This window comes from Streptomyces sp. NPDC001717, assembly GCF_042892775.1.
Taxonomy (GTDB): domain Bacteria; phylum Actinomycetota; class Actinomycetes; order Streptomycetales; family Streptomycetaceae; genus Streptomyces.
In genome coordinates this window covers 57672-169413 of record NZ_JBIAUK010000013.1, presented here as the reverse complement: position 1 = coordinate 169413, position 111742 = coordinate 57672, and the positions used below count along the sequence as shown (strand labels likewise).

At 72.2% G+C, this 111742-nt stretch carries 103 protein-coding genes (1 of these 103 running past the window's edge); 42 read left to right on the top strand and 61 right to left on the bottom strand.

Going from position 1 to position 111742, the window contains the following annotated elements; translation table 11 throughout:
- Nucleotides 1-115 precede the first annotated feature (115 nt).
- A complete protein-coding gene (locus ACFYZL_RS22075) occupies nucleotides 116-1153 on the bottom strand; it encodes a hypothetical protein (protein ID WP_384751656.1) in 1038 nt (345 codons plus the stop codon).
- Nucleotides 1154-1250: 97 nt separating this feature from the next.
- Between ACFYZL_RS22075 and ACFYZL_RS22070 the strand changes: the two genes are divergently transcribed.
- The 5 genes from ACFYZL_RS22070 to ACFYZL_RS22050 all read left to right on the top strand — a co-directional run bounded on the left by ACFYZL_RS22070 (nucleotide 1251) and on the right by ACFYZL_RS22050 (nucleotide 5667).
- A complete protein-coding gene (locus ACFYZL_RS22070; protein ID WP_384751659.1) occupies nucleotides 1251-1709 on the top strand; it encodes a DUF4442 domain-containing protein in 459 nt (152 codons plus the stop codon).
- A gap of 49 nt (nucleotides 1710-1758) precedes the next feature.
- Complete coding sequence (locus tag ACFYZL_RS22065; protein ID WP_376658206.1) at nucleotides 1759-1959, top strand: DUF2191 domain-containing protein; 201 nt, start codon at nucleotides 1759-1761, stop codon at nucleotides 1957-1959.
- A 118-nt stretch (nucleotides 1960-2077) separates the two neighbouring features.
- Nucleotides 2078-4594: a beta-glucosidase gene (locus tag ACFYZL_RS22060; RefSeq protein WP_388681078.1), complete on the top strand. Its 2517-nt coding sequence runs from the start codon at nucleotides 2078-2080 to the stop codon at nucleotides 4592-4594.
- A gap of 58 nt (nucleotides 4595-4652) precedes the next feature.
- A complete protein-coding gene (locus ACFYZL_RS22055) occupies nucleotides 4653-5321 on the top strand; it encodes a DedA family protein (protein WP_384751665.1) in 669 nt (222 codons plus the stop codon).
- Nucleotides 5322-5343: 22 nt separating this feature from the next.
- The gene (locus tag ACFYZL_RS22050; protein WP_388681075.1) at nucleotides 5344-5667 is read left to right on the top strand and encodes an ankyrin repeat domain-containing protein; all 324 of its coding nucleotides are present in this window, start codon (nucleotides 5344-5346) and stop codon (nucleotides 5665-5667) included.
- Here the strand turns inward: ACFYZL_RS22050 and ACFYZL_RS22045 are convergent.
- On the bottom strand, nucleotides 5664-6209 hold the full coding sequence (locus tag ACFYZL_RS22045; protein ID WP_388681072.1) for a gamma carbonic anhydrase family protein: 546 nt from the start codon (nucleotides 6207-6209) through the stop codon (nucleotides 5664-5666). The two genes, ACFYZL_RS22050 and ACFYZL_RS22045, sit on opposite strands and share 4 nt — an antisense overlap.
- A gap of 139 nt (nucleotides 6210-6348) precedes the next feature.
- On the opposite strand from ACFYZL_RS22045, the gene ACFYZL_RS22040 reads away from it, so the two are divergent.
- The gene (locus tag ACFYZL_RS22040) at nucleotides 6349-7095 is read left to right on the top strand and encodes an acyltransferase (RefSeq protein ID WP_384581859.1); all 747 of its coding nucleotides are present in this window, start codon (nucleotides 6349-6351) and stop codon (nucleotides 7093-7095) included.
- A gap of 30 nt (nucleotides 7096-7125) precedes the next feature.
- Here the strand turns inward: ACFYZL_RS22040 and ACFYZL_RS22035 are convergent, their stop codons facing one another.
- Entirely contained in the window at nucleotides 7126-7992 is an 867-nt protein-coding gene (locus ACFYZL_RS22035; RefSeq protein ID WP_388681069.1) for an EamA family transporter, read from the bottom strand.
- A 105-nt stretch (nucleotides 7993-8097) separates the two neighbouring features.
- Between ACFYZL_RS22035 and ACFYZL_RS22030 the strand changes: the two genes are divergently transcribed.
- Nucleotides 8098-8730, top strand: coding sequence for a helix-turn-helix domain-containing protein (locus ACFYZL_RS22030; protein WP_384751672.1), 633 nt, complete (start codon nucleotides 8098-8100; stop codon nucleotides 8728-8730).
- 51 nt (nucleotides 8731-8781) lie between these two features.
- Here ACFYZL_RS22030 and ACFYZL_RS22025 read toward each other — a convergent pair whose 3' ends face one another.
- Nucleotides 8782-9186 (bottom strand): CoA-binding protein, encoded by a 405-nt coding sequence (locus tag ACFYZL_RS22025; protein ID WP_376657093.1) that lies wholly within the window; start codon nucleotides 9184-9186, stop codon nucleotides 8782-8784.
- A 174-nt stretch (nucleotides 9187-9360) separates the two neighbouring features.
- On the opposite strand from ACFYZL_RS22025, the gene ACFYZL_RS22020 reads away from it, so the two are divergent.
- From ACFYZL_RS22020 to ACFYZL_RS22005, 4 genes are all read left to right on the top strand, one after another.
- Nucleotides 9361-9795: a hypothetical protein gene (locus tag ACFYZL_RS22020; RefSeq protein WP_388681065.1), complete on the top strand. Its 435-nt coding sequence runs from the start codon at nucleotides 9361-9363 to the stop codon at nucleotides 9793-9795.
- Nucleotides 9796-10515: 720 nt separating this feature from the next.
- Entirely contained in the window at nucleotides 10516-11142 is a 627-nt protein-coding gene (locus tag ACFYZL_RS22015; RefSeq protein WP_384751675.1) for a YigZ family protein, read from the top strand.
- 84 nt (nucleotides 11143-11226) lie between these two features.
- Nucleotides 11227-12396 carry an exonuclease SbcCD subunit D gene (locus ACFYZL_RS22010; RefSeq protein WP_388681061.1) on the top strand — a complete coding sequence of 390 codons (1170 nt, stop codon included), beginning with the start codon at nucleotides 11227-11229 and terminating at the stop codon, nucleotides 12394-12396.
- Complete coding sequence (locus ACFYZL_RS22005) at nucleotides 12393-15404, top strand: AAA family ATPase (protein WP_388681058.1); 3012 nt, start codon at nucleotides 12393-12395, stop codon at nucleotides 15402-15404. Before ACFYZL_RS22010 ends, ACFYZL_RS22005 begins: the two co-directional genes overlap by 4 nt.
- 31 nt (nucleotides 15405-15435) lie before the next feature.
- Here the strand turns inward: ACFYZL_RS22005 and ACFYZL_RS22000 are convergent, their stop codons facing one another.
- On the bottom strand, nucleotides 15436-15882 hold the full coding sequence (locus tag ACFYZL_RS22000) for an Lrp/AsnC family transcriptional regulator (RefSeq protein ID WP_384751684.1): 447 nt from the start codon (nucleotides 15880-15882) through the stop codon (nucleotides 15436-15438).
- 94 nt (nucleotides 15883-15976) lie between these two features.
- Here ACFYZL_RS22000 and ACFYZL_RS21995 point away from each other — a divergent pair, with 94 nt between their 5' ends.
- Nucleotides 15977-16492: a rhodanese-like domain-containing protein gene (locus tag ACFYZL_RS21995; RefSeq protein ID WP_384751687.1), complete on the top strand. Its 516-nt coding sequence runs from the start codon at nucleotides 15977-15979 to the stop codon at nucleotides 16490-16492.
- 90 nt (nucleotides 16493-16582) lie between these two features.
- Here ACFYZL_RS21995 and ACFYZL_RS21990 read toward each other — a convergent pair whose 3' ends face one another.
- The 4 genes from ACFYZL_RS21990 to ACFYZL_RS21975 all read right to left on the bottom strand — a co-directional run bounded on the left by ACFYZL_RS21990 (nucleotide 16583) and on the right by ACFYZL_RS21975 (nucleotide 22731).
- Nucleotides 16583-18286, bottom strand: coding sequence for a DUF885 domain-containing protein (locus tag ACFYZL_RS21990; RefSeq protein ID WP_388681054.1), 1704 nt, complete (start codon nucleotides 18284-18286; stop codon nucleotides 16583-16585).
- A gap of 222 nt (nucleotides 18287-18508) precedes the next feature.
- Nucleotides 18509-19984, bottom strand: a complete 1476-nt coding sequence (locus ACFYZL_RS21985; protein ID WP_388681051.1) for a GNAT family N-acetyltransferase — start codon at nucleotides 19982-19984, stop codon at nucleotides 18509-18511.
- A 119-nt stretch (nucleotides 19985-20103) separates the two neighbouring features.
- Nucleotides 20104-21672 (bottom strand): alkaline phosphatase D family protein, encoded by a 1569-nt coding sequence (locus tag ACFYZL_RS21980; RefSeq protein WP_384758848.1) that lies wholly within the window; start codon nucleotides 21670-21672, stop codon nucleotides 20104-20106.
- 207 nt (nucleotides 21673-21879) lie between these two features.
- Nucleotides 21880-22731 (bottom strand): alpha/beta fold hydrolase, encoded by an 852-nt coding sequence (locus tag ACFYZL_RS21975; RefSeq protein WP_388681048.1) that lies wholly within the window; start codon nucleotides 22729-22731, stop codon nucleotides 21880-21882.
- 287 nt (nucleotides 22732-23018) lie between these two features.
- On the opposite strand from ACFYZL_RS21975, the gene ACFYZL_RS21970 reads away from it, so the two are divergent.
- The gene (locus tag ACFYZL_RS21970; protein ID WP_384758854.1) at nucleotides 23019-23789 is read left to right on the top strand and encodes a GntR family transcriptional regulator; all 771 of its coding nucleotides are present in this window, start codon (nucleotides 23019-23021) and stop codon (nucleotides 23787-23789) included.
- Nucleotides 23790-24140: 351 nt separating this feature from the next.
- Here ACFYZL_RS21970 and ACFYZL_RS21965 read toward each other — a convergent pair whose 3' ends face one another.
- From ACFYZL_RS21965 to ACFYZL_RS21955, 3 genes are all read right to left on the bottom strand, one after another.
- The gene (locus tag ACFYZL_RS21965; protein WP_384749309.1) at nucleotides 24141-25298 is read right to left on the bottom strand and encodes an ROK family transcriptional regulator; all 1158 of its coding nucleotides are present in this window, start codon (nucleotides 25296-25298) and stop codon (nucleotides 24141-24143) included.
- Nucleotides 25299-25399: 101 nt separating this feature from the next.
- On the bottom strand, nucleotides 25400-26050 hold the full coding sequence (locus tag ACFYZL_RS21960; protein ID WP_384749306.1) for a response regulator: 651 nt from the start codon (nucleotides 26048-26050) through the stop codon (nucleotides 25400-25402).
- A gap of 4 nt (nucleotides 26051-26054) precedes the next feature.
- Complete coding sequence (locus ACFYZL_RS21955; protein WP_388681043.1) at nucleotides 26055-27233, bottom strand: sensor histidine kinase; 1179 nt, start codon at nucleotides 27231-27233, stop codon at nucleotides 26055-26057.
- Nucleotides 27234-27341: 108 nt separating this feature from the next.
- Here ACFYZL_RS21955 and ACFYZL_RS21950 point away from each other — a divergent pair, with 108 nt between their 5' ends.
- From ACFYZL_RS21950 to ACFYZL_RS21940, 3 genes are read left to right on the top strand one after another with little or no spacing between them, the layout of a single operon-like run.
- Nucleotides 27342-28253 (top strand): ABC transporter ATP-binding protein, encoded by a 912-nt coding sequence (locus ACFYZL_RS21950; protein ID WP_384749300.1) that lies wholly within the window; start codon nucleotides 27342-27344, stop codon nucleotides 28251-28253.
- A gap of 28 nt (nucleotides 28254-28281) precedes the next feature.
- Complete coding sequence (locus ACFYZL_RS21945) at nucleotides 28282-29034, top strand: ABC transporter permease (protein WP_388681040.1); 753 nt, start codon at nucleotides 28282-28284, stop codon at nucleotides 29032-29034.
- Between the two features lie 40 nt (nucleotides 29035-29074).
- The gene (locus ACFYZL_RS21940; RefSeq protein WP_388681037.1) at nucleotides 29075-29512 is read left to right on the top strand and encodes a hypothetical protein; all 438 of its coding nucleotides are present in this window, start codon (nucleotides 29075-29077) and stop codon (nucleotides 29510-29512) included.
- On the opposite strand, the gene mug is transcribed toward ACFYZL_RS21940, so the two are convergent.
- From mug to ACFYZL_RS21915, 5 genes are all read right to left on the bottom strand, one after another.
- Nucleotides 29509-30054, bottom strand: a complete 546-nt coding sequence (gene mug, locus ACFYZL_RS21935) for a G/U mismatch-specific DNA glycosylase (RefSeq protein ID WP_388681141.1) — start codon at nucleotides 30052-30054, stop codon at nucleotides 29509-29511. The two genes, ACFYZL_RS21940 and mug, sit on opposite strands and share 4 nt — an antisense overlap.
- Nucleotides 30051-31484 (bottom strand): adenylosuccinate lyase, encoded by a 1434-nt coding sequence (gene purB, locus ACFYZL_RS21930; RefSeq protein ID WP_384581820.1) that lies wholly within the window; start codon nucleotides 31482-31484, stop codon nucleotides 30051-30053. The genes mug and purB overlap by 4 nt, the downstream gene beginning before the upstream one ends.
- A gap of 71 nt (nucleotides 31485-31555) precedes the next feature.
- Nucleotides 31556-32347 carry an SGNH/GDSL hydrolase family protein gene (locus tag ACFYZL_RS21925; RefSeq protein WP_388681034.1) on the bottom strand — a complete coding sequence of 264 codons (792 nt, stop codon included), beginning with the start codon at nucleotides 32345-32347 and terminating at the stop codon, nucleotides 31556-31558.
- Nucleotides 32348-32414: 67 nt separating this feature from the next.
- Nucleotides 32415-33440 carry a hemolysin family protein gene (locus tag ACFYZL_RS21920; protein WP_384749287.1) on the bottom strand — a complete coding sequence of 342 codons (1026 nt, stop codon included), beginning with the start codon at nucleotides 33438-33440 and terminating at the stop codon, nucleotides 32415-32417.
- Nucleotides 33437-34786, bottom strand: coding sequence for a hemolysin family protein (locus ACFYZL_RS21915; RefSeq protein ID WP_388681032.1), 1350 nt, complete (start codon nucleotides 34784-34786; stop codon nucleotides 33437-33439). Before ACFYZL_RS21915 ends, ACFYZL_RS21920 begins: the two co-directional genes overlap by 4 nt.
- 275 nt (nucleotides 34787-35061) lie before the next feature.
- Between ACFYZL_RS21915 and ACFYZL_RS21910 the strand changes: the two genes are divergently transcribed.
- The gene (locus ACFYZL_RS21910) at nucleotides 35062-35484 is read left to right on the top strand and encodes a GNAT family N-acetyltransferase (protein WP_384749282.1); all 423 of its coding nucleotides are present in this window, start codon (nucleotides 35062-35064) and stop codon (nucleotides 35482-35484) included.
- Between the two features lie 126 nt (nucleotides 35485-35610).
- Here ACFYZL_RS21910 and bioD read toward each other — a convergent pair whose 3' ends face one another.
- Genes bioD through bioB form a run of 3 tightly spaced genes read right to left on the bottom strand, consistent with a single transcriptional unit; the run spans nucleotide 35611 to nucleotide 38894 of the window.
- Nucleotides 35611-36330: a dethiobiotin synthase gene (gene bioD, locus ACFYZL_RS21905; RefSeq protein WP_384749278.1), complete on the bottom strand. Its 720-nt coding sequence runs from the start codon at nucleotides 36328-36330 to the stop codon at nucleotides 35611-35613.
- A 1-nt stretch (nucleotide 36331) separates the two neighbouring features.
- The gene (locus ACFYZL_RS21900; protein ID WP_384749275.1) at nucleotides 36332-37654 is read right to left on the bottom strand and encodes an adenosylmethionine--8-amino-7-oxononanoate transaminase; all 1323 of its coding nucleotides are present in this window, start codon (nucleotides 37652-37654) and stop codon (nucleotides 36332-36334) included.
- Entirely contained in the window at nucleotides 37647-38894 is a 1248-nt protein-coding gene (bioB, locus tag ACFYZL_RS21895) for a biotin synthase BioB (RefSeq protein ID WP_384749272.1), read from the bottom strand. Before bioB ends, ACFYZL_RS21900 begins: the two co-directional genes overlap by 8 nt.
- Nucleotides 38895-39051: 157 nt before the next feature.
- Here bioB and ACFYZL_RS21890 point away from each other — a divergent pair, with 157 nt between their 5' ends.
- Nucleotides 39052-40233, top strand: a complete 1182-nt coding sequence (locus ACFYZL_RS21890; protein WP_388681027.1) for an 8-amino-7-oxononanoate synthase — start codon at nucleotides 39052-39054, stop codon at nucleotides 40231-40233.
- Nucleotides 40234-40238: 5 nt separating this feature from the next.
- Here the strand turns inward: ACFYZL_RS21890 and ACFYZL_RS21885 are convergent, their stop codons facing one another.
- Entirely contained in the window at nucleotides 40239-40460 is a 222-nt protein-coding gene (locus tag ACFYZL_RS21885) for a DUF397 domain-containing protein (RefSeq protein ID WP_384725781.1), read from the bottom strand.
- Between the two features lie 12 nt (nucleotides 40461-40472).
- Nucleotides 40473-41357: a helix-turn-helix domain-containing protein gene (locus ACFYZL_RS21880; protein ID WP_384749267.1), complete on the bottom strand. Its 885-nt coding sequence runs from the start codon at nucleotides 41355-41357 to the stop codon at nucleotides 40473-40475.
- Between the two features lie 197 nt (nucleotides 41358-41554).
- Between ACFYZL_RS21880 and ACFYZL_RS21875 the strand changes: the two genes are divergently transcribed.
- A complete protein-coding gene (locus ACFYZL_RS21875) occupies nucleotides 41555-42010 on the top strand; it encodes an ATP-binding protein (RefSeq protein ID WP_384749264.1) in 456 nt (151 codons plus the stop codon).
- Between the two features lie 8 nt (nucleotides 42011-42018).
- Here ACFYZL_RS21875 and ACFYZL_RS21870 read toward each other — a convergent pair whose 3' ends face one another.
- Nucleotides 42019-42414 carry a VOC family protein gene (locus ACFYZL_RS21870; RefSeq protein ID WP_384749261.1) on the bottom strand — a complete coding sequence of 132 codons (396 nt, stop codon included), beginning with the start codon at nucleotides 42412-42414 and terminating at the stop codon, nucleotides 42019-42021.
- A gap of 315 nt (nucleotides 42415-42729) precedes the next feature.
- Between ACFYZL_RS21870 and ACFYZL_RS21865 the strand changes: the two genes are divergently transcribed.
- The 7 genes from ACFYZL_RS21865 to ACFYZL_RS21835 all read left to right on the top strand — a co-directional run bounded on the left by ACFYZL_RS21865 (nucleotide 42730) and on the right by ACFYZL_RS21835 (nucleotide 49123).
- A complete protein-coding gene (locus tag ACFYZL_RS21865) occupies nucleotides 42730-43032 on the top strand; it encodes an urease subunit gamma (RefSeq protein ID WP_384749258.1) in 303 nt (100 codons plus the stop codon).
- A 14-nt stretch (nucleotides 43033-43046) separates the two neighbouring features.
- Nucleotides 43047-43358: an urease subunit beta gene (locus ACFYZL_RS21860; RefSeq protein ID WP_388681021.1), complete on the top strand. Its 312-nt coding sequence runs from the start codon at nucleotides 43047-43049 to the stop codon at nucleotides 43356-43358.
- Complete coding sequence (locus ACFYZL_RS21855) at nucleotides 43351-45072, top strand: urease subunit alpha (protein WP_384749245.1); 1722 nt, start codon at nucleotides 43351-43353, stop codon at nucleotides 45070-45072. Before ACFYZL_RS21860 ends, ACFYZL_RS21855 begins: the two co-directional genes overlap by 8 nt.
- Before the next feature lie 16 nt (nucleotides 45073-45088).
- Nucleotides 45089-45763 carry an urease accessory protein UreF gene (locus ACFYZL_RS21850; protein ID WP_388681018.1) on the top strand — a complete coding sequence of 225 codons (675 nt, stop codon included), beginning with the start codon at nucleotides 45089-45091 and terminating at the stop codon, nucleotides 45761-45763.
- A gap of 19 nt (nucleotides 45764-45782) precedes the next feature.
- Complete coding sequence (gene ureG / locus ACFYZL_RS21845; RefSeq protein ID WP_384749239.1) at nucleotides 45783-46478, top strand: urease accessory protein UreG; 696 nt, start codon at nucleotides 45783-45785, stop codon at nucleotides 46476-46478.
- Nucleotides 46475-47260, top strand: coding sequence for an urease accessory protein UreD (locus ACFYZL_RS21840; protein ID WP_384749236.1), 786 nt, complete (start codon nucleotides 46475-46477; stop codon nucleotides 47258-47260). Before ureG ends, ACFYZL_RS21840 begins: the two co-directional genes overlap by 4 nt.
- A gap of 246 nt (nucleotides 47261-47506) precedes the next feature.
- Entirely contained in the window at nucleotides 47507-49123 is a 1617-nt protein-coding gene (locus tag ACFYZL_RS21835) for an alpha/beta hydrolase (RefSeq protein WP_384749311.1), read from the top strand.
- Nucleotides 49124-49157: 34 nt separating this feature from the next.
- On the opposite strand, the gene ACFYZL_RS21830 is transcribed toward ACFYZL_RS21835, so the two are convergent.
- The 6 genes from ACFYZL_RS21830 to ACFYZL_RS21805 form a co-directional block, all read right to left on the bottom strand.
- A complete protein-coding gene (locus tag ACFYZL_RS21830) occupies nucleotides 49158-49868 on the bottom strand; it encodes a lysophospholipid acyltransferase family protein (RefSeq protein WP_376657130.1) in 711 nt (236 codons plus the stop codon).
- A gap of 84 nt (nucleotides 49869-49952) precedes the next feature.
- Complete coding sequence (locus ACFYZL_RS21825) at nucleotides 49953-50111, bottom strand: hypothetical protein (protein WP_384593903.1); 159 nt, start codon at nucleotides 50109-50111, stop codon at nucleotides 49953-49955.
- A 32-nt stretch (nucleotides 50112-50143) separates the two neighbouring features.
- A complete protein-coding gene (locus ACFYZL_RS21820; RefSeq protein ID WP_388681012.1) occupies nucleotides 50144-51100 on the bottom strand; it encodes a cytochrome c oxidase assembly protein in 957 nt (318 codons plus the stop codon).
- A 99-nt stretch (nucleotides 51101-51199) separates the two neighbouring features.
- On the bottom strand, nucleotides 51200-52225 hold the full coding sequence (locus ACFYZL_RS21815; protein ID WP_384749228.1) for a 6-phosphofructokinase: 1026 nt from the start codon (nucleotides 52223-52225) through the stop codon (nucleotides 51200-51202).
- A 190-nt stretch (nucleotides 52226-52415) separates the two neighbouring features.
- Nucleotides 52416-53144 (bottom strand): type 1 glutamine amidotransferase, encoded by a 729-nt coding sequence (locus ACFYZL_RS21810; RefSeq protein ID WP_384749225.1) that lies wholly within the window; start codon nucleotides 53142-53144, stop codon nucleotides 52416-52418.
- A 20-nt stretch (nucleotides 53145-53164) separates the two neighbouring features.
- A complete protein-coding gene (locus tag ACFYZL_RS21805; RefSeq protein ID WP_384593891.1) occupies nucleotides 53165-54403 on the bottom strand; it encodes a MurT ligase domain-containing protein in 1239 nt (412 codons plus the stop codon).
- Between the two features lie 123 nt (nucleotides 54404-54526).
- Between ACFYZL_RS21805 and def the strand changes: the two genes are divergently transcribed.
- Nucleotides 54527-55081 (top strand): peptide deformylase, encoded by a 555-nt coding sequence (gene def, locus ACFYZL_RS21800; protein WP_384749222.1) that lies wholly within the window; start codon nucleotides 54527-54529, stop codon nucleotides 55079-55081.
- Between the two features lie 142 nt (nucleotides 55082-55223).
- Here the strand turns inward: def and ACFYZL_RS21795 are convergent, their stop codons facing one another.
- Nucleotides 55224-55868: a TetR family transcriptional regulator gene (locus tag ACFYZL_RS21795; protein WP_384749219.1), complete on the bottom strand. Its 645-nt coding sequence runs from the start codon at nucleotides 55866-55868 to the stop codon at nucleotides 55224-55226.
- A gap of 201 nt (nucleotides 55869-56069) precedes the next feature.
- Here ACFYZL_RS21795 and ACFYZL_RS21790 point away from each other — a divergent pair, with 201 nt between their 5' ends.
- The gene (locus tag ACFYZL_RS21790) at nucleotides 56070-57299 is read left to right on the top strand and encodes an acyl-CoA dehydrogenase family protein (protein ID WP_384586566.1); all 1230 of its coding nucleotides are present in this window, start codon (nucleotides 56070-56072) and stop codon (nucleotides 57297-57299) included.
- A gap of 162 nt (nucleotides 57300-57461) precedes the next feature.
- Here the strand turns inward: ACFYZL_RS21790 and ACFYZL_RS21785 are convergent, their stop codons facing one another.
- A complete protein-coding gene (locus tag ACFYZL_RS21785; protein ID WP_384750639.1) occupies nucleotides 57462-57707 on the bottom strand; it encodes a hypothetical protein in 246 nt (81 codons plus the stop codon).
- 348 nt (nucleotides 57708-58055) lie between these two features.
- Between ACFYZL_RS21785 and ACFYZL_RS21780 the strand changes: the two genes are divergently transcribed.
- On the top strand, nucleotides 58056-58241 hold the full coding sequence (locus tag ACFYZL_RS21780; protein WP_365170754.1) for a DUF5999 family protein: 186 nt from the start codon (nucleotides 58056-58058) through the stop codon (nucleotides 58239-58241).
- 143 nt (nucleotides 58242-58384) lie between these two features.
- Here ACFYZL_RS21780 and ACFYZL_RS21775 read toward each other — a convergent pair whose 3' ends face one another.
- On the bottom strand, nucleotides 58385-60496 hold the full coding sequence (locus tag ACFYZL_RS21775; protein ID WP_384750634.1) for an ATP-binding protein: 2112 nt from the start codon (nucleotides 60494-60496) through the stop codon (nucleotides 58385-58387).
- Between the two features lie 63 nt (nucleotides 60497-60559).
- Nucleotides 60560-61507 (bottom strand): fibronectin type III domain-containing protein, encoded by a 948-nt coding sequence (locus tag ACFYZL_RS21770; protein WP_384750632.1) that lies wholly within the window; start codon nucleotides 61505-61507, stop codon nucleotides 60560-60562.
- 223 nt (nucleotides 61508-61730) lie between these two features.
- Here ACFYZL_RS21770 and ACFYZL_RS21765 point away from each other — a divergent pair, with 223 nt between their 5' ends.
- A complete protein-coding gene (locus ACFYZL_RS21765; protein WP_384586556.1) occupies nucleotides 61731-61925 on the top strand; it encodes a hypothetical protein in 195 nt (64 codons plus the stop codon).
- A gap of 145 nt (nucleotides 61926-62070) precedes the next feature.
- On the top strand, nucleotides 62071-63639 hold the full coding sequence (locus tag ACFYZL_RS21760) for a hypothetical protein (RefSeq protein WP_388681003.1): 1569 nt from the start codon (nucleotides 62071-62073) through the stop codon (nucleotides 63637-63639).
- A 61-nt stretch (nucleotides 63640-63700) separates the two neighbouring features.
- Here the strand turns inward: ACFYZL_RS21760 and ACFYZL_RS21755 are convergent, their stop codons facing one another.
- From ACFYZL_RS21755 to ACFYZL_RS21690, 14 genes are all read right to left on the bottom strand, one after another.
- Entirely contained in the window at nucleotides 63701-64318 is a 618-nt protein-coding gene (locus ACFYZL_RS21755) for a cytochrome b/b6 domain-containing protein (protein WP_384750625.1), read from the bottom strand.
- Nucleotides 64302-64955, bottom strand: coding sequence for a molybdopterin-dependent oxidoreductase (locus tag ACFYZL_RS21750; protein ID WP_388681138.1), 654 nt, complete (start codon nucleotides 64953-64955; stop codon nucleotides 64302-64304). The genes ACFYZL_RS21755 and ACFYZL_RS21750 overlap by 17 nt, the downstream gene beginning before the upstream one ends.
- 149 nt (nucleotides 64956-65104) lie before the next feature.
- On the bottom strand, nucleotides 65105-66235 hold the full coding sequence (locus ACFYZL_RS21745; RefSeq protein WP_388681000.1) for an LLM class flavin-dependent oxidoreductase: 1131 nt from the start codon (nucleotides 66233-66235) through the stop codon (nucleotides 65105-65107).
- Nucleotides 66236-66244: 9 nt separating this feature from the next.
- A complete protein-coding gene (locus ACFYZL_RS21740) occupies nucleotides 66245-67291 on the bottom strand; it encodes an LLM class flavin-dependent oxidoreductase (protein WP_388680997.1) in 1047 nt (348 codons plus the stop codon).
- Complete coding sequence (locus ACFYZL_RS21735) at nucleotides 67288-68670, bottom strand: NtaA/DmoA family FMN-dependent monooxygenase (RefSeq protein ID WP_384750617.1); 1383 nt, start codon at nucleotides 68668-68670, stop codon at nucleotides 67288-67290. The genes ACFYZL_RS21740 and ACFYZL_RS21735 overlap by 4 nt, the downstream gene beginning before the upstream one ends.
- A 35-nt stretch (nucleotides 68671-68705) precedes the next feature.
- Nucleotides 68706-69815 carry an LLM class flavin-dependent oxidoreductase gene (locus tag ACFYZL_RS21730; RefSeq protein ID WP_384750641.1) on the bottom strand — a complete coding sequence of 370 codons (1110 nt, stop codon included), beginning with the start codon at nucleotides 69813-69815 and terminating at the stop codon, nucleotides 68706-68708.
- Between the two features lie 149 nt (nucleotides 69816-69964).
- A complete protein-coding gene (locus ACFYZL_RS21725; protein ID WP_388680994.1) occupies nucleotides 69965-70699 on the bottom strand; it encodes a GNAT family N-acetyltransferase in 735 nt (244 codons plus the stop codon).
- Nucleotides 70696-71712, bottom strand: coding sequence for a transporter substrate-binding domain-containing protein (locus tag ACFYZL_RS21720; protein ID WP_388680991.1), 1017 nt, complete (start codon nucleotides 71710-71712; stop codon nucleotides 70696-70698). Before ACFYZL_RS21720 ends, ACFYZL_RS21725 begins: the two co-directional genes overlap by 4 nt.
- Nucleotides 71713-71755: 43 nt before the next feature.
- Nucleotides 71756-72550: an amino acid ABC transporter ATP-binding protein gene (locus tag ACFYZL_RS21715; RefSeq protein ID WP_384750609.1), complete on the bottom strand. Its 795-nt coding sequence runs from the start codon at nucleotides 72548-72550 to the stop codon at nucleotides 71756-71758.
- On the bottom strand, nucleotides 72547-73509 hold the full coding sequence (locus tag ACFYZL_RS21710) for an amino acid ABC transporter permease (RefSeq protein ID WP_384750605.1): 963 nt from the start codon (nucleotides 73507-73509) through the stop codon (nucleotides 72547-72549). Before ACFYZL_RS21710 ends, ACFYZL_RS21715 begins: the two co-directional genes overlap by 4 nt.
- A gap of 215 nt (nucleotides 73510-73724) precedes the next feature.
- Nucleotides 73725-74834 (bottom strand): aryl-sulfate sulfotransferase, encoded by a 1110-nt coding sequence (locus ACFYZL_RS21705; RefSeq protein WP_384750602.1) that lies wholly within the window; start codon nucleotides 74832-74834, stop codon nucleotides 73725-73727.
- 95 nt (nucleotides 74835-74929) lie between these two features.
- Entirely contained in the window at nucleotides 74930-75931 is a 1002-nt protein-coding gene (locus tag ACFYZL_RS21700) for an ABC transporter substrate-binding protein (RefSeq protein ID WP_384750600.1), read from the bottom strand.
- A gap of 47 nt (nucleotides 75932-75978) precedes the next feature.
- A complete protein-coding gene (locus ACFYZL_RS21695; RefSeq protein WP_384750597.1) occupies nucleotides 75979-76695 on the bottom strand; it encodes an ABC transporter ATP-binding protein in 717 nt (238 codons plus the stop codon).
- Nucleotides 76692-77471: an ABC transporter permease gene (locus ACFYZL_RS21690; RefSeq protein WP_384750594.1), complete on the bottom strand. Its 780-nt coding sequence runs from the start codon at nucleotides 77469-77471 to the stop codon at nucleotides 76692-76694. Before ACFYZL_RS21690 ends, ACFYZL_RS21695 begins: the two co-directional genes overlap by 4 nt.
- Before the next feature lie 161 nt (nucleotides 77472-77632).
- Here ACFYZL_RS21690 and ACFYZL_RS21685 point away from each other — a divergent pair, with 161 nt between their 5' ends.
- Nucleotides 77633-78202 carry a helix-turn-helix domain-containing protein gene (locus ACFYZL_RS21685; protein WP_384750591.1) on the top strand — a complete coding sequence of 190 codons (570 nt, stop codon included), beginning with the start codon at nucleotides 77633-77635 and terminating at the stop codon, nucleotides 78200-78202.
- 30 nt (nucleotides 78203-78232) lie between these two features.
- On the opposite strand, the gene ACFYZL_RS21680 is transcribed toward ACFYZL_RS21685, so the two are convergent.
- Together ACFYZL_RS21680 and ACFYZL_RS21675 are read right to left on the bottom strand one after the other, a co-directional pair.
- On the bottom strand, nucleotides 78233-82072 hold the full coding sequence (locus ACFYZL_RS21680) for a helix-turn-helix domain-containing protein (protein WP_388680983.1): 3840 nt from the start codon (nucleotides 82070-82072) through the stop codon (nucleotides 78233-78235).
- 151 nt (nucleotides 82073-82223) lie between these two features.
- Nucleotides 82224-82586, bottom strand: a complete 363-nt coding sequence (locus tag ACFYZL_RS21675; RefSeq protein WP_384750586.1) for a hypothetical protein — start codon at nucleotides 82584-82586, stop codon at nucleotides 82224-82226.
- 290 nt (nucleotides 82587-82876) lie between these two features.
- On the opposite strand from ACFYZL_RS21675, the gene ACFYZL_RS21670 reads away from it, so the two are divergent.
- Together ACFYZL_RS21670 and ACFYZL_RS21665 are read left to right on the top strand one after the other, a co-directional pair.
- Nucleotides 82877-83959, top strand: a complete 1083-nt coding sequence (locus tag ACFYZL_RS21670) for a nitrous oxide reductase family maturation protein NosD (RefSeq protein WP_384750583.1) — start codon at nucleotides 82877-82879, stop codon at nucleotides 83957-83959.
- A 34-nt stretch (nucleotides 83960-83993) separates the two neighbouring features.
- On the top strand, nucleotides 83994-85058 hold the full coding sequence (locus tag ACFYZL_RS21665) for a methyltransferase (RefSeq protein ID WP_384750580.1): 1065 nt from the start codon (nucleotides 83994-83996) through the stop codon (nucleotides 85056-85058).
- A 124-nt stretch (nucleotides 85059-85182) separates the two neighbouring features.
- Here the strand turns inward: ACFYZL_RS21665 and ACFYZL_RS21660 are convergent, their stop codons facing one another.
- Nucleotides 85183-85440 (bottom strand): acyl carrier protein, encoded by a 258-nt coding sequence (locus ACFYZL_RS21660; protein WP_388680977.1) that lies wholly within the window; start codon nucleotides 85438-85440, stop codon nucleotides 85183-85185.
- 13 nt (nucleotides 85441-85453) lie between these two features.
- Nucleotides 85454-86554, bottom strand: a complete 1101-nt coding sequence (locus ACFYZL_RS21655) for a SchA/CurD-like domain-containing protein (RefSeq protein WP_384743680.1) — start codon at nucleotides 86552-86554, stop codon at nucleotides 85454-85456.
- A gap of 150 nt (nucleotides 86555-86704) precedes the next feature.
- Between ACFYZL_RS21655 and ACFYZL_RS21650 the strand changes: the two genes are divergently transcribed.
- Nucleotides 86705-88360, top strand: coding sequence for an FAD-dependent oxidoreductase (locus ACFYZL_RS21650; RefSeq protein WP_388680974.1), 1656 nt, complete (start codon nucleotides 86705-86707; stop codon nucleotides 88358-88360).
- 21 nt (nucleotides 88361-88381) lie between these two features.
- Here the strand turns inward: ACFYZL_RS21650 and ACFYZL_RS21645 are convergent, their stop codons facing one another.
- Both ACFYZL_RS21645 and ACFYZL_RS21640 read right to left on the bottom strand, forming a co-directional pair.
- Nucleotides 88382-88981, bottom strand: a complete 600-nt coding sequence (locus tag ACFYZL_RS21645; protein WP_384586511.1) for a TetR/AcrR family transcriptional regulator — start codon at nucleotides 88979-88981, stop codon at nucleotides 88382-88384.
- A gap of 92 nt (nucleotides 88982-89073) precedes the next feature.
- Nucleotides 89074-91134: a discoidin domain-containing protein gene (locus ACFYZL_RS21640; protein ID WP_388680970.1), complete on the bottom strand. Its 2061-nt coding sequence runs from the start codon at nucleotides 91132-91134 to the stop codon at nucleotides 89074-89076.
- A gap of 176 nt (nucleotides 91135-91310) precedes the next feature.
- Between ACFYZL_RS21640 and ACFYZL_RS21635 the strand changes: the two genes are divergently transcribed.
- The gene (locus ACFYZL_RS21635) at nucleotides 91311-91670 is read left to right on the top strand and encodes a zinc ribbon domain-containing protein YjdM (protein WP_388680967.1); all 360 of its coding nucleotides are present in this window, start codon (nucleotides 91311-91313) and stop codon (nucleotides 91668-91670) included.
- 14 nt (nucleotides 91671-91684) lie between these two features.
- Here the strand turns inward: ACFYZL_RS21635 and ACFYZL_RS21630 are convergent, their stop codons facing one another.
- Nucleotides 91685-92629, bottom strand: a complete 945-nt coding sequence (locus ACFYZL_RS21630; protein WP_384743668.1) for a hypothetical protein — start codon at nucleotides 92627-92629, stop codon at nucleotides 91685-91687.
- 77 nt (nucleotides 92630-92706) lie between these two features.
- Complete coding sequence (locus ACFYZL_RS21625; RefSeq protein WP_384743665.1) at nucleotides 92707-93558, bottom strand: alpha/beta fold hydrolase; 852 nt, start codon at nucleotides 93556-93558, stop codon at nucleotides 92707-92709.
- Nucleotides 93559-93635: 77 nt separating this feature from the next.
- Between ACFYZL_RS21625 and ACFYZL_RS21620 the strand changes: the two genes are divergently transcribed.
- The gene (locus ACFYZL_RS21620) at nucleotides 93636-94247 is read left to right on the top strand and encodes a sigma-70 family RNA polymerase sigma factor (protein WP_388680964.1); all 612 of its coding nucleotides are present in this window, start codon (nucleotides 93636-93638) and stop codon (nucleotides 94245-94247) included.
- A gap of 86 nt (nucleotides 94248-94333) precedes the next feature.
- Here the strand turns inward: ACFYZL_RS21620 and ACFYZL_RS21615 are convergent, their stop codons facing one another.
- Nucleotides 94334-95668, bottom strand: a complete 1335-nt coding sequence (locus ACFYZL_RS21615; protein WP_384743683.1) for a radical SAM protein — start codon at nucleotides 95666-95668, stop codon at nucleotides 94334-94336.
- 120 nt (nucleotides 95669-95788) lie between these two features.
- Between ACFYZL_RS21615 and ACFYZL_RS21610 the strand changes: the two genes are divergently transcribed.
- Nucleotides 95789-97234 carry a glyceraldehyde-3-phosphate dehydrogenase gene (locus tag ACFYZL_RS21610; protein WP_384743661.1) on the top strand — a complete coding sequence of 482 codons (1446 nt, stop codon included), beginning with the start codon at nucleotides 95789-95791 and terminating at the stop codon, nucleotides 97232-97234.
- Between the two features lie 213 nt (nucleotides 97235-97447).
- On the opposite strand, the gene ACFYZL_RS21605 is transcribed toward ACFYZL_RS21610, so the two are convergent.
- Both ACFYZL_RS21605 and ACFYZL_RS21600 read right to left on the bottom strand, forming a co-directional pair.
- Complete coding sequence (locus ACFYZL_RS21605) at nucleotides 97448-98632, bottom strand: cytochrome P450 (protein WP_384593596.1); 1185 nt, start codon at nucleotides 98630-98632, stop codon at nucleotides 97448-97450.
- Complete coding sequence (locus ACFYZL_RS21600) at nucleotides 98622-99431, bottom strand: tRNA-dependent cyclodipeptide synthase (RefSeq protein ID WP_384743658.1); 810 nt, start codon at nucleotides 99429-99431, stop codon at nucleotides 98622-98624. Before ACFYZL_RS21600 ends, ACFYZL_RS21605 begins: the two co-directional genes overlap by 11 nt.
- 232 nt (nucleotides 99432-99663) lie before the next feature.
- Between ACFYZL_RS21600 and ACFYZL_RS21595 the strand changes: the two genes are divergently transcribed.
- Together ACFYZL_RS21595 and ACFYZL_RS21590 are read left to right on the top strand one after the other, a co-directional pair.
- A complete protein-coding gene (locus ACFYZL_RS21595) occupies nucleotides 99664-102354 on the top strand; it encodes a SpoIIE family protein phosphatase (RefSeq protein WP_384743655.1) in 2691 nt (896 codons plus the stop codon).
- A 135-nt stretch (nucleotides 102355-102489) separates the two neighbouring features.
- Nucleotides 102490-104451 (top strand): flavin monoamine oxidase family protein, encoded by a 1962-nt coding sequence (locus tag ACFYZL_RS21590; protein ID WP_388680959.1) that lies wholly within the window; start codon nucleotides 102490-102492, stop codon nucleotides 104449-104451.
- Between the two features lie 9 nt (nucleotides 104452-104460).
- Here the strand turns inward: ACFYZL_RS21590 and ACFYZL_RS21585 are convergent, their stop codons facing one another.
- Both ACFYZL_RS21585 and katG read right to left on the bottom strand, forming a co-directional pair.
- The gene (locus ACFYZL_RS21585; RefSeq protein ID WP_388680956.1) at nucleotides 104461-106368 is read right to left on the bottom strand and encodes an NAD-binding lipoprotein; all 1908 of its coding nucleotides are present in this window, start codon (nucleotides 106366-106368) and stop codon (nucleotides 104461-104463) included.
- A gap of 215 nt (nucleotides 106369-106583) precedes the next feature.
- On the bottom strand, nucleotides 106584-108791 hold the full coding sequence (gene katG / locus ACFYZL_RS21580; protein ID WP_384743648.1) for a catalase/peroxidase HPI: 2208 nt from the start codon (nucleotides 108789-108791) through the stop codon (nucleotides 106584-106586).
- A gap of 251 nt (nucleotides 108792-109042) precedes the next feature.
- Between katG and ACFYZL_RS21575 the strand changes: the two genes are divergently transcribed.
- Both ACFYZL_RS21575 and ACFYZL_RS21570 read left to right on the top strand, forming a co-directional pair.
- Nucleotides 109043-109456, top strand: a complete 414-nt coding sequence (locus ACFYZL_RS21575) for a Fur family transcriptional regulator (RefSeq protein ID WP_384743645.1) — start codon at nucleotides 109043-109045, stop codon at nucleotides 109454-109456.
- A 50-nt stretch (nucleotides 109457-109506) separates the two neighbouring features.
- Nucleotides 109507-111714 carry an FUSC family protein gene (locus tag ACFYZL_RS21570; RefSeq protein WP_388680951.1) on the top strand — a complete coding sequence of 736 codons (2208 nt, stop codon included), beginning with the start codon at nucleotides 109507-109509 and terminating at the stop codon, nucleotides 111712-111714.
- Here ACFYZL_RS21570 and ACFYZL_RS21565 read toward each other — a convergent pair.
- On the bottom strand, nucleotides 111680-111742 hold the end of the coding sequence (locus ACFYZL_RS21565; RefSeq protein WP_384743639.1) for a discoidin domain-containing protein. It continues 2541 nt past the right edge of the window; 63 of the gene's 2604 nt are visible here — the last part of the coding sequence; its start codon lies off the right edge, out of view; the stop codon is at nucleotides 111680-111682. The two genes, ACFYZL_RS21570 and ACFYZL_RS21565, sit on opposite strands and share 35 nt — an antisense overlap.

Below are 111742 nucleotides of genomic sequence, written 5' to 3'. Positions count from 1 at the left end.
CCCGGAATCCAAACGGATTGTCGGCCCGGGGCGGTGACGGGGAAGGTCCACGGACGGCCCGGTGGCGCTCCGCGCGCCTCCGGGCCGCCAGGGCGGCCAGGGTCGCCCGGGGGCGTCAGCCCGTGGGGGCCAGTCGGACCGAGCCGAGGATCTTGTCGATCGTGTCCTGCTTCACCTCGTCCGGGACGCCCGCGACGCCGTAGAGGATCCAGGAGGAGAAGTCACCGTTGGCGGTCTTGAAGCTGAAGGCGATCGACTTGCCGTCCGTGGAGCACTTGTGCTCCTTCGGCAGGCCGCTCACGCTCGCCGTCGCCACGTGGCCCTTGAGCCCCGAGGTGGTGGTGTACTCCTTCGGCTCGGTCACCTTGGTGGTGCCCTTCGGGGCCTTCTGCGCGTACCCGGCCCACGCCCAGCTCTCGGCCGCGTTGCGCGAGGCCTCGGCGGTGTCCTTGGCGCCCTGGCCGCCCTTGGTGCCGACGCCGGCCAGCTCGTAGGACTCCTCGCTGCCGTTCTTGTCCGCGTCGACCTTGCACCAGTCCTTCTTGTAGGACGCGGGCCCGGACATCGCGACGGCCGGGGAGCCGTCCTTCTTCGCCTCGTCCGAGAAGGAGATGATCACGCCGGAGCCCAGAACGTCCCAGTCCGGCGGGACGTCGAAGGCGGTGCCGTACTTCGGGTTGGTGACGACCTTCCAGCCCGGGACGGTCGGCTTGAGGTCGCCGCCCGCGCGCGGGTTCGCGCTGCTGTCGGCCGGGGCGGGCGCGCTGGAGGCGGGCGCCGAGGAGGCCGCGACGGGCTTGCTGTCGGCCTCGTCCGTCTTCTTGTCGTCCCGGGTGAGGACGAACGCGCCGGTGGCGGCGGCCGCGACGACGACCACGGCCGCCGCGATGATCGCCACGGTCTTGGTCTGCAGGCCGCTCCCGCCGCCGCCCGGGCCCTGCGGCGCCTGCGGGGGCTGCTGCGGCCGGCCCCACTCCTGCTGGCCGGGAACGACGGTCGGGGGCTGGGGGAAGCCCGGCGGCTGCTGCGGATATCCGTAGCCGGGCTGCTGCTGATAGGGGTTCGGCTGCCCCGGCTGCTGGGCGTACGGGTTCTGTTGTGCGCCTTGGGGGTTCTGTTCGCCCCCGGGCGGCTGCTGCTGTCCTGGCCACATGGCCGGTAACGATAGTGGGAGCGGCTTCCACGAGCCACGGCCGCCCCCTGTGCGAGGCCTGGCCAATCCTGCCTACTCGTGGGTAACATCGTCTTCCATGAGCGCAGATCAGATGAACGTGGGCGAACTGCTCGCCGCGACGGTGCCGATGGCCCGCACCCTGAACCTCCAGTTCCTGGAGACCACCCCCGAGCGCGCGGTCGTCCGGCTCCCGGACCAGCCCGACTACCACAACCACGTCGGCGGCCCGCACGCCGGCGCCATGTTCACCCTCGCCGAGTCGGCGAGCGGCGCCATCGTCCTGGCCGCCTTCGGCGACCAGCTCTCCCGCGCCGTGCCCCTCGCGGTGAAGGCCGAGATCGGCTACAAGAAGCTCGCCAAGGGCGTCGTCACCGCCACCGCCACCCTCGGCCGCCCCGCCGCGGAGGTCGTCGCCGAACTCGACGCGGGCGGCCGCCCCGAGTTCCCCGTGACCATCGCCATCCAGCGCGAGGACGAGGCCGTGACCGGCGAGATGACGGTCGTCTGGACCCTGCGCCCCAACACCCCCGTGTAGCACGCCCGCTGCCACTAGAGTCCCTCGCACGACGACGGAGGGAGTGCCCGTGGCCAAGGTCAGCATCAGCCTCGACGCAGAGCTCGTGGTGGAGGTGATGGTCCTCGCCGGGGTCGGGTCGCCACAGGACGCCGTGGAGGCCGTCGTACGGGACTACATCGCGCGCGGGCACCGAACCGAGGCCCGGGTGCAGTTGCAGGACGAGGCCCGGCGGGACGCCGACAGCCTGCCACCGCCGCCGCAGGGCTGAAACTCGGCGCCCGCGGTGGCGAGTCTCGGCGGGCCCCGCCGGCCCCCGGCGCACAGTGGGCGGGGGAGCGGTCCGGCGCGGGCCGCTCCCGCCGACCCACGCCGCCGCAGGGAGGGCCATGAGCGAGGCCGTGTCCAGACGTACGGCGATGCGGCTGCTCGGCGCGGCGGGCGCGGTCGGCGCCGTGGTCGGGGCCGGCGGCTGCGTGGCCCCGGCGCCGCCGGGCACGGGCCCGCGCAAGGCCTCGCCCCCACCTGCCGCCCCGGCCCCCGGGAAGGGCGCCGCCGCGGCCAGGATCGACGCCCTGCTGGAACGGCTCACCCTGGAGGAGAAGACCGCCCTCCTGCACGGCGCCGGGGACCCGGCCCCGCTGGGCCAGGCCGGATACGTGCCCGGCGTACCGCGGCTGCGCATCCCCGTGCTGCGCCTCGCCGACGGGCCCGCCGGCGTACGGGTCGCGAAACCCGCCACCGCCCTGCCGGCGCCCGTCATGCTGGCCTCCGCCTTCGACCCGGCGCTCGCCCGCGAGTACGGCAGGCTCCTCGGCCGGGAGGGCCGGGCGCTCGGCCAGGACGTCCTGCTCGCGCCCATGGCCAACCTCATCCGAACCCCGTACGCCGGCCGGAACTTCGAGACCCTCGCCGAGGACCCCCGGCTCACCGCCGACCTGGTCGGCGAACTGGTCCGCGGCATCCAGGACGAGGGACTCGTCGCCGCCGTCAAGCACTTCGCCCTGGGCAACCAGGAGCGCGGCCGCGACACCGTCGACATGATCGCCGCCGACCGGACCCTGCACGAGACCGAACTGCGCGGCTTCGAGGCCGCCGTGGCCGCCGGCGCGGGCGCCGTCATGGCCGCGTACAACAAGGTCAACGGGGTCCACGCCTGCGAGAGCAAGCCGCTGCTCGACGAACTGCTGCGCGACACCTGGGGGTTCGACGGCTGGGTGATGTCCGACCGGGACGCCACCCACAGCACCGTCGCAGCCATCGGCGCCGGGCTCGACATGGAGATGCCCGGCGGCACCCACTTCGGCGGGCCCCTGCGGCAGGCCGTGCGGGGCGGCACCGTGCCGGAGGCCTTCGTGGACCTCGCCGTGCACCGGATCCTGACCACCATGGACCGCTTCGGGCTGCTCGCGGACCGCCCCGCGGCGCGGCCCGCGCGCGACGCCGCCGCCGGGGCCCGGCTCGCCCGCAAGGTGGCGACGGCCGGCGCCGTGCTGCTCCGCAACGAATCCGGCACCTTGCCGCTGACCGGCGCGGACGCCCGCTCCATCGCGGTGATCGGCCCCACCGGCCAAGTCCCCTTCGTCGGTGGCGGCGGCAGCTCGCACGTGGTCCCCGACCGGGCAACCTCCCCGCTCACCGCCATCAGGCAGCGCGCGGGCAGCGGCGCCACCGTCCGCTACGCCCTCGGCGAGGACCTGTACGGGCGCCCGCTCCCCCCGAAACTGCTCACCCCGGCCGCCGACCTGGACGACCGGAGCGTCGAGGCCGGGAAGGGCTGGAGCCACGAGGGGGAGTTCCGCCTTGCCGAGGACGACGAGTGGACGCTGCTCGTCCACTACACCGGACAGCGGCCGGGCGTACGCCTCGACGGGGAGGAGCTGTTCCCGGTGCGCCAGGGCGCGGCCGAGCGGTTCGCGGGCGGACTCCTCGGCTCCGCACCCGACGGAATGAGCGTGCGCCGCCGCACCCTCGCCCTCAAGGCGGGCACCCACCGACTCGCCGTCACCGCCCCGGGCGGGCCCCAGGGCCGGCGCTTCAGGCTCAGGCACACCACGAGGGCGACCCGGGCCGCCGATGTCGCCGAGGCGGTACGGGTGGCGAAGGCGGCCCGCAGCGTGGTCCTCTTCGCCTACGAGGACGCCACCGAGGGCAGCGACCGCACCTCCCTGGCCCTGCCGGGCGGACAGGCCGCCCTGATCGAGGCCGTCGCCGCCGCGAACCCGCGCACCACCGTCGTGCTCAACACCCCCTCCGGAACGACCATGCCGTGGCTCCCGCGCACCGGCGCGGTCCTCCAGATGTACTACCCGGGCCAGGAGGGCGCCGCCGCCACCGCCGACGTCCTCTTCGGGGACGTGGACCCGGGCGGCCGCCTCACCCAGACCTTCCCGGCAGACGAGCAGGCCACCCCGGTCGGCGGGGACCCGGTGCGCTACCCGGGCGTCGGCGGACGGCAGGAGTACACCGAGGGCGTCCACGTCGGCCACCGCTGGTACGACGCGCAGCACGTGACCCCGCTGTTCCCCTTCGGGCACGGGCTCTCGTACACCACCTGGCAGTACGAGAAGCTGGCCGTCCGCCCCGAGCGGGGCGGGCTGCGCGTGGAGTTCACCGTCCGCAACACCGGCCGCCGCAAGGGCACCGAGGTGGCGCAGGTGTACGTCGGCCCGTCCCCGGACCTGAAGCTCGACCAGCCGGTGCGCGTGCTGGCCGGGTACCGGCGGCTCACCCTCGCGCCCGGAGCGGAGCAGCGGGTCACCGTCGACGTGGACGCCCGCACCCTGTCGTCATGGGATCCGGAGAGGCGGGCCTGGGTACCGGGTTCCGGCCGTCGCGAGGTGTTCGCGGGCCGTTCCTCCCGTGAACTGCCACTGAGGGCGAAGGCTGTGGTGAGGAGCCGATAGGCTGCCCGTTCGGCGTGTCACAGGGGGCGCGCCGGGGACGACACGGGAGGACGCACCGGTGCACATCCAGGAATGGCTGGAGACGATTCCGGCGGTCAGCATCTACCTCCTGGTGGGTCTGGTCATCGGTCTGGAGAGCCTCGGCATCCCGCTGCCCGGAGAGATCATCCTGGTCAGCTCCGCGCTGCTCGCCTCCCAGCACGGCGAGATCGACCCCGTGGTGCTCGGCGTCTGCGCGACCACCGGCGCGATCGTCGGCGACTCGATCGGCTACGCGATCGGACGCCGCGGCGGCAAGCCGCTGCTGGAGAAGCTGGGCCGGCGCTTCCCCAAGCACTTCGGGCCCGAGCACGTGGCCGTGGCGGAACGCTCCTTCGAGCGGTGGGGCATGTGGGCCGTCTTCTTCGGCCGGTTCGTGGCGCTGCTGCGCATCTTCGCCGGGCCGCTGGCGGGTGTGCTGCACATGCCGTACTGGCGGTTCCTGATCGCGAACATCCTCGGCGGGATCCTCTGGGCCGGCGGCACCACCGCCGTCATCTACTCGGTCGGCATCGTGGCCGAACCCTGGCTGAAGCGGTTCTCCTGGGCGGCGCTCGCGGTCGCGGTGCTCTTCGGTCTCGCGGTCACGCTGGTGGTGCGCAGCCGCATGAAGAAGGCGGCCGCGCAGGCGGCGGCCGAGACCGCGGTCCCCGCCCAGTCCGGGGCACGGGTGCCCGCCAACGACTGATGCGGGAGCCGGTGGCGGGGGAGTGGTCGGCCGAGGGCCGGTCCCCGGCGGCCGCAGGGCCCTCGACCTGGCCGTGTGCGCGGGGCGGGCCGAGGTCGTACGGCTGCTCCTCGCGGCCGGCGCCGACCCCGAGGAGCGGATGAGGCACCACACCGCGCTCGAATGGGCGGCCCGCTTCGGCCACCCGGCCGTGGTGGAGCAGCTGATCGCGCGCGGCGCCGCCGTCACGGAGCGGGCCCTGGCGGAGCGCCCCAGTACGTCCAGTACTAGGTCGCCCCGCCGAGACGCCGATGCACGGCACCGGACGACGCGGGCTGATCGGCAAGCTCCGAAAGGGACGGCCTAGACCTCCGGGGTCACCGAGGCGCGGTGCTGCTTGGCGAGTTCCACGTACATCTGGGCGTTGATCCGGATGTGCTCGCGCTCCTCCTCGGACAGCTCGCGGCGGACCTTGGCCGGGACGCCGGCGACCAGCGAGCCGGGCGGGACCACCATGCCCTGCGGCACCAGCGCCTGCGCGGCCACCAGGGAACCCGCTCCGATCACCGCGCCGTTCAGGACGGTCGCGCCCATGCCGATCAGGCAGTCGTCCTCGACCGTGCAGCCGTGCACGACGGCGTTGTGGCCGATGGAGACGCGTTCACCGATCGAGACCGGGAAGCCAGGGTCCACGTGGATCGTGCAGTTGTCCTGCACGTTGCTGTCGGCGCCGAGGGTGATCGGGCCGCAGTCGGCGCGCAGCACCGCCGAGTACCAGATGCTCGCGCCCGCGCCGAGAGTGACCTCGCCGACCACGACCGAGGTGGGCGCGGTGAAGGCCGTCGCGTCGATGTCGGGGTTCTTGCCGCCGACGCCGGCCACGAGTGCCCGGTCCGCCTGGTGCGTCATGTTCTCTTCCTTCGTCTCTCCGGATGCCGCTGCCGCGCTCACAGCACCGTAGGGCACGGAGGTCCCCGCACCCGCGATGGGGTGAAGATCACAGGATCGTGGCCCGGACGACCGGCGCCCGGCGCACTACCGTGGCCGGGTGCCGAAGAACCAGAACACGTTCTCATCCCTGACGGCCCTGCGCCGTCGGCTGGCGAACCGCGCGGTCCACGCCGGCTGGCGCTGGATGCAGCAGGCCGGCGCCGTCACGGCGCAGACCCCGGGACGCCTGCGGTTCGGTGCGATCGGGCACGGCACCCGGCTCGCCTTCCCGCAGGGCACGGTCTTCGGCGAGCAGTGGATCCGCCTCGGCGAGCACTGCATCATCGGCGAACAGGTCACCCTCACGGCCGGCATGATGCCGGACCTCGACCTGGGCGCGGAGCCCATGCTCGTGCTCGGCGACGGGGTCGTCCTCGGCCGGGGCAGCCACGTCATCGCCGACGCCCGGATCACCATCGAGGCCAACACCTTCTGCGGCCCCGGGGTCTACATCACGTCCACGAACCACAGCTACGACGATCCGCACGAGCCCGTGGGCAGGCAGTGGCCGCGCAGCGCGCCGGTGGAGATCGGTCCGGGGTGCTGGCTCGGCACCGGCGCGGTGATCCTGCCGGGCGCCCGGCTCGGCCGCAACGTCGTGGTGGCCGCGGGGGCCGTCGTACGGGGTGAGGTGCCGGACCACGCCGTGGTGGCGGGCGCGCCGGCGCGCATCGTCCGCAGGTGGCAGCCGGAGACCGGCTGGCAGCCGCCGCTGCGGACCCCGGCGCCCGTGCCGATCCCGGACGGGATGACGCCGGAGCAGCTGCGCGGGCTGGCGCGGCTGGCGGAGGTCGAGCAGGGCTAGGGCCAGTCTTTCGGACCGGGCCCCGGTTCCTCAGCCGGCCGCGAGGAGAACCGTTCCGGCGAGGGCGAGGCCGGCGCCGGCCGCCTGTACGGTGCGCAGTCGTTCCTTGAGCACGGCGAAGGCGGCGAGTGCGGTGATCACCGGGTAGAGCGAGGACAGCACCGCGGCCACCGTGACCGGGCCGTTCTGGGCGGCGACGGAGTAGGTGCCGTTCGCCGCGACGTCCGCGAGGCCGACGAAGGCGAGCGCGGGCAGCAGCCCCCACAGGATCCGCAGGTCGGAGCCCTCGGGCAGGGCCGGGATGCCGCGACGGGTCTGCGCCCACAGGGCGGCGCCGCCGACGGCGACGTTGGTGACGCGCTGGACGAACAGCGCCAGGAACAGCCCGGTCACCGTGGCGGAGGCCTGCGCGATCAGGGCCATCACCGCGCCGAACCCGAAGGCGGCGACGAGCGTGAGGACCACGGCCCGCCGCTGGACGGGTGCGCCGCGCAGCTCCGGTCCGCCCGCGAGGACGATGCCGACGACGGCCACCGCGATCCCCGCGAACTGGCCGGGGCCGGGACGCTCGCCCAGCAGCAGCCCCGCGCCGACCGGCACGACCACGCCGAGGGAGCCGAGCGGGGAGACCACGCCCATGGGGCCGAGGGCCAGGGCCTTGTAGAAGCTGAGCATGGCCACCGGCCCGACGAGACCCGCGCCGACCGCGAACCACAACTGCGGGCCGGCCTCCCGCCAGGCTCCCGTGCCGAGGACCACGGCACCGAGCACGACCACGGCGGCGATCTGCGAGACCACGACCACCGTGAGCGCGGGTATCCGGCGGGTCAGCAGCCCGCCGCCGAAGTCGGCCAGGCCCCACAGCACGGCTGTGGCCAGGGCGAAGAGGGCGGTCATGGCGGGCCTCGCAGTACAGTGTGATGAACGGTGGGGTGCAGCATCAAACACTCCGCACGGTAGTTCATTCCACTGGACTGTGTCATCCAAAATATTGGACGGAATGTGTCGGATCTCGAAGAGCTCACCCAGGCACTCGCACGGAACCTCAAGCGCTGGCGCGGTGAGCGCGGATTCACCCTGGACTCGTTGGCAGCCCGCTCGGGAGTCAGCCGGGGGATGATCATCCAGATCGAGCAGGCCCGCACGAACCCGAGCGTCGGCACGACGGTGAAGCTGGCCGACGCGCTCGGGGTCAGCATCTCCACACTGCTGGACCACGACAGGGGTCCGCAGGTGCGGATCGTCGAGCCCGGCCAGACGGTGCGGATCTGGTCCAGCGAGGCGGGCAGCTCGACGACGATGCTGATCGGCACCGACGAGCGCGGGCCGATGGAACTGTGGGCCTGGCACCTCGTGCCCGGCGAGGGCACGGAATCGGCCGCGCACCCCTCCGGCACCATCGAGATGCTCCACGTCACCGCGGGGGACCTGACGCTGGTGGTGGGCGAGGAGGAGTTCCACGTCCCGGCCGGAGCCGCGGCCACCTTCGAGGCCAACCTCCCGCACGCCTACCGCAACGACGGCACCGTACCGATGGAGATGACCCTCGCCGTGTCGGTCCCGCCGGTGTCGGCCCCGGTACCGGCTCCCGCCCACGCCACCGCGCCCGCCCGGACGGCCGAGCCCCGGAACTGACCGGCCGCCCGTGGCCGCTGCCGGTCGTGCCGCCGGTCCCGGGGCCGGCGGCTAGAGGGCCGGGATCTCGATCGCCGGGCAGCGGTCCATGACCATGTCCAGCCCCGCCTCACGGGTACGGGCGAAGGCCGCCTCGTCGACCACGTTCAGCTGGAACCAGACGGCCTCCGCACCGGCGGCGACCGCGGAGTCGGCGACCGCCCCGGCCAGGGCGCTGTTCACGAAGACGTCCACCACGTCCACCTTGAACGGGATCTCCTCCAGCGAGGCGTACCCGGGCTCGCCGTGCACCGTCTCGGCCTTCGGGTGCACCGGGACCACGCGCTTGCCGAACTGCTTGAGCACACGGGCCACCCCGTACGCGGCCCGGTCCTGGTTGTTGGACAGGCCCACGACGGCCCAGGTGTCCCCGAGCTCGGTGAGGATCTTGCGGATGGTTGCCGGGTCGCCGTACACGCGTGCCGCCTCCTGCTGGTCTGACCGGTCCGACCGGTGCCGGACCCCGACTGCTCAACGGAAAAACCGCACGTCGTCTTCCCCGTAGACACCTCCGGGCTCTAACTCGTCAAGTCGACCGGTCACAACCGCTGTGTAGCCTGTCGATCTGTTCGAACGAGCAAGGGGGCGCGGGTGGACATCGAAGGCACGCATGCCGCGATCCAGCTCCCCGAAGGGAACTGGTGGGACTGGGACGTGGTCGCCTGGAACAGCGGGCAGCTCAAGCTTGCTGCCGGCCACGACCTGGCTTACCACCACGGCCTGGAACTGGTCTTCGGCGATCCGTTCTTCGTCTGCTGCCCGGCGATGTTCTCCGATCCGATCTTCCGTGCACCGACCGCGGACGAGGTCCTCAGAGTCACGCGTCAGGTCGGCGAAAGGCCGCCCGTCGTGGTCGCCTTCGAGGCCGACGCGGGCGGGCAGGAGCCGGTCTCGTGCCTGATCGCAGCCGAGCGGTTCGAGGTCGTCCAGGAATTCGTCCTGCGGTACTGGCGCGAGGACGCAGACCCGGATCAGCGCTTCGCCCCCTGGGTGCGGTCCCCGGACCAGCAAGCAACCTCAGGCTAGGCGGCCGCTGTGCCCATCTCGGCGGGTGGGGCTGGGAAGGCCAGCTCCTCGTCATACCGCTGGTCCTGCTGGAGGCAGTGGTAGAGCCGGCCGATCATGCGGTTGAAGAGGTTGCGCTGGGCGGCGGCGTGCCAGTCTGCGTGGTTGTCGCGGCGGCGTCGGTAGTGGGCTTTGGCGCCGGGTGAGGCGGTGATCGCGAGACCCAGAGGTATCCGGCGTGGTTGAGGCGGTCATGCGCCGAGCTGGATACCGAGGCCGGGAAAGCTGAGGATGATCTTGGCGTCAGGGTGCTGAGGGAATGCTTCCTCGACCGCTTCGGCGAGGTTGTCGGCTGCGGTGCATGCTGCCTCCAGTTGGACCAGGAGAGCGAGCATCTGCTTGCCCAGTGCGTCCTCGACCAGCTACGGCCGGTGGGCCCAGTCCGCTCGGAAGACCTCGCGGAGCCGCTCGGCCTCGGCGGCAATACCCCGCTGCCAGCCGGCCCGCTTGAGCGCGGCCTGGAGCTGCGCTCGCGTTACGTGAGCGGCCTTGGTCGGCGTCGGGGCCAGCTTGAGGAGCTGGTGGGCCTCGGGGCGGCAGAGGCCAGCCGGGACCGCCCACCGATCTACGGGAAGGCCTCGAAAACCTGGGTGGAGACAGACGTGACAGCCTTGGCGCTCGAACAGCCCACCTGCTTCTCCTCCGGCCGGACCGCTCTTAACCACGGATTAGGGTGGAGAAGTGAAGGCAGACCAGTATGTGACGGTGGCCCGGGAGGGCCTGCACGAGTCCGAGATCAACCGCTCGCGCTTCCTGTGCTCGCTCGCGCCCGCCGCGACCGAACAGGAGGCGCAGGACTTCGTCGCGCGCATCCGCAAGGAGCACCCCACCGCCTCGCACAACTGCTTCGCCTACGTGATCGGCGCCGACGCCGCCGTGCAGAAGGCCAGTGACGACGGCGAGCCCGGCGGCACCGCCGGGGTGCCGATGCTGCAGATGCTCATGCGCCGGGACATCCGGTACGCCGTCGCCGTGGTCACCCGCTACTACGGCGGCGTCAAGCTCGGCGCCGGTGGCCTGATCAGGGCGTACGGCGGCGTCGTCGGCGAGGCGCTCGACGCGCTCGGCACCGTCACCCGGCGCCGCTACCGGCTGGCCACCGTGACCGTCGACCACCAGCGGGCCGGAAAGACCCAGAACGACCTCCGCTCCACCGGCCGCACCGTCGTGGACCTGCGCTACGGGGCCGCCGTGGAGATAGAGGTCGCCCTGCCGGAGGCGGACCTGCCCGGCTTCGAGGCCTGGCTCGCCGACAGCACGGCGGGCAGCGCCACCCTCACGCTCGGCGGTGAGACGTACGCGCCCTGAGCGCCCCCGGGACGGGTTAGCGTAGAGGGGTCAGGCGAGCGGAAGACGATCAGGGGGACACGGCATGTGCGGGCGGACCGGCGAGTGAAGTTCCTGCACACCTCCGACTGGCACCTCGGCCGGTCCTTCCACCGCGTGAACCTGCTCGGCGCCCAGTCGGCCTTCGTCGACCACCTCGTCGAGACCGTCCGGGAGCACGAGGTCGACGCCGTCCTCGTCGCCGGTGACGTCTACGACCGCGCCGTGCCCCCGCTGCCCGCCGTCGAACTGTACGACCGGGCCCTGCACCGGCTCGCCGAACTCGGCGTGCCCACCGTGATGATCTCCGGGAACCACGACTCCGCCCGCCGCCTCGGGGTCGGGGCGGGGCTCATCGACCGGGCCGGGATCCACCTCAGGACCGACCCGGCCGGCTGCGCCGACCCCGTGGTGCTGGCCGACGTACACGGCGACGTGGCCTTCTACGGGCTGCCGTACCTGGAACCGGCTCTGGTCAAGGACGAGTTCGCGGCGCAGAAGGTCAGCCACGAAGCCGTGCTGGGCGCGGCCATGGAGCGGATCCGGGCCGATCTCGCCGGCCGCGAGCCCGGCACCCGCTCCGTCGTACTCGCCCACGCCTTCGTCACCGGCGGACAGGCCAGCGACAGCGAGCGCGACATCTCCGTGGGCGGGGTCGAGGCCGTGCCCGCCTCCGTCTTCGACGGAGTGGACTACGCGGCCCTCGGCCACCTCCACGGCTGCCAGACGATCAACGAACGGGTCCGCTACTCCGGTTCCCCCCTCGCCTACTCGTTCTCCGAGGCCGACCACCGCAAGACCATGTGGCTCGTCGAACTGGGCGCGGAAGGGGAGATCACCCGCGCCGAGCGGATCGACACCCCCGTGCCCCGAGCTCTCGCCCGACTGCGCGGGCCGCTGGAGACCCTGCTCGAAGACCCGGCGCACACGGCGTACGAGGACGCCTGGGTCGAGGCGACCCTCACCGACCCGGTCCGGCCCGACGACCCCATGGCCCGGCTCGTCACCCGCTTCCCGCACACCCTCAGCCTCGCCTTCGACCCCGAGGGCCGCGAGGAGGAGACCGGCACCTCCTACGCCCAGCGGCTGCGCGGCCGCAGCGACCAGGAGATCGCCGAGGACTTCGTGGCCCACGTGCGCGGCGGCGGACACGCGGACGAGGCCGAGCGCGCCGTGCTGCGCAGCGCCTTCGACGACGTACGGACCGACGACAGCCGCCAGGAGATCCACCGATGAGGCTGCACCGGCTGGCGGTCACCGCCTTCGGGCCCTTCGCCGAGCCCCAGGAGATCGACTTCGACGCCCTGTCCGGCGCCGGGATCTTCCTGCTGCACGGGCCCACCGGCGCCGGCAAGACCTCCGTCCTCGACGCCGTCTGCTACGCGCTGTACGGCTCCGTCCCCGGCCCCCGCCAGGCCCCCGGCACCAGCCTGCGCAGCGACCACGCCGCCGCCGACACCCCGACCGAGGTCACCCTCGAACTCACCGCGGGCGGGCGGCGCCTGGAGATCACCCGCCGCCCCGAACAGGACCGGCCGAAGAAGCGCGGCACGGGCACGACCAAGGACAAGGCGCAGAGTTGGCTGCGCGAGCGCACGGGCGAGGGCTGGGAGGCGCTCAGCCGATCCCACCAGGAGATCGGCGAGGAGATCGAGCAGCTCCTCGGCATGAGCCGCGAGCAGTTCTGCCAGGTGGTGCTGCTGCCGCAGGGGGAGTTCGCCAAGTTCCTGCGCGCCGACGAGGCCGCGCGCGGCCGGCTGCTCGGCCGGCTCTTCGACACGCGCCGCTTCGCCGCCGTCGAGACCCTGCTCGGCGAGCGCCGCCGGGCCGCCGAGGCCAAGGTGCGGGCCGGCGACGAGAAGGTGCTGCACACCGCGCAGCGCCTCGCCCAGGCCGCGGGGGACAGTGCCGACCTGCGGGCCTGGCCCATGCCCGGGCACCAGCCGGGCGACCCCGGACTCGCCGGGGCCGTGCGCGCATGGGCGGCCGTCGCCCGGTGTGCCGCCCGCGAGCGGCGCACCGTCGCCGAGTACGCCCTGGCCGCCGTCGAGGGCCGGTACGCCGCGGCCCGGCGGGCCGCCGAGGACGCCCGGGAGCTGGACCGCCTGCAGCGCCGCCACGCGGAGACCACCCGCCGGGCCGCCCTGCTCGCCGAGGCGGAGCCCGAGCGGGAACGCGTACGCGCCCTCCTGGACCGCGCCCGGCGCGGAGCCCTGGTCGCCCCCGCGCTGGAGATGCGCGGAGCGGCCTCGGCCGCACACCTCGCCGCCGCCCACGCGGAGACGGCCGCCCGGTCCGAACTCCCCCCGATGTTCAGGGAGGCGGGCGCCGAGCAACTGGCCGGGATCGAGCGGGACCTGCGAGGGGACCTCGGCGCGCTGGGAGCGGCCCGCCGGGACGAGCAGCGAAGCGCCGAGATCGGCCGCGAACGGGCCGACCTGGAACGGGAGTCCCGGGCCGCCGAGGAGGCCCACCTGGAATCGGCCCAGTGGCTCGAGCGCTGGGACGCCACCCGGGCCGGGCTGCAGGAGCGGGCGGACGCCGCCCAGCAGGCCGCGACCCTCGCCGAGCAGATCGCGGGCAAGCTGGAACCCGCCCGCATGCACCTGAACTTCGCCCGCCGGCGCGACGAGCTGGCCGCCGAGGCCGAGCGCACCGAGCGCGAGCTCCTCACCCTGCGCGAGGATTCCGCTGCCGCCAGGGAACGCTGGCTGGAGCTGAAGGAGGCCCGGCTGCGCGGGATCGCCGCCGAACTCGCCGAGGCGCTGGTGGCGGGCGAGGCCTGCGCGGTGTGCGGCTGCGCCGAGCACCCCGCCCCCGCCCGCCCCGCCCCCGGCCATGTGGACCGCGCCGCGGAGGACGCCGCCCACGGTGTCTTCGAGCGGGCCGAACAGGCCCGCGCCGACGTCGAACGGCGCCTCGCCGCCACCCGGCAGGCCCGCGAGGAGGCGGCGACCGCCGCCGGGGACGCCACCACCGCCGAACTCCTCGACCTGACCTCCGACCTGAGTGCCCGGCACGCCGCCGCGCACGCCGCGGCCGCCGAACTGCACACCGCCCGCGAGCGGCTCGCCCGCGCCGAACGCGAGCACGCCGCGCGCAGTGCCGACCGGCTCGACGCCGAACGCCGCGCCGCCGCCAGGGCCTCTCGCCGCGAGGCGCTGGACCGGGAGCAGGCCTCGCTGGAGGAGGCCCTCGCACAGGTGCGGGAGGGGGCGCCCACGGTCGCCGCCCGCACCCGCCTCCTGGAGGACCGGGTCCGGATCGTCTCCGGGGCCGCCACCGCGCTGCGCCGTGCGGAGACCACCGCCGCCCGGCTGAAGGAGGCCGACGACCAGCTCGCCGACGCCGCCTTCAAGGCCGGCTTCGACACCATCGAGGCCGCGGCCGAGGCGGTCCTGCCCGACTACGAGCGCACCGCGCTGCAACACCGGCTGGACGCCTGGCAGGCGGAGGAGGTCATGCTGGCCGACCGGCTCGCGGAGAGCGACACCGCCGCGGCCGGTGCCCTCCCGCCGGCCGCACCGGAGGAGGCCGAGAACTACGCGGCGCGGGCCGCGGCGAAACTTCGTACGGCCGGCTCGGCCTTCGACGCGGCCCGGGTCCGCTGCGAGGAGCTCGACCGGCTCTCCCGGCAGGCGGAGCACGAACTGCGCGCCCTGGGCCCGCTGCGCGAGGCCTACGACCGGGTGGCCCGGCTGGCCGGACTCACCGCGGGCACCTCCGCCGACAACGAGCGCAGGATGCGGCTGGAGGCCTATGTGCTGGCCGCCCGCCTGGAACAGGTCGCCGCCGCAGCGACCGTACGGCTGCTGCGCATGTCCGGCGGCCGCTACACCCTGGTGCACTCCGACGCCCGGGCGAGCGGACGGGGGCGCTCCGGGCTCGGCCTGCACGTCGTCGACGCGTGGACCGGCAGCGAGCGGGACACGGCCACGCTGTCGGGCGGCGAGACCTTCTTCGCCTCGCTCGCCCTCGCGCTGGGTCTCGCCGACGTGGTCACCGACGAGGCGGGCGGGATGCGCCTCGACACCCTCTTCATCGACGAGGGCTTCGGCAGCCTCGACGACCAGGCGTTGGACGAGGTGCTCGACGTACTGGACTCGCTGCGCGAACGGGACCGCAGCGTCGGCATCGTCAGCCACGTCGCCGACCTGCGCACCCGGGTCCAGGCGCAGCTGGAGGTCGTCAAACAGCGCGGCGGCTCCGTGGTGCGCCACCGCACGGCGGCGCTCACGGACTGAGCGGGCGCGTTCACGGACTGAGCGGGCGCGTTCACGGGCTGAGCGGGCGCCTCGGAAGCGGGGACGAGTACACGATGCTCGTCGTCACCGGGCCGAGGCCGGCGATCCGACCCGTGATCTCCTCCAGGTGCGCCATCGAGCGGGCCGCGACCTTCAGCACGAAGCAGTCGTCGCCCGTGACGTGGTGGGCCTCCAGGATCTCCGGGGCGGCGTCCAGGAAGTCGTGGAACGGCTTGTAGTTGCCGTGCGGATAGCGCAGCCGCACCAGGGCGAGGATGGCCTTGCCGAGCTTCTCCGGATCCACCACCGCCGTGTAGCCGGTGATGATGCCGGTCTCCTCCAGCCGGCGGACCCGCTCGGTGACGGCGCTCGCCGACATGGACACGGTGCGGGCGAGCTCGGTGAAACTGGCGCGGCCGTCCTGCTGGAGGGCTTCGAGGATCCGCCAGTCGGTGGCGTCAGGGGAATAGTCGGTCATGCCGCAGATCTAGCAGGGGATTCCCCGGTGGGACAAGCCAAAGGCCGGGGAAAATCACTTCCGATGTTGATCAACAACTCGTAGATTTCCAGTCATGACGACGACGCAGAACACCTCTTCCCCCGCCGCCCCCGCCAACCCCGTGCTCCGGGTGCCCCCGGCGTCCCCGGCCGCTGCCGCCGCGTACTTCGCCGCGAGCCTGGCCTTCCACGCGGACGTCTCGGACGTCGCCGCCGCCTTCAAGGCCCACCGCGAGCAGGGCGCCGAGCTCGGCTTCCAGCTGATCGACTCCCGCTCCACCCCGTCCTGGGACCAGGCCCACGTGCCCGGCGCGATCCACCTGCCCACGGCCCTCATCCCCGAGCAGGCCGAGCGGCTCCTGGACAAGAACGTGCCCGTGGTGACGTACTGCTGGGGCCCCGGTTGCAACGGCGGCACCCGCTCCGCCCTGGCCCTGGCCGAACTCGGCTTCCAGGTCAAGGAGATGCTCGGCGGCATCGAGTACTGGATCCGGGAGGGCTTCGAGGTCGAGACCTGGCAGGGCAACCAGCAGCGCGCCGAGGCCGACCCGCTGACCGCGCCCACCGACTCGGACGACTGCGGCTGCTGACGTGTACGCCTTACGGGCCGGGTCCGGCACACGCGGACGGGCCGCTCACCCCTGGAGGAGATGAGCGGCCCGTCCGTGTTCGTCACGGCCTCAGAGCTTGGACAGCTCGTCCACCAGGTCGTCCAGACCCAGCGAGCCCTGCGACAGCGCCGCCATGTGCCAGGCCTTCAGGTCGAAGGACTCGCCGCGCGCGGCCCGCGCGTTGTCGCGGCCCAGCAGCCAGGCGCGCTCGCCCAGCTTGTAACCGATGGCCTGCCCCGGCATCGACAGGTAGCGGGTCACCTCGCTCTCGACGAAGTCGCCCGGCCGGCCGCTGTGCAGGCCGAAGAACTCCTGCGCCAGGTCCACCGTCCACCGCTCGCCCGGGTGGAACGGCGAGTCCGCCGGGATCTCCAGGCCCAGGTGCATGCCGATGTCCACGATGACCCGCGCCGCGCGCATCATCTGGCAGTCCAGGTAACCCAGGCGCTGCTCCGCGTCCTTGAGGTAGCCCAGCTCGTCCATCAGGCGCTCCGCGTACAGCGCCCAGCCCTCGGCGTTGGCGCTGACGAGACCCACACTGGCCTGGTAGCGGGACAGCTGGTCCGCGACGTGCGTCCACTGCGCGAGCTGCAGGTGGTGGCCGGGGACGCCCTCGTGGTACCAGGTGGAGACCAGGTCGTAGATCGGGAAGCGGGTCTGCCCCATCGTGGGCAGCCAGGTGCGGCCCGGACGGGAGAAGTCCTCGGAGGGGTTCGTGTAGTACGGAGCCGCCGCGCCGCCCGGAGGGGCGATCTTCGACTCCACCCGCTTGACCCGCTCGGCGAGTTCGAAGTGGGTGCCGTCGAGGTTCTCGATGGCCTCGTCCATGAGTCCCTGGAGCCAGGCCTGGACCTCGTCGACGCCCTCGATGTGGGTGCCGTGCTCGTCCAGGTGCTTCAGCGCCTCCCAGGGGCCCGCGCCCGGGAGGATCTTGGCGGCCTCGGCCTTCATCTCGGCGAGCAGGCGGTGGTACTCGGACCAGCCGTAGGCGTACGCCTCGTCCAGGTCCAGGTCCGTGCCGTTGAAGTAGCGCGACCAGCGGGCGTACCGCTCGCGACCCACGGTGTCGGGCTTGCCCTCGACGGCCGGGGCGTACACGTCGCGCATCCAGTCGCGGAGTTCGGCGAGGGCGGCCGTCGCGGCGCCGGCCGCCCCGTCCAGTTCGGCGCGCAGGGCCTCGGGGCCGCCCGAGACGAAGTCCTCGAAGAAGGCGGGCTCTTCGCCGTCCTGCCCGGCCCAGGCGGTGAGCTGGCCGATCATGGTGGTGGTGGCGCGGGGGCCGCCGTACAGGCCGCGCTCCAAGCCGAGGGCCAGGCTCTCGCGGTAGCCGCCGAGGCAGGAGGGCACGGCGCGCAGTCGCTCGGCGATGGCCGCCCAGTCCTCGTCGGTGTCGGACGGGGTCAGGGTGAAGACCTCGCGGACGGCGTGCGCCGGGCTGTGGATGTTGCTGACCGCGCAGAGGTCCTCGTCGGCGGCGTGCACCGCGAGTTCGGCGTTCAGACGCTCGCGCAGCAGTCGGCCGCAGCGGCGCTCGGCGTCGCTGTCGGCGCCGGGCAGTTCCTCGGCGGCGTCGAGCAGGGCGAGGGTGGTGCGGGCCAGTTCGGCGACGGCCGCGCGGCCGGCCGGAGAGAAGTCCGGGAGTTTGCCGGAGCTCTGGGCGACACCGAGGTAGGTGCCCGTGATCGGATCGAGGGCGATGAGGTCGTCGACGTACGCGTCGGCCACCTGGCGGGGCAGCTTCGGAGTGCTGCCGTTGTTGGAGATCTCTGACATACGGCCATCTTCGTACGCAAGACGGGGCTACGTCATCACCGTTTGGCTTCAGTCTGCTGACCGTGGCCGCTTTCGGAAATGCCGCCGACCCGCACGCGGCCCTGGCGGGCGGCGGATCGGCCGCCGCGTCGTGTGCGGGTCGGGGTGCAGGTCGGGGCGAAAGGGGCGTTCCGTGGGAGCCGGTTGTGGCCGGTTGTCGCCGGTCGTGGCGGGTGGGTGGGATCAGTGGTGGTTGAGCGGGGGCTGCGGTTCGCGGCGCGGGAGCTCGTTCCCACCCTCGTGGGTGACGTCGTACGGCAGGCGCGAGCTGACGGGGGTCGCGTCCAGCCGGGCCGTGATCACGAGGGTGCCCTCCTCGATCTGGTAGTCGAGGGGGAGGCCGAGCCCGCGCATGGCGGCGACCATGCCGGTGTTGGAGGCCTGGGTGACGGCGTACACGCTGTCGCAGCCGGCCTCGACGGCCATCGCGAGGAGCCTGCGCAACAGCTCGGAGCCGATGCCGCGGCGCTGCCAGTCGTCCTCGATGAGGAGCGCGACCTCGGTCTCGTCGCCGTCCCACAGCAGGTGGCCGAGGGCCACGAGCCTGCCGGAGGCGGTGGTGGCGGCCAGGGTGCGGCCGAACCGGGGGCTGAGCAGGTGGCCCAGGTAGCGGTCCGCGTCGAGGACGGGGCCGTGGTAGCGCAGCGACAGGGTGCGCTCGGAGCAGCGGTCGTGCATCGCGCGGGCGGCGGTCAGGTCGGAGCCGTCGGCGCGGCGCACGGTGACCTCGTTGCCCTCGGGCAGGGTCAGTACGTCGAGGCTGCGCGGAACACGGGGACCGAGGCGGGCGTCGAGCTCGACGAGGGCGCGGGCGCGGGCGAATTCGGTCGGGGTGAAGGGGAGGTAGGGGCGCTCCACGGTGATCGCACCGCCCGAGGGGTCGCGCAGCCGCATGACGGTGGCCTCCAGGACCCCTTCCACCGGGGCGTCGGCGCCCGCGTTGGGGCGGCCGGAGAGGGTGGTCGCCGGGATGGAGTGGATGGTGCAGCGGCCGAGCAGCTGGCGCAGTGCCAGGGGCAGTTCGGCGGCGTCGAGGGCGGTGCGGGTGGCCAGGCCCAGGACCCGGGTCGGGGTGTCGACCAGGTCGTGGGCGTCGGCGCGCTCGATCCAGGTGCTGTGCCCGCCGGCCAGCGCGATGGCGCGGGTGAGGTCGGCGGACGGCAGCTCCTGCGGCGCCCGCAGCAGGAACTCGTCGACCGTGCCGCCCTCGGGGAGCGGGTGTGTCTGGAGCGTGAGGATGTCGACGCCGTTGTGGGCGAGGGCGGTGCAGAGGGCGGCGAGGGAGCCGGGCTCGTCCCGTACGGTCGTGCGCATCCGCCACAGGGTGGCGGTCGGCGCGTCGGCGGTGGGGGCCGCGCCGGTGCCGGCACCGGCACGCGCACGGGCGCCCCTGCCCGCGGCAGGGGCGGCCGACGGCCCGGTGTCCGGCGGCGGCGCATGGCTGTGTCGCCGGGCCCACCACGTGTGGAAGGCCGCGGTGACGAGGAGTGCGACGGCCGAGGCGACGAGCAGGACCGGGCCCCTGGGGCCGTGCACGACGAGATTCGCGATGCCGTCGGCGACCGCGACGGCGCAGAAGAGGGCGGCGAGCTCGACGACGTCACGGCGCCAGTGGTGGCGGTGGGAACGCTGGGCAGAGGAAAGATCACGATCAGTCATGCACACCACTGTGACGGAGGGGTGTTGCGTGATCACGAACGATCTGTGACCGACTGGTTAAGTGTCCATCTGGCCGATTTCACCCAGTTTTCCGGGGCATTTCCGTGGACCTGCCGGCTTCACTGGCCCACCCGGCCCGGCTGGAGCGTCTTGGTGAACAGTACGCCACCTCCCTGGCGCCGCAGTCGGACGGTGAGTTCCCCGCCGGCTCCGTCGATGTCGACCTCGCCGTAGTAGGGCGGGTTCTCCGAGGGGGACATGTTGGCGAACGGCGCCGACTGGACGAAGGCCGTCTCCGGGCCGAAGGTCGCGTCGAGCCGGCCGGCGGGGAAGCCGCCCGCACCGATGGGCCCCGAGACGAACTCCCAGAACGGCGCGAAGTCGGCGAAGGCCGCCCGCTCCGGCGCGTAGTGGTTGGCGGCGGTGTAGTGCACGTCGGCGGTGAGCCAGACCGTGCCGGTGATGCGCTGGTGCTTGATGTGGCGCAGCAGTTCGGCGATCTGGAGCTCGCGACCCAGCGGGGCGCCGGGATCGCCCTGGGCCACGGCCTCGAAGTTCGTCGCGCCGTCGGGGACGACGATGCCGAGCGGCATGTCGGAGGCGATCACCTTCCAGGTGGCCCGGGAACGGGTGAGTTCGCGCCGCAGCCAGGCCAGCTGTTCGGCGCCGAGGATCCCGATGGGGTCTTCGGTCGCGGTACCGGGGGAGTTGGCGTTCCGGTACGTGCGCATGTCGAGTACGAAGACGTCGAGGAGCGGGCCGTACCGCATCACGCGGTACATCCGGCCCTCGGCGCGGCCGCCGCGCAGGTCGGTGACGGGGAAGTACTCGCCGAAGGCCTGGCGGGCGCGGGCGGCGAGGGTGTCGGCGTCGCGCACCGTGTAGCGGGGGTCGTCGATCACCTGGCCCGGGTACCAGTTGTTGCGCACCTCGTGGTCGTCCCACTGGGCGAGGACGGGAACCTGGGCGTTGAAGGCGCGCAGGTTGTCGTCGAGCAGGTTGTAGCGGAAGTTCCCGCGGAACTCGGCGAGGGTCTCCGCGACCTTCGACTTCTCCTCGGTGGTGATGTTGCGCCACGTGGTGCCGTCGCGGAGGGGCGCCGAGGGCTTGATCGGCCCGTCGGCGTAGATGGTGTCCCCGCTGAAGAGGAAGAAGTCGGGGTTGCGCAGGCGCATCTCCTCGAAGACCCGGTAACCGCCGAGGTCGGGGTTGATGCCCCAGCCCTGGCCCGCCAGGTCCCCTGACCACAGGAAGCGCACGTCGTGCCGGCGGGAGACCGGGGTGGTGCGGAAGCTGCCGTGGACCGGCTCGGAGGTGCGGCGCGGGTCGTCCGGGTCGGCCAGGACCACCCGGTAGTGGATCTGCCGGCCGGGCGGGAGGTCGCGCAGGACGGTGGTCCCGGTGAAGTCGGAGGAGGGCCCGAGGAGCGGACCCTGGTGGCGGCGCACGGCGTACCGGAACGCTTCGCTCGGGGAGGTCTCGACGGACATCCACGCGGGGCGGTCGGAGCGGGTCCACACGGTGGCCGAGTGGGCGGTGATCTCGCCCGACTGCACGCCCCAGAGCGCGTTCGGCCGGCCGGAGCGGGCGAAGGCGGGGGCCGCGAGCGCCGGAACGGCGAACAGCGCGGAGGACAGGGCGAGGGAACCGCCGATCAGGGACCGTCGGGTGTGCGGCATCGGTGCCATCGGTGCGTCTCCAGGGGCGGGCGGGGGTGGGTCGGACCAGGGTGCCGTCAGACCCCGGCCCGGCCGCGTCGCCCACGCGAACCCGGGATGAACAGCCGTCAGCCGCTCAGCCGTTCGCTTCTCCGGCCCGTTCGTCCTTTTTCGGCCACCCCACCCCGGGGGTGCTCCGTGCCTCCCCGCCGCGCCGTGTGTGGTGTCGTGCCGCCGTCAGGCCGCCGCGAGGGTCCGGCGGCGGGCGGTGTCGAGGATGACCCGGGACACGAGCGCCGGATCGTCGTTCATCGGCACGTGACCGCATCCGGGGAGCCTGACCAGCCGCGCGCCGGGGATGGTGTGCTTGGCGCGGACGCCCTGGCGGCGCAGCAGCAGCCGGTCGCGGGTGCCCCAGGCGATGGTGACCGGCAGACCGGGCACGTCGTCGGTGAAGCGTACGGAGCCACCCGCGGCCAGGGTCGCCTCGAAGCCGCTGGCCCCGCGCAGGGCGAGGGTCTCGGCCACCACCGCCTCGGGTGAACGGCGGGCCGGGCGGGCGTAGATGGTGCCGGTGAGCGCGACCCGGCCTGCAGCGCCGCGCGAGAGCCGTTCGAGCGCGGGGCGGGGCAGAGCCCTGGCGCCGGCGCGCATGGCGAGGAGGGTGGCGAAGGCGTAGCGGCGTTCCCCCTCGGTCCAGAACCCCGCGGGGGAGAGGGCGGTGACCGAGCGGGCGAGGCCGGTCCGGCCCATTTCGAGGGCGAGCAGGCCGCCGAGGGAGTTGCCCGCGACGTGCGGGCGCTCGACACCGAGGGCCGCGCAGAGGGCCCCGAGCGCCGGGGCCACGGTGGCCAGGTCGTACGGAACGCCTTCGGGCAGGGGCTCCGAGGTGCCGAAGCCGGGCAGATCGACTGAGATCACGTCGTGTTCGGCGGCCAGGACGTCGGTGACCGGGTGCCAGGCCTGGAGGTGGTGGCCGATGCCGTGCAGCAGGAGGAGCGGTTCGCCCGCGCCCTTGCGTTCGTAGGCGACGGAGGCGGTGCGGGGGCCGAGCGGCGAATCGATCGTGAAGGAGACCGTGGCGGTCATGCTGCTCCTCGTCGGTTGGACGCGTGTGAGACAGGTTGTCAGTAGAGCTGCCGCCATCATTACCGTCCGGTAGCCCTTGACTACAAGCCTTCGGCGCACACGAGAACATCCTGTGAACGGCTTGATGCCCGTGCCCGATCTGCCCGGTACAGGGGTGACCATTGGTCTTGACCAAGGGGGTGCACCGTCCTATCGTCGCAGGGATAGTGCAGGAACCTTTAATAAACAAAGGCGCGGAACTGCCGCCGGAACACACGGCGAGTGCGGCGATGGCAGGAGGAGTCAGGGTGGGGACCACGCAGCTCGAAACGGTGCCGGAGCCGAAGTACTGGCACCTCAAGACCGTCCTCAGCGAAGCACTCGACCAGGATTTCGCCGTCGGAGAGGTCCTGCCGAACGAGCGTGAACTCGCCGCCCGGTTCGGCGTCGCCCGCGCGACCCTGCGCCAGGCGCTGGAGCAGCTGGAGCTCGAAGGCCGCCTGCAGCGCCGCCGCGGCGTCGGAACCACCGTCGCCCCGCCGCGCGTCGGTGTCGCCGTCGGCACCGCGGGGCACAGTTGGCCCGGCGAGCAGGCCGACGGCTGGGAGCCGGTGGACGCCACCGAGGCACTCCCGTCGACCGCGGTCCTGAAGCTGCTGGGCACCGGCGGGGCCTTCTCCGCCGACGAGCCGGTCCACACCGTGCGCCGGACCCGCGTCACCCAGGGGCAGGCCGTCGCCGCCGAGATGCTCTACGTCCCGGCCGCCTCGGTGCCCGGACTCCCCGCGATCGACGCCCCGGCCGGTCCCGCCCGCGCCCGCGCGGTCCTGCGCGAGCTGCAGCGACTGGTCCTCGACGGCCAGGACCGCTCGGTGGAGCTCGGCTCCGCCCGCGCCGACGACGCCAAGGAACTGGACCGACTGCCCGGCGCGCCCGTACTCGTCGTCACCACGCGCTACTTCACCAGCGCGGGCACGGTCGCGGTCTCCGTGGCCACCTACCGCGCCGACACCTGCCGCCTCACCTTCGGGGACTCGGGCGACGTCCAGATCACCCACGAGCCGCGCGTCGCCTCCTGACACGGGCACACGGTGGATCTCCGCCACGGCCGGCCGTCCCCGTCCGGCGGGGACGGCGGCGTCCTGAAGGCACGGCGGCGCCTTGAGGGGACGGCGGCGTCCTGAGGGCACGGCGGCGTTCGGAGAGGACAGCGACGTCCAGGGTCGGACGCCGTGTCCGCCGGGCACCGCCGAGAGCGGTCCGTCGGGCATGGTGACGGTGCCGCCCGCCGGGGACGGGCCGGTGCGCGCGGCCACCGCGCCGCCGGTGCGCGGCAGTGCGCCTTCGTGCGGCCACCGCGCGCAGGCGAGCCGTTCCGCGCCGTGTGCGATCCCTCTCCGGGGCCCGAGGCCCGGGGCCGCGCGGCGCGGTCAGCGGCGGCGGGCCGTGACCGTCTTCTCCACCGCGAACAGTTCTTCCTCGACGTGGTCCAACGCGAGGCGGAGGGCGCCGGTGGCCACGGCTGCCTCGCCGAGTAGGGACAGTGCCACCTTCGGCGGGCGCAGGCAGTAGCGCTCCAGCTCCCGTCGCAGGGGATCCAGCACCCCGTCCAGCCCGGCCGCCCAGCCGCCGACCACCACGAGTTCCGGATCCATCGCCAGGACCAGCGCGGCCACGTCGTGGACCAGTCGCTGCAGGAACCGCTCCACGGCGGCCACCGCCCGCTCGTCGCCCCGTTTGGCCATCGCGAAGACCTCGGCGACCGCCGGCTCGTCCAGCGGGTGCAGCGGCTCGCCGGTCGTCGACAGCAGCTTCTCCGGGGTGACCTCACGGCCCAGCAGATGGAGCGCGCCGATCTCGCCGGCCGCGCCGCCGAAGCCCCGGTGCAGTCGGCCGCCGATCAGGGAACCGGCGCCGGGGCTGAGCCCCGCCATGACGAACACGATGTCGTCGGTGTCGCGCGCGGCCCCCTTCCAGTGCTCGGCGACCGCCGCGGCGTTGGCATCGTTCTCCACCTTCACCGGGCACCGGAACGAGCGCTGGAGTCGTTCCCCCAGCGGAAGTCCCGTCCAGCCGGGCAGGGCGGTACCGAGGCGGACCGTGCCGTCCGCCTCCACGATCCCGGGGCTGCCGACGCCGACCGCGCGCAGGGAGTCCCGGGGCACCCCGGCCCGGCGCAGCAGATCGGCCACGGCCGAACGGACCTTCTCCAGCCGCTCATCGGCGGACGCCGACTCCGCGACGTCCTTCGTACCGGCGCCGATGACCCGTCCGTCCAGGCCGGAGAGCAGTACGGCGACCCGGTGCGAGCCGATCTCTATGCCCAGCAGGTGCCCGGCCTCGGCCCTGAAACGGAACCGCCTCGCCGGTCGACCCTGCCGCCGCGCGCCTTCCTCGACGTCGGCTTCGACGACCAGTCCGGTCGCCATCAGCCCCTCCACGACCCCTTCCACGGTCGGCCGGGAGAGCCCGGTGACCCGGGTGAGGTCGGTGAGCGTCGGCGCCTGGGCCGCGCGCAGTGCACGCAGCACCACGGCGGAATTGATCCGCCTCAGCAGAGAGGGGTCTCCGCCGGTCAGCTGCCCCAACGTGTGTCCTCCCAGCTAGCGAGCCCGTCAGCCGGATGGTACTGCCCACCTGGTGCTTCAGCGAGAACCAGCCCCCCATCGGCCGGAACTGGACCGTCCGCTCAGGCCGGGGCGACGAACCCCGACTCGTACGCCATGATCACGGCCTGGGTCCGGTCCCGCGCCCCCAACTTCGCCAGGATCGCACTGACGTGGGACTTCACCGTTTCCGTGCCGACGATCAACTTGCCCGCGATCTCCACGTTGGTCAGCCCCCGTGCCATGAGCCTCAGCACCGCCTCCTCGCGCTCGGTCAGGGCCGCCCGCTCCAGCACGGCCCGGGCCTGGCGGTTTCCGTACTCGGCGGCCAGGGCCCGCACGGCCGCGGGGAAGAGCAGCGTCTCACCCTCGGCCACCAGCCGGACCGCGTGCACGATCTCCGAAGGCCGCGCCCGCTTCAGCAGGAACCCGTCCGCGCCGGCACGCAGCGCCTCGTAGACGTACTCGTCGTTCTCGAAGGTGGTGACGACGAGGATCTTCGGCGGTGAGTCGACCGTCTTCAGGATCGCCCGGGTCGCCTCGATCCCGTCGAGCAGCGGCATCCGTACGTCCATCGCGACGACGTCGGGCCGCAGCTGTCGCACGAGCGGGATCACGGAGGCTCCGTCGGGCGCCTCGCCCACGACCTCGATGTCGGGCTGGGCTTCGAGGACGGCGCGCAGACCCGCGCGCACCAGGGGCTCGTCGTCGACGAGCAGTACGGTAACCGGCATCCGGTCAGCGTATTCGCTCCAGCGGAAGCCGGGCGCGCACCCTCCAGTTGCCCTCGTACGGTCCGGTCTCGGCCTCTCCGCCGAGCAGCGCGGCCCGTTCCCGGATGCCGCGCAGACCGGAGCCTCGGCCCGTCATCCGCGCGGACTCCGTCGGGAGGGGATTGGTCACCTCCAAGTCCAGCCTTCCCACGGCCACTTCGATCCGCACCCGGACTGGAACCGGCCCGCTGTGCCGCAGCACGTTGGTGAGTGCCTCCTGAAGGATCCGGTATCCCTCGCGCGTGACCGGCCCCGGCAACTTCTCCAACGGACCGGACATCTCGGCGTCGACCGGGGCACCGGACGCTCGCGCCGATTCCAGCAGCCGGTCGGCATCGGCCAGGGTGGGCCGCTGGGAGGGTGGCTGACCTGACTCCCGGAGCACCTTCAGCACCCGGTCCAGGTCCTCCATCGCGGCCCGGCCTGTCTCCTCGATCGCGCACAGCGCCCGCTCGGTGAACTCCGGATCGCCCGCCGCCCGGGCGGCTCCCGCCTGGACGACGGCCACGGTGAGCGCGTGCCCGATGGAGTCGTGCAACTCCCGCGCGATCCGTGTGCGTTCCAGCAGCTGTTCGGTCCGCGCCTCCAGCGCGGTCAGCCGCTCGGCCGCCGAAGGCCCCAGGAGTCGCGACGCCATCGCCGTGACGGCGTCGCCGAGCAGGACCACGATGACGAACAGCAGCACCAGCGGCACCGGCAGGAGGAGCACGGCCGCCCACCGCGGCGGGGTGAACGGCAGGATCACGTCGTCCGATCCGAGAGAGCCACCCGCTGCGACGATGGCGAGTTCCACGGTCATCACCGGGATCCACACCGTCGGCAGTATCGCCGCGCCCGCCAGTACGAGCCGCGCCTCCAGCCAGGCGACCGTCCGCCAACGGTCCCCCCAACGGGTGGACGCGACCGTGCTGATGGACCCGTCGTGCCGGCCGCGCTCGTGCGGCGTCAGCAGGAACTGCGCCTGCAGCCCTTCGGCCAGCCGCACCCAGGGGATCAGCCCGAACGGGGCGACGATCAGGGCGGGCATCCACGGCCACGCGGGCTCTATGAACATCCAGATGGAGACGATCAGGGTCGGTACGAGCAGATGCAGCCAGCGGGTGTACGTGATCCCACGGAGGGGAGCACGAAGCAGTCGGTACATGTCCTCATCCTGGCAGCCGGGATACGGCTCCCGTCTCCCCCACGTGGGGGAGACGATCCCCCCACGTGGGGGAGGTCGGGGGATGGGGCCGGCGGCGAATCTTGAGGCATGAACAGCATCGAGATTCGGGAACTGACCAAGGAATACGGCACCACCCGTGCCGTGGACCGTCTCACCTTCGACGTGCTCCCCGGACGGGTCACCGGCTTCCTCGGCCCCAACGGCGCCGGGAAGTCGACCACGATGCGGCTGCTGCTGGGCCTGGACCGGGCGACCTCCGGCACCGCCACCATCGGCGGACGCCCGTTCACCACCTTCACCGACCCGCTGCACCGGGTCGGAGCGCTCCTCGACCCCCAGTCCATCCACGGCGGACGCACCGCCCGCGACCACGTGCGCTTCCTCGCCGCCTCGAACGGCATCCCGGCCCGTCGCGTGGAGGAGGTGCTGGAGCAGGCCGGCATAGCCGCGGCGGCCAAGCGCAGGGTGAAGACCTTCTCCCTGGGCATGCGCCAGCGGCTGGGCATCGCCGCCGCCCTGCTCGGAGATCCCGGAGTACTGCTCCTCGACGAGCCGACCAACGGGCTCGATCCCGAGGGGATCGTCTGGATCCGCGAACTGATGCGCGGTCTGGCCGCCGAAGGCCGCACCGTCCTCGTCTCCAGCCACCTCATGTCCGAGACGTCGACGCTGGCCGACCACCTGGTCGTGCTGGGCGCGGGCCGGCTCCTGGCGGACACCTCGATGGAGGAGTTCATCGACGCGCGCAGCACCCCTCGGGTGCGGCTGCGGACCACGGACCCGATCCGGCTGCGGGCCGTCTTGGCCCGGGAGGGTTGGGAACTGGTGGAGGCCGAGGGCGGGCGCTGGACCGTCGACGGCATACAGGCGGACCAGCTCGGCATCACGGCCGCCCGAGAAGGGATCCCCATGCTGGAACTCTCCGACGAGCGCGCCTCACTGGAGCAGGCCTACCTCGACCTCACGGCGGACCACGCCCAGTTCACCGCCACCCGCTGACCGTCCCCCTTCTCTCTGGAGGTTCGCCATGAGCACCGCCCTGCCCACCCGGCCCGTCCTGCACTCCGAATGGATCAAGATCAGATCGCTGCGCGGCACGTTCGGCTCCCTGATAGCCGTGCTGGTCGTGACCGCCGGCATCCAGACGCTGATGGCCTGGGCGATCGGCACGGCGGAGGAAGGGGCCATGGGCGACGACCCGCTCTTCGCGTCCTACTACGCCCTCAACTTCGGCCAGATAGCGGCCATCGCCTTCGGAGCCAATGCCTTCTCCGCCGAGTTCCACAACGGGGCCCTGCGCACCACGCTCGCCGCCGTGCCGGACCGTACGCGGTTCTACCTGTCCAAGATGGCCGTGCTCGCAGGTCTCGCCCTGCTCGTGGGTCAGGTCACGGGACTGCTCACCTTCCTCGGCGGGCAGGCGTTCATGGGGCAGTACGCGATGAAGCTCGGGGACCCGGGCACCGTCCGCTCCGTCGTCGGTTGCGGGCTCTACCTGACGGTGATCACGCTCTTCTCGGCCGGCCTGACGGCGATCCTGCGCAGTGGGGTTGCGGTCATCAGCATCCTCGGCCCCTTCGTTCTGCTGGTCTCCTTCGTGATCAGCGGAGTCACGAGCGGTATCGGTCAGTTCATGCCGGACAAGGCCGGGCAGATGGTGCTCCGGAGCGAGTCGATTGGCGGAGTCCTCGGCCCGTGGACCGGAATGGGTGTGGCGATGCTGTGGGCCGCGGCCGCCGCCATCGGTGGTCTCATAGCAGTGCGGCGCCGGGACGCGTGACGGCGGGCCAGTTGTCAGTGGTGGTCGGGATACTGACGGCATGACCACGGCAGAGCATCTCGACACGATCGACCGGCTCCGGGTGACGGCATTCCCGCCCGAGCCGGTCCGGTCCGGCGGGCAGAGCAGCGGCCCGGGCCACCACCTCGTCCAGCTCGGCCGGACACGGGACTTCTGGGAGGACGACGGCTCGGGCCGGGCCGAGGCGTCCGACCAGATCGCGGCCGAGTACGGGGCGCTCACGCAGGCCCTTGCCGACCGGTGGGGGGATCAGCAGGTCTTCAGCGTCACGTCGCTGCTGGACCGGGGGTTCGAGGGGGAGGAGATACCGGAGCCGTGGGGAGTGGTGAGCAACACCACCGACCATGTGCACCTGTGGCGGGCGGGGGAGCTGTGGCTGCTGGCCTTCGTGGCGCAGTGGGGCACCGAAGACCCCTACCTGTTGATGGCAGGGGTCACGGTCATCGATCCGCCTTAAGGGGCCGACGATTCGGCGGCGGCGCGGAGGCGGGCGTATTCCTGGGCCATGGTCTCGGCGGTCCAATGGGCGTTGAGGCCGCTGGGGTTGGGGAGGGCCCAGATGCGGGTGGAGCGGATGGTCCGCTCCTGGGGACCGATCTGTGCCTTCCGCTCGCCGAAGGCCGTGCGGTAGGCGGTGACCCCGACCACCGCGAGCCACTGGGGGCGCAGGAGCTCCACCTTGGCGGTCAGGATGCGGCCGCCTTCGCGGAACTCCTCGGTGGTCAGCTCGTCGGCGCGGGCCGTGGCGCGGGCCACGACGTTGGTGATGCCGAGCCGGTAGGTCAGCAGCTCCTCCTGTTCGGAGGGGGCGAGCCGGCGCGGGGTGAAGCCCGACAGGTGGAGGACGGGCCAGAAGCGGTTGCCCGGGCGGGCGAAGTGGTGGCCCGTGGCGGCGGAGAGGAGGCCGGGGTTGATCCCGCAGAAGAGCACACGCAGACCGCCCGCGACCACGTCCGGGAGGACGCGGTCACGGGCGGCGTTCAGCTCGTCGGGGGTCAGAGGATCGACCCCGGCGTGTACCCGGCGGCCTCCGGGTGCTGCTTGGAGATCGCCTCGATACGGGAGACCACCGCCGTGACCTGGTCGCCCGCGGCGCCGGTGAAGGACAGCTTGTCGGCCATCAGGGCGTCGAGCTGGGCTCGGTCCAGCGGCATCCGGTCATCGGCGGCCAGCTTGTCGAGGAGCTCGTTGCGCTCCGCGCCCTGCTCGCGCATGGCCAGGGCCGAGGCCACCGCGTGCTCCTTGATGACCTCGTGGGCGGCCTCGCGGCCCACCCCGGCACGCACCGCGCCCATCAGGACCTTGGTGGTCGCGAGGAACGGCAGGTAGCGGTCCAGCTCACGGGCGACGACCGCCGGGAAGGCGCCGAACTCGTCGAGGACCGTCAGGAAGGTCTCCAGGAGGCCGTCGAAGGCGAAGAACGCGTCCGGCAGCGCCACGCGGCGGACCACGGAGCAGGAGACGTCGCCCTCGTTCCACTGGTCGCCGGCCAGCTCGCCGGTCATCGAGGCGTAGCCGCGCAGGATGACCATCAGGCCGTTCACGCGCTCGCAGGAGCGGGTGTTCATCTTGTGCGGCATCGCCGAGGAGCCGACCTGGCCGGGCTTGAAGCCCTCGGTCACCAGCTCGTGGCCGGCCATCAGACGGATCGTCTTGGCGATCGAGGAGGGGGCGGCGGCCAGCTGGACCAGCGCGGTGACCACGTCGTAGTCGAGCGAGCGGGGGTAGACCTGGCCGACCGAGGTGAAGGCCTGGGAGAAGCCGAGGTGGGAGGCGATCCGCTGCTCCAGGTCGGCCAGCTTGGCGGCGTCGCCACCGAGCAGGTCGAGCATGTCCTGGGCGGTGCCGACGGGGCCCTTGATACCGCGCAGCGGGTAGCGCTCGAGGAGGTTCTCCAGGCGGTCGTAGGCGACCAGCAGCTCGTCCGCCGCGGTGGCGAAGCGCTTGCCCAGGGTCGTCGCCTGCGCGGCGACGTTGTGGGAGCGGCCGGCCATGACCAGCTCGGCGTGCTCGCCGGCCAGCTTGCCGAGGCGGGCGAGGACGGCGACGGTGCGGTCGCGGGCCAGCTCCAGGGAGAGCCGGATCTGGAGCTGCTCGACGTTCTCGGTGAGGTCGCGCGAGGTCATGCCCTTGTGGACGTGCTCGTGGCCGGCGAGGGCGTTGAACTCCTCGATGCGGGCCTTCACGTCGTGCCGGGTGACCTTCTCGCGCTCGGCGATGGAGGCGAGGTCGACCGTCTCGAGGACGCGCTCGTAGTCGGCGAGGGCGGCGTCCGGGACGTCGATGCCGAGGTCCTTCTGGGCGCGCAGCACGGCGAGCCACAGCCGCCGCTCCAGCGTCACCTTGTACTCGGGGGACCACAGGACGGCGAGCTCCGCGGAGGCGTAGCGGCCGGCCAGGACATTGGGGATGCGGGGCTTGGCTGTCACGTGTAGGGATTCTACTTGGGCCCGAGCTGTGCGTTTACGCAGGTAGGGCCCCCGTGCCGGATTGTGCCTTGCTACGAGACGGGCGAGTCCCCGTGCGGGGCGTACGGCAGCAGCTCCGGGCGCTTCGCCGGGCGGCCGTCGCCGGAGGAGCGGCCCGTCAGGCGGCGGCCGATCCAGGGGAGCAGGTGCTGCCGGGCGAAGTCGAGGTCCCGGGCCCGCCGGACCGCCCAGCCCGGGGGCTCGGCCGCCGGGAGTTCGACGCGCCAGTCCTCTTCGGCGGGCAGCCCGAGAGTCTGCCAGACGGCCTCGGCGACCCGGCGGTGGCCTTCGGCGGTCAGGTGGAGCCGGTCCACGTCCCACATGCGCTGGTCCGCGAGCGCCGGAGCCCCGTACAGGTCGACCACCAGGGCGCCGTGCCGGGCCGCGAGCTCCTCGATGAAGAGGAAGAGCTCCTCCATGCGCGGCCGGAAGCGTTCCATGACCGGGCCGTTGCGCCCGGGGGAGCGCATCAGGACCAGCCGCTCGCAGGAGGGTGCGAGGAGTTCCACGGAGGCCTCCAGCCGGTCCCGGACGCGCCCCATGTCCACCTTGGGACGCAGGGTGTCGTTCAGCCCGCCCACCAACGTCACCACGTCGGCCCGCATCGCCGCCGCCACCGGGACCTGCTCCTCGGCGATCTGGCCGATCAGCTTGCCGCGGACCGCGAGGTTCGCGTAGCGGAAGCCCGGCTCGCGCGCCGCCAGGCGGGCGGCCAGCAGGTCGGCCCAGCCCCGGTAGGAGCCGTCTGGGAGCAGGTCGGACATGCCTTCGCTGAAGGAGTCGCCTACCGCGACGAAACTGGTGTACCGCACATTCATCTCCATGGCGGAGTGATGTTACCGCGCGGTACCCCGGCCCCGCAGGGCCGGGGACCGGATCGTCGGACGATCATCAGGCGGAGGCGGGACGGCCGAACAGCTCGCGCAGGACGTCCTCCATCGTCACCAGGCCCGTCATCGCCCCGTCCGGGCCGAGCACGGCGGCCAGGTGCGTACGGCTGCGCCGCATCGCGGTCAGCACGTCGTCCAGCGGCGTTTCGGCCCGGATCTGCGCGATCGGCCTCAGGGCCGCAACCGGGAAGGGCTCGTCACGTGCGTCCGGATCGGCGTCCAGGGCGTCCTTGACGTGCAGGTATCCCAGAATCCGGTGCTGCGCGTCGATCACCGGGAAGCGGGAGTACCCCGACTGCGCCGACAACCGCTCCAGCCCGGCCGGAGTGATGCCCTCCCGGGCCGGGACCACCCGGTCCGCGGCCAGCACCACGTCCGTGACGGGCCGGCGACCCAGCTCCAGGGCGTCGTGCAGCCGCTCGCTCGCCCGGTCGTCGATGAGCCCGGCGTCACTGGAGTCCTTGACGATCCGCGCCAGCTCGTCGTCCGAGAAGGTCGCCGCGATCTCGTCCTTCACCTCCACCCGCAGCAGCCGCAGCAGGGCGTTGGCGAAGGCGTTGATCGCGAAGATCACCGGCCGCAGCGCCCGGGTGAGGGTCACCAGCGGCGGGCCCAGCAGCAGTGCCGTGCGCACGGGCTCGGACAGCGCCACGTTCTTCGGCACCATCTCGCCGAAGAGCATGTGCAGGTACGTCGCCAGGGCCAGCGCCACCACGAAGGAGATCGCGTGCGTCACCCCGGACGGCACCCCGACGGCGTCGAGCAGCGGGCTCAGCAGGTGGGCGATGGCCGGCTCGGCCACCACACCCAGCACCAGGGTGCAGAGGGTGATCCCGAGCTGGGCCGCCGCCATCAGCGCCGACACGTGCTCCAGACCCCACAGGACGGCCTTGCCGCGCCGGTCGCCCTGCTCCGCGTACGGCTCGATCTGGCTGCGCCTGACCGAGATCAGCGCGAACTCCGCGCCGACGAAGAAGGCGTTGACGACCAGCGTCGCCAGGCCGATCAGAAGCTGGATCGCGGTCATCGGGTCCCCTCCGTACCCTCGTCACCCAGGCCACCCGGGCCCTCGGCCGGCATGTGCAGCAGCACCCGCGCGGCCCGGCGCCCGCCGGCGTCCACCACGTCAAACCGCCAGCCGCCCAGCTCCAGGCTGTCGCCGACCGCCGGGATGCGGCCCAGCTCGGTCGCTATGAGACCGGCGAGGGTCTCGTACGGCCCCTCGGGCACGCGCAGTCCGATCCGACGGAGCTGGTCGGTGCGGGCCGCGCCGTCGGCGGAGTAGAGCGTGCGCCCGTCGTCGTCCGTACCGGCCGGGGCCAGGTCCGGGGTCTCGTGCGGGTCGTGCTCGTCGTGGACCTCGCCGACGACCTCCTCGACGATGTCCTCGAGGGTGGCCACGCCGGCCGTACCGCCGTACTCGTCGATGACCACGGCCATGGTCTGCCGGCCGGACAGCCGGTCCAGCAGCCGGTCCACGGTCAGCGACTCCGGTACGAGCAGGGGCTCGCGCAGCAGCTGCGACACGGGGTGGCGGTGGCGCTCCTCGGCGGGCAGCGCCAGCACGTCCTTGATGTGGACGGTGCCGACGACGGTGTCGAGGCTGCCCCGGTAGACGGGGAAGCGGGACAGGCCGGTGGCCAGCGTCGCGTTCGCCACGTCCTCCGCGGTGGTCTGCACGTCGAGGGCGGTGACCTGGACGCGCGGGGTCATCACGTTCTCCGCGGTCAGGTCGGCCAGGTTCAGGGTCCGCACGAACAGCTCGGCGGTGTCCTTCTCCAGCGCGCCCGCCTTCGCGGAGTGTCGCGCCAGCGCGACCAGCTCCTGCGGAGTGCGGGCGGATGCCAGCTCCTCGGCCGGCTCCATGCCGAGGCGGCGGACCATGTGGTTCGCGGTGGTGTTCAGATGGCTGATCAGCGGTCTGAAGGCCCGGCTGAACACCCGCTGCACGGTCGCCACGCGCTTGGCGATGGCGAGCGGGGAGGAGATCGCCCAGTTCTTGGGCACCAGTTCGCCGACGACCATCAGGACGACGGTCGACAGGACGGTGCCGAGGACCAGCGCGGTGGAGGACGCGGTGGCGGCCGAGAGCCCCATGGCCTCGAACGGTCCCTGGAGCAGGGCCGCGATCGACGGCTTGGAGATCATGCCGATGACCAGGCCGGTCACGGTGATGCCGAGCTGGGCGCCGGAGAGCTGGAAGGTCAGGGTGCGGACGGCGGCCAAGGCGCTGTCGGCCCCCCGCTCACCGCGCTCGACGGCTCGTTCGAGTTCACTGCGCTCGACGGTGGTCAGCGAGAACTCGGCCGCGACGAAGACTCCGCAGGCGACGCAGAGCAGCAGTGCCACGACGAGCAGGAGCACCTCGGTCATCGGTCGATCACCTCCGTTCCATGATCGGCCAGGAGGAGGCGTACCGCGCGGTGTCGCGATCGGGAGGGTCGTGGACTGGGAGGCTCGCCCATGGGCGGACGCTCACACCTTTCATCTGAGTGGGTCGGTCGTTCGGTCGTTCATCGTGCAACGCCCGAACCCACATCGTAAAGGAAAGGCAAAGGGGGCGGATCATCCTTTTGGCGGAACCGGCCGGCGCCCGGGGCGAAGAAGTCGGTGGCGGGCCGCGTGCCGGGCGTGCTTGGGTCCTGGTCATGACCAAGATCCGCATACGGACCGCTGTGCCGGCCGACGCCGAGAACGTGCTCGCCTTCTGGAAGGAAGCGGCGGAGGGAACGTCGATCACGGACGACCTGGACGGAGTGACACGTCTCGTCACACGTGATCCGGAAGCCTTGATCCTCGCGGAGGCCGACGGGCTCCTCGTCGGCTCGGTGATCGCCGGCTGGGACGGCTGGCGTTCCTCGCTGTACCGGCTGGCCGTACTGCCCTCCCACCGCCGGCAGGGGATCGCCGGCACGCTCCTCGAAGCGGCCGAACGGCGTTTCACCGCCGTCGGGGGCCGTCGTGGCGACGCGATGGTCCTCGAGGCGAACGAGCGGGCGCACCTGGTGTGGGCGGCGGCCGGCTACCGGCGCGAGGACCAGTGGCGGCGCTGGACGAAGCCGTTCGGATAGGCCCGGAACCCCGGCAGCCCGAGAAGAACCCCGGAGAACGCGAGGAAACGAACAGGGCCCCCGGCCGCAGCCGGGGGCCCTGTCGATCACCGTGTGACGCCGTCACACCGTCACACCGTCACACCGTCACGCCGGCCAGGCCGCCAGGAACGACTCGGCCGACCACGTGCCCGAGAGGGCCGGGGAGAGCCATCCGGGGGCCGAGGCGCGGAACTCCTCCGGCGCCAGGCCGCCCGAGCCCTCGGGCACCGCGCCCAGCAGGGGGAGGGCCGAGCTCGTGGGGAGGTCCGCCAGGTTGCAGCGGGCGGCCAGGTCCGGGTCGGCGGGCCAGCTGCCGACCACCACACCGAGCCCGGTCAGCCCCCGGGCCCGGAGGGCTTCCGCGGTGAGGGTCGTGGAGTTGAGGGTGCCGAGCCCGGCCGCGGCCACCACCAGGACCGGTGCGTCGAGCAGGCCGGCCGCGTCGGCCAGGGTGTGCCCCGCCTCGTCGAACCGGACCAGCAGGCCGCCCGCGCCCTCGACCAGGACCAGGTCGTGGGAGAGGGACAGCTCACGGGCGGCTTCCGCGATCCGTTCCGGGGACACCGTGGCCAGGCCCGCGCGGCGGGCCGCCGTGTCCGGGGCCAAGGGCTCCGGGTAGCGGGCCAGTTCCATCGCCGTGACGCCGTCGCCGGCCAGCCGGACCGCCTCGGCGGCGTCCCCCGGCTCCTGCGGGCCGACGCCCGTCTGCGCCGGCTTGAGCACCGCCACCGAACGGCCGGCCGCCAGCGCGGCGGCCGCGATCGCCGAGGTGACCACCGTTTTGCCGATCTCGGTTCCGGTGCCGGACACGACCAGTACGGACATCTCAGCCTTCCTCGGCCGCCGCGCGCACCGCACGGCAGATACGTGCCACGTCCGCGTCGCCCGTGACGAACGGCGGCATGGTGTAGATCAGGTCCCGGAACGGGCGCAGCCACACGCCCTCGCGCACCGCCGCCCGGGTGGCGGCAGCCATGTCGATCTCGTGGTCGAGCTGCACCACGCCGATCGCGCCCAGGACGCGTACGTCCCGTACGCCCGGCACCGAGGCGACGTCCGCGAGGCCTTCGCGCAGGCCCGCCTCGATCCGCTTGACCTCGGTGGTCCAGTCCTGGCCGAGCAGCAGGTCGACGGAGGCCAGCGCCACGGCCGTCGCGAGCGGGTTGCCCATGAAGGTCGGCCCGTGGGCGAGGACGGGGACCTCGCCCTGCGAGATGCCGTCCGCCACCCGCTCCGTGCACAGGGTCGCGGCGAGCGTGAGGTAACCGCCCGTCAGCGACTTGCCCAGACACATCACGTCCGGGGTGATCCCGGCGTGGTCGGCGGCGAAGAGCGCGCCCGTGCGGCCGAAGCCCGTCGCGATCTCGTCGAGGATCAGCAGCACGCCGTACTCGTCGCACAGCTCGCGCAGCACCCGCAGGTAGCCCGGGTTGTGGAAGCGCATGCCGCCCGCGCCCTGCACCACGGGTTCCACGATCACCGCGGCCAGCTCGTCGGCGTGCGCGGCGATCAGGGACCGCAGGTGGTCGGTGTACGCCGGGTCCACCGGGGTGTCGAAGCCGCCGGGCGGCGCGTCCGCGAACACCTGCCGCGGCAGGTGACCCTGCCACAGCTCGTGCATGCCGCCGTCGGGGTCGCAGACGGCCATCGGCTGCCAGGTGTCCCCGTGGTAGCCGCCGCGCCAGGTCAGCAACCGGGTCTTGCCCGTGCGGCCCAGGGAACGCCAGTACTGCAGGCACATCTTGACCGCGACCTCGACGGACACCGAGCCCGAGTCGGCGAGGAAGACGTGCTCCAGCCCGGCCGGGGTGATCTCGACGAGCTTCGCGGCGAGCCTGACGGCGGGCTCGTGGGTGAGCCCGCCGAACATCACGTGCGACATCAGGCCGAGCTGCGCGGTCGCGGCCTCGTTCAGCACCGGGTGGTTGTAGCCGTGGATGGCCGACCACCAGGAGGACATGCCGTCGACCAGCTCGTCGTGGCCGTGCCCCTGGGAGGGCACGGCCAGCCGCAGCCGGACTCCCGACGCGGACGCGATGACCAGCGGCTCCTGCCGCCCGGGCATCGGGCCGTACGGGTGCCAGACGTGCTGCCGGTCCAGCGCGAGCAGTTCCGCGCCGGAGGTCGGCGGCAGGTGCTGATCAGGCATTGGGGGCGACGTCCGTCCCCGCGCCACGGCGGCGCACGGCGACCAGGTCCGAGCGCACCTCGCCGGCCTCGGCCTGGGCCGGTGCCGGCGCCGCTTCCGCGTGCCCGGAGCAGCCGCCGCACGCCGAGCCGCAGCCGGCCTCGGCGGCGGAGTCGGCGGAACCCGCGGAACCGCAGACCGAGGCGCCGCCCCCGTGCGAGCCGCAGCCGCCGGCCGTCGCGGCGGCTGCCACGTCGGCGCGGTGCGCGGGAAGGGTGGTCGTACCGGCGCCCTCCACCTCGAAGCCGGCGTCCGCGATCATGTCGAGGTCCGCCTGGCCGGCCTGGCCCTCACTGGTGAGGTAGTCGCCGAGGAAGATGGAGTTGGCGATGTTCAGCGCGAGCGGCTGCATCGAGCGCAGGTGCACCTCGCGGCCGCCGGCGATCCGGACCTCCACGTCGGGGCAGACGAACCGGACCATCGCGAGGATCCGGAGGCAGCGCTGCGGGGTGAGGTTCCACTCCTTGGCCAGCGGGGTGCCCTCGAAGGGGATCAGGAAGTTGACCGGCACCGAGTCCGAGTCCAGCTCGCGCAGCGAGTAGACGACGTCGACCAGGTCCTCGTCGCTCTCGCCCATGCCCGCGATCAGGCCCGAGCAGGCCGACAGGCCCGCCGCGTGCGCCTTCTGCACGGTGTCCACGCGGTCCGCGTAGGTGTGCGTCTTGGTGATCGCACCGTACGTGGCCTCGGAGGTGTTCAGGTTGTGGTTGTACGCGTCGGCGCCCGCGTCGCGGAGCTTCTCCGCCTGGCCGTCGGAGAGCAGGCCGAGACACGCGCAGACCTCGACGCCCTCGTTCTGCTCCTTGATCGCGGCGATGGTCTTGCCGACGCGGTCCACGTCACGGTCCGTCGGACCGCGGCCGCTCGCGACCAGGCAGACCCGCTTCGCGCCGCCCGCGACACCCGCGGCGGCCGCCTCGGAGGCCTCCTCCGGCTTCAGCCACGTGTACTTGAGGATCTCGGCCTTCGAGCCCAGCCGCTGGGAGCAGTACGAGCAGTCCTCCGGGCACAGGCCCGACTTCAGGTTGACCAGGTAGTTCAGCTTGACCCGACGCCCGAACCACCGGCGGCGCACTTTGCCGGCCGCGGCCACCACGTCGAGCAGTTCGTCGTCGGAAGTCGCCAGTACGGCGAGCGCCTCTTCGCGGGTCGGCAGCTCGCGCCGGAGCCCCTTGTCCACCAGGTTGTTCAGCAGGTCCATGACGCCGATCCTGGCCTACACGACCACTCCCGGCCAAGGAGAGATCGCACAACATGGCCGGATGGGAGTGTGTGTATCGCCACACCTGGCGCAGCTGTGACGGCGGCTAGGGTCGAGCCTGGTCTGTGGACTGCCGACAAAACGCGAGGACCTGCCGATGCCGCCGTTGCCCCAGCACACCCCCGACTCCGCCGACGTCTTCGCGTGGATCGACGAAGCGGAGCGCGCCCGGGCCGAGGCCGGACTCGTACGGACGCTGCGCCCGCGGCCGGAGTCCTCGCCGCTGCTGGACCTCGCGAGCAACGACTACCTCGGCCTGACCAGGCACCCCGAGACCGTCCGCGGCGCCAGGGAGGCCGCCGAGCGCTGGGGCGCCGGCGCCACCGGTTCCCGGCTGGTCACCGGAACGACGGAACTCCACGCGGAACTGGAGCGCGAGCTCGCCGCCTTCTGCGGTTTCGAGGCCGCCCTGGTCCTATCCTCCGGATACGCGGCCAACCTCGCGGCCGTCACCGCGCTCAGCGGTCGCGGCACGCTCGTCGTCTCCGACGCCGGGAACCACGCCTCGATCGTCGACGGCTGCCGCCTCTCGCGCGCCGAGACCGCGGTGATCCCGCACTCCGATCCCGACGCCGCGCGCAAGACGCTCGCCGCGCACGAGGGCAGGGCGCTCCTGGTCAGCGACTCGGTCTTCTCCGTGGACGGGGACGCCGCCCCGCTCGCCGGCTACGCTGCGGCCGCCCGGGACGAGGGCGCGGCCCTGGTCGTGGACGACGCGCACGGGCTGGGCGTGCTCGGCGAGGGCGGACGCGGGGCGCTGCACGCCGTCGGGCTCGCGGGCGCGGCCGGGGTGGTCGCCACGCTGACCCTCTCCAAGTCCCTGGGCAGCCAGGGCGGAGCCGTACTCGGCCCGGCCAAGGTCATCCGGCACCTGGTCAACGCCGCGCGCACCTTCATCTTCGACACCGGGCTGGCCCCGGCCGCCGCGGGCGCGGCACTGGCGAGCCTGCGCCTGCTCCAGCGGGAACCGGAGCGGGCGGACCGCGCCCGCGAGGTGGCCGCCCAGCTGTACGGGCGGCTCACCGCGTCCGGCCTGACCGCGGCCCGGCCGGACGCGGCCGTGGTGTCGGTTCGGGCCCCGTCGGCCTCGGCGGCACTGCAGTGGGCCGCCGACTGCCGCGAGGCAGGTCTGTCCGTGGGGTGCTTCCGGCCGCCGTCGGTACCGGACGGCATTTCCCGGCTGCGGTTGACCGCCCGGGCGGATCTCACGGGGGACGAGATCGACCGGTCCGTCGGGACGATCCTGCGGACCGCTCCGGCCGGAGCCACGGACCGCTAGGCGGGTTACGCGGGAACGTCCGCCCTGACATGGGCGAGGAAGCCGTCCCAGGCCGGCCCGGTGAAGAGCACGGCCGGGCCGTCCGTCCGCTTGGAGTCACGGACGGCCAGCAGGCCGCTCGAGAGGACGGCCGCTTCCACGCAGTTGTTCATTCCGGTGCTGCGGCTGCTCCGCCGCCACCGCGCGCTGTTCAGAAGTCCGCTGGTGGATAAGGGGGTTGCGGACACGGGGGTGCCTCCTTACGCGTCGTCAGCGAGGGTGCTGATGAGATCCGACGAGTCCTGGGGCGGGAGGGCGTGCGCCTGGATGGTGCGGAACGCGGCGCTGTACGCCTCTAGGTCTTCCTTCCGCTCCAGATAGAGGCTACTCGTCAAATGGTCGAGTACCACCACATCCAGATCGGCGATGTTCGGAAATGAGAAAATGACGAACGGTCCGGTGAGGCCGAGATGTCCCCCCACGCTGAACGGCAGTACCTGCAGCCGCACTTGGGGCAACCGGGACACCTCCACCAGGTGCCGCAGCTGCTCCGCCATCACCCCGGCCCCGCCGATCTGCCGGCGCAGCACCGCCTCGTCCAGTACGGCGCTCAACTCCAGCGGCGGATCGGCCCGCAGCACCGACTGCCGCGCCAGCCGTACGTCGACGAGCGCGTCCACCTTCGGTTCGGGGAGCCCGCCCAGCGCGGCCCGGGTCACCGCCCGGGCGTACCCCGGGGTCTGCAACAGGCCCGGCACGACGGACAGTTCCACGGTGCGGGCGGACCGGGCGCCGGCCTCCAGGCTGATGAAGTCCCGGTATTCCTGCGGCAGCAGCCCCCGGTAGTCGTGCCACCACTGGCGGCCCCGCCCGGTGTCCCCACCCGGCCCCGGTCCCGCGGCCGAGACGGACAACGCCTCCAGCAGTGCGCGTTGCTCGGGGCTGACGATCTCCCCGTAGGCATCGAGGAGCAGACGGATGTCCTCGGGTTTCACGCCACTGCGACCGGTTTCGATGCGGCTGATTTTCGACTGGTGCCATCCCACGATCCGGGCCGCCTCACCACTGGTGAGTCCGGACCGGTCGCGCAGGGCGCGCAGTTCCTCGCCGAGCTTGCGTCGGCGCACCGCGGGACCGTGCTGCACACCCGACTCCTTCCACCGGCACAGATCGCACCAGTCTGCCGTCCGAATACGCTCTTCCGTAGCAGAGTTCACCGCATCGAGCGACAGATATATGCATATCTTGGGGGAACGGCAGGTGCGGCGGGGCGAGGGGTGGCACTCTGGCGTCCAGCACAGATCCGGGGCGGCTCCGCCCCGGTGGGAAAGGGACCGTCGCCATGGCAGATCACCAGGAAGCATCCGTCACTCTGCCGAGCGATCCCGCCTCGGTCGCCACCGCCCGCCGCTACGTCGCGGAAGTGCTGGGCGAATGGGGGCTCCCCGATGACGCGGATACCGCCGACAGTATCCGGCTGATCGTCTCGGAGCTCGCGACCAACGCCGTACAGCACACTTTCGGCCAGTCGCCCACCTTCACCGTCGACATCCGGTTGGAACGGGAGGAGTGGCTCCGGATCGGGGTCACCGACAGCCACCCGCGCTGGCCCAAGCGACTCCCGGCCGCCGTCCAGCAGGACAACGGCCGGGGCATGGTCATCATCCGCTGGCTCACCGCGGAGGCGGGCGGCCGGCTCTCGGTCACCCCCACCGAGGACGGCGGCAAGACGGTCTCGATCGCCCTGCCGTGGACCGTCGGAGCCGGTGCGCAGGAGAAGACCCCCACCGGCTGCTGAGCCGGGGATCAGGCGGACGCGGCCCGCTCCGCCGCGCTGCGCTCGATGCACAGCTCGTTGCCCTCCGGGTCGGCGAGGACGACCCAGCCGAGGACGCCGTCCTGCGCGCGCCGGTCGTCGACCACCCGCGCCCCGAGCCCGACCAGACGCTCGACGGTCTCGTCCCGGGTGCCCGTGGCGGGCTGGATGTCCAGGTGGACCCGGTTCTTCACGGACTTGACGTCCGGCACCCGGATGAACAGCAGGCCGGGCACGTTCGGCTGCCCCGACTCCAGCAGGATCTCGTCGTCACCGGCCTCGTCGTCCGGGTGGATCGGGAAGCCGGTCACCGCCGACCAGAATTCGGCGATCTTGTAGGGGTCGTGCGCGTCGAAGGTGATGTGTCGGACGGGGTTGACGAACATCTGTCTCCTCGAGATGCATTGCGAGTGGTGATCCGTATACGGAACGACGGTCGGCCGGCCATCCGGTCGAACCGGTTGCCCGCCGGAAACGTGGGTTAACTCGCCTGAAAAGCACGACCCCTAACGTGGGGTCACGCCTCGACCGCCAATGATCACCCATGAACGGGTAAAGCGCCGGTGGTCGGCACGGAAAGCCTTCCTCAGCGTTGGGCAAGAGACGCTTGGCTCGGATATGCGCAGGTCAACAAAGTGTAGAAGACAGCTAGTGTCACCGTGCTCGAAGTTGACCTTGGTCCCGGAAGATGGGTGATACGTGTGCAATTGACACCTCATGAGCAGGAGCGACTGCTCATCCACGTGGCAGCGGACGTGGCGGAGAGACGCAAGGCGCGCGGGGTCCGGCTCAACCATCCCGAGGCCATCGCTCTCATCACCTCGCACATCCTCGAAGGGGCCCGCGACGGCCGGACCGTGGCCGAACTGATGGCCTCCGGCCGTACCGTCCTGACCCGCGAGGAGGTCATGGAGGGGATCCCCGAGATGATCCACGACGTCCAGGTCGAAGCGACCTTCCCTGACGGCACCAAACTCGTCACCGTCCACGACCCGATCGTCTGAAGGGGGTCACCCGCATGATCCCGGGCGAGATCGCCTACGGGGACGGACCGGTGCTCCTCAACGAGGGCCGTCCCGTCACCCGCCTCACGGTGCTCAATGCCGCCGACCGGCCCGTCCAGGTCGGCTCCCACTACCACTTCGCCGAGGTCAACCCCGGCCTCGAATTCGACCGGGACGCCGCCCGCGGGCTGCGCCTCGACATCGCCGCCGGTACCGCCGTCCGCTTCGAGCCGGGCATCCCGGTCGCGGTGGACCTCGTACCGCTGGCCGGACTGCGCGCCGTACCGGGTCTGCGCGGGGAGATCGGAGGGCCGCTCGATGTCTGAGATCTCCCGACAGGTGTACTCCGACCTCTTCGGGCCGACCACCGGTGACCGGATCCGGCTGGCCGACACGGACCTCTTCGTCGAGATCGAGCAGGACCTGGCCGGCGGCCCCGGGCGGGCCGGCGACGAGGCCGTGTTCGGCGGCGGCAAGGTGATCCGCGAGTCCATGGGTCAGGCCCGCACCACCCGGGCGGAGGGCGCGCCCGACACCGTCATCACCGGGGTCGTCGTCCTCGACCACTGGGGCATCGTCAAGGCCGACGTCGGCATCCGCGACGGCCGGATCTGCGGCATCGGCAAGGCCGGCAACCCCGACACCATGGACGGCGTGGACCCCGCGCTCGTCATCGGACCCGAGACCGAGATCATCGCGGGCAACGGGAAGATCGTCACCGCAGGCGCCATCGACGCGCACGTGCACTTCATCTCGCCCACGGTCATGGAGGCGGCGCTCGCCTCCGGGATCACCACCCTCGTAGGCGGCGGCACCGGACCGGCCGAGGGCAGCAAGGCCACCACCGTCACCCCCGGACCCTGGCACCTGGCACGGATGTTCGCGGCGCTGGACGCCTACCCGGTCAACATCGGTCTGCTCGGCAAGGGCAACACCATGTCCCGCGAGGCCATGCACTCCCAGCTGCGCGGCGGCGCGCTCGGGTTCAAGCTCCACGAGGACTGGGGTTCCACCCCGGCCGTCATCGACGCCTGTCTGAGCGTCTGCGAGGAGACGGGCGCCCAGGTCGCCATCCACACCGACACCCTCAACGAGGCCGGCTTCGTCGCCGACACCCTCGCCGCCATCGCCGGGCGGACCATCCACTCGTACCACACCGAAGGCGCCGGCGGCGGGCACGCACCCGACATCATCAGCGTGGTCTCCGAGCCGAACGTCCTGCCCAGCTCCACCAACCCCACCCGGCCGCACACCGTCAACACCGTCGAGGAACACCTCGACATGCTGATGGTCTGCCACCACCTCAACCCGGCCGTCCCCGAGGACCTCGCCTTCGCCGAATCCCGGATCCGGCCCTCGACCATCGCCGCCGAGGACGTCCTGCACGACCTCGGGGCCATCTCCATCATCTCCTCCGACTCCCAGGCCATGGGCCGGGTCGGCGAGGTCGTGATGCGCACCTGGCAGACCGCCCACGTGATGAAGAAGCGGCGCGGCTTCCTCCCCGGCGACGGGCCCGCCGACAACCACCGTGCCCGCCGCTACGTCGCCAAGTACACGATCAACCCCGCCGTGGCCCAGGGACTCGCCCGCGACATCGGCTCCGTGGAGAACGGCAAGCTCGCCGACCTTGTGCTGTGGAACCCGGCCTTCTTCGGCGTCAAGCCCGAAGTGGTCATCAAGGGCGGCCAGATCGCCTACGCGCAGATGGGCGACGCCAACGCCTCCATCCCCACCCCGCAGCCCGTCCTGCCCCGCCCGATGTTCGGCAGCACCGGACGCGCACCCGCTCTGAACTCGCTCAACTTCACCGCGCAGGCGGCCCTCGACGACGGCCTGCCCGAGCGGCTCGGCCTCGGCAAGACCTTCACCGCCATCGAGAACACCCGGAAGGTCTCCAAGGCGGACATGCGCAACAACGACGCCATGCCGAGGGTCGAGGTCGACGCCGACACCTTCACCGTCACCATCGACGGCGAGGCCGTGGAGCCCGCCCCCGCGGCGGAACTGCCCATGGCGCAGAGATACTTCCTCTTCTGATGGGCGGCGCAGTCCGATGAGCCTCGCCGCACTGCTCGTCCTCGCCGACGGCCGCTTCCCCGCCGGAGGGCACGCCCACTCCGGCGGAGCCGAGGCCGCCTGCAAGGCGGGCCGGATCCACGACGCCGCCACCCTGGAGGACTTCTGCCGGGGCCGGCTGCACACCACCGGGCTCACCTCGGCGGCCCTCGCGGCGGCCGCCGCCCTCGGGCTCGACCCGGCAGATCTCGACACCGCCGCCGACGCCCGCACCCCCTCGCCCGCACTGCGCACAGCGGCGAGGAGGCTCGGCAGGCAGCTGCTGCGCGCCGCCCGCGCCACCTGGCCGTCGCCCGAACTGGACGCACTGGCCGCGGCCTTCCCGCGCGGAGCCCACCAGCCCGTGGTGCTCGGCATCACCGCCCGGGCGGCGGGCCTCGGGCCGCTCGACGCCGCGCACGTGGCGGCGTACGAGAGCGTCAGCGGTCCCGCCACCGCGACCGTACGCCTGCTCGGCCTGGACCCCTTCGAGGCGAGCGGGGTGCTGGCCCGGCTCGCCCCCGCGCTCGACGACGTCTGCGCCGAGGCGGCCACGGCCGCGCTGCTGGCCCGCTCCGAGGGCCTGGAGGCGCTGCCCGCGGCCTCCTCGCCGCTGCTGGACATTTCGGCGCAGGTCCATGCCGACTGGCCGGTACGCCTCTTCGCTTCCTGAATCCCCAAGGAGACCCCCCATGCACCTCGACCACGCCGTGACCTATCCCCAGCGGCACACGCACGGCGCCGACCCGCTGCGGCCCGACGGCACCCGCCGCGCCCTGCGGATCGGCCTCGGCGGCCCCGTCGGATCGGGCAAGACCGCCACCGTCGCAGCCCTGTGCCGCGCCCTGCGCAGCGAGCTGTCCATGGCCGTCGTCACCAACGACATCTACACCCGGGAGGACGCCGAGTTCCTGCTGCGCGAGGCCGTCCTGCCCCCCGAACGGATCGCCGCCGTCGAAACCGGGGCCTGCCCGCACACCGCCATCCGCGACGACATCTCCGCCAACCTGGAGGCCGTCGAGGAACTGGAGGAGGCCTTCCGCGAGAACGGCCGACTCGACCTGATCCTCGTCGAGTCCGGCGGGGACAACCTCACCGCCACCTTCTCCCGCGGACTCGTCGACGCCCAGATCTTCGTCATCGACGTGGCCGGCGGCGACGACATCCCCCGCAAGGGCGGCCCCGGCGTCACCACCGCGGACCTCCTCGTCGTCAACAAGACCGATCTCGCCCCGCACGTCGGCTCCGACCTCGGCCGGATGGCCCGCGACGCCGCCGACCAGCGCGGTGAACTCCCCGTCGCCTTCCAGTCGCTGCGCGGCCCCGAGGGAGTGGGCCCGGTGGCCGACTGGGTGCGCGAGCGCATCGTCGCCTGGGACGCCCGGTGACCACTGCACCGCCCCTCTCCCCGCCCCCGGCGGGCGTACGGGCCACCGCCCGTATCCGCGCGACCGCCGACGGGCGGGGCGGTACCGCCCTGCCGCTGCTCGCCGGCGAAGGACCTCTCGCGCTGCGCCGCACCCGGGGCACCGGAGCCGAGGCCGGAGTGATGCTCGTCGGCGCGATGAGCGCCCCCCTCGGCGGGGACCACCTCACCGTCGAAGCCGCCGTCGGGCCCGGCGCGAACCTCGCGCTCGGCTCGGCCGCGGCCACCCTGGCCCTGCCCGGCCGGGGCGGCGAACCCGCGCGGTACGACGTACACCTGACCCTGGACGACGGGGCGTCGGTGCGCTGGCTGCCGGAACCGCTGGTCTCCGTACGCGGCAGCGAACTGCGCGTGCACACCCGCGTGGAGCTGGCCCCCACCGCCCGGCTCCTGCTGCGCGAGGAGCAGGTGCTGGGCCGCAGCGGCGAGGACCCGGGTCTGCTGCGCAGCCGCCTGTCCGTCACCCGCGGCGGGCGGCCCCTGCTCGACCAGGACCTGGCCTGCGGACCGGGCGCCCCCAACGGCTGGGACGGCCCGGCGGGCCTCGCCGGGCACCGGGTCCTGGGACAACTCCTCGTCGTGAAGCCCGACTTCGCCGGAAACCCGCCGCAGGCCGGGACACTGGGGGAGTTCGCGGCGGTGACCCCGCTGGCCGGTCCCGCGGTCCTCGTCACGGCCCTCGCCCCCGACGCGCTCACGCTGCGCACGCTGCTGGAGGAGGCCCGCGCCACCTACGCCTGGTGACCGAGGGGCGAACACGGGACGAAGCAGACACCGCTCAGCGGTACACACCTTTCCGGTTATCGGGTTGGCAAAGAAGTCGAACCGGCTCTGTCGCCAACTCCCGGTAAGGCGCAAGGATCCCCCTGCACGCGGACCGCCGCACCCGGCGGTCCGTGCCGTATCTGACGCAGGGGGATCAACCACGTGATACGCAACGCGGCGCTGGGGAGCGCCGCCACACTGATCACCGGAACGCTGGCGGCGAGCATGCTGCTCGCCACGCCGGCCTCGGCGGCCACCGCCGGCCGTGACAACGGGGTCCCGGAGGCGCTGGGCGTCCAGCTCGCCGCCGCCCGTGCCGCCCGTACCGGGATCGAATGGAAGGACTGCCCGGCCGACTGGGGCTTCGCGGCCCCGATCCAGTGCGGCTGGGTCAAGGTCCCGCTGGACTACGCCAAGCCCTTCGGCAAGACCATCGACCTCGCGGTCGACCGCGCGGTCAGCACGGGCACCAAGGAGGAGCGCCAGGGCGCGCTCGTCTACAACCCCGGCGGCCCCGGTGGTTCGGGCATGCGCTTCCCGCGCCGGTCCACCACCAACAGCCCGCTGTGGGTCAACACCGCCAAGGCGTACGACTTCGTCGGTTTCGACCCGCGCGGTGTCGGCCACTCGGCGCCGATCTCCTGCATCGACCCGCAGGAGTTCGTCAAGGCCCCCAAGGCCGACCCGGTCCCGGACTCCGCGGCCGACAAGAGCGCCCAGCGCAAGCTCGCCGCGGAGTACGCGGACGGCTGCAAGGAGCGCAGCGGCGAGATGCTGCCGTACATGACCACGCCGAACACCGCGCGCGACCTGGACGTCATCCGGGCCGCCCTCGGTGAGAAGAAGCTGAACTTCCTCGGCGTCTCCTACGGCACCTACATCGGCGGGGTCTACGCGACCCTGTTCCCGAGCCACGTGCGTCGCATGATCGTCGACAGCGTGGTCAACCCGGCGCAGGACAACATCTGGTACGAGGCCAACCTCGGCCAGGACGTCGCCTTCCAGATGCGCTGGAACGACTGGCAGGACTGGGTCGCCAAGAACGACGCGGTCTTCCACCTCGGTGACACCCGCGCCAAGGTCGAGGCCAAGTACCAGGAGCTGCGCGCCAAGGCCAAGGCGCACCCGCTCGGCGGAGTCGTCGGCCCGGCGGAGCTCATCGGCTTCTTCCAGGGTGCTCCGTACTACGACTCGTCCTGGGTGCCCGTCGCCCAGACCTTCGCGGCCTGGGCCGCGGGTGACGAGCAGGCGCTCATCGACGCCATCGCCCCGGACATGACGGACGTCAAGGGCAACGCGGCTTCGGAGAACGGCAACGCCGTCTACACCGCCGTCGAGTGCGCCGACGCCAAGTGGCCCACCAGCTGGGCCAAGTGGGACCGGGACAACTCCAAGCTGCACGAGAAGTACCCGTTCCTGACCTGGTCCAACGCCTGGATGAACCTGCCCTGCGCGACCTGGAAGTCCAAGCAGAGCAACCCGATCGAGGTCGGCGCGAACGCCAGGCGCGGTCTGCCGCCGGTCCTGATCGTCCAGTCCGAGCGGGACGCGGCCACGCCGTACGAGGGCGGGGTCGAGCTGCACCGTCGCCTCGGCGGCTCGCGTCTGATCACCGAGAAGAACGCCGGCTCGCACGGCGTCACCAGCCTGGTGAACCCCTGCATCAACACGCGGGTGGACGCCTACCTGCTGACCGGCAAGGTCGACGCCCAGGACGTGAAGTGCGACCCGCACGCCACCCCGGTGGCCCCGGCCGCCTCCGCGGCCCGGGCGCTGACGTCCGACGCCGCACCGGCGGACTCCGTGTTCCCGGCGCGTGAGGAACTCCCGGCCATCCGTTAAGGACCGGGAGCGGCAGTGACGTACGGGAGAAGGCTCAGCGTGAGGAGCGCCGGGCCTTCTTCCGTGCTTCCTCCTCCTCGGCCTTGACCTCGGCCGCGTACCGGTCGACGTACTCCTGGCCGGACAGTTCGAGGATCGCGTACATGATCTCGTCGGTGACGGCCCGCAGCACGGCCCGCTCGCCCTCCAGACCCTCGTACCGGGAGAAGTCCAGCGGCCGGCCGAAGCGGATGGTCACGCGCCGGATGTTCGGGATCTTCTGCCCGGGAGGTTGGATCTCGAAGGTTCCGACCATCGCGCACGGGATGACCGGCACCCCGGCGCGCAGCGCCATCGCGGCCACGCCCACCTTGCCCTTGTAGAGCCGCCCGTCGTGCGAGCGCGTCCCCTCCGGGTAGATGCCCAGCAGTTCGTCCTTGGCCAGCACCCCCAGCCCCTCCCGCAGGGCTGCCTGCCCGGCGTCCTTGCCGGAGCGGTCCACCGGGATCTGCCCGGCGCTGCGGAAGAACGCGGCGGTCAGCCGCCCCTTCACGCCGGGGCCGGTGAAGTACTCGGCCTTCGCGAGGAAGGTGATGCGCCGCTTGAGGATCGCGGGCATCAGGAAGTGGTCGGAGAACGACAGATGGTTGCCCGCGACGATCGCGGCGCCCTCGGCCGGAATGTTCTCCAGACCCTCGATCCGGGGCCTGAACAACAGCCGCAACAGCGGACCGAGCAAGACGTGCTTGAGCAAGTGGTAGAACACCAGGCCACTCCCGTCGATGTCCCGTCGTCACGGTCATCCTACGGACGGTGAGCCCGCCCACCCGAGGGGGTGGACGCTACTTCGTCAACCGTTGCGGGAAGCCGCCATGCCGACGGTGATCATCCCCAGCACGATCCAGCCGAACCACAGCCAGCCGTTGCTGCCGAGGGCCACGGAGTACGTGGCGACGGCCACCAGGGCGGCGAAGGTCAGGACGGCCATCGCCTTCACGGATCCGGTCATGCCCCATGGTGGCGCGCGAAGGTGCCGTTCCGCTACTGGCCACGCGCGCGCAGCGAGGCGAGATACGAGTTGTACGCCGCCAGCTCCTGATCGCCGTCCCGGTCGGCGGCCCGGTCGGCACGCTTCGCCGCCCGCTGCTCCGAGTGGTACCACTGGTACATCAGCGCGATCAGCACCAGCACCGAGGGGATCTCGCTGAAGGCCCAGGCGATGCCGCCGCCCCACTGCTGGTCGAGGAGCGGGTCGATCCCGAGGGAGGCCGGCGGGTTCGAGTACGTCTTGATCATCGGCTGGCTCGCCATCATCAGGGCGATGCCGAAGAAGGCGTGGAAGGGCATGCCCGCGAAGAGTTCCAGCATGCGCATCACGTAGCCGGGGCGGTGCGGGCCCGGGTCGACGCCCATGATCGGCCAGAAGAACACGATGCCCACCGCGAGGAAGTGGACCATCATCGCGATGTGCCCGGTCCGGCTCTCCATCAGGAAGTCGAAGATCGGAGTGAAGTACAGCGCGTACAGGCTCGCGATGAACATCGGGATGGTGAAGGCCGGGTGCGTGATGATCCGCATGTACCGGCTGTGCAGCAGCATCAGGAGCAGCTCGCGCGGACCCTTGTGGCCGCGCGGGGCGGGCGGCAGGGCGCGCAGCGCCAGCGTCATCGGCGCCCCGAGCAGCAGCAGGATCGGCGTGATCATGCTGATCACCATGTGCTGCACCATGTGCACGCTGAACATGACCATGCCGTAGTCGTTCAGCTTGGTGCACATCACCAGGACCACGGTCAGCACGCCGACCGTGAACGCGATCGTGCGGCCGGTCGACCAGGAGTCCCCGCGACGGCGCAGCCGCAGCACGCCCCACCCGTACAGGGCGAGGCCGATCAGCGAGCCGAACAGGAAGAAGGCGTCGAAGGAGAACTCCAACCCGCGGCCGAGGGTGAAGGGCGGCAGGTCCATGTTCATGTCCATGCCGTGCCCGCTGTGATCCATCTGTTCACTCCCTTGACCGTGGTGCCCCACCACAGTAGTGCCGCCCCCGGACGCAGCTGCGCGCGGGGGCGGCATGAGGGCAAAAGCCCCCGAAAGGGCTTACAGAACGGTCTGCGCCTCTTCGTAGCGCTGGGCCGGAACCGTCTTGAGGGTCGAGGTCGCCTCGGCGAGCGGGACCATCTCGATCTCCGTGCCGCGCAGCGCCGTCAGCATGCCGAACTCGCCCCGGTGCGCCGCCTCCACGGCGTGCCAACCGAAGCGGGTGGCCAGGACCCGGTCGTAGGCGGTGGGCGTGCCGCCGCGCTGGACGTGGCCCAGGATCACCGGCCGGGCCTCCTTGCCCAGACGGTTCTCCAGCTCCACCGCCAGCCGGTTGCCGATGCCGGCGAACCGCTCGTGGCCGTAGATGTCGGTGCCGCCCTGCTCCAGCTCCATCGATCCGGGCTTCGGCTTGGCGCCCTCGGCGACCACGACGATCGCGAACCGCTTGCCCGCCGAGAAGCGCTCGCCGACGATCCGCGTCAGCTGCTCGACGTCGAAGGGGCGCTCCGGGACCACGATCGCGTGCGCGCCGGCCGCCATGCCCGAGTGCAGGGCGATCCAGCCGGTGTGGCGGCCCATGACCTCGACGACCATCACGCGCTGGTGCGACTCGGCGGTGGTCTTCAGTCGGTCCAGGGCCTCGGTGGCGACGCCGACGGCGGTGTCGAAGCCGAAGGTCACGTCGGTCGACGCGATGTCGTTGTCGATGGTCTTCGGGACGCCCACGATGGGCAGGCCGGCCTCGGAGAGGAGGTTCGCGGCCTTCAGGGTGCCTTCGCCGCCGATCGGGATGATCGCGTCGAGGCCGAGGTCCGCGACGTGGCCGCGGGCACGCTCCACGCCGTCGCGCAGGTGCGCGGGCTGGACGCGGGAGGAGCCGAGGATCGTGCCGCCGCGGGCGAGGATGCCCGCCACGGCGTCGAGGTCGAGCTTGCGGTAGTCCGCCTCCAGCAGGCCCTTCCAGCCGTCGAGGAAGCCGATCACCTCGTCGCCGTGGTCCACGACGGCGCGGTGTACGACGGAACGGATGACGGCGTTGAGGCCGGGGCAGTCGCCACCGGAAGTGAGCACACCTATGCGCATGGCAGGGGAGACCTTTGCAACGTGGGCCGACGACCGGACCACGTCGTCCGGTTGGAACTACCCGTCACCCTACAAGCGGAAAGAGGGTGGACTGAACCATCCTCCACATCCTGTTACCCAAGGTCGTACGAACGCACGTCGGCCCGGTTCCCACCACGGGAAACCGGGCCGAACGGCTGGTGCGGGCGTGCTACGCGGGCTGCGTCGCCGCCGCGATGCGCTCCGCGCGGAGCGCCTCGTACCACCGGTCGTCTATGGGCGGCAGGGCGTTCACGTCGAGGGCCAGCTTGAGCAGCAGGTCCGCGATCAGCGGGTTGCGGGCCATCACGGGACCGTGCATGTACGTGCCGAACACCGTGTCGTTGTACGCGCCTTCGGTGCCGTCGCCGGTGCCGTTGCCGCGGCCCATCGTCACCCGGGCGAACGGCTTTGCCGTCGGGCCGAGGTGGGTCACGCCCTGGTGGTTCTCGAAGCCCGTCAGCTGCGGCAGGCCGAGCCGCGGGTCGATGTCCGCGAGGACGTCGCCGACGCACCGCTCGCCCTCACCGCGCACGGTGACGACGTCGAGCAGGCCCAGGCCCTCTTGGCGCTGGCCCACGTCGTTGACGAACTCCTTGCCGAGGATCTGGTAGCCGGCGCAGACGGAGAAGACGATCGCCCCGTTCGAGACGGCCCGCTCCAGACCGCCGTCGCGCAGCAGGCGCTCCGCGGCCAGCCGCTGCGGCCGGTCCTCGCCGCCGCCGATCAGGTAGATGTCACCCGAGGTCGGGATCGGCTGGTCGCTGCGGACGTCCACGCGCTGCACGTCCAGGCCGCGCTGGCGCGCCCGGCGCTCCACCACCAGGGCGTTGCCCTGGTCTCCGTACGTGCTCAGCAGGTCGGGGTAGACCCACACCAGACGCAGGCTGTTGTCGCTCATGCTCTCTGTCCTTGAGGGTGCTAGTTGCCGACGCGGCGGCGGACGTCCTGGAAGGCGGTGTAGTTCGCGATCAGCTCGATCTGACCGGGCGGCGCGAGCTGCACGGCCTCGTCGAGGGTCTCGCACACCCGGAAGTCCAGCCCCGCGACTTCCAGGCGGACCGCCAGGTCCAGCTTGCGGTCGCCGATCACGAAGATCGGGTGACCGGCCAGACGCGGGTAGTCCACGTCCCACAGCCAGGAGGTGTCGGTGCCGTCGGCGCCGCGGGCGTTGACCGAGAGGATCACCGGCGTGGGCGGGGGATCGATCAGGGAAAACGTTTCGAGCCAGCCCGCCGGGTTCTTCGCGAGCAGCAGCCGCAGCTCACGGCCCTGGAAGTTCACCACGTCGTAGCGACCGGCGACGGCCTGCACCTGGTACATCCGCTCCAGCGCGACCTGCGGCGGAACGCCGAAGACGGCGGCGACGGCCGCCGAGGTGGCGGCGTTCGCCTTGTTGGCGCGGCCGGGCAGCTGGAGGTGGATCGGCCAGGCCGAACCGTGCGGGTCCAGCACGTGGTCGCCCGAGAGCACCCAGGTCGGGGTGGGACGGCGGAAACCGCACTCGCCGCAGAACCAGTCGTCGCCCGGGCGCTGCATGACGCCACCGCAGGAGGGGCACGACCAGGCGTCGTCCTTCCACTCCTGGCCGGCCGCGACCCAGACCACGTTCTGCGAGGAGGACGCGGACCACACGATCAGCGGGTCGTCGCAGTTCGCGACGATGACGGCCTTCGAACCTTCGAGGCCCTCGCGCCACTTCTCCGCGAGCATGCGGGTCTCGGCGGCGCGGTCCAGCTGGTCGCGGGAGAGGTTGAGCAGGGCGATCACCTTGGGGGTGACGTCCCGGGCCACGCCCGCCAGGTACTTCTCGTCGACCTCGATGACGCCGTACTTGGCGTCCGAGCCACCGGCGAGGGCCGAGGTGATGCCGGCCGGCATGTTCGCGCCCAGCGCGTTGGAGACGACCGGACCGCTGGCCCGCAGGGCCTCCGCGATCAGTCGGGTCGTCGTGGTCTTGCCGTTCGTCGCGGAGACGAGGACGACATCGAGATGCTGCGCGAGTGCTCCGAGGAGATCGGGGTCGAGTCTGAGAGCGACCTTGCCTCCGATCACCGATCCGCTTCCGCGTCCCGCGGCCCGCGACACCGCCGCCGCGGCCTTGCCCGCCGTCACGGCCAGCTTGGCCCGCGGCGAAAGCGGCTCCGTGTTGCCTGCCATCGTCCCTTGTCCTCCTTGCGTCGGTCGGCCCCAGCCTATCCAGTACCTGCGCGGGCCTTGACCGCGGCGCCCCAACGCCACGGCAGATCTCCTCATATATTCGCCCGTCGTACCCTTACGGCCATGCGACAGCGCCCCATCCCCGGTACCAACGGTCACGTCCGCACCATGAGCCTCCTGGGCGATCCGGTGCTGCATTCCGCTTGTGCGGAGGTCACCGAATTCGGCCCGGCCCTCGACCGGCTCATCGAGGACATGTTCGCGACGATGTACGCCGCGGAGGGCGTCGGGCTCGCCGCGAACCAGATCGGCGTGGGGCAGCGGGTGTTCGTGTACGACTGCCCGGACGACGAGGACGTGCGGCACGTCGGGCACGTCGTCAACCCGCGGCTGGTGGTCGCGGACGGGGACGAGTTCCTCGGGCCCGAGGGGTGCCTGTCCCTGCCGGGGCTGGAGGCCGGGACGGCGCGGTTCGACCGGGCGGTCGTGGAGGGGGTCACCTCGGACGGCGCCCCCGTGCGGATCGAGGGGACGGGGTTCTTCGCGCGGTGCCTGCAGCACGAGTGCGATCACCTTGCCGGTGGGGTGTACGCGGACCGGGTGACGGGGCTCCGGGCCCGTCGCCTGCGGCGCGCCATCCGCAAGACCCCGTGGGGCGCGGCGGCCCTCACCGACTAGCCGGGCCCCGGCCCGCCGGCGGCTGCGCCACGCTTCCCCGCTCTCCTTCCCGGGCCCCGCCTCTCCGCCGGCCCCCGCCTCTCCTCAAACGCCGGCGAGGCTGGATGGCCCGGCGTGGTCGGAGACGTGCGGCCGCAGGGGGTCAGAAGCCCGGGCCGTCTTCGCGGTTGCCGGCGGTGGCGAGGCGGCCCCAGAGGAGGTCCGTGAGGGCGGCGACCAGTTCCGCGCGCTCGCAGGGCCGTTCGCCCAGCCACCAGTCGCCCGCCGCGTGCATCATGCCGACGATGCCGTGGCCCCACACCCGGGCCAGGCGTTCACCGCCGGGGCCGAGGTCGACGCGTTCGCCGATCACCTGGGCCAGTTCCTCGCCGAGCCTGCGCAGCAGCGGCGCCGAGTGCAGGCCCACGTCGAACCCGCGCTCCGTGCTGTGGGAGTCCTCGGCCGGGTGCATCAGGAAGCGGTAGACCTGCGGGCGGGCCTCGATGGCGGCGAGGTAGGTGTCCAGGGTGTGTTCCACCCGGCTCCGCCGCTCGGCCGGGGCGTCGAGCGCGGCCCGCAGGGAGTCGAGCAGGGCGTCGGTGTGCCGCACGGCGAGCGCCTGGTAGAGGCCCGCCTTGTCGCCGAAGTGGCGGTAGAGGATGGGCTTGGTGATGCCGGCCTCGGCGGCGATGGCGTTCATGGAGGCCTTGGGGCCGTCCCTGAGCACGACCCGGTCCGCCGCTTCGAGCAGCTCCCGGCGCCGGCGATCGGCCGTGCCGGGCTCGCCGGCCTGCTGAGTGGTCTCCATGACGTGTTTCTCTCCCCGCCCTTGCGATGTGCGTGACGCCCACGCAACGTAACACCCCGCACACCCTGTCGATCCCATCGGCCGTACCTCCTTCGGCTGTGCTTGACAGTGCTTACTCGCCGGTAACAGACTGTGGCCATCGTGCTGGTTACCGCTAGTAACCCGTGCTGGACGAGAACGAGTAGGACAGGTGGAGGGGACATGGCGGAGTTCACCATGGAGCTGAGCGAGGACCAGAAGCAGGTGCAGGAGTGGATCCACGGCTTCGCCGCCGATGTGATCCGGCCCGCAGCCGCGGAATGGGACGAGCGCGAGGAGACTCCCTGGCCCGTCATCCAGGAGGCCGCCAAGGTCGGCATCTACTCCCTCGACTTCTACGCCCAGCAGTTCTTCGACCCCACGGGCCTCGGCATCCCCATGGCGATGGAGGAGCTGTTCTGGGGCGACGCGGGCATCGCCCTGTCCATCGTGGGCACCGGACTCGCGGCCATCGGCGTCGTCGCCAACGGCACCGAGGAGCAGATCGGCACCTGGATCCCGCAGATGTACGGCACCCCGGACGACGTGAAGGTGGCCGCCTTCTGCTCCTCCGAGCCGGACGCCGGATCGGACGTCGGGGCCATGCGGACCCGGGCCGTCTACGACCAGGCCAAGGACGAGTGGGTGCTGAACGGCACCAAGACCTGGGCGACCAACGGCGGCATCGCCAACGTCCACATCGTCGTGGCCGTGGTCGACCCGGAGCTGGGCACCAAGGGGCACGCCTCCTTCATCGTCCCGCCGAACACCCCGGGGCTGTCCCAGGGGCAGAAGTTCAAGAAGCACGGCATCCGTGCCTCGCACACCGCCGAGGTGGTGCTGGAGGACGTACGGGTTCCGGGTTCCTGTCTGCTCGGCGGCAAGGAGAAGCTGGACGAGCGGCTGGCGCGGGCGCGCGAGCGGGCCCGCAACGGCGGCGGGGAGCGCGTGAAGAACGCCGCCATGGCCACCTTCGAGGCCTCCCGGCCGGCCGTCGGCGCGATGGCCGTGGGCACGGCGCGCGCGGCGTACGAGGTGGCCCTGGACTACGCGAAGACCCGTACCCAGTTCGGGCGTCCGATCATCGACAACCAGGGCGTGGCCTTCCAACTCGCCGACATGAGGACGCAGATCGACGCGGCCCGGCTGCTGGTGTGGCGCGCCTCGTGGATGGCGGTCGCGGGTCGGCCGTTCACCTCGGCGGAGGGCTCGATGTCGAAGCTCTTCGCGAGCGAGGTGGCCAAGAAGGTCACCGCGCAGGCGGTCCAGATCCTCGGCGGCAACGGCTTCACCCGGGAGTACCCGGTGGAGCGCATGCACCGGGACAGCGCGATCTACACGATCTTCGAGGGGACGAGCGAGATCCAGCGGCTCGTCATCGCCCGCACCCTGTCCGGCATGCCGATCCGCTAGCGGCCGCCGCCGTGGCGTCCCGGCCACCCCGCGGTGTCCGGGACGTCGGCGTCGGCATGGGCCGAGCGCCGGCCGGAGGCCCCCGGCCGGTCCCCGCCCGGGCGGCAGCCGGGCCGACCCGGAACCGGGTGTGCCCCGATCACGGCACCCCGGCCCGCGCCCTCAGGGGCGCAGCAGGCGGGCGAGGGCCCGCCCGAACAGGCGCCGGCCCGCCCCGGCCACCAGGGGGTCCAGTGCGCGGGGGAGGCCGCGCAGGCGCAGGTCCTCGCGCCATTGGACCTCGCTGCCCCCGGTGGGGGAGCGGTGGATCTCGATCTCCGCCCAGCCCGTCACCGTGCGGCCGAGCTTCTCCAGGCGGACGAGGCCGGGCTCGGTGCCCGCCGGGGGGCGCCAGAGGACGACTTCCATGGGGTCGTCGAATGTGACCCTGCCCACGCCCGTGCGAGCCGTGAAGATCGTTCCGACGCGCGTGGGCCCGGGCGTCTCGATGATCGTCCGCGTGAGAGGGACCTGTGCGCCGTGCCCCGCCCAGTCCGTCACCCTTTTCCATGATTCGGAAGGCGGCAGCGGCGTCTGGTGAACGATCCGAATAGCGGGCATGAGCGCATGGTAATCGGGCATACACACCTTGAACTGGACCTCGAATATGGGTTCCGTCGGGGGGTGGCGATCGGTAATACTCACCGCCACCGTGGATCGCGGATTCGACCGGGTGACCACCGGCCTTCCCGCCCCACACTTGCGAGGAGGTGCGCCATGTGCTCCCACCAGCCCCCCTGCCCGTCCGCCGACAGCGCCGATCACGACGCCGCCCGCACCGTGGCTTCCCATCCCGAACAGGGTTGGAGTCTGCTCTGCAACGGCGTGGTCGTCTTCGACGACACCGGTGAACTGCTCCCCGAAGGCCAGACGGTGGAACCCCGCCGCCCGGCCCTGGTCTGAGCCAGGAGGCAGCATGCGCCAGCAGCTGATCCGCAAGCCCGTCCCCAAGCCCGCTCCCCGAGACCTGGATCTGCGCACACCGTCGGGCAGACCCCTCCCGTACTGACGGGAGCCCACCGGTTACGCCACCCACCGGCTGTCGGTCAGCCGGTGGGTGAGGCAGCGCCGCCCAGGAAGGCCGTCTCGTACGCGGCGTCGCCGATCGCCGCCCGGGCCTCCCGTTCGCCCTGGTCCCGCAGGGCCGTCAGCGAGGGGGAGCCCATCTGCGGCCGGCCGACCGTGCGCCACCAGGCGTGCCCGGTGCCCAGCAGCCGCGCCGCCAGTTCCCCGTCGCCCAGCGCCGCCACCGCCGCGGCCAGCAGGTCGAGGCCCAGCGCGATCCCGAAGCGGTCGCCGAGCAGCCGCTTCCCCGAGAGCATCGCCCGCACGTGCCGGGCCGCCTCCCCGTGATCGCCCAGGCCCAGCGCCGCCACCGCGAGGATGTAGTCCGCGTAGGCCCGCAGCCACCGTTCGCCCAGCTCCGCGCAGGCCTCCCGCAGGGACCGCGCCTCTTCCAGTGCCTCCTCGAACCGCCGCAGGTCGCACAGGGCGTAGCCGGTGGCCAGCTTGCACAGCAGCCAGCCCGCGCCGTCGGCGCGCCCGCCGTGGCCCGCCCGGGCCCGCGGACCGGCCAGCGCGAGCGCCCGTACGGGATCGCCGGGCATCAAGACCGACACCGCGTGCAGATAGGCGGCGCGCAGCTCCCGCTCCGGGTCCGACAGGAGGGCGGCGTCCCGTGTGCACCGCTCGCCGACGGCGCGGGCCGTGTCCATGTCGCCCTGGAGCAGCGCGGTGAGCCCGAGCGCCCACAGGGCCTGGTTGTGCGCCGGTCCGGGGTGCGGGGCGGCCCGCAGGGCCCGTTCCAGGAAGCCCCGGCCCTCGTGGACGTGCCCGCAGGAGAACCAGTAGAACCACAGCGCCCCGGCCATGCCGAGGGCCGCCTCCGCGTCGGTGCCCAGCAGGTGTTCCAGGGCCGTGCGGAGCTGTGCGTGCTCGGCGGTCATCCTGCGGTACCAGTCGACCTGGCCCGGGCCCAGCCAGCCGCGGTCGGCGGCCTCGGCGAGCGCCGCGTACCAGTGGGCGTGCCGGTCGGAGACGATCTGCACCTCGCCGAGCTCGACCAGCCAGTCGTGCCCGTACTCGCGGATCGTGTCCAGCATCCGGTAGCGGGCCCCCGCGCCCCGCTCCTCGCTGCGCAGCACCACCGACTTGGCGACCAGGCCCGCCAACAGGCGCTCCACGCGCGAGGCGGCCAGCGGGCCGCCCGCGCACACCGCACGGGCGGCGGCGACGTCGAAGTCCCCCGAGAACACGGACAACCGGGCCCACAGCAGCCGTTCCAGCGGCTCGCACAGCTCGTGGCTCCAGCCGATCGTCGTCCGCATCGTCTGGTGCCGGGGTACGCGGGAGGCGCGGCCGTCCGACGAGTGGCACGTCGACAGCAGGCCGAAGCGCTCACCGAGCCGCTCGGCCATCTCCTCCAGCGTCCACAACCTCATCCGGGCGCCCGCGAGTTCGAGGGCGAGCGGGATGCCGTCGAGGCTCCTGCACACGTCGGCGGCGACCGCCGTGCGGGCGGGGTCGGCGAAGACGGCCGCCGCCTGCGGGGTCGCGGCGAGGGCTCGCGCGCGGAAGAGGGCGAGGGCGTCGCTGTCGGGCCCCTCGCAGGGCAGCGGCCGGACCTCGACGACTTCCTCGCCGGGGGAGCCGAGCGGTTCGCGGGAAGTGACCACGACGGTCAACCCGGGTGCGGACTGCAGGAGTTCGCCCACCAGGTGGCGGCATTCGGTGACCAGGTGCTCGCAGGTGTCCAGTACGAGCAGGAGCCGCTTGTCCGCCATCCAGGCGCACAGCTCCTCGTCCAGGGAACGCGAGGTGTGGTCGGCGAGGCCGACCGCGTGGGAGATGGTCGTGGTGAGCAGGCCTGGGTCGCGCAGCGGTGAGAGCTCCACCCACCACACGCCGTCGGGCCTCGGTCCGACGGCCTCGGAGACGGCCCGCAGGGCGAGCCGGGACTTGCCCACGCCGCCCACCCCGGTGAGGGTGATCAGCCTCCGCTCCTCCAACAGGTCGTGAAGGAGAGCCAGTTCGCGTTCGCGGCCGACGAAGCCGGAAGGCCCGGGCGGCAGGTTCCCCGCCGTGGTGGCCGGGGCGGGCGCGGGATCGCCGCCGGCGGATCCTGCCTGATTGTCGTTGACCGAGTACTCACCGAACACGGATGTATTGTGCGTGATCTTCTTATCCGACAGAGTCGATTCCGGCCAGATCGTTGCCGAAACTCACCCCGTGAGAGTGACGCTCCGCTCCGCGGAGAAGGCGCCCCAGTTGCCGTCGGGCAGTCTCGCCCGCAGCTTCACCGCCCACACCGTGCCGGCGGGCTCGGTCACGCTCAGCCGGTACTCCGCCCGGCCGCTCGGGACCGCACCCGCGCCGAACTGGATCACGGTGGTGGCCCGTCCGTTGACGTACAGCTCGTACTCGCTGGTCGCGCGGCCGGTGTCCGGGGCGGTCCAGCCGAGGGTGACCGTTCCCGGGGAGGCGGTCACGGTGAATCCGGCGGGCGCGGTGTCGGGGCCGGTGCCGGGGTCGGGAGGGGTCGTCACGTCCGCGGCCGGGCCGTCGGGGGAGGAGTTGTCGGCCCCGTCCCGGGCGCGGACCGTGAAGGTGTAGGCGGTGTCGGGCTGCAGGCCGGTCAGCGCGGTCTCGCCCGCGCCGGAGCCCGCGGTGTGGATGCGCACGCCGCCCTGGTAGACGTCGTACGCGGTCACGCCGGTGTCGTCGCTCGCCGGGGTCCAGGACACCAGGGCCGAACGGGGGCCCGTCGCGCGGGCCGTGACCGAGGGCGGGGCGGTGGGGGCCTGCCGGTCCTCCGCCTTGGCCGCGGGGGTGGTCACGCGGACGGGCGGGCCCGGCTCGGAGCGGTTCCCGGCGGCGTCCCGGGCCCGGACCGTGAAGGTGTATCCGGTCTCCGGGCCGAGGTCGGTGACGTCCACCATCGTCTTGTCGGCCGGGAGTTCGCGCACCAGGCGGCCGTCCTCGAAGACCTGGTAGCCGGTCACGCCCTCGCCCTCGGCCGCCGCCTCCCACATGACGTGCACGCTGGTGGCGCTGCCGGCCTGGGCGGTGAGCCCGGCGGGAGCGGAGGGGGGTGTGGTGTCGGAGGCGGTGCACGCCGCCGCGCCCGTGAGGGCCAGGCACAGGGCGAGTGTGGGGGCGGTGCGTCGCACGGGTGCCGTCCTCCGCTTCCTTCGGCCGGAAAGGTCTAGACATATATGGCACGCGGATCGCGGGCCGGGCAAGATGCCGGCGCGGGCCTTCTCCGGCCCCCCGCGGGCCGATCGTCAAGGACCGGATGAACGTCACGGACGGTCAACACCCGTTCGGCGGACACCCGGTTCGCCCGGAGGAACCCCTCGCTGCGCCAACATGGCGCCGAGCAAGGAGGTTTCGATGGTGATTTCCCTCTCGGTGGTCGTCCTGCTGATCGTCCTCGCGTGGATCTTCCTGCGCAGCGGCGGCCTCAAGTTCTCGCACGCGCTCGTCTGCGTGCTGCTCGGCTTCTACCTGGCGAGCAGCAGCATGGCCGCGACCATCCACAACGGCCTGGCCGCCACCGCGAACGTGGTCGGCAGCCTCAAGCCGTAGGCCCGGAGAAGTCGATCAAGTGTTGCGTGTTCGTGAATCACTCCGCACGTCCATGGACTCTTCACGGAAGGCGATCTAGCGTCTGGCGGCGGCGCGATGTCAGACACATTGTCAATAAAACTGAAGAGAAGGGGAGGAAGCCCGAATGTTCCGAAGAGCGCTGAACTGCGCCGTGGTGCCGGTGGTCGCCCTGTTCGCGACGATCAACGGCATCACGTCGGCGGGGGCCGACGAGATACCCAAGACCCCCGGCCACCGCCTGGTCAGCACCTACGAGGGCGCCCCGGCCGGCGCGGCCCCGCTGCCTGGGCAAGCGCCCCCGCAGCACCCGTTCCTCGCGCCCAACGGCCGCGCGGGCATGCACTCCGACGCGGGCGGCAGCGCCACCTCGCCCTGGTCGGGCCCGCTCGGCAAGAACCTCCAGGTCAAGAGCGAGGCCATCGCGGCCCTCGGCGGCGAATGCGCCACCGCCACCTTCGACTCCGCCGGCCGGCTCGTCACGGTGTGCGGGACCTTCTCCGGCTTCAAGGTCAAGCTCCTGGAGCCCCGTACGCTGGCCACGCTCGCGGAGTACAAACTCCCGCAGCGCTCCTCGACGGTCGAGGCGATCACCCAGCTCGACTTCTCGAAGATCTTCAAGGACACCTCGGGCGGCGCGTACTTCTACCTGGACAACCAGGACCGGGCCGTGCTGGCCGACTCCCGCCAGCACATCCTGCGCCTGTCCCACTCCCAGAACCCCGACGGGAGTTGGAAGTTCACGGTCGACGACGACTGGGACCTCACCGGCCAGGTACCGCACGACTGCGTCAGCTGGACCAACCTGTGGCCCAGCGGCACCTGCGACCCCGTCACCTCCGTCATGCCCGACTGGAACGGCCGCATCTGGTGGGTCACCCGCCAGGGCCGCGTCGGCACCGTGGACCCCACGACCTCGCAGATCCGCTCCGTCCGGCTGGCGGACGAGGAGATCCAGAACTCCTTCTCGGTGGCCGAGGACGGTGTCTCCATCGTCACCGACCACGCGCTCTACAGCTTCCGCGCCGCCGCCGACGGCACCCCCGTGGTGCAGTGGCGCCAGACGTACGACCGCGGCACCGGCACCAAGCCCGGTTCCGTGAACCAGGGTTCGGGCACCACCCCGGACCTCTTCGGCAACGGCTACGTCGCCATCACCGACAACGCCGACGACCGGATGAACGTCCTGGTCTACAAGCGGGGCGTGGACGTCCCCGCGGACCAGAGGCTGGTCTGCAAGGTGCCGGTGTTCGGCTCCGGAGCCTCGACCACCGACAACTCCCTGATCACCTGGGGCAACAGCATCGTCGTCGAGAACAACTACGGCTACGAGAACGTGACGACGCTGCTCATGGGCAAGTCGGTCGTCGGCGGCGTCAGCCGCATCGACGTACGCCCCGACGGCAGCGGCTGCGACACGGTCTGGGAGAGCGCGATCCGCGCTCCCTCCGTCGTCCCCAAGCTCTCCACCGCCAACGGGCTGCTCTACTTCTACGAGAAGCAGCCCAACTTCTGGGGCGTCGACGCCTGGTACCTCACCGCGGTCGACTTCCGCACCGGCGAGCGCCGCTGGAGCCGGCTGACCGGAACCGGCCCGCTGTACGACAACAACTGGGCCCCGATCACCCTCGGCCCGGACGGCACGGCGTACGTCGGCGTCTTCAACGGCATCGTCGCGGTCCGCGACGGCAGCTGACACCCGCCCCGCCCCGCCCCGCACGGCGCAGCCGGCCGGCCCGCGACCCGCGCCGGCCGGCTCAGTCGTCGGTCTTCCACAGCGGGTGCTCGCGCTCGGCCCACGCCCGCTCCACGGATCCGGTACGCATGCCGCGCCGGGCCTCCGGATCCGCCAGCGCCTTGGCGACGTGCCCGGCGAGCGCCACGACGAGCGCCAAGGCGAACCAGTCGTGCACGAAGGTGGCTCCTGTCCGCCGGATCAGGGGCGCGAGACCGGTGAACCACATGAGGAGTCCCGTCCCGAGCATCACGAGGACCGTTCCGGCCAGCCAGGCCGCGTACACCTTCTGCCCTGCGTTGAACTTGCCCGCGGGGCGGGGCCCGCGCCGGTCCCGCCGCAGGGCGGCCCGCAGCCACTGGCCGTCGTGCGGCCCGAAGCGGTTCAGCCGGCGCAGGTCCGCGCGGAAGGCGGCGGAGGCGAGACCCAGCAGGAAGGGGACGGGGAGCAGCAGCCCGGACCACTCGTGCACCATGACCACGAGATGTCTGCGGCCGACCAGCTCCGCCAGCGGCGGCAGGTACAGGCAACCGGCTGCGGTCACGCACAGCAGCGCGAGCGAGGCCGTCGTCCGGTGGACCCGGCGCTCGGCGCGGCTGAAGCGGCCCACCCGGCGCGGCCGGTCAGACAGTAGGGGCATCGTCGCGTCCGTTCGAGTGGCCGACCCACGCGTCGACGTCGTAGCCGAGGTGTTCCCAGTAGCCGGGCTCGACCTTCTCGGTGAGCGTGATACCGGAGAGCCACTTGGCCGATTTGTAAAAGTACATCGGCGCCACGTACAGCCGCACCGGGCCGCCGTGGCCGTGTGCCAGCGGCTGGTCCTGCATCCGCAGCGCCACCAGCACGTCGTCCCGTCGGGCCTGCGGGAGGGCCAGGCTCTCCGTGTACGTGCCGTCGAAGCAGTCGAAGCGGATCGCGGTGGCCTCGGGCCGGACCCCGGCAGCGTCGAGCAGCACGGACAGCCGCACCCCTTCGAAGGGGGTACCGGGGACCCGCCAGCCCGTCACGCACTGGACGTCCCGTACCACCCGAGTCTGGGGGAGCCGCCGCAAGTCGTCCAGCGTGTACGTCGTGGACTGCCGGACCAGTCCGCCGACCGTGAGGCGGTAGTTCTCGGGGCCGCGCTCGGGCACGGAAGAGGCCACCGAGTAGTAGCGGAAGCCGCCGCCGTTCGGCAGGAGGCCGGTGAGGCCGGTCGGGTCGTTCTTGGTGACGGTCTCGAAGCCGCGCTGCAGGTACGGTGCGGCGACCAGCCCGGCGCCACCGAGGCCGAGCATCCCCAGGACCAGCCGACGCCCGAGGGGCGCGCCCCGGCCGTCCGGGTCGGTGCGTTCGTCTGTGCTCACCTGCCGATTCGACCACCGCGGGGCCGTAGGGGCCAGAGCCCGCGGAGGTCCGTCAGACTTCCGTCATACCCGTGCCCGCCTCACCGGCGCTGCCACTCCTCGGCCAGCAGGCGGTACGAGTGGACCCGGGCCGCGTGGTCGTGGGTGATGGTGGTGATCAGCAACTCGTCCGCCCCGGTGGCCTCCTGGAGCCGCTCCAGGTGATCGGCCACGGTCCGCGGCGAACCCACGAACTGCGTCTCCACCCGGTCGGCCACCAGCGCCCGGTCCGCGTCGGTCCAGGGGAGGGCACGCGCCTCGGCCGGGGTGGGGAACGGGATGGCGCCCTCGCCGCTGCGGATGCTGCGCACCCAGGGCGCGTAGCCGGTGGCCAACTCCCGTGCCGTTTCGTCGTCCTCGGCGACGACGACGTCGGCCGAGACCGTCAGGTACGGCCGGTCCAGTTCGGCGGAGGGCTTGAAGGCGGCCCGGTAGGCGTCGGCGGCCTCCAGTACCGAGGCGGGGCTGACGTGGTAGTTCGCCGCGAACCGCAGCCCGTTGCGGCCCGCGGTCTCCGCGCTGACCCCACCGCTGCTGCCCAGGATCCACACCTGTACGTCCGCCCCCTCGCCGGGGACGGCGTGCGCCTCCACCCCTTCCGGGGACCGGTACTCGCCGCGGAGCAGGGCGAGGACGTCGTCGATCTGCTCGGCGTAGTCCTGCGGCCGGGCGCCGGGCAGGTTGAGCAGCTTCTGCTGGAGCAGGAACCGCGGGTGACCGAGGAGGTGCGCGAAGGAGAACCGGTCGGGGACGCGCAGCCCGTTCTCCGTGTACCCGTCCACGACGGGGGTGGCGGCCGGCGGTGCCGGCTCGTCGGTGCGTGCCGCGGACCGGCCCGCCGAGCGGCCCAGCCCCAGGTCGATCCGGCCCGGGTGCAGTGCGTCGATCAGGCCGAACTCCTCGACCGTCGACAACGCGGTGCGGTGCCCGAGCTGCACCGCACCGGAGCCGAGCCGGATGGTGCTCGTCGCCGAGGCGGTCAGCGCGAGGACCACCGCCGGAGAGGTCCCCGCGACCCCCGGGTTGAGGTGGTGCTCGGCGAACCAGTGGCGGGCGTAGCCGAAGCCCTCCGCCTGCCGGGCCAGGTCGATGCTGCGGTGCAGGGCCACGGCGGCGGTGGAACCGGACGCGACCGGGATGAGGTCGAGGACCCCGAGGGGGATGCCGGACATGACGGCTCCTTAAAGGTCGGAGAAGGGCGGGTCGGGGATCTCGCGGCGGAGCACCGGCGCGATCCTCGACTGGAAGAGTTCGAGGGAGGCCCGGTGCTCCGCGCGGGTGAGCCCGCCCGGCTCGGCCTGGAGGTGCAAGGCGGTGTGGCCGAACTCCTCGTGGTAGCGGTGGACCTTCTCGATCACCTGCTGCGGGCTGCCGATCAGTGCGGAACTCCGCTCGACGAAGTCCTCCAGGGTCGGGAACACGGGGGCGGTGCCCAGCTGCTCGTGGAAGGCCAGGTACCGGGCGAAGGCCGGCCGGTACGCCGCCACCGCCTGCTGCGAGGTGGGCGCCGCGTGGTAGCCGGCGGTGCCCGCGCCGACGACCGCGTGGGCCGGATCGTGCCCGTAGTGCTCCCAGCGCTCCCGGTAGTGGCGGATCAGCTCGGCGTACGGGCCGATCGGGTGGGTGACGTTCGCCGAGAACAGCGGATCGCCGTAGCGCGCCGCGAGGTCGACGGACTCCCGGCTCGTGGCGCTGCCGTGCCAGACGCGCAGCTCCCGCTGGAACGGCCTCGGCAGCACCTCGGCCGCGGTCAGCTCGGGGCGGAAGCGCGGCCGGGCGGTCACCTCGTCCTCGCGCCAGAGCCGCCGGAACAGTTCGTAGCTCTCGGAGTTGCGCTCCCACTGGTCCTCGGGGGTCACCCGGAACAGCTCGCGCTGGGCCGTCCCGTTGCCCTTGCCGATCATCAGCTCCAGACGTCCGTCGCTGAGGTGGTCCAGCGTCGCGTAGTCCTCGTACGCCCGGACCGGATCCAGCAGGCTCAGCGTGGTGACGGCGGTGAAGAGCCGGATCCGGTGCGTGAGCGCCGCGATGTGGGCCAGGACCACCGGCGGCGCGGACGACAGGAACGGCCGCTCGTGGCGCTCGCCCACACCGAACCCGTCGAAGCCGAGCTCCTCCGCGAACACCGCGGCGTCGACGACCTCGCGGAACCGTTCACGGGTCGGGGTGGGGGCGCCGGTCACCGGGTCGGCGGAATCCGTGATCAGCGTGATGGCGAGGAACTTCACGAGGCGGCGGCCCGACCGGCGACCGGCTCCGGGTCCGGCACGGCGAGGCCGAGGTGATCGCGCAGGGTGGTGCCCTCGTAGTCGGTGCGGAAGACACCGCGCTCCTGGAGCAGCGGAACGACGGTGTCGGCGAACACGTCCAGGCCGCCCGGGGTGATGTGCGGGACCAGGATGAAGCCGTCGGCCGCGTCCGCCTGCACCAGGCCGTTGATCCGGTCGGCGACCGTGCCGGCCGAGCCGACGAAGGTCTGCCGGGACGTGGTCGCGATGACGAGCTCGCGGATGGAGAGGTTCTTGGCCGCGGCGAGCTCGCGCCACTGCCGCGCCGTGGCGATCGGGTCGGAGAACTGGCGTACGCTCGCCCGCCCGAGGGCGACGGTGTTCTCCCCGGGCTCCGGGTCGACGTCGGGCAGCGGACCGTCCGGGTCGTAGGCCGACAGGTCCCGGTTCCAGACGTGCTCCAGGTACTTGATCGCGGTCTGCCCGCTGACCTGGAGCCGGCGCACCTCGTGGGCGAGCTCCTGCGCCTCGGCGTCGGTGTCGCCGAGGACGAAGGTGGCCGCGGGGAGGATCTTCAACTGATCGTGCGTGCGACCGTACTTGGCGAGGCGGCCCTTGACGTCCGCGTAGAACGCGCGGCCCTCGTCGAGGGTCCCGTACCGACCGAAGATCGCATCGGCACGGGCGGCGGCGAACTCGCGCCCCTCGTCGGAGTCGCCCGCCTGGAAGATCACCGGCCGGCCCTGCGGGCTGCGCGGGACGTTGAACCGGCCCTCGATGTCGAAGTGCCGCCCCTGGTGGCGGAAGGCACCGGCGCGGGCGTCGCGCAGGAAGGTGCCCGATCCGGCGTCGGCGACGATCTCGCTTCCGTCCCAGGAGTCGAAGAGCTCGGTGGCCGCGGCCAGGAACTCCTGGGCTCGGGAGTAGCGGTCCTCGCGCGGCAGGAAGCCCCCGCGGCGGAAGTTCTCCCCGGTGAAGGCGTCCCAGGAGGTGACGACGTTCCAGGCGGAGCGGCCGTCGGAGAGGTGGTCGAGCGAGGCGAACTGGCGGGCCACCTCGTACGGTTCGTTGAAGGTGGAGTTGATGGTGCCGGTCAGGCCGAGGCGCTCGGTGACCGCCGCCAGCGCGGCGAGCACCGTGAAGGTGTCGGGCCGGCCCACCACGTCCAAGTCGTAGATCTTCCCGCCCTGTTCGCGCAGCCGCAGCCCCTCGGCCAGGAAGAGGAAGTCGAACTTGGCGCGCTCGGCGGTCCGCGCGAAGTGGACGAACGAGTCGAAGTCGATGTGGCTGCCGGCCGCCGGGTCGCTCCACACGGTGGTGTTGTTGACGCCCGGGAAGTGGGCGGCGAGATGGATCCGCTTGAGCGGCTTGGTGCTCATGGGTCGTCCTTTCCGGTCTCGTGTCGGTCAGGCGGTCAGGCGGCGGTCGGTCGGGCGTAGCGGCTGCCGGGGCGCTCCAGCCCCAGGAGGCCGCGCAGGCTGTCCGCCTCGTACGTGCGGCGGAAGGCCCCGCGCCGCTGGAGCTCGGGCACCAGGGAGCGGGTGATGGCGGGCAGGTCGTGGGCGATCACGCCGGGCCGCAGCCGGAACCCGGTCAGACCCGCCGCCCGCAGGTCCTGGAGCAGGTCCGCGAGCTGCGCCGGGGTTCCGGTGAAGGTCTGCGTGCCCTCGCCGTACGGGCTCGGGTCGAGCTCGTCCAGCCGGGCTCGGCGACCCTCGGCGGCCGCCGCGTCCGCGTCCAGGAACACCGTGAGGTCGCCGAAGACGTGCGCGGGGTCGCCCGTGATCAGGGACGCCGCGGTGCGGGCCCCGTCGGCGTCCCGCGCGCCGACGTACACGAGGTCGGCCGAGCCGTCCAGGACCCCGGACGCCGCGGCGATCAGGGGCCGGCCCTGCGGCGGGCGCGGGGTGATCGAAGGGCCCCGCACCGTGAAGTACCGGCCCGCGAAGTCGATGTAGTGCAGCTTGTGGCGGTCCACGAAGCGGCCCGTGGCCACGTCCCGGATCTCCGCGTCGTCCTCCCAGCTGTCCCACAGCCGCCGGACCACCTCGGCGTGGTCCGCGGCCTCCTCGTACAGCTCGGCCTCGGGCACCGGGAACGCACGGCGACCGAAGTGGCGTGCCTCGTGGGGCAGTCCGCTCACCTGGATGCCGAGGCCGGCCCGGCCCCGGCTGACGTGGTCGAGCGTCGCGACGGCCTTGGAGATGTGGAACGGCTCGGTGTGGGTGGCCGTCACACCGGGGACCAGGCCGATGTGCCGGGTCAGGGGTGCGATCCGGGCGGCGGTGAGCACCGCGTCCAGCCGCCCGCGCACCTGGTCCGTACGTTCGTCGGGCGCGGCGGGGGAGGAGGACTGGAGGGCGAGGCCGTCCTCGAAGGTGACGAAGTCCAGCAGCCCGGCCTCGGCCTCGGCGGCGAGGTCGGCCCAGTAACGGGCGGTGAACAGCTCCGCGGGCCTGGCGCCCGGCTCGCGCCAGGAGGCCGGGTGCCGGCCCGTGCCGTCGAGGGCGACGGCGAGATGCAGTGTGGACACGTCGAATTGAGCCTTCCCTGTAGGCCGTACCGAGGGGAATGCGGATCGGGCCGTGGAAATGAAAGGAGATCTTTCCGAAAACGCTACGCCGCGCCGCCGGGGCCGTTCAATGACCGCCATATGAAAAGAACTTGGCAGTGTTACGAGGGTTTGGCGGCGGTGTTTCCCGGCGCCCGGACGGCCATGAAGAAGGGCCGGTGGCGCAGTGTGAAACCGATCGATTCGTAGAGCCGGATCGCGTCGGTGTTGCTCGCGGCGGTGTGCAGGAAGGGAACCTCGCCGCGCTCCCGGATGCCCGCCGCCACCGCGCGGACCAGCCGTGTCGCCAGCCCCCGCCCCCGGTGGCCCGGATGGGTGCAGACCGCGCTGATCTCGGTCCAGCCGGGCGGCCGCAGCCGCTCACCGGCCATCGCGACGAGCCGGCCCCGGTGGCGGATGCCCAGGTACGTGCCCAGCTCGACGGTGCGGGGCCGGAACGGCCCGGGCCGCGTCAGCTCGATCAGGGCGAGGACCTCCGGTACGTCGGCGGGGCCCAGCCGGACCGCCTCGGGGGCCGGTTCGACGCGCAGCGACGTGTCGACCAGCTGGACACCCGGGACGGAGTCGATCGTCTCCCAGCCTTCGGGCGGGGTCAGGACCCCGGACAACCCGGCGATCCCGCCGTCGCCGACCAGCGTGCGCAGGTCGGCCCAGGAACGCGGGTCGTCCGGGTCGGCGAGGGCGGTGAAGGGCGACACGTCGGCGGGGTACCGGGCGGCACGCCCGCCGCCGCCCGCCGGGTGCTCGGCGAGGGCGGCGTGCGCACCGGAGAGCGATGCCCAGGCCGGGTTGTCGAGCACGTGCGGGGAGAGCGACGTGCGCGCGCCCGTGCTCATGAGTTGGACAGCGGCAGGCCGGGCGGGTTGATCTCCGACTTCGTGAGCGCCTCGTCGGGGAGGTTCCAGGCGGCCAGCAGTTTGCCGTACTGGCCGTTCTCGATCAGGTGGTCGATCGCCGCCGCCACCGGCTCGGCCAGCCCGCTGTCCTTCTTGGCGGTCGCCGCGATCAGGCCCTGGAGCGACTCGCCGGCGCCGGAGTAGGAGCCGGCGTTGCGCGTGGGCGTGCTGGTCCCCGCCGTCTGGGTGATGTGGTAGGCGATGGACGGGTTCGGGGCGAAATTGACGTCGATCTTCTTGCCGCTCAGGGCCAGGGAGGTGCTGTTGGAGTCCGGGAAGTACTTGATGTCGAAGTCCTTGCCCTCGGCCTTGGCCTTCGTCTGCCACTCCAGCAGGATCTTCTCCTGGTTGGTGCCCTTGGCGACCGCGACGTTGCGACCGGCGAGGTTGCGGAAGTCGCCGCCGAAGTTCCAGTTGCTGTCCTTCAGCACCTCGAAGCCCAGGTTGTCCTTGCGGTACGAGGCGAACTCGTACTTCTTCTTGCGTTCCTCGGTGACCGTGACGTTGCTGAAGGCGACGTCGACCTTGCCGCTGTCGACGCCGACGAAGAGGTTCTCCCAGGTGGAGTTCTTCACCACGGGCTTGAGCCCGAGGGTGGCCGCCACCAGCCTGCCGAGGTCGGGCTCCGCCCCGGTCAGCGTCTGCTGGTCGGTTCCGACGTACGCCAGTGGCGGGAAGCCCGCGGGCAGCGCGCCGACACCGATCACCAGCTCACCTCGTTCGCGGACGGACGCGGGAAGCCGGCTGCGCAGCGACTCGACGACCGGGACGGACAGCTCGGCCTGCTCGGCGGCGCCGTTGGAGACCCCGCCGATGGTGACCACGTCGGAGGCCGGTCCACTGGCCTCGGCGTCGCCGCCGCAGGCGGTGAGCCCGGAGGAGAGGGCCACGGTGGCGGTCGCGGCGCCGAGACCGCGTACGAGTCTGGTGCGCAGGGAGGACTGGCGGTGCATCGATGTTCCTTTACGGGAGTGGGTGGGGCGGAATGCGGGGGAGTCAGAGGACCTTGCTCAGGAACTCGCGGGTACGGGGATGGGCCGGCCGGTCGAGCACCTGCTCGGGCGGCCCCTGTTCGACGATGCGGCCCTCGTCGAGGAAGACCACCTCGTCGGCGACCTCGCGCGCGAAGCCGATCTCGTGCGTCACGATCAGCAGCGTGGTGCCGCCCGTGGCCAGGTCCTTGATGACGGAGAGCACCTCTCCGACGAGCTCCGGGTCGAGCGCCGAGGTGGGTTCGTCGAAGAGGATGACCCCGGGCCGCAGGGCGAGGGCGCGGGCGATGGCCACCCGCTGCTGCTGGCCCCCGGAGAGCTGTCGGGGGTAGGCGCCGGTCCGGTCCCCGAGTCCGACCCGCTCCAGCAGCTCGCGCGCCAGGGACTCGGCCCCGGCCCGGGGAAGCCGACCGGTGGCCACCGGGGCCGCGGCGACGTTGTCCAGGACGGTCAGGTGGGGGAAGAGGTTGAAGTTCTGGAAGACGAAGCCGATCCGGCCGCGCTGGGCGAGGATCTCCCGCTCGGCGAGCTCCTTCAGCCGTCCCCCGTGGCGCTCCACGCCGATGAGCTCGCCGCCCACGCTGACGTACCCGGCCTCGGGCTTCTCCAGGTGGTTGACGACCCGCAGGAGCGTGGACTTGCCGGAGCCGGAGCGTCCCAGGACCGCGGTGACCGTGCCCGGCCGGACCGTCAGGTTGACCCCGTTCAGGACCCGGCGGCCCCCGAACCACTTGTGCACGTCGTGCACCTCGATCGCGGCCGGCCGCGCGGAAGCGTTCGTGGCGGTGGTCGCGGTCATCGTGCCGTCTCCTCGCGGAACCGGGCCCGCAGATCGCGCAGGCCCGCCCGGGCCCGCTGCACGGGGGTGGGCGGCAGGGTGCGCAGGGCGCCGCGCGCGTAGTACCGCTCCACGTAGAACTGGACGACGGAGATCACGCTGGTGAGGATCACGTACCAGGCGGTGGCCACCAGCAGCAGCGGCACCACGTCGCCGGAGTAGGTGCTGCCGAGGCTCTGCACCGTGCCGAAGAGGTCGAGCAGGGACACGTAGAAGACCAGCGACGTGGCCTTGACCAGCCCGAGCAGCAGGTTCACGTACGCGGGGACGATCGCGCGCAGGGCCTGGGGGAAGACGATCCGGGTGAACTGGTACCGCTTGGGCAGACCCAGCGCCGCTGCCGCCTCGTGCTGGCCGTGGTCGACGGAGAGCAGGCCCGCCCGTACCACTTCGGCCGCGTAGGCCGCTTCGACCAGGCTCAGCCCCACCACCGCCAGCACCATGTCGGTCGCGAGACGGGACTCGTCGAAGGTGAAGAAGGCGGGGCCGAAGGGCACACCGATGCTCAACCTGGGGTAGAGCGCGCTGAAGTTGTAGAGGAAGAGCAGGACGACGATCAGCGGCACGGACCGCAACAGCCAGACGTACGTCCAGCTCACCGACCGCAGCACCGGATGCGGCGAGAGCCTGGCCAGGGCGAGGAGTATCCCGCCGATCAGTCCCAGGACCGCGCTGTACGCGGCCACTTGGAGGGTGACGAGCAGTCCGTCGAGGACGACGGGGCGCACGAACCAGTAGGCGAACCGGTCCCACTGGTAGAAGCGGTTCGTCAGCAGTCCGTGGCCGGCCTGGGCGACCAGTACCAGCACGACGGCGGTGGCGATCCACCGCCAGGGCCGGCGGAGCGGGAGGACCCGCTCGGCCGGCCCGGGGGGTTCGGCGGCCCCGGGGGGCGCGGCGAGGGTGAGTGATTCGGTCAAGGACGCTCCAGCAGCTTCGGATTCGATGAATCGAATCGCCCAAAAGCAGCCGTCATGCCGGTCGGAGGAGGCCGCTGATATGGATTTCTGCGGCGTAAGCTAGGCAGCCCGAGAAGGGCTGTCAACGTCCTCGATATCGGTATGCGTGTGAGCACACGGCCATTTCATCCGCCGTACACAGAACGCCTCTTGGTGAAATGAAACAGGGCTGCCGTTCACAGCCAGGGCAGCTCCTGCGCGCTGTAGCGGTAGGCGCGGAAGACGGAGTTCTGGGCGCCGGCCGAGGACTCCAGACCCACACCGTCGCCGAAGGACCGGAACTGCGGGACAACGAACTCCCACACCACCTCCCGGTCCGGGGTCACCTCGAAGAGCCGGCCGAAGGAGCCCTCGGCGATGAAGGTGTTGCCGTTCGGCAGACGCTGCGCGCTGGACATGTACGGGCTGTAGAAGTTCTGCGGCGGGTTGTCCTCGTACGACCACACCTCCTTGCCCGTGCGCGGGTCGAGCTCGAGCACGCGCGAGTACGGCACGGACGTCGTGTCGCGGTAACTGCCGTTGTCGAAGACCAGGATGTTCCCGCCGGGCAGCTCGTGCGGGTGGTGCTGCTGCGCGAGCACGTCGGGGCCGAACCGCCACTGGACGGATCCGTCGGCGCGGTCGATCGACACGGCGGTGGACGCGCTGCGGAAGCCCACGACGACGGAACCGTCCGCGCTTTCGTTGACGGTGTTGGCCATCGGCCAGTGGTTGCGGTCGAAGTGCCGGTCGAGCGGCACCTCTTCGGGGTCGAGGTGCTCGATGGCGGCCCAGCGCCACACGATCTCGCCGTCCCAGGTCAGTTCGTACACCACGTCCCCGTAGATCACCCCGCCCGGCGCCTCGGAGCCGGGGATGCCGCCCCGGATACGGGCCGCGTCGGCGGGGTCGAGGGGTTCCACGGCACCGATGAGGAGGTTGCCGTTGCGCAGGACGGTGGCGTCGTGGTGGTGGAAGGGGTGGCGGACCTCGCGCACGACGGAGGAGTCCGGGGCCAGCTCCTGGAAGATGCCGCCGTGGTAGACCTCCCAGATGGGGAAGAGGACCGGGCCGCTGGTGTCCTTGGCCGCGTAGAAGAGGTTCCCGTTGGGGAGGAGCTGCGCCTGGCGGCCGGGCGGGTGGGGGGAGTTCCAGGTGTGGGCGGTTCGGCCCTCGATGTCGACGAGGTGGATCTCGCCGGCGCTGGTGATCGGCGTGTAGAGGGTGTAGCCGCCGTAGCTGCGCTCGGGGTCGTGGGCGATCAGGCCGACGCCGCGGCGGCGCAGGGTGTTCTGGTCGACGGTCATGGGGATCTCCTCGGGGGAAGCCGGCTCGATGGAAGCCGGGTCGGGGGACGTCGGGTCGGGGGATGTCGGCCCGGGGGACGTGGGTCCGGGGGACGTCAGTGGACGGTGACGGCGGACGCGTCGGCGGCCGTCAGGGGTGCGGGGTCCAGGTACCGCTGCAGCGAGGCACGGTCCGCGGCTCCCGGGAGGCCCTGGGCGGCCTTCGCCCAGCCGGCCTCCTCCTCCAGCTGCGCGAGCAGCTCGGGCGAGAGGGCGGCGCCGTAGGTGTAGCGGGGTTGGAAGACGTCGACGTATCCGGCCTGGAGGGTGCCCTTGGACTGGGTGACCACGGCCTTGCGCGCGCCCGCCGGGTCGGCGGCGATCTCGCGCTGCGCGCCCAGCACGGTGCGGAGCACCGCGGCCGTGGTCTCCTTGTCGGCCTTGGGGCCGGCGACGAGGAGGGTCCTCGCGGTGTACCCGGTGAAGGGGAGCTCGGCGTAGTCGCCGCCCAGGGCCGTGCGGGTGGCGTCGTAGAAGCCGGGGAAGGTGACGCCGGCGTCGATGTCGCCGCGGGCCAGCGCGGAGGGGACCTGGTTCGGGGCCAGGTTGACCACCGTCACGTCGGCGGCCGTCAGCTGCGCCGACGCGAGCATCCGCGACAGCGCGTACTCGACGTTCGTGCCCTGCGGGACGCCCACCTTGCGGCCCTTCAGCGCGGCGAACCCGGTGATCGACCGGTCGGCCCGGGTCAGCAGCCGCCAGTCCGAGAACCGGGACAGGTCGGCGACGATCCGCAGCTCGCGCCCGCCCAGCGCGGCGGTCACGGCGGGCAGGTCGCCGACGACGCCGAGCTGGGCCTGGCCGCCGAGCACGGCGTTCAGCGCGTCGCGGCCCGTGGGATGGGTGGTGACGGTGGCGTCGACGCCCTGCGCGGACCAGAGCCCGCGCTCCTGGGCCACGTAGACGGGGGCGCCGCCGAGGTGGTCGCTCGCCGCGATGGAGACGGCCGGCCGGCCGCCGGCGCCCGCCTTGTCGGACGGGGAGCCGGCGCAGGCGGTGGCGACGGTGGAGAGCAGGGCCGTCAGGAGTACGGCGGCGACCGCACGGGGTCTGAGCATGGTGGAGGTCCTTCCGGGGGCGAGGGTCGAAGGGGGAGGCGAGGGGGTCATTCGGAGCCGAGATGGCGGGCGATCAAGGAGCGGAGGTCCGGGTCGGGCGGCCCGGCCGGGACGGGGTGGTCGGCGAGCACGCGGCCGGGCGAGCCGCCGAGGACGATCACCCGTTCGGCGAGGGCCAGTGCCTCGTCGATGTCGTGCGTGACGAACAGGACGGTGGTGCCGGTGCGCCGCCACAGCTCCCGCAGCAGCTCCTGCATCCGGGTCCGGGTCAGGGCGTCGAGCGCCCCGAACGGCTCGTCCATCAGCAGGACTTCCGGCTCGGCGGCCAGGGCGCGGGCCAGTGCCACGCGCTGGCGCATCCCGCCCGACAGCTCCGCCGGGTACTTCTCCGCGCCGTCCGCGAGGCCCACCTCGGCGAGCGCCGCCAGCGCCCGCCGCCGGCGTTCCGCGCGGGGCAGGCCGAGCCGCTTGAGGGCGAACTCGACGTTCCCGCGGGCCGTGCGCCAGGGGAAGAGCGCGTAGTGCTGGAAGACCACGCCCCGTTCCGGGCCCGGCCCGAGCACCGGCGCCGTGCCGGCGGTCACCCGCCCGGCGGCGGGCCGTACGAACCCCGCGATCGTGTTCAGTACGGTGGACTTGCCGCAGCCGCTGGGGCCCAGCAGGGCCGTGAACGAGCCGGCCGGGAACTCCAGATCGGTGTGCTCCAGGACCGGGGCCGCGCCGTAGCCGACCGACAGCCCCTCCAGGCGTACGTCGAGGCTCATGACTCGCTCCAGTGCGCGAACCGGCGACCGACCGCCGCCAGGACCAGGTCGACGGCCACCCCGAGCAGCCCGAGGACGAGCAGCCCCGCGAACATCCGGTCCACCCGCAGGAACTGGCCGTCGACCTGGAGCCGGTACGCCAATCCGCTGTCCGCGCCGCCCAGTTCGGCCGCGACCAGCGCGAGCAGCGCCACCGAGGCCCCGTAACGCAGCGCCGCGAGCAGAGCGGGGGCCGCCGCGGGCAGCAGGACCTCGGTGATCCGCCGGTGCAGCGGCGCCCCGAGCGACCGGGCCGCCCGCAGGTGCGAGACGGGCACCCGGGAGACCCCGTCGTGCACGTACAGCCACACCGCGAGGAGGACGGCGTACGCGATGAGCAGGCGCTTGGCGCTCTCGCCGATGCCGAACCAGGCGGTGGCCAACGGCACCAGTGCGATCGCGGGGATCGGGCGGAGGAAGGAGACCACCGGGGACACCGCGGCGGACAGCCAGGGCAGACTGCCGGTGGCGAAGCCGAGCGCACTGCCGACGGCCGCGCCGAGGGCGAAGCCCTGTCCCGCCCGGGTCAGGCTGGCGCCGAGGTCCGTGGCCAGGGTGCCGCTGGAGGCGCTGTCCGCCAAGGCGGCGAGGGTCTGCCCGGGCGTGGGCAGCAGCCCGGGAGCCACCGCCCCGGACCCGGCGAGCACGTACCAGAGGGCGAGTACGGCACCGGCCGCGCCCAGGGCCGGGCCGAGTCGGCCGAGGGCCCGGCCGGGCGGTGAGGGGGTGGCGTGCACGGGGCGGCTCCTGGGTCGTTCGTTCGCCCGGGGCGGGCGTTCGCTCAAGGCGGGATAAGTGAGGTCAATAATTGACGACGCTTATTAAGGGAGTGTTGCGGCAGTACGAAACCTCCCGGAGCCACCCGGCCCGGGATCCGCCATGAGGTACGTTCACCAGCGTGTCTCGCCCAGAACCCACGCCCGAAGCCATAGAGGTCGGACAGGTGATCCGCGACTGCCGCAAGCGGCGCGGCGTCTCCATGGCCGTCCTCGCCGCCCGGTCGGGGCTCTCGCAGCCCTTCCTCAGCCAGTTGGAACGCGGGCTCGCCACGCCCAGCCTCAGCTCCATCTACCGGATCGCCGAGGCCCTCGACGTCACCCCCGGCACCTTCCTGCGACCGCCCGGCCGGCCCGGCACGGTCAGCCACGAGGCGGACCCGCAGGTGATCCGGGTCGAAGAGGCCGCCGGGCAGATCGCGCAGGTGCTCATCCCCGGCGGGCGCAGCACCCTGATGGAGGCGTACGAGCACCACTTCGAGCCCGGACAGGGCGAGCGCGGCTGGTTCGAACACCCCGGCGAGGACTTCCTGTACGTCCTCGCGGGCGAAATCGTCCTGGAGGTCGAGGGCGAGGACCCGCTCACCCTGCGCGCGGGTCAGAGCGCCCACCACCGCGGCGAGGTCCCGCACCGCTGCCGCCTGTCGGGCCCGGAGCCCGCCCGCACCCTGCTGGTCATCGCCAACGCGTAGGCGCGACCGGTCCCTTCGGCGGCCGTACGCTCAGTCGCCCGGCCGCAGCGTCCGGGCGATCGACGCCAGGCGCGCCCCGACGTCCGGATCCCACAGCCGGACCGTGCCGTCGGTGCTGCTGGAGGCCACCGTCCGCCCGTCCGGGGAGAACACCACGCCCCAGACCGCGTTGGTGTGCCCCGACAGCGCGGCCACCGGCCGGCGCCCGGCCACGTCCCACAGCCGCACCGTACGGTCGTTGCCGCTGCTGGCGAGGGTCCGGCCGTCGGGGGAGAACGCGATGCCGCGGGCCGAACCGGTGTGGCCGGTCAGAGCGGCCTCGAAGCGCCGGCGCCGGGCGTCCCAGAGCCGGACGGTACCGTCGTTGCCGCTGCTGGCCAGGGTGGTCCCGTCGGGGCTGAACGCCACCCCGCGCACCGCACCCGTGTGACCGGAGAGCGTGGCGAGGGCGCGGCGCCCGGCCACGTCCCACAGCCGCACCGTGAGATCGTCTCCGGCACTGGCCAGGGTGCGTCCGTCGGGACTGAAGGCCACGTCGTTGGCGAAGTCCGTGTGACCGGTGAGGACGGCCGACTCGGTGCCCCCGGCGGTGTCCCACAGCCGGACGGCACCGTCGGAGCCGGCGGAGGCCAGGGTGCGGCCGTCGGGGGAGAAGGCCACCGAGAACACCGTCCCCGCCCGGCCCGGGAGGACGGCCGAGGAGCGGCGCGCGGGGACGTCCCACAGGCGGATCGTGCCGTCCGACCCGGCGGAGGCGAGCGTGCGGCCGTCGGGGGAGAAGGCCACCGAGAACACCGTCTCGCCGTGCCCCTCGAAGGCGGCGAGCACCTTGCGGCCGGCGACGTCCCAGAGCCGCACCGCGTGGTCCCCCTCCGCCGTGGCCAGGAGCTTCCCGTCGGGGCTGTACGCCGCGTGCCAGATCTCCGAGAACGGCCGCGAGGCCAGCACCGCGCCGCGCAGGTCCCACAGGACCACGGACTGGTCGAACCCGGCGGTGGCCAGTACCGCACCGGCCGGATCGACGGCCACCCCGAGGACGTAGTCGGTGTGCCCGGACAGGGTCGCCGTCAGCCGGCCGCTGCCCACGTCCCACAACCGGGTCGCCCCGTCCCCGCCCGCGCTCACCACCGTCGTCCCGTCCGGGGTGTACGCGACCCCGTTCACGTCGTCGCTGTTGCCGGTCAGGGTCGCGGTGGTCCGGCGCATGGCCACGTCCCACAGCCGGACCGTCCGGTCGACGCCCCCGCTGGCGACCGTACGACCGTCCGGGGCGAACGCCGCGCCCAGCACCTCGTCGGTGTGCCCGGCGAGGACGGCCAGCGGGCGGGCCTCGACGGGATCCCACAGCCGCACGGTCCGGTCCGCGCCGGCCGATACGAGCGTCCGGCCGTCCGGGGCGTAGGCGAGGGCGTTGACCCTGCCCGTGTGCCCCTCCAGGGAGGCCACGGCCCGGCGCTCCCCGGCCGCGCCCCCGGCCGCCGCGTCGCCCGCCCCGTCGTACGTCGTGCCCCACAGCCGGATCGTCCCGTCCGGGCCCGCGACGGCCAGGGTCCGGCCGTCCGGGGCGAAGGCGACGGCCCGGGCGCCGGACGTGCTCGCCGGGAACACCGCCGCCGTACGGCGCCCGGCGACGTCCCACAGTCGGGCCGGCCCGTCCGTGGAAGTGGCCGCGAGGGTGCGGCCGTCAGGGCTGAACGCCACCGCGCGGACCCTGCCCGGCACGGTGAAGGACGCCAGGGTCCGGTGCCCGGCCGTCTCCCGAACCCGCACCGTGCCGTCGGCCCCGGCCGAGGCCAGGGTCCGGCCGTCGGGTGCGAACGCCACGGCGTTGACGGGACCGGAGTGCCCGCCGAGCCGGGCGATGAACGGCTGCGACTGCGTGCTGAGCAGGGCGCCCCGGGCCTCGCTCGTCGGCGCGGCGCGATAGGCCTCCCCGGCGAGCCGCATCGAGGCCTCGGGCTGCCCGGCCGAGAGCGCCGCGGACTGCAGGGCGAGCGCCCGCGACCGCGCCACGCGCTCCTGACCGAGCGCGCCGGCCCGCTGCTGGTACGCGAGCCCGCCCGCGCCCACGGCGAGGACCAGCAGGACCACCAGCGTGGCCAACATCCTCTGTCGCAGCCGTACCTGGCGCCCGACCTGCCGCTGCCGGGCCTCCTCGGCGGCCTGACTGGCCCGCAGGAAGGCCTCCTCCAAGGGGCCGAGGCGACCGCGGCCGTCGAGTTCGTCGGCCCAGGCCCGGGCGTTCTCCAGCCGGGCACCACGATGGAGGGCCGACGGATCGCGCCCCTCGCGCTCCCACTCGGCGGCGGCGAGGGCCAGTTGCTGGTGGATCAGCAGCCCCGCCCGGTCGGCCCGGATCCAGCCGCGCAGCCGCGGCCAGGCCTCCAGCAGCGCCTCGTGGGTGATCTCCACGGTGTCGCTGTCCATGGTGATCAGGCGGGCCCGTACGAAGCTGTCGAGCGCTGCCGCCGCGCGGTCGGGCCCGGCGGGATGCGCCGCCATGAGCTCGCTCCGGCTCATCCGGCGCCGCGTCACCCCCGAGCCGTCGGCGCCGTCGACCACGTGGACGAGCCGTACGAGCATCCGCCGGACGGCCCGCTGCTCGGCCGGGTACAGGCGGGCGAAGACGTCTTCGGCGGTCCGCGCGACCGCGCCCCGGATCCCGCCGGTCCGTTCGTACCCGGCGACGGTCAGCGTGTCCCCCTCCCGCCGGCGCCAGGTGGCCATCAGCGCGTGGGAGACCAGGGGGAGAGCGCCGGAGGGGATCCGGTCCGGCGGATCGCCCCGCAGACCGGCGTCGCGCAGCAGCAGGGGGACGAGGCCCGGTTCGATGCAGAGCCCGGCACGCTCCGCCGGGCGCGCGACCGACTCGCGCAGTTCCGCCACGGACATGGGCGGCAGCACGAACAGGCCCTCGGCGAAGACCGGGGCCAGCTCGGGAAGGTCCAGGCAGTTGCCCGAGAAGTCGGCCCGCACCCCGAGCACCACCAGTGCCGGGTCGTACCCGTCCTGCGCCGCGGGGGCCCCGGCCAGGGCCCGCAGCACCCGTACGAACGAGCGCCGTTCCTCCTCGTCGGAGCAGAGGGTGAACAGCTCCTCGAACTGATCGACGATCAGCACCGGCCGCGGCGGCGGGGCCGGCCGCTCCCGCGGGTCCGCGGGCGAGTCGCCGCACAGCCGGCGGACGGCCGCGAGCAGCGCCCTCGGCTCTGCCGCCAACCCCTGCGCGGTGAGGCCGGGATCGGTGCCGAGCACCTTCGCGGTACGGTCCAGCAGTTCGTCCAGGGGATGCGCCGTGGGAGTGAGCCGCACCACCGGCCAGGAGTCGGCTCCCGCCATCGGGAAGCCGCCCGGGCGCCGCAGGGCCGGTACGAGGCCCGCGTTCAGCAGGGACGACTTGCCGGCGCCCGACGGGGCGACGAGCAGGAGCGGACCGCTGCCGATCCGCTCGAACGCCCGCTCCACCAACTCGGCGGTGGCCCGCTCCCGGCCGAAGAACCAGCCCGCCTCCCGCACGGTGAACGCCGGCAGGCCCCGGTAGGGACACTCGCCGGGATCGGCGGGGTGGTCGGCCGCCGGTGGTGGTTCGCCTTCCCGCACCATCCGCAGGAGTTCGCCCTCCGCTCGCAGTACCTCGTCGCAGCGGCGCGCCACGTCGGGGGTCGCGCGCTTCGCGCCGGTCTCGATCTTGCTCAGGTAACCCTTGCTGTAGTGCGTCTGCCGGGCCAGGTCGGCCAGTGACAGCCCGCGTTGCACCCGCAGACGGCGCAATCGAACGGAGAAGGGTGGGTCGGCGTCTTCGGCAAGGTCGAAATCGAGCTGGTGATCGGTCTTCCGGCGGTGGTCCGGATCCCCCACAACATCCCCCATGGCAGTGCGTGCCGAGGCAGCGAGACGGCACTGCCCAGGCTACAGCGGGGGACTGACGGCGAGCCGGGTGCTCGCACGCGAATGACCAGAACAGGAGCGTCCGGAGCCGCTTCGGGCACGGCTCCGGACGCTCCCGCGTGGGGGTTCGGTGCTACGGGTTGAGGCGGATCGAGTTGATGGGCGTCAGGTCGGCGTAGACGCCCGTCTTGGCCGCGATGGGGTTGCCGCAGCCCCCGCCGTTGTAGCCCGTGCACAGGTTTGCGGTCGCACCGCCGTACTGGTTGTTGAGGACCCAGTGGTTCCCGTACTGGCCGTTCAGGTTGTGGGCCCCGTAGCTGTAGAAGACGTGGGTCGGCTTGACGGCCGGGTTCTGGTTCTGCGGATAGATGCAGACCGCTCCGTCCGGGCACCCGGCCCACGCGTCGGCGGGCTTGGCCTGAACCGTGCCGCTCAGCGCGACGACGGCGACGGTGGCGGTCGCGAGTGCGGCGGCGCCGCGGAACAGCTTGTACATGTTTTCCCCTCGGGTCTGGCTCCGGTCCTGCTCCGGTCTTGCTCCGGGTCCCGCTTCGTGCGGACCCCTTCAGCGTGTGCCCGCCGCCGGACCGGGGTCGACGGGTTTCCCGTTGCCCGTCCCCGGCGGATCCGGGAAACCCCCGCCGACCAGGCCCGTTCCCGAGACGTGGGCAACAGGGGAAGGCCGCCACGCCGACGGGCCCCAAAATGCAGCCGTTTGCCCACGGGATGTATCCATCCGCTTACCCGGTGTGGCGGGCGGTGGTGATCGCCCCTAGCTTCGAAAATGTGACGAACCGACAACTCAAATGCCTCACATGCATCACAGCGGTCATCGCCGCCGGCCTGGGCGTCGCCGCGCCACCCGCCGCCGCGGCCGGACACATGGTGCATCCGGGAGAATCGATCCAGGCGGCCGTGGACGCCGCGAAGCCGGGAGACAGCATCACCGTGCTGCCCGGCACCTATCGGGAGCACGTGCTGATCACCAAGCGGCTGACGCTGCGCGGGTGGGGGCGCCAGACCGTCATCAAGCCGCCGCAGACCCCCGCCGCCGCGGCTCCGCCCGCCCGCGCGGCCGGCGCCGCCTGCTCGCAGGCCGACACCGGCATCTGCGTGATGGGCACGGCGGAGAAGGACGTCGACCGGGTGAGCATCCGTTCGCTGACCGTCTCCGGCTTCAAGCGCAACGGCATCTGGGCCTCCCGCACCGACCGCCTCTCCGTCGAGCAGGTGATCTCCGAGAAGAACGGCACCTGGGGCATCGCCCAGGAGCGGTCCACCCGCGGGCTGTTCCGAGGCAACACCGCCCGGGACAACGTGGAGTCCGGCATCTTCATCGCCAACACCGTCGACCGGGAGGGCGGCGCCACCGACACGCTCGGAGCCGTGGTCCGGGACAACACCCTGACCGGGAACCGGATCGGAGTGACGGTCAGGCGCGTCCGGAACCTCACCGTCAACGACAACACCCTCACCGGGAACTGCGGCGGCGTGTTCGTCGTCGGCGACGAGGGCATCCCCGGCGCCGGGGACATGACCATCCGCGGCAACCGCATCCACGCGAACAACAAGTTCTGCAAGGGCAACACCCGACTCCCCGACATCCAGGGCGTCGGCATCGTCCTCACCGGCGCCGAGGACACGGTGATCCGCTCCAACTCCGTCCGCGACAACGTCGGCTCCTCGCCGCTGTCGGGCGGGATCCTGCTGTTCAAGAGCTTCGTGGGCGCCAAGAACAGCGACAACGTCATCAAGGACAACGTCGTACGCGGCAACATGCCGGCCGACCTCGCCAACCAGGGCACCGGCACCGGCAACAAGTTCACCGGCAACCGCTGCCGGACGTCCGTGCCCGCCGGGATGTGCTGACCGTGCCGCCCGCCACCAGGAGAGACGAGACCCCATGACCACGGTGAGTCCGAAGCCGACCCCCCTCTCACCTCCCGCCCAGCCCCACACCCCCCAACCGGGCATGCGGCTGCGCGAGCTCGTCTTCGGCGCGGCCTGCGCCGCGGCCGTCCGGGCCGCGGCCCGCCTCGGAGTCGCCGACGCGCTCGGCGACGCGCCCGCCGGCGTCGAGGAGCTCGCGACGGCCGTCGGGTGCGAGCCCCGGCCGCTGCGCAGACTGCTGCGGGCCCTGTCCTGCTACGGGATCTTCGAAGAGACCGACCAGGGCGCGTACGTCCACACGGACATGTCCCGGCTGCTGCGCGAGGACGATCCGCACAGCCTGCGCTACATCTCCCTGTGGTGCACCGAGCCCTGGACCTGGCAGGCCTGGCCGCGCCTCGACGACGCCGTGCGCACCGGCGGCAGCGTGTTCCAGGAGCTCTACGGCAAGGGCTTCTTCGACTACCTGCACGAGGACGCCCACGAGTCGGCCCACGTCTTCAACCGCGCCATGACCACCTCCAGCAAGCAGTCGGCGCTGGACGTCGCGGAACTCCTCGACCTCACCGGGGTCCGGGCGGTCGCCGACATCGGCGGCGGCCAGGGCCACGTGCTGGCGAGCCTGCTGGAGAAGCACCCGGCCGTACGGGGAGCCCTGCTCGACCTGCCCGGCGTGGCCGCCAAGGCCGATCCCCGGCTGCGGGACGGCGGCCCGCTCGCGGCACGCGTCGACATCGTCCCCGGCGACTGCCGCGAGGCCGTCCCCGTCGAGGCCGACCTCTACATCATCAAGAACATCCTGGAGTGGGACGACGACAGCACCCGCAGGACCCTGCGGAACGTGATCGCGGCGGCCCGCCCCGGAGCCCGGGTCGTCGTCATCGAGAACCTCGTCGACGACACCCCGTCCATGAAGTTCACCACGGCCATGGACCTGCTCCTGCTGCTCAACGTCGGTGGGGCGAAGCACACCGAGGAGAGCATGCGCACCCGGATGGCGGACGCCGGTCTGGTGGTCACCTCGGTCCGACCGGTCAACGCCTACCTGCACGCATTCGAGTCCACCGTGCCCGGATGACCCGGCCGCGGACCGGACCGCGGACCGGGCCGCCCGGCGCGCGGCCGCCGCGCGAACGCCCCCGGGACCGGCACAGGGCCGGTCCCGGGGGCGTTCGCGCAGGCGTGCCCTGCCCGGGTGCCGTTCAGGTGCCCGACATCAGGGCGCCGTTGACGAGGTCGAGGAACTCCTGCGGCGACTTGCACCGCTCCGCCTCGGGCGGCAGGGGCCGGCTGTGCCGGTTCTCCAGCTCGCCGACGATGCCCAGCAGGCCCAGGGAGTCCAGGCCCCACTCTTCGAACCCCGATTCGGGGCGGCTCGCCATCTCGCGGGCGTCGACCGTGACGCCGGCGCCCTTCTTCATCAGGGCGGCCAGTTCTTCGATGGTCAGTCGATCGGTCATGACGGACAACTCCTCAGGCTCGGGCCGGCGAACGCCGGTCGGTGATCAGGCGCATTTCGGAGCGCGCGAGGAAGCGCGAGATCTCCTGGTCGGTGATGGGCACCCCGTCCTTGGCACTGTCGAGCAGCCGGGCGAGGACGGCCGCCTTGTGGTCGCCCTCCACGCCGAGCGCCAGGGCGGGGCGGGCGTCGAGCGGCCCGCGCACGTCCAGGAGCCGGACGACGACGTCGTCGCGCTCGAAGACGGTGCTCGCCTCGACGGGGCTCGTCGGATCGTCCACCGCCAGCTCGTCCTGGCGGGCGAGCAGCCGGGCGAGCGCCATGCCGCACCCGTCCTTCGCGGGATAGAAGAGCGCGTGCCGTCCGAGGCCCTCGCTCTCGGGCCGCGCCGCCGCCACGTGGTGCACCGCCGGCAGGGCCGCCCGGGTGAAGAAGGTCCGGGCCGATCCCGGGTCGGCGAGGTCGCGGTCCAGTTCCAGGTACGGGTTGATGGCCTCCTCCAGCGCCCGCACCTCCGGCTGTCGGGCCACATGGCTCAGCGCGACCTGGAGGTCGCCCTCCACCTCGATCGCCCGCACCACACGGTTGCCGTGCATGAAGAGCGAGGTGCGGCGCAGCCGGGTGCTCTCGTCGACCCGGGCCTGCGGGGAGACGTACGAGGACAGCAGCTCGGCGACCACGGCCTCGCTGCCCGGCTTCACGGTGAAGGTGAGCGCGTGGCGCACCACCCCGTCCCCGCGGCGAGGCGACGGGGAGACCAGGGGAGCGGCGTCCTCGGCCTTCCCCCGCATGACGCTGAACCGCAGCGAGCGCGTGTCCCGTACGCAGCCGTGGAGCGGTTGCACCGACGCCACGTGGTCCTCGCTGTTCACCCAGGCGAGGAAGCGCGGCGCGCTCTCCCATTCGCTGGTGATCAGCCACTGCGAAGGGTTCTCGATCGACTGGCACAGTTCGTCGCTGATGTGCCCGGGCACGGAGGACACCTGCTTGCGCAGATGCTCGTACACCTCCAGGAACCGGTTCTGAGCGCCGTCGTACAGATCCAGCAGCAGCACGACCCGAAGTCTCGAGCCGTCGAAGGCGGACTGGGATATCCGTTCCGACAAAGTTGTCATCTTTCACACTCCTTCGGGACGTCGCGGTCGCCACGGGAGGCGGCGCCACCCGCAACCGATCGTTGTCCCGTGGACCGCCCGGCGCGAGAGGGGAGAACCAAGCGGGTGAACGGGCGAGGGAACGGCCCTCGCACAGGGCATGGAAGAGCCATGAAGGAAAACGTCGACCACCGCGTGCCGGTCCTCATCGTGGGTGGCTCCCTCGTGGGCCTGTGCACCTCGCTGTTCCTCGGGCGGCACGGCATCGGCCACATGCTCGTGGAGAAGCACGCGGGCACCTCGCTGCACCCGCGCGGACGCGGGATCAACGTGCGGACCATGGAGCTGTTCCGGGTCGCGGGTGTCGAGGGCCGCATCCGTGCGGCCGCGAGCGTCCTGGCGGACAACCACGGCATCCTGCAGGGCGGCTCGCTCACCGGCGACGACCAGGAATGGCTGTTCGAGGAGATCGACCCCGGCGGCGGCCTCGCCCGCTTCAGCCCGGCGTCGTGGTGCCTGTGCAGCCAGAACGACATCGAGCCGGTGCTGATGTCCGTCACCCCGGGGCTCGGCGCCGACCTGCGGTTCTCCACCGAGTTGCTCTCCTTCGACCAGGACTCCACGGGGGTGACCGCCGTCCTGAAGAGCCTGGAGACCGGGGAACACACCAAGGTGCGCGCGGACTACCTCGTCGCCGCCGACGGGCCGCGCAGCCCCGTCCGCGAGGAGCTCCGGATCGGCCAGACCGGCCCCGGCGACCTGTTCCACAACGTCAGCGTCACCTTCCGCTCGCGCGGCCTCGCGGACGTGGTCGGCGACCGGCGCTTCATCGTCTGCTACCTGACCAAACCCGACGCGGACGGCGCGCTGCTGCCCGTGGACAACGCGGAACGGTGGGTCTTCCACGCGCCCTGGCACCCCGACCGGGGCGAGACCATGGAGGACTTCACCGACGAACGCTGCGCCGAGCACATCCGGCGGGCCGTCGGCGCGCCCCACCTGGACGTGGAGATCACGGGCAAGGCCCCCTGGCACGCCGCCGAACGGGTCGCCGAGCGGTACGGCTCCGGCCGCGTCTTCCTCGCCGGGGACTCCGCCCACGAGATGTCCCCCACCGGCGCGTTCGGCTCGAACACCGGCATCCAGGACGCCCACAACCTGGCCTGGAAGATCGCCGCGGTGTTGAAGGGCTCGGCGGGCCCCCGCCTCCTGGAGAGCTACGAGGCCGAACGACTGCCGGTGGCGCGGGCGACGAGCGCGCGCGCCTCGGCCCGCTCGGCCGAGCACAGCCACCCGGGCTACGAGCCCGACCCCGGCTCCGCCGCACCCGGCGGCGGCCGACCGGGCGGGGTCCTGTCCGTGGCCATGGGCTACCGCTACCACCAGGGCGCGGTCCTGGGCGCCGACCACGACCAGCCCGTCGTACCCGAACGGATGCGGCCGGCCGGCGATCCGGGCACCCGTGCCCCGCACATGTGGCTGCACACCCGCGGGCCGGAGGAGCCCGCGGAACGGGTGTCGACCGTGGACCTCTACGAGCGGTCCTTCGTGCTGCTCAGCTCCGAGGGCACGCCGTGGCGGGACGCGGCGCGCTCCGTCGCCGGGGAGCTGGGCGTGGACCTGATCGCCTACGCGATCGGCGCCGGGCCCGACGCCGACCTGTCCCCGGAGGAGGGCGCCGACTGGGCGCAGACGCACGGCACGACCCAGGCCGGAGCGGTCCTCGTACGGCCCGACGGATTCGTGGCGTGGCGGTGGCCGCAGGACGCGGAGGACCCGGAGGCGGTGCTCCACGAGGTGCTGACCACCCTGCTGTACCGGGCCTAGCCGACGGCCCCGCGCGGGCGGTCAGCCGTCGTGGGTGACGAGCGCGGCCACGTGCTCGGTCATCGTGTCGAGGATCTCCGCGGCGGCCTTGTCGTCGCCGAGGACGAGGAGGTTCAGCGTCAGCCCGTCGGTCATGGCCACCAGATAGCGGGCCAGCGCGGGCAGCGGGATGCGCAGTTCGAACTCCACGCTGCCCCGGAGCTCTTCGAGCAGCTCGGTGTAGGTCTCGGAGTACACCTCGTACTGCCGGCGCGCCAGGTGCTCGAAGCCGGGCTGGCGCATCGCGTACTGGGTGAGCTCGTAGGTGAGCAGGTGCGTGCCCGGGTGGGCGGCCACGTGGTCCCAGTACGCCCGGAAGCCGGCCCGTACGGTCTCCCGGAGGGTGGCCTTGGGCCGGATCGCCTCCCGCACCACGGTGATGTACTCGTCGGTGATCGTCGTGATGACCGATTCGAGCAGGGCCTGCTTGGAGTCGAAGCAGTAGTGGAAGACGCTGAGCGACACGCCCGCCTCGGCCGCGATGGACCGCGTCGTCGTCCGGGCGACGCCGTCGCGGGTCATGGCGCGGATCGCGGCCTCGGTCAGCTGCCGGCGGCGCTCGGCGGACGGCATCCGTGCCATCGGGTCCCTCCCGTTCTCGTGCCGGGGCCGGTCGGATCAGGAGGGGCTCCTGATCCGACCGGCCCCGGGGTGTTCCGTGTTCCCGTACGGGGTCAGCTGCCGTACACGCCGACCTCGTAGAGGGAGTAGCCCCACTGGGTGCCGCGCTGCACCCCGTGGACGCGTACGTAGCGTGCCGACACGCCGTCGAACAACGCCGTGTCCAGGCCGCCGTCACCGGTCGTCGTGGACCATACGGACTGCCAGTTCGTCCCGTCGGACGAGACCTCGATCTTGTAGCCCTTACCGTACGCGCGCTCCCAGTTGAGCGTGACGCGCTTGACGAGGTTCGTGCTGCCGAGATCGATCCGGAGCCACTGGTCGTCGCTCCAGTCGCTCGCCCAGCGGGAGCCCGTGTCGCCGTCCACGGCCCGGCCGGACGCGTAGCTGACGAACGGGTTCCACTCCGTCGAGCCGGCCGAGGTGGGCGCGCCCGCGGCGAGGTTCACGCCGGCCTTGTGCCGCTCGGAGGCGCCCCAGGTGCCGAGGTAGGACTCGGCGCCCTTGAAGAGGTCGTCCACCACGTCCTGGCCGCCGACGAGTCGGATGTCCTCGATCCAGTCCGGGACCAGACCGTAGTGCGAGGCGCCGTCGGTGTTCAGGTCCCACGTGCGCTGGCCCGTCGTCTGCTTGTCGATGACGGAGCCGCCGTCGGTGCTGCGGAAGGGGTACTTCACCGGGTTCGGGGTGTTCGCGCCCCGGGGGCCGGGCCAGCCGCCGACGCCGTTCATGTCGGTGCCGTACCCGAGGCCGACGCCGTACTTGTCGCGCAGGGCGTCCTTGCTCTTGGCCTCCCCGCTGAAGCCCTCGGAGCCGCCCATGTACTGGGCGATGAAGCCGCCGAGCTTGTAGACCCGCTCGCTCCACTCCGAGTCCATCCAGCTGTGCGAGGAGATCACGCCGGGGTAGGACTCGGTCTCCAGGATGTCGAAGGCGCGGCCGGCGGCCTTGACGCTCATGTGGTCGACCTCGAGCAGCATCTTGCGCTTCATCATCCCGCGCACCGCGTACTCGCCCAGATCGGTCAGACCTCGGCTGTTGCACTGCGCGTTCGACGCGTACGAGGGCACGGCCACGCCCGCCGGGAGCTGTTGCTGCGCCTGGGGGGCCGCCGCGAGCCCGATGGGGTTGTCGTGCTGGGGGCCGGCGCACTGCTCCGTCTTCCAGAAGGTGCCGGTGGACAGGAACTGGCCCACGTTGATCGCGGTGCCCAGGGCGCCCTCGTCGAAGCGGACCCCGCAGAGCGCGTTGTCGAACTTGTGGCAGAGGAACATGCTGCGCACGCCCAGCTTGTGCAGCTCGTCCAGGCCCCGGTCGATGTCCTCCTTGGAGCACTGGGCGATGTCCAGGATCTGCTTGCAGCCGAAGGGCTCGGAGGTCTCGACCCCGAGGACGACGGCGAGCTTGCCCTGCTTGATCACCTCGCGGGCCTGCGCGGAGTCGGTGACGATGCGGAACCAGCCCTTGCCCGGGCCGCCGTACATCTTGTCGATGTAGGCCTGCATGTCGTAGGTCTTCTGCGCCTCCAGGCGGATGGCGGTCATCTCGTCGCAGCCGCGGTCCTTGAAGAAGTAGACCGAGCAGATGACCCCGTTGGTGACGAGGTCGTTGACGAGCACCCGCTGGCCGCCGCGCCAGGCCCGCTCCACCCAGGCGTAGTAGTTCTGCTGGTGGGTGAGCGAGTCGTGCGCGGGCCAGTCCTTGAAGGTGGGCCAGCCGGTCGGGTCGTGCTTCCCGTCGCCGCCCTTGGTGATCATGTCGAAGATCGCGAGCGTGCCGTCGGGGTAGTGCTCGGGGCAGTCCTTGAGCGCGTCGGCGACGCCCTGCTCGGAGAACGGCTTGCCGCAGATGAGGCGACCGCCGAAGCCCTCGTTGGACATCAGGTGGTCGTGGGCGTCGACGAAGCCGCGGACCCTGCCCTGGGCGTCGGTGCCCTTGAAGGGCTCGCCGGTGACGTTGATCTCGGAATCCGGCGCGGGCCGGGCGACCGGGTTCCACCAGCCGGGGTCGGCGGCGGAGGAGGTGGACGCGGGGCCGATCACCATGGCGACCACGGTGAGGAGTATCGACAGGACCGCGAGCGGTCTGCGCCTGAAGCGCGGGAGGGGGGTCATGTACATGTCATCATCACGTTTTCACTCGGCAGATGGCACGGTGGGGGATCCGACCGAGAATCTCGACTGCTGACAGCAGAGTCAATAGTCCGGGACAGATGACCTGATGATTTGTCAGAACAGTGGAAAGGGTGGGCGGTCGCGGAACGGCACGTTGCCGGAAATATACTGACGGGATGAGCGAAACCCCCTTGCCCCCCTGTCCCGAATGTTCCGGTGAGTACGCCTACGAGATGGGCGCCCTGCTCGTCTGCCCCGAGTGCGGGCACGAGTGGGAGCCCGCCGGTGCCGGGTCCGGCGAGGCCCCCTCGGAGGAGCGGGTGGTCAAGGACTCCGTCGGCAACGTGCTGTCGGACGGGGACACCGTGACGGTGGTCAAGGGCCTGAAGGTCAAGGGCAGCACCACCGGCATCAAGGCGGGCACGAAGGTGCGCAACATCCGCCTCGTCGACGGGGTCGACGGCCACGACATCGACTGCCGGATCGAGGGCTTCGGCGCCATGCAGCTGAAGTCCAGCGTGGTCAGGAAGGGCTGAAGGCCCGGCGCGGATCAGCGCTGGGCGCGCTCCCGCCAGTACGCGTACTGCTGCATCGGGTCGCCGACCAGGCGCCAGGGCCACTCGGTCACCGTGCCGTCGATCAGTGCGAAGACCTCGCCGGCGTCCCGGAGGCGATTGGCCTGCACCAGGGCGAAGGCCAGCAGGTTCAGGTCGGCCTTGGCCGCCGCGTGGTGCAGGAATCCGGGGCTGCGCCAGTTGGCGTACGCCCGGTCGAGGATGGGCGCCGCGGGGGCGCTCGCCCAGTGCCTGCGTGCCATGAGCGTGCTCAGGTCGTCCTCGGCGGCGGCGCCGGTGTGGTGCCGCCGGACGGTGGCCGTCAGCTCTATGCCCGCGGTGGGCGCGTTCGCCGGCATGCGGGAGCGCGAGGCGTCGATGAATTCGAGCACCTGCATGTGCGAGCCGCACTCGTCCGGCGAGAGGTAGCCGAGCATCTGGAGGTGTGCCTCGCGGTTCCAGGTGTCGCGGGACAGCACCTCCTGCCATATCCGGAAGACCTCCTGCGAGGGGCGCCGCAGCAGACGCAGGATCCCCAGCAGCACCACCCACGGAGCGGGGTCGGCGGGCTGGAGGTCCGCCGCGTCGTAGCAGGCGTCGACCGCGGTCTGGGCGTCGTCCATGTCGCCCTTGCGGGTGCCCCGTACGAGGTCCGCCCAGGCCTGCACCAGGAGCGCGTCGCCACTGCCGGGGCGCCGGGCGGGCCAGGTCCGTACGAAGTTGGAGTCGGCCGCGGCGTGGGCCAGGACGCCGAGCCGGTGCGAACGCCGGTCCCAGTCCGTGCCGGCGTCCGCCAGCAGCTGCTCCACCTGGGCGATCTGAAGGTCCGCCAGGCCGGGGGACGGACTGCCTTCCAATGCCTTCAGGACCCGGCCGAGTTGGACGTCGTCGAGCTCAGGTGCGAGGCGTGGCTTGCGGCGGCGGGTTCCGAAGATCGGCATGGCGGGAGGATAAGAGATCGTCCGGAGTTCAAACCCCCTTCACGGGAAATTGTTATCCGTGAGGGGAATTCGAAATCCTACTGTCTCGTACCGCGAGACGAAGGGGTCAGGAAGGCGCTCACGGCGGTCGTGAACCCATCGGCGTCGTCGGTCCACGGGTAGTGCCCGGCCCCCGGCTGGACGGCGAACGCGGCGTCGGGGAACAGCCCGGCGAACTCGCGTGCCAGTGGGGGAGGACTGTTCAGGTCGAACTCCCCGGTGAGCAGCAGTACGGGGTGCCCGAAGGCGGCGAGCGCCGCGCGAGTGCCCTCCGGGTCGAAGGCCCCCTCGGCGCCGAAGCCGGCGACGGCCTCCTCGTTGTCCGGCCGGGAGGCCGCGTGGTGCTCCCGCGCGGCGGCGTCCCAACGCCCCCGGAAGAAGGGTGCGATGGCCTCGGCGTCGCCGCCCCGGCCCTCGGTGAGTTCCACCAGCGCGGCGTACGCCGCGGGGAACCACGGCTCGTGCGCGCGCAGCCGCGCGTACTCCCGCCGCGTCTCCCCGGTGACCTCCAGGTCGACGGCCCGGCTGCTGGGGCCGATCAGGGCGAGCCTGCCGACGCGCTCCGGGTGCCGGGCCGCGTACTGGGCGGCGATGTTCGTGCCGGCGGAGTGGGCCAGCAGGTCCATCCGGGGGAGGCCGAGATGGGCGCGAAGGGCCTCCAGGTCCCCGACGAGCCGGTCGCAGCGGTACGAGGACGGGTCCGCGGGTACCGCGGACCGGCCGGTGCCGCGCAGGTCCGGGACGATCAGTCGGTGGTGCGCGGACAGGCCGCCGAGGTCGCCGAGGTAGGCCGAGTCGGCGGGGCCACCGGGGACGCAGACGACGGGGTCGCCGTCGCCGGTCACGCGGTAGGAGAGAAGGGTTCCGTCGGATGCGGCGAAGGTGGGCATGATCGGATGCTCGCACGCCATAACCAGGTTATACAACCCGGTTATGGCGTGGGTCCGGCCCGGTGTATAAGAGAGCCATGACGGGCGGAGAAGACAGGGGCCGGGACCTCGGGGCGCTGACCGAGGAGCAGGCGGGGCGGATGTTCGCCGAGATGAACGAGGTCATCCGGGCGGGCGAGGAGGCGCGGACCCTGCGCGCCGAGATGATCAAGGTGTTGGCCGGTCGGGGCTGGACCCAGGACAGGATCGCCCGACTCACCGGCATGAGTCAGCCCGCGGTGTCGAAGCAGGTGACGAAGCACGGGGCGGACGGCCCGCCGCCCCCCATGGGGCTCACCCTCGACCAGGGAGACGCGCCGTGGCTCGAAGGGCGCCTGTGGGGTCTCGCCGAGGAGATCGCAGAGACCCTCGGTGACGCCGCCCGCTGTGCGGGCCACGTCCGTGCCGTCGCCCGGGGGAAGAAGCGCTTCGCGCCCGGTGACGTCGACGCACTGCGGCGACTGGTCGAGGAGGACCTGCGGGCGCACCGGGGGGACCTGCCGGGCGGCTACCGGGCCGCCTACGACGCGATCGGCCGCGGCCTCGACGTCCCCTCGAAGGCGGTGGCCGCCGCGCCGGGCGCGACGCCCGGCGTGCGCCGCGCCCTCGCCCGCCGGATCCAGCGCGACCGGCTCCGGGACGGCGCCTGAGTGCCGGTCCACCGAACGGGTCCGGCCGCGGCCGGACCCGCGCGGTGGCGGGAGCGCGCACGCGGCGCGGCCCCCGTGCCGCTGCCTCAGGCGTCGGCGGCCTCGAGCCCCTCCAGGCTGTCCATGAACGAGCTGACGGAGAACACCGCGCGCCCGGGACCGGCCGGACCGTAGCCGGGCGGGGAGCTCAGGCCGAACTCCTCCAGCGTCGCCCGGTAGGCCTCCAGCAGCCGGATGTGGTACTCCAGCGGCGCGCCCAGCGGGTTCGCCTTGCCCAGCGGGGTCGTCGGTTCCGGGCACCAGGTGGTGAAGCGCGGCACGACACCGTTCGACATGAAGAACCGCAGGCCCTCGGTGGTCGACTCGATGGCCTCGCTCACCTTCGTGAAGCCGAAGGGCTCGGCCATCTCGATGCCCGCCACGAAGTTGGGGATCACGTTGCGCGGGCCGAAGATCTCGGCGGAGTCCAGGATCCTGCGGTGCCACTCGTCGCGGCCGACGTAGCGCTCCTTGCCCGGGCAGTGCAGCTCGAACAGCCGGCGGTCCCACACCTCGAAGTTCGGGTGGTAGATCTTGACGCCGTAGTCGTGGAAGCGCTGCACGGCGTCCCGGGGCAGGGCCTGGGCGACGACCTTGCCGGTCCAGCGGCCGGGGAAGCGCTCCTCGATGGCCTTCGCGTAGTGGCCGTAGAAATCGGCCTCGTCGCGGCCGCCGACCTGCGAGGTGATCGAACCGCCGGTCAGGGTGTACGCCCGCGAGGTGCCCGCCGTGTCGTACCGGTCGATGATCTCCAGGGCCTCCAGCACCTCCTCGACCGGCTTCACGCCCGTGTAGGGGCGGCCCGCCGCCTTGTGCTGGCGCCAGTTGTGGTTGATGTCGCAGAACTGGCACTCCTCCTTGGCGCCGAAGTACTGGCACACCCGGAAGACCGTCAGGTAGATCAGGTAGCCCCACTGGATGGTCGGCGCGACCTCCATCACCGACTTGCCGTTCGACAGCTTGTGCCGGTAGTACTCCGGCATCGGCGGCAGGCCGACGTCCGAGATCCGTACGCCGTCCAGGTAGAGGCCGAGCGAGCCGTCCTCGCCGCCCCGCACGACGTAGGGGGAGTCCGGGTTCACCCGTACCGACACGACCGTGCGGCGCAGTCCGTAGGGGCCGCCCGTGAGGACGATCTCCTCCGGTGGGCGGTTCAGCGCGGCGGCCCCGAGCTCGGGCAGGGTCCGGTGGTCGAAGGAGAAGATGAAGTACGACTTCGGCTTGACGTCCCCCGAGGCGCCGTCGGCCGTACCGCTGAGCGCGGACTCGTCGAAGGCCATGCCGCCGCGGAGCAGGTCCTCCTTGATCACGGCCTCTTTGGGCACGTGCGGGAAGCGCTCCATCAGGCCTTCCACCAGCGCGGTACGGCTCTGCGTCTCCATGTGCTGCTCCATCCCTGACTCCTTGAGGATCACTCGCAGCGTAGCCCGAGGGGGGCGAGTGAAAGGGCAGGGGATAAGGTGGTTAGCATATGAGCACCGCCTAGCTCGAAAGATAAACCTGTGACTGTCATTGAGGACTCGTTCAGCAGCTGGAAAAACCGCGAAGAGATCGCGGAGTCGATGATTCCGATCATCGGGAAGCTGCACCGGGAGCGGGACGTCACGGTCCTGCTTCACAGCCGCTCGCTGGTGAACAAGTCGGTGGTCAGCATCCTCAAGACCCACCGATTCGCCCGGCAGATCGACGGTGAGGAGCTCTCGGTCACCGAGACCATGCCGTTCCTGCAGGTGCTCACCACGCTCGATCTCGGCCCTTCGCAGATCGACATCGGCATGCTCGCCGCCGACTACAAGAACGACAGCCGCGGCCTCTCGGTGGCGGAGTTCACCGCCGAGGCCGTCGCCGGTGCCACCGGCGAGAACAAGCTCGAGCGCTCCACCGGCCGTGACGTCGTCCTCTACGGCTTCGGCCGCATCGGCCGACTCGTCGCCCGCCTGCTCATCGAGAAGGCCGGCTCCGGCAACGGTCTGCGCCTGCGTGCCATCGTCGTCCGCGGTGGAGGCGACCAGGACCTCGTCAAGCGCGCCTCGCTGCTGCGCCGCGACTCGATCCACGGCCAGTTCAACGGCACGATCACGGTCGACGAGGCGAACAGCACGATCATCGCCAACGGCAACGCGATCAAGGTGATCTACGCCAACGACCCGTCCGAGGTCGACTACACGGTGTACGGCATCAAGGACGCCATCCTCATCGACAACACGGGCAAGTGGCGCGACCGCGAGGGTCTGTCGAAGCACCTGCGCCCCGGTATCGACAAGGTCGTCCTGACGGCCCCGGGCAAGGGCGACGTCCCGAACATCGTCCACGGCGTCAACCACGACACGATCAAGCCGGACGAGCAGATCCTGTCCTGCGCGTCCTGCACCACCAACGCCATCGTCCCGCCCCTCAAGGCCATGGACGACGAGTACGGCGTGCTGCGCGGTCACGTGGAGACCGTCCACTCGTTCACGAACGACCAGAACCTGCTGGACAACTACCACAAGGCCGACCGTCGCGGCCGTTCCGCGCCGCTCAACATGGTGATCACCGAGACCGGTGCCGCCTCGGCCGTCGCCAAGGCGCTGCCCGACCTCAAGGCCCCGATCACCGGCAGCTCGATCCGCGTCCCCGTCCCGGACGTCTCGATCGCCATCCTGAGCCTGCGCCTGGGCCGTGAGACCACGCGCGAGGAGGTCCTGGACTACCTCCGCGACGTCTCGCTGCACTCGCCGCTGAAGCGCCAGATCGACTTCACCACGGCCCCCGACGCCGTCTCCATGGACTTCGTCGGCTCGCGCCACTCCTCGATCGTCGACGCCGGCGCCACCAAGGTCGACGGCGACAACGCGATCCTCTACCTCTGGTACGACAACGAGTTCGGCTACTCGTGCCAGGTCATCCGGGTCGTCCAGTACGTCTCCGGGGTCGAGTACCCGACCTACCCGGTCCCGGGCGTCTGATCCGGTACCACTGAGCGGTGACGCGACGGCCCCGGCCGGGGAAACCCGGCCGGGGCCGTCGTCGTACGCCCGCGGGCCGCGAACTTCCCGTTCCGGGGCCCGTCCCCTTCCGGGCCCCGCGAGCGGCAATGGAACGGCCCCCGACCGGGTTTCCCCGGCCGGGGGCCGTCTTCCTGCGTCATACCTCGCGCCGAGGACGGCGTCGGCGCGCTGTTACCAGAGCACGGACAGGCGCTCCGGGATGCGCTTCATGAAACGGGTGCGCCACACGAGCTGGTCCACCGGCACGGCCAGGGCGAGGTTGGGCATCTTCTCCAGGAGGACCTCGATGGCGATCTCGGTGTGCCGCTTGCCGAGGGCCGTGGCGGGGCAGTAGTGGCCGCCGCCGCCGAAGGAGAGGTGCTGGTGGGCGTTGTCCCGGTCGATGTCGAACTTGTGCGGGTCCGGGAACACCGACGGGTCGGTGTTGGCGCCCTCGACCAGGACGAGGCACAGCTCGCCCTTCTTCACCAGGACGTCACCGAGCTGGACGTCCTCCGTGGCCAGGCGGGGCAGGCCGTCGGCGATGGAGAGGTTGACGCGCAGCAGCTCGTCCACCGCGGTCGGGATCTTCTCCGGGTTCTCGCGCAGCTGCTCCCACACGTCGGGGTTCTGCAGGAGCGAGAAGATCGCCATGGTCAGGAAGCCCATGGTGGAGATGACGCCGGCGCCGAAGAAGGTGACGCCGACCGTGGCCAGCATCTCGTCCGTCAGGTGCGCGTAGTCCGGGTCCTCGCGCAGGGCCGCGAGCTCGGCCATCAGACCGACCGTGGCCGGGTCGTCGAGGCGCTCGACCATGTACGCCATGTCGCGGTCCCAGTTGAGCTTGGCACCGGTGACGGGGCAGGCCGAGTTCATGAACGCGATGTCGAGGCTGTTCGCCAGCTTCGGCGCGTCCGCCTGCGGGATGCCGAGGATGCGGCAGTGCAGGTTCTCGGAGTACGGGTTGGTGAACTGGCCGCGCAGGTCGACCGGGGCACCGTAGGCCAGCATGCTGTCGACGAGGGCGTTGGCCTCGGCCCGCATCCAGTCGTTCAGCCCGGGGGCCTTGGGGTTGATCGCCTTGAGCACGGCCTTGCGCAGGCCGGCGCCGGTGATGTTGCCCATGTTGTTGACGACCTCGGGCGGGATCGTCAGCGCGTACTGACGGGGCACGCCGGGGGCCGAGGTGTCCTTGAGGCTGAACCGCGGGTCTTCGAGGACCTGCTTGCACAGCTGATACGAGGACACCAGCCAGGCCTCGTCCCCGGCTATCGTCCGGACCTTCTTGACCGGCTCGGAGCGGAGCTGCTCGACCTCGGCGGGGATCTGGTCGCCGCGGGCGGAGAACGGGAAGTCGAGAATGGTGTCAGTGCTCATCGAACGTTCCTTCGGCGGGGGTGATGACGGCGTGACCCTGGTTGCGGGAGGCGCGCAGGCCGGAGCCGCGCGAGTACAGCAATTCCGCCATCGGCAGGAGCTGGTGGTAGCAGTTGAGCGAGGACGGCACGCCCATGATCGCGGGCGTGTCGAGGAAGAGCGGCGCCTCGGCGCACACGTACTGCAGGCAGACTTCGCGCTGCCGGGTGGTGGCGGTCTCCCCGTTCAGCACCTTCGAGGAGAGGAACGAGTCCACGAGCTCGCCACACGTGGCCAGGAACTCGGGGTCGTTGTCCAGCCGGCTGGTCAGGTCGGCGTGGAGCGCCTTGTAGGCGGGGATCTCGGTCAGCGCCGACATCGGGCGGGCGCGCAGGCGCTCGCCGGAGGGGTCGGCCTCGGCGGCGGCGTTGTTGACCTTGGCGCGGACTCCGCGCAGGTTCTTGACCGCCTTGCGCCGTGCCTCGATCTCGTCGTAGCCGAGGGCTTCGTACATCTCGGCGACGTACAGGTCGGTGTAGATGATGTCGACCTGATCGAAGTTGCGCATGCCCCACTGCGCGAGATCGAGAACGCGCTGGGCTGAGAAATAACTATTACCGGGAGAGATGCCGATGACCGCATGATCGCCCTCATTGTTGATGACTTCGCAATGAGGGGTGTACGGCCGGACAGTGAAGACTTCGGTCGCTGTCGTCAACGGGTGTCTGGTCCTTCGCGCCGCGAGTCCCAAGAGGGCCTTGTGCCCGAGGTGTAGCGGCGACGTGACAGAAGGTACCCGAATTTGAGTGCGACGTTCCATGGCTTCTGGTCGGTAACTCCGTTGCCGGACCTCGTGGTTGCATCTTCCTATTTCTTTCGGTCGGCCGATCGTCAAAGATTGGAATTCAAGAAAATGAGACACTCGCTCGTTCTTTTTTCGTCACTCCTGGTGATTTATCGGACGCGTGTCGCGTCTGTCGTGAGCCATCGACGCCCGGAGGTGCTACAACTGGGGGCGTGACCATTCCTCGCCACCCGTGCCGGGTACGTCGGTGCGGTCACCTCTAGGCATCCGGTTCAGGAGCGTCGCCGGCCAGGTATTCGTCCTCCAGGTGACGATCGTGGTGTTGCTCGCTGCCGGAGCCCTGCTGGCCCTCCTGCTCCAGTCGAGCCACGACGTCGACCGCGAGGCACGCAACCGGTCGGTGTCCGTCGCGCAGACGTTCGCGCACTCCCTGGGCCTGCCGGCCGCACTGGAGTCGAGCCACCCGGCCGCCATCCTGCAGCCCCTCGCCGAGGAGACCCGCAAGGCCGCCAAGGTGGACTTCATCGTCGTGATGGACACCAACGGCATTCGCTACAGCCATCCCAAACCGGACCGCATCGGCAAGCGGTTCGTCGGCACGATCGAACCCTCCCTGGCGGGCCGGGTCTACACCGAGAGCGTGAAGGGGCCGCTCGGCAAGGAGATCCAGGCGGTGGTGCCCGTCACCGACGCGCAGGGCAAGGTCATCGGGCTGGTGTCGGCCGGCATGACCGTGAAGAACGTGAGCGGTGTCGTCGACCGCCAGCTCCCGGTGATCCTCCTGGCCATCGCCGGCGGCCTGGCCCTGGCCACCGCAGGCACGGCGCTGATCAGCCGCAGACTGCGCCGCCAGACCCACGGGCTGGGCACGCAGGAGATGACCCGCATGTACGAGCACCACGACGCGGTGCTCCACGCCGTCCGCGAAGGGGTGGTGATCACGGACGGCGACGGGCGGCTGCTGCTGGCGAACGACGAGGCCAAACGCCTCCTGGGCCTGCCGGACGACGCCGAGGGGCGCCTGGTCACGGAGGTGGTGGGGCTCGACCGCCGGATGGCGGACCTGCTGCTCTCCGGCCGGGTCGCCACCGACGAGGTCCTGGAGAGCGGCGAGCGGCTGCTCGTGGTCAACCAGCGGCTCACGCACCCCGGCGGCAAGCCGGAGGGCGCCGTGGCCACCATCAGGGACTCCACCGAGATGCGCGTGCTGACCGGCCGGGCGGAGACGGCCCGCAGACGGCTGAAACTGCTCTACGACGCGGGCGGTGACATCGGAACCACCCTCGACGTCGTACGAACCTCCGAGGAACTCGCCACCGTCGCCGTCCCCCGCTTCGCGGACTACGTCACCGTCGACCTGGCCGCCGCCGTCCTCGACGGGGACGAGCCGGGACCGGGCGCCGACATGCGGCGCACGGCCGTCCACGGCGTCCGCAGCGACCACCCGCTCTACCCCCGCGGCCGCCTGATCGACTTCCTGCCGTCCACCCCGCAGGCCATCGGCTACGGCACCGGCGAAGCGGAGCTGGTGCCCGACCTGAGCGACGCGCCGGGCTGGCAGGCCCAGGACCCGCCGCGGGCCCGGGCCATCGTCGACTACGGAATCCACTCGCTGATCGCGGCCCCGCTCAAGGCCCGGGGCGTCGTACTCGGAGTGGTCAACTTCTGGCGGGCGCGCAAGCCCGAACCCTTCGACGAGGACGACCTGTCACTCGCCGAGGAACTCGTCGCCCGGGCGGCGGTCAGCATGGACAACGCCCGCCGCTACACCCGCGAGCACGCCCTCGCCGTCACGCTCCAGCGCAGCCTGCTGCCCCGGGCCCTGCCCGAGCAGAGCGCCGTCGACGTGGCCCATTTCTACCTGCCCGCGCAGTCCGGGGTGGGAGGCGACTGGTTCGACGTGATCCCGCTGCCGGGCAGCCGGGTCGCCCTGGTCGTCGGCGACGTCGTCGGTCACGGCCTCCACGCCGCCGCCACGATGGGACGGCTGCGCACGGCGGTGCACAACTTCGCCTCCCTCGACCTGCCGCCCGACGAGATCCTCGCCCGCCTGGACGACCTCGTACAGCGCATCGACCACGACGGGGAGGTCGGTGACGGCGCCGGCGGTGTCATCGGCGCCACCTGCCTCTACGCCGTCTACGACCCCGTCTCCCGCAGTTGCACGGCGGCGCGGGCCGGGCACCTGCCGCCCATGGTCGTCGCCCCCGACGGGACGACGACCATCATCGACCTGCCGGCCGGGCCCCCGCTGGGCCTGGGCGGCATGCCCTTCGAGACCGCCGAACTGGAACTGGCGGAGGACAGCCAGCTCGTCCTGTACACGGACGGTCTCGTCGAGGAACGCAACCGGGACATCGGCGAGGGCCTGGAACTGCTCCGCACCGCCCTCAGCCGGCCCGACCGGACCCCCGACGAGAGCTGCCGGGCCGTACTCGACATGATGCTGCCGCCCCGGCCCACCGACGACGTGGCGCTGCTCATCGCGCGCACCCGCACCCTGGGCCCGGACCGGGTCGCGCAGTGGGAGGTGGCGTACAAGGCCAGCGCGGTCAGCGCCGTACGCAACGCGGCGGCGAGGAAGCTGGAGGAGTGGGGCCTGCCGGAGCTCTCCTTCGCCACCGAGCTGATCCTCAGCGAGCTGATCACCAACGCCGTGCGGCACGGTCGCGCGCCGGTACGGGTACGGCTCCTGTACGACCACACCCTGACCTGCGAGGTGTGGGACGGCAGCAGCACCGCCCCGCACCTGCGGTACGCCGCCACCACGGACGAGGGCGGCCGGGGCCTGTTCCTGGTCGCGCAGCTCAGCGAGCACTGGGGCACCCGCTACACGGCCGAGGGGAAGGTCATCTGGGCGCAGCAGGCCCTGCCCGGCGCCCCGGGTCGCGCGGAACCGCCCGACCTGTGGGACTTCATGGACGTCGAACCGCTCTGACGCCCGGCGCCGGGGCGGCCGTGCGGAATCCCGTGCGTCAGCGCCCGGTTGACCGCGCCGCACGTCCGGGTGGTTGTTCGCCCGCGGAGGGGCTTTCGGGCACCCGGGCATCCGAACGGCCGCAAGAGTTGGTCCATGATCACGGACCCGCTCCCCACGCCCGAACCCCCTGCCGAGCCCACCCCGGAGCCCGGGCGACGGCCCTCCCGCCGCACCGTCATCGCGGGCGCGGCCGCCGTGGCAGGCGCCGCCACGCTGACGGTCGCCGCCGCCTCGGCCGAGACCCCGCAGGTCCCCACGGGTTCGGCCAGGCCCGACTGGGAAACCTGCCTCACCATCGCGCGGGCCATCCTCGTACGGGACGAGAACGACCGGCCGCTCGTCCCGCGCTACGGGGACATCCTGCTGAAGAACGGCCTGCCCGAGCAGCGCGGCGGCGCGGGCCGCCCCGGCAGGAAGGTGCTGATCGTCGGCGCCGGTCCCGCCGGACTCACCGCCGCTCACCTGCTGCGCGAGGCCGGACACCGGGTCACGGTCATCGAAGCCAACGCGAACCGCGTGGGTGGCCGGATCAAGACCTTCCGCACGGGTGGCCACGAGAAGGCCGCAGCGCCCTTCGCGGACCCCAAGCAGTACGCGGAGGCCGGGGCCATGCGCATCCCCGACAGCCACCCGCTGGTCACCGGGCTGATCGACGGCCTGGGCCTGAAGCGCCGGCGCTTCCACCTGGTCGACGTCGACGGAGCCGGCCGCCCCGCGTACCGGACCTGGATCCACGTCAACGGCATCCGGGTCCGCCGGGCCGACTACGCCCGCGATCCGAAGGTCCTCAACCGCTCCTTCGGAGTTCCCGCGGCCTACGAGTCCGTGCCGGCCGCGCAGATCGTCCGGGGCGCCTTCGCCCCCGTGCGCGGGGAGATCGAGGGCAAGAAGGACAGGGAACTCGTCGAGGGCTGGGCGCGGGTCGTCCAGCGCTACGGCCACATGTCGATGTACCGCTACCTCACCGAGGAGGCGAAGCTCGACGAACGGACCATCGACCTGATCGGCACCGTCGAGAACCTCACCTCCCGCCTGCACCTCGCCTTCATCCACAGCTTCATCGGGGCCTCGCTGATCAGCCCCGACACCGCCTTCTTCGAACTGCCCGGCGGCACCGCCACGCTGGCCGACGCGCTCTACGCCAGGGTCAAGGACCTCGTACGGCTCGACCGCCGTGCCACGCGGATCGCGCACGGCGACGGGAAGGTGAGCATCGACACCGTCTCCGAGGGCCGGGACGGCACCGTGCGGCGCGAGACCTTCACCGGCGACACCGCGATCATCACCGTCCCCTTCTCCGGGCTGCGGCACATCCCGGTCACGCCCGCGCTCTCGTACGGCAAGCGGCGCGCGATCACGGAACTGCACTACGACGCGGCCACCAAGGTGCTGCTGGAATTCAGCCGCCGCTGGTGGGAGTTCGACGAAGCGGACTGGAAGCGCGAACTGGAGGCCGTGAAACCGGGCCTCTACCGCAGCTACCAGATCGCGAAGACCCCGGCGGACGGGGGTCTCCTGGGTGCCCACCCCTCCGTCCCCAAGGGACACGTCTCCGAGGCCCAGCGCGCCCACTACGCCGCCTGCCGCGTGGTCAGCCGCGACCAGCCCGAGGCGGCCGGAGTCATCGGCGGCGGCTCGGCGACCGACAACCCGAACCGCTTCATGTTCCAGCCGTCCCACCCCGTGGAAGGCAGCCAGGGCGGAGTCGTCCTCGCCTCCTACAGCTGGTCCGACGACGCGCTGAAGTGGGACTCCCTCGACGACGAGGAGCGCTACCCGCGCGCGCTCGCCGGGGTCCAGGAGGTGTTCGGGCAGCGGATCGAGGTGTTCTACACGGGAGTCGGCCGCACCCAGTCCTGGATGCGCGACCCCTATGCCTACGGCGAGGCCTCCGTACTGCTGCCCGGCCAGCACACCGAGCTCTTCCCGCACGTCCGGGCGCAGGAGGGCGACCTGCACTTCGCGGGCTGCCACACCTCGATCAAGCCGGCGTGGATCGAAGGCGCCCTGGAGTCGGGCGTACGGACCGCTCTGGAGGTCCACCTGGCCCGGTAGGGCCCGCCGTCATTCCTCGGCGAGGACGATCACCCAGTCGTCCTCGCCGAAGCGGACCCGCCGGCGCTTGTCCGGGTTGATCCGCACACCGAAGTCGGGGCCGGTCGCCGCCCGCGCCCGCAGGCGGTAGCCGACCGCGCATTCACGGCGGCGGCGCGCCGCCTCGACGACGGTGGCGAAGGCGACCTCGGAGCCGGCCCGGACGTAGTCCGTGGCCGGCTTCAGGTGGAGCTCGTTCCCCTCCGCCTCGAACAGCTCGGCGAAGACCCGCGCGAGGTGGGGGCCCTCCGAGATCTGGGTCATCAGCAGGCTGATCAGCCGGCCGCTCACGATGAAGTCGGCGCCCTCCCGGGCGGGAGCGAGGAGCCGGTTGCCGTCGTCCGACATCTCGGTGGTGAGCGACAGTCCGCGGTCCGCGGCCTCACCGATGGCCCGCAGGTGCAGCAGCGTGACCAGCGTCCTGTCGTCCGTCCGGGACCCGGTGTCGGGATCCGCGGCCCACTCGGCCCCCGTCCCCGTCCCCGTCTCCTCGGCGAGGACGATCACGCTGTCGTACGACGCCACGTCGAGCTTGGCCAAGGCCGCCGGATCGGTGATGTCCCCGTCGCGGAACGTCACTTCGAGCCGCCGGCGGGGCGCGGTGGCAACGTCACGGGCGCCCTGCGCCACGACGTCCAGGGTGCTCCCGGCGGCCACGTACCGGTCCAATTGGTCGACGACGATCGGGGCGCGTCGGTTCCAGCCGAGCAGGAGGAGGCGTTCGGACAGCGGGGTCCGGGGGAGGGGCGTGACGATGGCCTCCTCGTCCACCCAGGAGCCCACGTCCACCTGGACGGCCGTGTCGTCGTCCCGAGAGACGACGAGGAGCGAGTCGCCCGCACCGATCGGTGTGCCCGGATCCGGGTTGAGCGCCGCCTCGCCGTCGGCGCGCAGCAGGCCGACCACCGAGGAGGTGGCGAAGGACAGCAGGGCCTCGCCGAAGGTGCGGCCCGCGAGGGCCCGGGCGGGGGTGGCGTAGAACTCGTCGCCCTCGAAGTCCAGCAGCTCCTGGTACACGAGGGAGAGGCCGGGCTGGCGGGCGGTCTGGACGAGGAGCCGGGCGACGATGTCGTCCGCGCACAGGACGTGTCCGCCCCGCCCGGCGGCGAGCCCGGCGGTCACGTGGTTGCGCGCGTCACGGACCGCCGCGACCACCACTGCCCCGCCGTCACCGGGGACGGCAGCGTCGAGGGCGAGCAGGGTCTTCACCACATGGGTGTCACCGGCGTCCCCGCCGGAAGGCAGGACCAGGACCGCCTTGGCCGTCCGCGGACTCACCCGGCGGAGCTCGGTGGGGTCGGTGGTACTGCCGTTGCGGCAGATGATCCGGGTCGTACCGGTGTCGGGGACGCGGGCGGAGATCTCGTCCTCCATCTCCACCTTGTCCTTCGGGGCGAGGACGGCCACGGCGGCGCGGCGCCGGTTGGCGTTGGCGGCCACCAGCTCCCCGACCACGGGGAAGACCTGGTCCGACCACCCGAGGACCACGGTGTGCCCGGCCTCCAGCACGGTGGAGTGGCCGCGGCGCAGCGACATGAGGCGCTCGTTGATGCCCGTGGTGATCAGACTGACCAGGGTCGACACGAAGAGCAGGGCCACCAGCGCGAGCGTCACGGAGGCCAGCACGTGGAGCGGGGAACCGATCGCGCCCCCGATCTTGAGGGTCTGGCCGACGCTGACCCACACCGCCGTGAGCCGTCCGGCGAGGGTGGTCGGGGGCGTCCGGTCGGACCAGACGAGCACGGCGCTCGCCGGGATCACCACGGCCAGGCAGCCGAGGGCGAGCCAGCCGATGAGCCCGGCCGTCCCCCCGGCCACCAGATGGTCGAACCGGTACCGGAGCCGCGAGCGCAATGACGTCGTGTGGTGCTGCGCCACGCGGACTCCCGAGCATGAGACGTGCCAGTCGGCGGCTGCCCGCCGCCCTCGGCCCACCCTAGGGAATCGCCGCGGGGCATCGCGCCCCGCGGCCCGCGGCCTCACTCAGAGGTGTGAAGCATCCACGGGCGGGACCGCCGTCGGGCGACGGCGGTCCGCTTCGGCGAACGCGTCGGGGCCGGCCCGCACGCGCGGGCCGGCCCCGACACGGGCGATCAGACCAGGTCGAACCGGTCGAGGTCCATGACCTTGACCCATGCCGCGACGAAGTCCTTCACGAACTTCTCCTTCGCGTCGTCGCTCGCGTAGACCTCCGCGAGCGCGCGCAGCTCGGAGTTCGAGCCGAAGACGAGGTCGGCACGGGTACCCGTCCACTTGACCGCGCCCGAGGCGTCACGGCCCTCGTACTCGTCCTGCGCCGAGGACGTCGACTTCCACGTCGTGCCCATGTCGAGCAGGTTGGCGAAGTAGTCGTTGGTGAGGGTGCCCGGACGGTCCGTGAAGACGCCGTGCTTCGAGCCCGCGTGGTTGGCGCCCAGGACGCGCAGACCACCGACGAGGACCGTCATCTCGGGAGCGGAGACGGTCAGCAGGTTCGCCTTGTCGACCAGCAGGAACTCGGCCGGCAGACGGTTGCCCTTGCCGACGTAGTTGCGGAAGCCGTCGGAGGACGGCTCCAGGGCGGCGAAGGACTCGACGTCCGTCTGCTCCTGCGTGGCGTCGACACGGCCCGGCGTGAACGGCACCTCGACCGCGACGCCACCGTCCTGCGCGGCCTTCTCGACGGCCGCGGAGCCCGCGAGCACGACGAGGTCGGCCAGCGAGACCTTCTTGGCGCCGGCGTTGAAGGACGCCTGGATGCCCTCGAGGGTGCGGAGCACCTGCGCGAGGTCGTCCGGGTTGTTGACCTCCCAGTTGCGCTGCGGCTCCAGGCGGATGCGGCCGCCGTTGGCGCCGCCGCGCTTGTCGCTGCCGCGGAAGGAGGAGGCCGCGGCCCAGGCCGCGGAGACCAGCTGGGAGACCGTGAGGTCCGAGCCGAGGATCTGCTCCTTGAGGGAGGCGATGTCCGCGGCGTCGATCAGCTCGCCTTCGCGGGCCGGCAGCGGGTCCTGCCACAGCAGGGTCTCGGCCGGGACCTCCGGGCCGAGGTAGCGGACGACCGGACCGAGGTCGCGGTGGGTCAGCTTGTACCAGGCGCGGGCGAAGGCGTCCGCGAACTGGTCGGGGTTCTCGTAGAAGCGGCGCGAGATCTGCTCGTAGACCGGGTCGAAACGCAGCGACAGGTCGGTGGTGAGCATCGTCGGGAGGTGCTTCTTCGACGCGTCGAAAGCGTCCGGGATGATCGCCTCGGCGTTCTTCGCCACCCACTGGTTCGCGCCGGCCGGGCTCTGGGTGAGCTCGTACTCGTACTCGAACAGGTGCTTGAAGAAGTCGTGGCCCCACTTGGCGGGCGTGGTGGTCCAGGTGACCTCCAGACCACTGGTGATCGAGTCGGCGCCCTTGCCGGAGCCGTACGTGCTCGACCAGCCGAAGCCCTGGGCCTCCAGCGGCGCACCCTCGGGGTCGGCGCCGACGTTGTCCGCCGGGCCCGCACCGTGGGCCTTGCCGAAGGTGTGGCCACCGGCGATGAGGGCGACGGTCTCCTCGTCGTTCATCGCCATCCGGCGGAAGGTCTCGCGGATGTCGCGAGCGGCCGCGATCGGGTCCGGGTTGCCGTTGGGGCCCTCGGGGTTCACGTAGATGAGACCCATCTGGACCGCGCCGAGCGGGCTCTCCAGCTCACGGTCGCCCGTGTAGCGCTCGTCGCCGAGCCAGGTGGTCTCGGGGCCCCAGTAGACGTCCTCGTCGGCTTCCCAGACGTCGGCGCGGCCACCGGCGAAGCCGAAGGTCTTGAAGCCCATCGTCTCCAGGGCGACGTTGCCGGTGAGGATCATGAGGTCGGCCCAGGAGATGGACTGGCCGTACTTCTTCTTGACGGGCCACAGCAGACGGCGGGCCTTGTCCAGGTTGCCGTTGTCCGGCCAGGAGTTCAGGGGGGCGAAGCGCTGCTGGCCCGCGCCCGCGCCACCGCGGCCGTCGCTGATGCGGTACGTGCCGGCGCTGTGCCAGGCCATGCGGATCATGAGCGGGCCGTAGTTGCCGAAGTCGGCCGGCCACCACTCCTGCGAGTTCGTGAGGACCTCGGCGATGTCCCGCTTTATCGCGGCGAGGTCCAGGGCGGCGAACGCCTCGGCGTAGTCGAACTCCTCGCCGAGCGGGTTGGCCACGGCGGGGTTCTTCGCGAGGATCTTCAGGTTGAGCCGCTCCGGCCACCACTGGCGGTTACCGCCGCCCTGGGTGGGGTGCGAGGCTCGCCCGTGCGCGACGGGGCAGCCGCCGGCCTCGGCGTTCGCGTCTACTGCGTGCGCGTTGTTCTCAGACATGGGAATCCTTCCGGACCCGGGGGGTCATGGTGCTGCGAGGAGCTACATGCGGTGGAGCGGTCCGTGCATGTCCGTCACGGCTTGGTCTCGAGCCGTACTGGAGCCTTCTAGTCACTTGGTTATCAACCGAACCGATCCTACGATGGACAGAGTCCAAGTCAAGAAGCGCGCCAAAGCCATATCCAATCGGATCCCGGATCCCAGTCGGGCGAACCTTCGGGAATGACGCCGGGCCTGAAAGGTGGAGCGATATGAGTGACCTGCTGGAGCGGCTGCGCGAGCGTGGCTGGCGGCTGACCTCCCAGCGGCGTGTCGTGGCCGAGGTCCTCGACGGGGACCACGTCCACCTCACGGCGGACGAGGTGCACGCCCGCGCGGCGCGGCTGCTGCCCGAGATCTCCCGGGCGACCGTCTACAACGCGCTGGGCGAGCTGGTCTCGCTGGGCGAGGTGGTGGAGGTCTCCACGGACGGCCGCGCCAAGCGGTACGACCCCAACGCGCACCGCCCCCACCAGCACCTGGTCTGCTCCGGCTGCGGACTCATCCGCGACGTCCACCCGACCGGCGACCCGCTGGCCGTCCTCCCGGCCGAGGGGCGGTTCGGCTTCGAGGTCTCCGGGGCCGACGTCACGTACCGGGGGCTGTGCCCGGCCTGCTCGTCGTAGTCGATCGGTCCGGAAGTGCCGGGCCGGGGCCGGTGCCCGATGCTGGTGGCATGGGTACGAACGGTGCCGCCGCCTACGCGGGCGCGGCCCGCCGATCGGTGCGGGTCACCCTCGCGGCGGGGACCGGGTTCTTCCTGTTCCTGTACGGCTTCGGGGAGACCGTGGCGGCCACCTACGCGCTGTTCTCCGCGGTGTCGCTGGCCGGGCTGTCCCGCATCCCCGGAACCGGACGGCAGCGCGCCGGCATGGTGCTGCGGCTGATCCCGGCGGCCTGGCTGCTGGTGGTCGTGGGCACCTTCCTGGCCGTACGCACCTGGACCGCCGTGGCCGGAATGCTGGTCATCGGCTTCGCGCTCGCCTTCGTCGCCGTCGGCGGACCACGCCCGGCCGGCGCGGCGCCCGGGCTCCAGCTGCTGTACATCCTGCCGTCCTTCCCGCCGTACGCCCCGGACACCCTGGGGGAGCGGCTCGTCGGCACCACCACCGGGCTCCTGCTGCTGGTGCTCGCCGAGGCCTTCGTCCTGCCCGATCCGCCGACCCTGCCCTACCGGGAAATCGCCGCCCGCGCCGCGGTCGTCGCCGAGCGCTGCGCGGGCGAGCTGGCCCGGGCGCCGTACGCGCCGTCACCGGCCACGGGAGCCGCGGCCCGGGCCGCGGGCGAGGCGCTGCGCCCCTCGAACGTCCCGGAGGCGGAACGCCCGGCCGGGGCCGGGGTCCGCTCACGCGGCCTCGGCCACACCGGGCTGGCGGCGCGCACCCTCCTGAACCGGCTGGGACGGCTGCCCGCCCCGCCGCCCGGTCCGGAGCCCGACCGGGACCACGAGGCCGCGCTCGCCCTGCTGAACGCCGTCGCACGGTCCGCGGCGGACACCGCCGCACTGCTGCGCGGCGCCCCGGGAGCGCGGGAGCCGCGGCACCCGGGCCCGGGACCGGAGCGCGCGCGGCTCGCGGCCGCCCCGACCGAGGGCGTCGGCCCGGCCGCGCTGCGCCGCAGGGCCGACCTGCTGGAGGTGGCCGACGCCGCCTTGGTGCTGGCGGCGGCCGCGGCGCTGGCGGTACGGGGGCGGGAGGCAGCACCCGCCGTGCCCTCCGGCCGGTTCTGGTACGCGCGGATGTGGGCGCCGCGCCTGTGGTGGGTGCGGTTGATGGGCAACGCGGGGAGCCGGTCGGTCTTCTTCCAGAACGCGGTGCGGACCAGCCTGGCGCTGGCGGCCGCCCGGGCCGTCGCCGGCCTGGACACGTTGCCGCACGGCTTCTGGGCGATGCTGGCGACGCTGACGCTGACCCGCACCACCCTGGAGGCCACGCGCAGCAGCATCCGGCAGGCACTGACCGGAACCCTGATCGGGGCGCTGGCCACGGCCGGGATCCTCGCCCTGGTCGGGACCCACACCACGGTGTACGCCGTCGTCCTGCTCCCGCTGATGCTGTTCACCTTCACGGTCGGGCCGGTGAAGGGCATCGGCTGGTCCCAGGCGCTGTTCACGATGACGGTCGCCCTGGTCTTCGCCCAGCTGGCGCCCGCCACCTGGCGGCTCGCCGAGGTACGGCTGCTGGACGTGTTGATCGGCAGCGCCATCGGCGCCGTCTTCGGGCTCCTGGCCTGGCCGCGCGGTGCGCGGCAGGAGGTGCGGCGCGCGGGCGCGGCGCTGTTGCGGTCCGCGGCCGAGGCCGTGGTCACCACCACGGCGGCGCTCACGGCCGAAGGAGTGCGGGACGCGGACGTGCCGCCGGAGCACAAGTCGCTGCGGCATTCCCTCGTACTGGCGGAATCGGCGTTCGCGCAGCTCCAGAGCGAGCCGGGGCCGGTGCGGGGGCGGCGGTCGGTCGACTGGCAGTCCGTACTGCTGGCCGGGCACCACACGCTGTGGGGCGCCGGACGGGTGCTGGCGCCGCCCGCCTCGGGGCGGGGCCCGGGGGACCTCCACGCACTGCCGTTGGAGCCGGTGGCGGCCGCCGAGCTGGTCAGGCTCGGGGACCGGGTGGCGGGGCGGATGCTGATGCTGTCCGCGGTGCTGGACCCGATCGAGGACTCCCGGCAGGCCCCCGCCGCACCGTACGCGTACGACGGCGGGGCGGGGACCGTACCGGCAGGGGAGCCGAGCGGCTATTACGCGGCGGACGCCTGGCTGGCGTCGCTGCTGGCGGACCTGGACCGGATCGCGGACAGCACGACCGGCAAGGCCGGCGCCGGGGCCGGCGACGCCGGCGGGGTCACGGGTGTCACGGGCGGGGACGTCGGGCGGGCAGGTCGATGACGACGTCGCCCGCCCCCGGCGCCGGGAC

What these genes read in the sequence shown, in the direction of transcription:
- ACFYZL_RS22075 (WP_384751656.1), bottom strand. Translation starts at nt 1,153, where the DNA reads ATGTGGCCAGGACAGCAGCAGCCGCCCGGGGGCGAACAGAACCCCCAA.
- ACFYZL_RS22070 (WP_384751659.1), top strand. Translation starts at nt 1,251, where the DNA reads ATGAGCGCAGATCAGATGAACGTGGGCGAACTGCTCGCCGCGACGGTG.
- ACFYZL_RS22060 (WP_388681078.1), top strand. Translation starts at nt 2,078, where the DNA reads ATGAGCGAGGCCGTGTCCAGACGTACGGCGATGCGGCTGCTCGGCGCG.
- ACFYZL_RS22045 (WP_388681072.1), bottom strand. Translation starts at nt 6,209, where the DNA reads ATGACGCACCAGGCGGACCGGGCACTCGTGGCCGGCGTCGGCGGCAAG.
- ACFYZL_RS22035 (WP_388681069.1), bottom strand. Translation starts at nt 7,992, where the DNA reads ATGACCGCCCTCTTCGCCCTGGCCACAGCCGTGCTGTGGGGCCTGGCC.
- ACFYZL_RS22005 (WP_388681058.1), top strand. Translation starts at nt 12,393, where the DNA reads ATGAGGCTGCACCGGCTGGCGGTCACCGCCTTCGGGCCCTTCGCCGAG.
- ACFYZL_RS22000 (WP_384751684.1), bottom strand. Translation starts at nt 15,882, where the DNA reads ATGACCGACTATTCCCCTGACGCCACCGACTGGCGGATCCTCGAAGCC.
- ACFYZL_RS21995 (WP_384751687.1), top strand. Translation starts at nt 15,977, where the DNA reads ATGACGACGACGCAGAACACCTCTTCCCCCGCCGCCCCCGCCAACCCC.
- ACFYZL_RS21990 (WP_388681054.1), bottom strand. Translation starts at nt 18,286, where the DNA reads ATGTCAGAGATCTCCAACAACGGCAGCACTCCGAAGCTGCCCCGCCAG.
- ACFYZL_RS21985 (WP_388681051.1), bottom strand. Translation starts at nt 19,984, where the DNA reads ATGACTGATCGTGATCTTTCCTCTGCCCAGCGTTCCCACCGCCACCAC.
- ACFYZL_RS21980 (WP_384758848.1), bottom strand. Translation starts at nt 21,672, where the DNA reads ATGGCACCGATGCCGCACACCCGACGGTCCCTGATCGGCGGTTCCCTC.
- ACFYZL_RS21975 (WP_388681048.1), bottom strand. Translation starts at nt 22,731, where the DNA reads ATGACCGCCACGGTCTCCTTCACGATCGATTCGCCGCTCGGCCCCCGC.
- ACFYZL_RS21960 (WP_384749306.1), bottom strand. Translation starts at nt 26,050, where the DNA reads ATGCCGGTTACCGTACTGCTCGTCGACGACGAGCCCCTGGTGCGCGCG.
- ACFYZL_RS21955 (WP_388681043.1), bottom strand. Translation starts at nt 27,233, where the DNA reads ATGTACCGACTGCTTCGTGCTCCCCTCCGTGGGATCACGTACACCCGC.
- ACFYZL_RS21950 (WP_384749300.1), top strand. Translation starts at nt 27,342, where the DNA reads ATGAACAGCATCGAGATTCGGGAACTGACCAAGGAATACGGCACCACC.
- ACFYZL_RS21945 (WP_388681040.1), top strand. Translation starts at nt 28,282, where the DNA reads ATGAGCACCGCCCTGCCCACCCGGCCCGTCCTGCACTCCGAATGGATC.
- ACFYZL_RS21940 (WP_388681037.1), top strand. Translation starts at nt 29,075, where the DNA reads ATGACCACGGCAGAGCATCTCGACACGATCGACCGGCTCCGGGTGACG.
- ACFYZL_RS21925 (WP_388681034.1), bottom strand. Translation starts at nt 32,347, where the DNA reads ATGGAGATGAATGTGCGGTACACCAGTTTCGTCGCGGTAGGCGACTCC.
- ACFYZL_RS21920 (WP_384749287.1), bottom strand. Translation starts at nt 33,440, where the DNA reads ATGACCGCGATCCAGCTTCTGATCGGCCTGGCGACGCTGGTCGTCAAC.
- ACFYZL_RS21915 (WP_388681032.1), bottom strand. Translation starts at nt 34,786, where the DNA reads ATGACCGAGGTGCTCCTGCTCGTCGTGGCACTGCTGCTCTGCGTCGCC.
- ACFYZL_RS21910 (WP_384749282.1), top strand. Translation starts at nt 35,062, where the DNA reads ATGACCAAGATCCGCATACGGACCGCTGTGCCGGCCGACGCCGAGAAC.
- bioD (WP_384749278.1), bottom strand. Translation starts at nt 36,330, where the DNA reads ATGTCCGTACTGGTCGTGTCCGGCACCGGAACCGAGATCGGCAAAACG.
- ACFYZL_RS21900 (WP_384749275.1), bottom strand. Translation starts at nt 37,654, where the DNA reads ATGCCTGATCAGCACCTGCCGCCGACCTCCGGCGCGGAACTGCTCGCG.
- bioB (WP_384749272.1), bottom strand. Translation starts at nt 38,894, where the DNA reads ATGGACCTGCTGAACAACCTGGTGGACAAGGGGCTCCGGCGCGAGCTG.
- ACFYZL_RS21890 (WP_388681027.1), top strand. Translation starts at nt 39,052, where the DNA reads ATGCCGCCGTTGCCCCAGCACACCCCCGACTCCGCCGACGTCTTCGCG.
- ACFYZL_RS21875 (WP_384749264.1), top strand. Translation starts at nt 41,555, where the DNA reads ATGGCAGATCACCAGGAAGCATCCGTCACTCTGCCGAGCGATCCCGCC.
- ACFYZL_RS21870 (WP_384749261.1), bottom strand. Translation starts at nt 42,414, where the DNA reads ATGTTCGTCAACCCCGTCCGACACATCACCTTCGACGCGCACGACCCC.
- ACFYZL_RS21860 (WP_388681021.1), top strand. Translation starts at nt 43,047, where the DNA reads ATGATCCCGGGCGAGATCGCCTACGGGGACGGACCGGTGCTCCTCAAC.
- ACFYZL_RS21855 (WP_384749245.1), top strand. Translation starts at nt 43,351, where the DNA reads ATGTCTGAGATCTCCCGACAGGTGTACTCCGACCTCTTCGGGCCGACC.
- ACFYZL_RS21850 (WP_388681018.1), top strand. Translation starts at nt 45,089, where the DNA reads ATGAGCCTCGCCGCACTGCTCGTCCTCGCCGACGGCCGCTTCCCCGCC.
- ureG (WP_384749239.1), top strand. Translation starts at nt 45,783, where the DNA reads ATGCACCTCGACCACGCCGTGACCTATCCCCAGCGGCACACGCACGGC.
- ACFYZL_RS21835 (WP_384749311.1), top strand. Translation starts at nt 47,507, where the DNA reads ATGCTGCTCGCCACGCCGGCCTCGGCGGCCACCGCCGGCCGTGACAAC.
- ACFYZL_RS21825 (WP_384593903.1), bottom strand. Translation starts at nt 50,111, where the DNA reads ATGACCGGATCCGTGAAGGCGATGGCCGTCCTGACCTTCGCCGCCCTG.
- ACFYZL_RS21820 (WP_388681012.1), bottom strand. Translation starts at nt 51,100, where the DNA reads ATGGATCACAGCGGGCACGGCATGGACATGAACATGGACCTGCCGCCC.
- ACFYZL_RS21815 (WP_384749228.1), bottom strand. Translation starts at nt 52,225, where the DNA reads ATGCGCATAGGTGTGCTCACTTCCGGTGGCGACTGCCCCGGCCTCAAC.
- ACFYZL_RS21810 (WP_384749225.1), bottom strand. Translation starts at nt 53,144, where the DNA reads ATGAGCGACAACAGCCTGCGTCTGGTGTGGGTCTACCCCGACCTGCTG.
- ACFYZL_RS21805 (WP_384593891.1), bottom strand. Translation starts at nt 54,403, where the DNA reads ATGGCAGGCAACACGGAGCCGCTTTCGCCGCGGGCCAAGCTGGCCGTG.
- def (WP_384749222.1), top strand. Translation starts at nt 54,527, where the DNA reads ATGCGACAGCGCCCCATCCCCGGTACCAACGGTCACGTCCGCACCATG.
- ACFYZL_RS21795 (WP_384749219.1), bottom strand. Translation starts at nt 55,868, where the DNA reads ATGGAGACCACTCAGCAGGCCGGCGAGCCCGGCACGGCCGATCGCCGG.
- ACFYZL_RS21790 (WP_384586566.1), top strand. Translation starts at nt 56,070, where the DNA reads ATGGCGGAGTTCACCATGGAGCTGAGCGAGGACCAGAAGCAGGTGCAG.
- ACFYZL_RS21785 (WP_384750639.1), bottom strand. Translation starts at nt 57,707, where the DNA reads ATGGAAGTCGTCCTCTGGCGCCCCCCGGCGGGCACCGAGCCCGGCCTC.
- ACFYZL_RS21780 (WP_365170754.1), top strand. Translation starts at nt 58,056, where the DNA reads ATGTGCTCCCACCAGCCCCCCTGCCCGTCCGCCGACAGCGCCGATCAC.
- ACFYZL_RS21765 (WP_384586556.1), top strand. Translation starts at nt 61,731, where the DNA reads ATGGTGATTTCCCTCTCGGTGGTCGTCCTGCTGATCGTCCTCGCGTGG.
- ACFYZL_RS21760 (WP_388681003.1), top strand. Translation starts at nt 62,071, where the DNA reads ATGTTCCGAAGAGCGCTGAACTGCGCCGTGGTGCCGGTGGTCGCCCTG.
- ACFYZL_RS21755 (WP_384750625.1), bottom strand. Translation starts at nt 64,318, where the DNA reads ATGCCCCTACTGTCTGACCGGCCGCGCCGGGTGGGCCGCTTCAGCCGC.
- ACFYZL_RS21750 (WP_388681138.1), bottom strand. Translation starts at nt 64,955, where the DNA reads ATGCTCGGCCTCGGTGGCGCCGGGCTGGTCGCCGCACCGTACCTGCAG.
- ACFYZL_RS21745 (WP_388681000.1), bottom strand. Translation starts at nt 66,235, where the DNA reads ATGTCCGGCATCCCCCTCGGGGTCCTCGACCTCATCCCGGTCGCGTCC.
- ACFYZL_RS21735 (WP_384750617.1), bottom strand. Translation starts at nt 68,670, where the DNA reads ATGAGCACCAAGCCGCTCAAGCGGATCCATCTCGCCGCCCACTTCCCG.
- ACFYZL_RS21725 (WP_388680994.1), bottom strand. Translation starts at nt 70,699, where the DNA reads ATGAGCACGGGCGCGCGCACGTCGCTCTCCCCGCACGTGCTCGACAAC.
- ACFYZL_RS21720 (WP_388680991.1), bottom strand. Translation starts at nt 71,712, where the DNA reads ATGCACCGCCAGTCCTCCCTGCGCACCAGACTCGTACGCGGTCTCGGC.
- ACFYZL_RS21715 (WP_384750609.1), bottom strand. Translation starts at nt 72,550, where the DNA reads ATGACCGCGACCACCGCCACGAACGCTTCCGCGCGGCCGGCCGCGATC.
- ACFYZL_RS21705 (WP_384750602.1), bottom strand. Translation starts at nt 74,834, where the DNA reads ATGACCGTCGACCAGAACACCCTGCGCCGCCGCGGCGTCGGCCTGATC.
- ACFYZL_RS21700 (WP_384750600.1), bottom strand. Translation starts at nt 75,931, where the DNA reads ATGCTCAGACCCCGTGCGGTCGCCGCCGTACTCCTGACGGCCCTGCTC.
- ACFYZL_RS21695 (WP_384750597.1), bottom strand. Translation starts at nt 76,695, where the DNA reads ATGAGCCTCGACGTACGCCTGGAGGGGCTGTCGGTCGGCTACGGCGCG.
- ACFYZL_RS21680 (WP_388680983.1), bottom strand. Translation starts at nt 82,072, where the DNA reads ATGGGGGATGTTGTGGGGGATCCGGACCACCGCCGGAAGACCGATCAC.
- ACFYZL_RS21675 (WP_384750586.1), bottom strand. Translation starts at nt 82,586, where the DNA reads ATGTACAAGCTGTTCCGCGGCGCCGCCGCACTCGCGACCGCCACCGTC.
- ACFYZL_RS21665 (WP_384750580.1), top strand. Translation starts at nt 83,994, where the DNA reads ATGACCACGGTGAGTCCGAAGCCGACCCCCCTCTCACCTCCCGCCCAG.
- ACFYZL_RS21660 (WP_388680977.1), bottom strand. Translation starts at nt 85,440, where the DNA reads ATGACCGATCGACTGACCATCGAAGAACTGGCCGCCCTGATGAAGAAG.
- ACFYZL_RS21655 (WP_384743680.1), bottom strand. Translation starts at nt 86,554, where the DNA reads ATGACAACTTTGTCGGAACGGATATCCCAGTCCGCCTTCGACGGCTCG.
- ACFYZL_RS21650 (WP_388680974.1), top strand. Translation starts at nt 86,705, where the DNA reads ATGAAGGAAAACGTCGACCACCGCGTGCCGGTCCTCATCGTGGGTGGC.
- ACFYZL_RS21645 (WP_384586511.1), bottom strand. Translation starts at nt 88,981, where the DNA reads ATGGCACGGATGCCGTCCGCCGAGCGCCGCCGGCAGCTGACCGAGGCC.
- ACFYZL_RS21640 (WP_388680970.1), bottom strand. Translation starts at nt 91,134, where the DNA reads ATGACCCCCCTCCCGCGCTTCAGGCGCAGACCGCTCGCGGTCCTGTCG.
- ACFYZL_RS21635 (WP_388680967.1), top strand. Translation starts at nt 91,311, where the DNA reads ATGAGCGAAACCCCCTTGCCCCCCTGTCCCGAATGTTCCGGTGAGTAC.
- ACFYZL_RS21630 (WP_384743668.1), bottom strand. Translation starts at nt 92,629, where the DNA reads ATGCCGATCTTCGGAACCCGCCGCCGCAAGCCACGCCTCGCACCTGAG.
- ACFYZL_RS21625 (WP_384743665.1), bottom strand. Translation starts at nt 93,558, where the DNA reads ATGCCCACCTTCGCCGCATCCGACGGAACCCTTCTCTCCTACCGCGTG.
- ACFYZL_RS21620 (WP_388680964.1), top strand. Translation starts at nt 93,636, where the DNA reads ATGACGGGCGGAGAAGACAGGGGCCGGGACCTCGGGGCGCTGACCGAG.
- ACFYZL_RS21615 (WP_384743683.1), bottom strand. Translation starts at nt 95,668, where the DNA reads ATGGAGACGCAGAGCCGTACCGCGCTGGTGGAAGGCCTGATGGAGCGC.
- ACFYZL_RS21605 (WP_384593596.1), bottom strand. Translation starts at nt 98,632, where the DNA reads ATGAGCACTGACACCATTCTCGACTTCCCGTTCTCCGCCCGCGGCGAC.
- ACFYZL_RS21600 (WP_384743658.1), bottom strand. Translation starts at nt 99,431, where the DNA reads ATGGAACGTCGCACTCAAATTCGGGTACCTTCTGTCACGTCGCCGCTA.
- ACFYZL_RS21590 (WP_388680959.1), top strand. Translation starts at nt 102,490, where the DNA reads ATGATCACGGACCCGCTCCCCACGCCCGAACCCCCTGCCGAGCCCACC.
- katG (WP_384743648.1), bottom strand. Translation starts at nt 108,791, where the DNA reads ATGTCTGAGAACAACGCGCACGCAGTAGACGCGAACGCCGAGGCCGGC.
- ACFYZL_RS21575 (WP_384743645.1), top strand. Translation starts at nt 109,043, where the DNA reads ATGAGTGACCTGCTGGAGCGGCTGCGCGAGCGTGGCTGGCGGCTGACC.
- ACFYZL_RS21570 (WP_388680951.1), top strand. Translation starts at nt 109,507, where the DNA reads ATGGGTACGAACGGTGCCGCCGCCTACGCGGGCGCGGCCCGCCGATCG.